Source organism: Tautonia sp. JC769, assembly GCF_040717455.1.
Taxonomy (GTDB): domain Bacteria; phylum Planctomycetota; class Planctomycetia; order Isosphaerales; family Isosphaeraceae; genus Tautonia.
In genome coordinates, this window is sequence record NZ_JBFEFH010000001.1 from 459,048 (window position 1) to 574,390 (window position 115,343).

Consider the following 115,343-nt stretch of genomic DNA (forward strand, 5'->3'; position numbering starts at 1 on the left):
AGTCGGCCATCCGTCCCGGCCTGTTCGTCCTGACGAACAATCACGTCATCAGCGGCGCCGATCCGGACAACATCCATATCAACCTCCACGACGGCCGCTTGCTCCGCCCCAGCGCCATTTTCCGGGACGAGGATTCCGACGTGGCGGTCCTGGAGCTGCCCGTCAACGACCTCCCGTCCGCCCGCCTGGGAGACTCCGACGAGGCCGTCCCGGGGACCTGGGTCCTGGCCGTCGGGAGCCCGTTCGGGCTGACCCACTCCGTCAGCCAGGGGATCATCAGCGCCCGGGGGCGTCAGGAACGGGACCTCTACGAGAACGGGGTCCACAATCAGGACTTCCTCCAGACCGATGCCGCCATCAATCCCGGCAATTCGGGAGGCCCATTGGTCAATCTCCGGGGGGAGGTCATCGGGATCAACACCGCCATCGCCTCGCACGGCGGCGGCAACGAAGGGGTCGGCTACAGCATCCCGATCAACCTGGCCCGCTGGGCGATGGACCAGTTGATCACGACCGGCCGGGTGCGACGAGGGGCCATCGGCATCTCGCTCCAGGACATCTTCCCCGAAGACTACGAGCAATATGGCCTGGATCGGCCCCGGGGCACGCGGATCTCGGCCGTCGCCGAGGATTCCCCCGCCAAGTCGAGCGGGATCCAGAAGGGGGACGTGATCGTTCGCTTCAACGGGATCCAGGTCAACAACACCTGGCACCTGATCAACATGGTCTCGACCACCCCCATCGGCCAGGCGGTCGAGCTGGTGGTGAAGCGTAACGGGAGCGAGGTCGCCATGCACGTCGAGGTGGCCGATTTCGAGGAATTGACCGCCAAACTCCCCCAGGTTCCCTCGCGGAACCTCAGTCCTGAAGGTTACCTGGTCCGTCCCTGACGACTCCATCCCGCGACGGACCCGAGTGAGTGAGACGGAACGGGACAACGGGGCTGTTGTCTCATTCGCGATGCCCTTGTCCCGATCGAGCGTGAACCGTGCCCGCCTCGCCTGACGACTGTGAATCGCTCCTGCTCGCTCTCCGAGAGCTCGGCGCCTCCCGCTCGATCGGCCGGTCGAGCGCCGCCGACGCCGTGGCCGACATCGTCGCCGGTCGCGCGTCCGACGTGCTCATCGCGGCGTTCCTGGTCGGCTTGCGGGTCAAGGGAGAGACCGACGAGGAGCTCGCCGGTGCCGTCGACGCCGTTCGGCAGGCGATGACTCCGCTCGACACCCCGGTGCGCCCGGTCCTCGATACCTGCGGTACGGGAGGCGACGGGGCGGCATCGGTCAACGTCTCGACCGCCTCGGCGATCGTCGTCGCGGCCTCGGGGGTCGTGGTGGCCAAGCACGGGAATCGATCAGCGTCGGGGGTCTCGGGAAGCTCCGAGGTGCTCGAACGCCTCGGCGTGGCGATCGATCCCGGTCACGACGTCCAGCAGCGTTGCCTCGCCGAGCTGGGCCTGACCTTCCTCTTCGCGCCGAGCTTCCATCCGGCCTTGCGGCACGTCGCGGCAGTCCGGAAGCAGTTGCCCTTCCGGACCCTGTTCAACCTGGTCGGACCGCTCGCCAACCCGGCCCGCCCCGAGTATCAGCTCGTCGGCGTCCCCGACCCGAGGACCGCCCGACTGATGGCCAGCGCCCTGGCCCGGCTCGGCGTCCGGCGCGCCGCCGTGGTGTCGGGCCCGGAAGGGCTGGACGAGGTCGGACTGTCCGGGCCAACCCAGGTGCTCTGGATCGAGGGGGATCAGGTCGAGTCCCGGACCTGGTCGCCCGACGAGTTCGACCTGCCAGCGACCCTTGCCCGCGAACTCCGGGTGGCCGACCCGGCCGAGAGCGCCGATCGCATCGTCCGGATGCTCGACGGCGAGGCCGGTCCCGTCCGGTCGGTCGTGCTCGCCAATGCCGCCGCCGCCCTCATGGTGGCCGGCCGGGCGAACTCCCCCGCCGAAGGCGTGGCCCAGGCCGCCGAGGCCGTCGATGCCGGCAAGGCCCGGGCGTTGCTCGATCGCTGGATCGCGATGACCAATCCGACGCCGTGACATCGCATCGGCGCGACCCCTCCGGGGCATTCCCGCGCGCCGGAGGTTCGTTCAGTCTGACAGGCCGAACCGCTCCGGCCACAGCTCCTCGAACACGAGATAGCCGCCCGGGGTCATGCCCAGGGCCTCGTAGGTCTTCTGGGCCCGATGATTCTCGTGCTCGACGTAGAGCCGGAGGCCGATGACGTCGGGAGTCCGGCGGGCCTCGTCCCGGATGTGGGAGTGCAGGGCCCGGAACACGCCCAGCCCCCGGGCCTCATCCACCACGTAGACGCTCTGCAACCACCAGATCCAGCCGCATCTCCAGTCGCTCCACTCGCGAGAGACGGCGGATTGGCCGAGGATCCGGCCCTCGCGCTCGGCCACCCAGTAACGCAATCGGTCGTCGGATTCGAGCGCCCGATCGACGCCGCGACCGACGACCCTCGGGTCGAGCTGCTTGCCCTCGGTCTCGATCGCGAGCGAGAGGTTGGAGGCGACGATGGCGTCACGATCGGTCCGTCGGGCGTCGCGGACGATCAGGGGACTGGTCTTCATCTCAGTCGCTCGCCTCGGCGATTGCGGGCGCGTTCGCTGGCCTCTTGCAGGATCCGAAGCTCGTCCTCGGTCAGGCCCGATCGCCCCTCGCGGGCGATCTTGGCGAGGATCTCGTCGAGCTTGGCGTCGAGGTGATCGTCGGCGAAGGGGCCCGAGGCCCCGACCAGGCCCGAGCTGCCGGATCGGGCCGGCGTCTTCGCCCCTTGTCGCGAAGGCCGGCGGCTCTTCGGCTCGGGGGAGAAGATCTTCAGGCGAGTCCGACGGCCCCACCGCAAGTTCCAGCCGCCCGTGACCCGCGACCACCGCAGGTCGTATTTCTTGTACAGGAAGCCGTAAGCCGCCCCGCTCAGGTGCGCGGCGAATGCGATCGGGGCGGTGGTCGATCCCTGGAGGCTCTGGAACAGGCCGATCAGGTCCTGCCCGAAGAAGATGATGGCGAAGAGCCACATCGGCACAGGCAGCACGAAGAAGAGCAGGATCTCCCGGTTCGGGAAATACAGCACGTAGATGAACAGGGCCGCGGCGACGGCTCCCGAGGCCCCCACCATGCGCGCCTGGCCGCCCTGGCTCAGGTCGAGGATCGACCAGCAGAGCCCCGCGACGACCGCGGCCGTCAGGTACATGGCCAGAAATTCCCGCTGGCCGTACATGTCTTCCAGTTCTCGACCGACGAACCAGAGGAAGACCATGTTCCAGAGGATGTGGAACAGGTTCGAGGGGTCGTGAAGGAAGGCGTAGGTCAGCAGTTGCCAGATATGGCCCTGGCGGAAGATCGCCTCGCTCCGGGCCGCGAGATACTCATCGTAGAAGAACCGGACCGAGGGGCCGCCGATCCAGCCGAACAGGAAGACCGCGACGTTGATGAGGATCAGGGTCTTGACGACCGATCCGCCGCCCGCGAAGAGGCCGAAACCGCCCGGGCGGTCCTGAATGTAGTCGCGATCGTAGATTCCCATGATGGCGCGGCGGTCAGGCCCTCCCTCCTCGAGGCGATCAATCCGGCGTCCTTCCATCATCGGTCGGGCTCTGGCACCCTGTCAACCGAGACTGGCGCGGAAGGTCCGCCCGCTCAGTCGGATTGCAAGGCGGCGATCGCCTCCGACCGATTGGCGTAGAGGGGCCAGACGATATCCAGCGAGGTGATCCGGAGCAATTCCCGCGCTCTCGGGGAGACGCCGGCCAGGACCATCTGCCCGCCCTTGACCAATACCGCCTTCCAGCAGCGGAGCAGCAGGCTCAGGAAGCTCGAACCGAAGAAATCAACCCCTTCGAGGTCGACGATCAGCATCGGCATGGGCAGTTCTTGGATCGGGCCGAGCAAGACCGCGCTCAACTCCTCGGCGGTCGCGAGGTCAAATTCCTCGAGATGCGGAGAGGGGACGAAGACCAAGACGTCGCCTCGACGCTCGAGCGTGAATCCATCGTCCGCGGGGGGCAGGGACATGAGCGTGTGACTACCGTTCCGGGGCTCGGGAGCGGGGACAACCGATGCAATGGGCAACGGAACTCGCCGGTTGTCCCTCTTTGATCTAGCCTAGAGCCGGAACGCCCCGCACACAAGAGAACACCGACATGGGGGCGAGAAACTCCGCCGACCCGGGGCGTAACGCACCCCGACCCGCCCTCAGGCCCGACCCCGCGGCCTTCAGGCCGAGGGGCGGTAATCGGAGAAGGCGCGCACGACCTCGAACAGGTCGTTGCTCACCAGCAGCTCGTCCTCCTCGAAGTCGCGAAGCCAGACGAAATTGTCTCGATAGGCTTGCGCGAGCAACGGGTAGAGGTCGGCCAGCCGGATCGAGACGGCCGGGGAATCGGTCTCAAGCTCGAAGTCGTCCTGGGGACGGGGGAAAATGCGAAGTCGGGGGGTGGGGGTGGGCATCGGATCTCCTCCTCCGAGCAAATCGCCTCCGGGGGGGATCGGCAGCCGATGGGGCCGCCGATTCCGAAGCACCTTCGAGCCGGTGGCCGGGGGCACCCGCCGCCTCGAATCGGCCTCCGGGGGCGATTGTCTTCTCAACGGTGGCCGAGACCGCTTGCCGGAATCCAACCGGTTTGCGACGACTCGCCATATTCGATGACTTGGAGGAGTATCGGGCGTCGGGGCGGCCCCCCATCAGCCAATTTCTCGGGGCGACACGCCCGGAGGCCGGACAACCCTCCCAAGCCTTGCCTTCCACTCCGTTTGCGTCGGACCGACTTTTCCGAGGCGCGCCGGGTCCGGCGAGCGCCCGGAGGTTCCGGGCAGGGATTGGGCGGCCAGGTTGGCGAGGGGCCGCCCGACCTGGCATACTGGGCTTCTTCGGTGGAGCAGAGGGCGGTCGGCTGCGGGAGGCCCCGGATCGACGCTGGCCTGAAGCCATCCGAACTGCCTGGAGCCAATTCGATGGACTTGCCGCATCTGCACGGAATCGTCCCCCCGCTGGCCACCCCGCTCGGTCCCGATGACGAGATCGACGAAGGCTCGCTCCATCGCCTGACCCGGGCGCTGCTCGACGGTGGCGTGCACGGGCTGTGGATCATGGGCACCACGGCCCGATTCGACCTGGTGACCGACCGCGTCGCCCGGCGGGCCGCCGAGCTGGTCGCGACGATCGTCGAGGGGCGGATCCCCCTGGTCCTGAACGTCTCGGACCTGAGCACCCGCCGCACCCTGGAGCGCGCCTCCCGCTTCGATGACCTGGCGTATGACTATTATGCCGCCCTGCCCCCGTGGTACCTGAACCTCTCGGCCGGCGAGCTGATGGCCTACTTCCACGCCCTCGCCGACACGCTCAACAAGCCTCTGGTCATCTACAACGCCCCGTGGGTCTGCAACCAGCTCAGCTTCGAGCAAATCCGGGCCCTGGCCGAGCACCCCCGGATCGTCGGCGTCAAGGATGTCTGCCCGAGCCTCTTCCGGACCCAGGACTGGACCTCGGCCACGCGTCGCGAGCGGAATTTCACCTATCTGCATGGCTCCGACCTCATCGGCACCTCGACCGCGCTCGGGGCCGACGGCTTCGTCCCGGCGCTCGGCAACGCCTTCCCCGAGCTTTGCGTGGCGGTCTGGGACGCGGCGAGGGCCAACGACGAGGCCCGCGCCTTCCGCCTCCAGAACCAGCTCACCCGGCTTGCCCGGACCATGGAGTTCGGCTCGATGCACGCCTGCCTGGAGGTGGCCTGCCGACATCGCGGGTTCCTGGACCGCATGCTCCCGGCGCCGCTCGCGTCCCTGGACGAAGCCACGGCTCGCCGGGTGGTCGCGGAAATCGAGGCGGTCGGCTTCTTGCCCTGAACGACGACCTCGGCCCGAGGCCGGCCCCGAACGCTCAAATTCGGGCGGTTCCGCACGCCGTCCCGACTCGCTGGTCTGTCACGCGACCTCGCGGGAAGCGGGGGATGACAGGCCGATCGACTTCTGCTAAAGTCCGCCCCCGTTGCGGTCGACACGGGCAGGAACGCCCAGGCTCGGCTCTCGACGGGGTCGGGCCAACGCGGACATCGAACGGCGGGTTCATGAGGGACCCGTCTCACGCCGGTCAGGGAGGACTCGGGCATGGGTATCCACCCCCGAACCCGGAGGGTCGGTCCCCGTCTGCGGGCAGTCGTGGGCCTCGCCCTGCTGCCGATGCTGATGGGGGCCTCGGCGCGGTCAACCAACTTCGAGGTCGAGGCGCCGACCGCCGAGATCGCGCAGCAGGTCGCGCGTTACGCCGAGCATTATCGCACCGAGATCGCCCGCCGATGGCTGGGCGAGCCGCTCCCCGACTGGCCGAGGCCCTGCGCCATCCGCATCAAGATGACCGGCGGCGAGGCCGGCGGCGTGACCTCCTTCGGCTTCGGCCGCGGCAAGGTGCTCGACCAGGAGATGAGCCTGGAGGGGCGGCTCGACCGGATCCTCGCCTCGGCCTTGCCGCACGAGATCACGCACACCATCTTCGCGACCTACTTCGGCGGCCCGTTGCCGCGATGGGCCGACGAGGGGGCCTCGTTGCTCAGCGAAGACCGCCGCGAGCGGCTGCGGCACGAGCAGTTCGCCGCCGACCTGCTCGCCCGGAGCGGCGGCTGGGCCCTGGGTGAGTTGTTCACGATCGAGGAATATCCGCAGGATCTGATGGGCTTCTACGGCCAGGGGTATTCCGTCTCCCGGTTCCTCGTCGAGATGGGCGGCCGCCCCCGGTTCCTCGCCTTCCTCCGCGAAGGGATGAACTCCGGCTGGGATGCCGCGACCCGCAGCCACTACGGGTTCACGAGCACACGAGAGCTGGACCGGGCCTGGCGTTCGTGGCACCTGGTCGCCTCCCGGACCATGCCGAACGAGGCCTCTCCCGGAGATGCCCTGGTGGTTCGCGCCCAGTCGCCCGATGACCATGCCGGCCGCTAGTCGTTACAATCGCGAGAACAACCGCGCCGCCGGATGACCCGCCCGGGAGACGGCGGCGTGCTCGCGGTCCCTCGGGTCTGACCCCTCATGCGCACGCCCCCGCCCCTGTCCACGTCGATCCTCGACACGATCGGCCAGACTCCCCTGGTCGAGCTGAGCCGACTCGCGAATCGGCTCGACCTCAGCGGCCGACTCCTGATGAAGTTGGAGTATTTCAGCCCCGGCGGGAGCAAGAAAGACCGGGTCGCCCTGGAGATCATCCGCCAGGCCCGGGGCGACGGGACGCTCCGCGACGGCCAGACCGTCGTGGAGCTGACCAGCGGGAACGCCGGGACCGGCCTGGCCATCGTGTGCCGGAACTTCGGCCATCCGTTCGTGGCGGTCATGTCGCGCGGAAACAGCATCGAGCGGGCCCGCATGATGGCGGCGCTCGGCGCCGAGGTCGTCCTGGTGGATCAGGCCCCCGGATCGGTCCCCGGCCAGGTCTCCGGGGCCGACCTCGCTCTAGTCGACGAGGCGACCGACCGCATCGTCTCCGATCGCGGGGCCGTCCGCGTCCGGCAGTTCGAGCATCCCGGCAGCGTGCTCGCCCACGAACACCAGACCGGTCCCGAGCTCTGGGAACAGTCGGGCGGGACGATCGACGTCTTCGTGGATTGCCCCGGCACCAGCGGATCCCTCACCGGCGTCGGCCGGGCCTTGAAACGCGAGAAGCCGTCGGCCCGGCTTTACGCGGTCGAGCCGATCACCGCGGCCGTCCTGGCCGGGAAGCAGGCCACTGTGCAGGGACATCGGATTCAGGGAGCCGGCTACGCCCGGAGCGGCCCCGAATTGCCCCTGTTCGACCGATCGCTCGTCGACGGATTTGTGCAAGTCACGGATGAAGACGTGATTGCCTCGGCGCGATTGCTCGCCCAGGAGGAAGGCGTGTTCACCGGCTTCTCCACGGCCGCCCACCTGACGGCCGCCGTGCAGTTGCTCAGGGGGGCCGAACGCGGGGCCACCATCGCCATGCTCGCGTGCGACACCGGGATGAAATACCTCTCCACGGACCTCTTCGGCGGATGATGTCGGACCCACCCGACGACCGGATCGGCCCCGATTACGGCCCGGCGGTCTCCGCCGGCGTCGCCCTCTGCCTGGCCCTGCTCGGGGCGATCGCCGCGGCCTCGATGACGGCGATCGCCCTGTCCGCCACCTTCGAAGTCTTCCCGTTCCTGCCCCGGGCGTTCGAGCGGTATCGACTGGTCGAGGCCTGCAGTCGCTTCGCGGCCGAAGCGACCGCGCCGATGATCCTGCTGCTCTCGTATCGATCGGCCCGGGGGCGGACCCCCTGGCCCCGGCGGCTTTCCCTGCTCGGGATCATGAAGGGGATCGCCCTCCTGGGCGTCATCGCCAGTCGATTCCTCGTCCACTTCCGACCCTGGATGGCCTGATTCAGGGAGACCGAGGGGCATCGAGACCCCGGATCACCTCCTGATAGTCTGCGAGGGTGTTCAGATTGCGCAGCGTCGACAGGTCCGGGTCGACCTCTCTCAGGGGGTCCTCGCCGACCGTCCGGGCCCGAAGCCGGTCGCGGATCAGGCCCAGTCGCGACCGGCCCGCCGCGAGCAGTTCTGCCGCGGCCGACGCGGCGATCTCGGGGCGATAGAGCGCCGCGAGCGGCTGATCACGCCCCTCGATCCGGGGGAGGATCAGGTCGACGTCCTCCGCGATGAACTCGGCCAGGCGATCGATCCAGGGTGGGCGGAGCAGGGGGGCGTCGCTCGAGCACGCGAACGCCCATCGCACGCGACCGGCCAACGCCTCCATGCCCACGGCCAGGCCCTGCAAGGGCCCCCGATCGGGCTCCGGATCGACGACCCGCTCGACCTCGGGCGGTAAGGCCGGCAAGTCCTGGCCCTCGGCCGACGCGACGACGACGAGGGAAGCCCTGGTCGCAACCCGCCGAACCACGCGCTGGAGCAACACCTCGTCGCCGATCGGCAGCCACTCCTTCGGCCGTCCCATCCGACGACTCCGGCCGCCACACAGCACGACGGCCCCGAGCCGCTGCATGATCCGCTTCCCCCGTCGTTTGCGTTCCGGGACACCACGCCAGGCCCCTCGGTCGAAGCGGACCGGACCCCGCAGCGTCGAGTCTACGACGGGCCGATCGGTCGGCACCATGACTCTTTCGGGCAAGCGTCCCGGCACGGCCGGCCCCCGGGGCATCCGGCCCGGGAAAATTCTTCGGGGAGACCTTGGACGAGTTCTCCGGGCCGGTCTAGAATGGTGCCGTTGTGACGGAGGCGTCGGTTCATGATTCGCTTTGCTCAAGCAATCCCCGATTGAAGCTTCGGCGCCGAATGCTTCAGGCCAGCAGCCGGAGCCAAACGCCTCGCGCGGCGGGAAGGGCTTCGCGGGGCGATCGCCTCCGGAGCAGTCGATCGACGGGGGCTGCGGGTCATGCGACCCGTCTCGTCGATCGAGCACGATCGATCCTGACACGACGGGAGTTCACCGCGATGAGTCCTGCGCTGAAATCATGTGCCTGTGGGTTCGGGATGCTGGCCGCCGCCCTGCTGACGGCCGGGTGCGCCGGCGATCAGCCGGCCGATGTGACCGACGCCATGCCCGCGGCCGATGGGGCCGCCCCGGAGTCGATCTCCGAGAAGGCCGGCGAGATGATCGACTCGGCCATGGACACCGCCGGAGGCGCCGTCGACTCCGCCCGGCAGGCCACCGGAGAGGCGGTCGAGTCGGTCGGCCAATCCATCGAATCCTCGGCCGACGAGGTGGGCGAGGCCGCCGAAACCGCGACCACCAAGGTGGGCGAGGCCGCCAAGTCGGTCGGGCTCGAAGAAACCGGGCAGAAGATCGAGGACGCCGCCGGTGAGGTCGGCCAGACCGCGACCGGCGCGACCGATTCGACCGGAGAGGCGGTCAAGAACGCTGGCGCGGCCATCAAGGGCGAGGGCAAGCCGGAAGAACCGCCCAGCCCCGAGCGTTGATCCGGTCGCCGGATTCGCCGTACCCGGGAACCTCGCCCTCCCGCTGCGAGGGCGGGGTTTCCTTCGTGTACGCCTCGGACATTTCGTCATGAATCATTGACGTATGAACCCGGAAGGTTCGGCGAAGTTCCACCGGCATCGCCCGAAGGTCCTTGACATCGACCCGCCCCTCGGACACCCTCAGCTCAATCGACCCATCGCCGGACGGGAGTTGCCTCGATGCTCATAATCCTTGGTGGCGGCTCAAGGGACTGCGATGGAGTGACGCGCCGGAGCTTCCTCCAGGCCGGCGTGCTGGGGCTGGGAGGGCTCACCCTGGGCGACCTGCTCAGGGTGCGGGCCTCGGGGATGGCCTCCCCCGCCCCGGCCGATCGGAGCGTCATCCTCTTCTGGCTCAGCGGGGGGCCCGGGCACATGGAGACCTGGGACCCGAAGCCCGAGGCCCCCGATGGTTTCCGCGGGCCGTTCGGCGCCATCTCCACACGCCTGCCCGGCGTCCAGTTCGGCGAGTTGATGCCCGAGAACGCCCGCCGGGCCGATCGGCTTGCCATCGTCCGCACCGTCAATCACGGGTCGGGCGACCACACCAAGGGCAATCACTGGATGCTCACCGGCTTCGAAGGCCCCGCCTTCAACGCCGCCGACAACAAGGTGCAACGCCGGCCTGCCATGGGATCGGCCGTGGCGCGACTGATCGGCGAGCGACGCCCCGGCATCCCCCCTTACGTCGCCGTGCCCCACCTGCGAGGCGGCACGGACAACTTCTTCCACTACGCGGCCTATCTCGGCGGCGGGGCCAATCCTTTCGTCGTCGAGTCGGATCCGAACGATCCGAAGTTCCGGGTCAGGAACCTGCAACGCCCCGGCGAACTCTCGATGGCCCGGCTCGAGGACCGGCGGACGCTCCTCTCCACGCTCGACGCCCAGCGCCGCTGGGCCGAGCCGCTCCTGGGCGACCTCGACGACCACTACAGCCGGGCCTTCGACATGCTCGGCGGCAAGGCCGTGGCGGAGGCCTTCGACCTCGCCTCCGAGCCGGACGCCCTGCGCGACCGTTACGGCCGCCACACGTTCGGGCAGAGTGCCTTGATGGCCCGTCGGCTGGTCGAGGCCGGCGTCCCCTTCGTCACCGTGAACTGCGTCCCGTGGGACCACCACGGGACCGGGAACCAGTTGAAGACCGAAGAGGGGGCCCGCCAGCTCATCCCGCCGCTCGATCGGGCCATCGGCACGCTCGTCGACGACCTGATCGACCGCGGCCGATACGACTCGACCCTGATCGTGGCCATGGGGGAATTCGGCCGCACGCCCCGCATGAACAGGGACGCCGGCCGCGATCACTGGGGTAAGACCTTCAGCGTCCTCTTCGGCTGCGGGTCGATGCGGATGGGGCAGGTCATCGGCCGGAGCAGTGCCCGGGGAGAGACGGTGGTCGACCGCCCGGTCAGCCCCCAGGACGTCTGCGCGACGATTTACCACCACCTCGGTATTGATTCGCGCCGGGTCTTCTTTGAAGATCGGACGCGACGCCCGGTCCCGCTGATCGAAACCGGCGAGCCGATCCGAGAATTGATCGGCTGACCGATCACCCATCCGGCCGACCGTCGCTCCGCCCGAGGACTCGCACGCGCGACGATCGTGCCGGGCCCCGTCCCGCCCTCGGGCGCCATCCGCGGACGACCGGCCGAGGCAGGACCGACCTCCGCCCGATCCAGGACCGATCTGCACCCATGAGCTCGCCCGCCCCCCCGCAACCGGCCTCGACCCGCCTGGCGTCGATCGACGCCTACCGGGGCCTCGTCATGTTCCTGATGATGGCCGAGGTGCTGCACTTCGCCGGCGTCGCCGCCGCCGTGCCCGGCAACCCGCTCTGGGAGTTCCTGGGGTATCATCAGTCTCATGTGGCGTGGGTCGGTTGCTCGCTCCACGACCTGATCCAGCCGTCCTTCTCCTTCCTGGTCGGCGTCTCGCTGCCGTTCTCGCTGGCGAGCCGGAACGCGCACGGGCAGTCGCGCCGCCGGCTGTTCCTGCATGCCCTCTGGCGGGCCGCCGTCCTGGTCGCGCTGGGCATCTTCCTCAGGTCGATCGGCAAGCCGGGGACCAACTACACGTTCGAAGACACGTTGACCCAGATCGGACTGGGCTATCCCTTCCTCTTCCTCCTCGGTTTGCGTCCGCAGCGCGATCGTTGGTTCGCGGTGGCCGTGCTGCTGGTGGCGACCTGGGTGGCGTTCGTCCTCTACCCGCTCCCCGGCTCGTCGTTCAACCTCGCCGACGTGGGGGTTTCGCCCGACTGGCCCCACCTGATGGACGGCCTGGCCGCCCACTGGAACAAGAACACGAACCTGGCCTGGGCCTTCGACCGCTGGTTCCTCAACCTGTTCCCCCGCGACGAGCCGTTCCTGTTCAACGGGGGAGGATACGCGACGCTCAACTTCGTGCCGACCCTGGCGACCATGACGCTGGGCGTGATCGCCGGCGAGGTGCTCCGGGGCCCCCGATCGACCCGAGGCAAGGTCGGCTGGCTCCTCGCCGCCGGGCTCCTCGCCATGCTCGCCGGATGGGGGCTGGGCGAGCTGGGCATCTGCCCGGTGGTCAAGCGCATCTGGACACCGAGCTGGGTTCTGTTCAGCGGGGGCTGGTGCTTCCTCTTCCTGGGTGCGGCCTACGGCCTGATCGACGGCCTCGGCTGGAAGCGATGGGTCTTCCCCCTGGTCGTGATCGGCATGAACTCGATCGCCGCGTATCTGATGAGCTGGCTCTTCGAGGGCTTCATCGGCAACGCCCTCACCCGCCACGTCGGGGCCGAGACCTTCCGCGCCCTCGGCGACCCTTACGAACGCCTCCTGCACGGGGCCGCCGTGCTGCTGGTGCTCTGGCTCCTGCTGTTCTGGATGTATCGACGAAAGCTGTTCCTGAAGATCTGACCGCATCGGAATCCGGCCCGTGCCCGTCTCCGGGGCGATGCCCCGAAACGAGGACGCGGGCGATCCCGCCCCGGGATTCGCCCGCGTCGACGATCGTCCGGCCTGGAAGGCACGCGGGGCGGTCCGACCCGGCCCGATCCGACCCGGGGCCGCCCCGCGACCCGATCACTCACTCGTCGTCTGCGTCCGCGACCGGGCCGGCGATCTCACCATTCGAGATCGGGACGAACTTCTGGGCCCGCTCCCCGATGATGTCGCCGACGTACAGGTTTCCGTCGGCGTCGGCGGCGATGCAGTGGACCCAGTTGCAGTCGCCCGGATGCTCGTGGCCGTCCTCGCCCTTGGGCACCGACCACTGCATGAGCAATCTGCCCTCGGTCGAGAACTTCATGAAGATCTGGTCCTTGGGCGGGCAGCCGAGGGTGACGTCTTCCACGCGCCAGGGCATGGGAGACGAGCCGCAGACCCAGATCTCGTCGTCGTCGGTCACCCAGAATCCCCAGGGGACGACGATGTTCGCCCAGGTGTCGAGCAGGGTCCCCTCCTGGTCGAAGATCTGGATCCGGACGTTGTTGCGATCGGCCACGTAGAGCCGGTCCTCCGAATCGATCGCGATCGCGTGCGCGATGCTGAACTGGCCCGGCTCGACGCCCAGCTCGCCCCACGACTTCACGAAGTTGCCGTCCTTGTCGAAGTGGACGACCCGGCCGTTTCCGTAGCCGTCGGAGACGAAGTGGTCGCCGGCCTCGGTCACGACGATGTCCGTGGGCATGTTGAAGTGGGTCTCGTCGCACCCTTTCTCATTCGGGGTCCCGAGCGTCTTCAACAGTTCGCCCGAGGTCGAATACTGCTTCAGCGTATGATCGCCGACGTCGGCCACCCACAGGTGGCCTTCCGGATCGAACTTGAGGTGGTGGACCATCGAGTTCTCGCCCTCGCCGAAGGCCCGGACGAAGGTGCCGTCGGGCCTGAAGACCCGGATGGGAGGCTCGGCGCGGACGGCCACGTAGACATTCCCGTCGGGGCCGACGGCGATCCCGGGCACATGACCGCCCGGCATCCCCTCGGGAGTGCCCGGCCAGTCCGGGTCGACCTGATACCAGGTGGCGACGCTCACCCGGGGGTAGACCGCCGGGGGGCCCTGGTTCGGCGGGGGCGGCTTCTGGGCGGAGGAGACACTCGGCAACACCACCACGGCCAGCGAGGCGATCGCGGCGACAAATCGGCGTTCGGGCATCAGGGTTCTCCGTCTTCCGGTCCGGGGAGAGGACGCGATCGAAGGTGCTCACTCAGCTCAAGATCTCGGTCAGGACTCGGGCATCTTCCACCCCGGTGAGCTTCATGTCGAGTCCCTGGAACTTGTGCGTGAAGCGTTCGTGATCGATCCCGAGCAGGTGAAGCATGGTCGCGTGCAGGTCCCGCACATGCGTCGGCTGCTCGACGGCGTGATAGCCCAGCTCATCGGTCGCGCCGAAGGTCTGCCCGCCCCGGATGCCGCCGCCGGCGAGGAACATCGAGAACCCTTTGATGTGGTGATCGCGCCCTGCGTCCTGCCCCTTGCCCTGGAACATCGGGGTCCGGCCGAATTCTCCCCCCCAGATCACCAGGGTGTCGTCGAGCATGCCGCGTTGCTTCAGGTCGGCGATCAGGGCGGCGGACGGCCCGTCGCAGAGTCGGCAACAGGTGTCCATGTATCGGACCAGGTCGCCGTGATGGTCCCAGCCGCGGTGATAAAGCTGGATGAACCGCACCCCCCGCTCCGCCAGACGCCGGGCCATCAGGCAGTTCGCGGCGAACGACCCGTCGGCCCCGCCCGTGCCGTAGGAGCGCAGGACGTGCTCCGGCTCGTCCCGGAAATCGGCCAGCTCGGGGATGCTCAACTGCATCCGGGACGCCAGCTCATACTGCGCGATCCGGGTTTCCAGCTCCGGGTCGTGCCATCGCTCGTTCCCGAGCGTGTTCAGCTCGTTGACCGTGTCGATCAGGGCTCGCTGGCCTGCCCGGTCCACCCCCGGCGGGTTCTCCAGGTAATGGACCGGGCTTCCCACCGAATTGAACTGCACCCCCTGATGCTTCCCCGGCAGGAAGCCGCTGCCCCATTGCCGCGAGGAAATCGGCTGCGGATTCCGCCCGCCTTCGCTCGTCAGGACGACGAACCCCGGCAGGTCGTCCGCCTCGTTCCCCAGCCCATAAGTGACCCACGACCCCATGCTCGGCCGACCCGAGATCGACGTGCCGGTGTTCATCACCGTGTGCGCCGGGTCGTGATTGATCTGGTCGGTGTACATGGATCGAACAATGCACAGGTCGTCGGCGATCTTCGCGATCTCCGGCAGGCACTCCGCGACCTCCAGGCCCGACTCCCCGTGCCTGCGGAAGCGGAATCGGGGGCCGAGGCACTTCAACTCCTGTCCCTGGAGCTGGGCGATCGGTTGCCCCGCCGTGAACGACTCGGGCATGGGCCGGCCGTCCATGCGGGCCAGCTCGGGCTTGAAGTCGAACGTCTCCAGGTGGCTCGGCCCGCCGGCCATGTAGAGGAAGATGACCCGCTTCGCCCGGGGAGCAAAGTGCGGCAGCCGCGGCAGGCCCCCGAACCGATCGGCCCCGCCCGCCGTTCCTTCTCGATCCGATGCGACGGCCGGGTTCGCCCTGCCCAGCAGGGTCGCCAGCGCGGCCGATCCCAGACTCATCGAGCTTCGACCGAGGAACGCGCGGCGCGAGCAACGCAGGCGGTGGGCTTCGATCGGATGCATCGGGCAAGGTCTCCGGCAATCAGAATCGGGTGATCGTCTCGTGCAGGTTCAAGAGAGCCCGACAGACGGCGGTCCAGGCCGCCAGCTCGACCCGGTCGATCGGCTCCGGCACCCCGGCCATCCCCGTCGAGCAGATGGCCGAGGCCGAGGCAGGGTCGCCTTCGTATCGGGCCCGAGAGGCATCCAGCAACCGTTGCAAGGCCGCCAGCTCCGACGCGTTCGGCTCGCGGATCAAGGCCGATCGCCAGGCGATTGCCAGGCGGTCGTGATCGCTACCCTCGCTCTCCTGCAAGACCCGGGCGGCGAGCACCCGAGCGGCCTCGACGAAGCTCGGATCGTTCAGCAGCGTCAGGGCGCCGATCGGCGTGTTGCTCGACGGCCTCCTGGTCGTGCATTCCTCCCGGGTCGGCGCGTCGAACGCCCGGAGCATCGGGTGGAGAAACTGGCGTTGCCAGTGGACGTACACCCCTCTTCGGTACTGTCCCAGGCCCGTGTCGGCCTGGTATTCCCGCTTCGGGAAGTTCAGATTGGCGTAGTAGCCTTTCGGTTGATACGGGCGAGCGCTGACGCCTCCCAGTTCCTCCACCAGCAAGCCGCTGATGGCCAGCGCCTGGTCCCGGATCACCTCCGCCGGGAGGCGGAACCGCGACTGTCGGGCGAACAGGTCGTTGTTCGGGTCGGCCGTGAGGATGGCCGGATCGGGCACGGACGACTGCCGATAGGCCCGCGAGGTCACCATCAGGCGGATCATGTGCTTCACGTCCCAGCCGCTCTCGACGAATTCGACGGCAAGCCAGTCGAGCAGCTCCGGATGGCTCGGCAGCTCCCCTTGCATCCCCGTGTCGTCGAGGGACCGGGACAGGCCCCGGCCGAAGACCTGATTCCAGAGCCGGTTGACGAAGACCCGGGCCGTCAGCGGATGATCGGGCTGCGTCAGCCAGCGCGCCAGGTCGAGCCGATTGGCGCGAGACGTTGAGGTTGATGTTGATGTCGAGCGTTCCAGATCCGGCAGGACCGCGGGGACTCCCGGTTCGACCACCGCTCCGGTCGTGTCCATCCAGTCTCCCCTCGCCAGCACTCGCGTCGCCCGGGGCTCGACCGACACGCTGACCATCATCCGCCGCGATCGCGAGGCGATGTCCTCTCGTCGCGATTCCAACCCCTCCAGCTCGTCGGGATCCCCCTCGGAGGCCTTCAGCGCCTCGATGGCCCGCTCGACCTCGCGCAAGGCGTGCCGGTCGATCGGGTCGAGGACGTCGATCTCGGGGGCCCTGACGGTCGGCGTGGCGTCCGGGCCGGGGTAGGCCCCGCGCTGGTCCAGGTCGGCGAAGAACGCCGCGAGCTGGTAGAACTCGCGCTGCGAGTACGGGTCGTACTTGTGGTCGTGGCACTCGGCGCACCCCATCGTGGCCCCGAGCCAGACGGTCGAGACGTTCCGGACCCGATCGGCCGCGTACTTGGCCAGATATTCGCCGTCCTGCGCCCCCCCCTCGTGCGTCGTTTGCAAGAGGCGGTTGTACCCCGAGGCGACCCGCTGGTCGATCGTCGCATCCGGCAGCAGATCCCCGGCGAGTTGCTCGCGAGTGAACCGATCGAACGGCATGTTCTCATTGAACGCCCTGATCACGTAATCGCGGTAGGGGGTGGCGTGGTGCTCCTGGTCGCCGTGGTATCCGACGGTGTCGGCGTATCGCACCAGGTCGAGCCAGAGGATCGCCATGCGTTCGCCGAACCGGGGAGACGCGAGCAATTCCCCCACGAATCGCTCGTAACCGCCGGCTCCCCCATCGCGAAGCAAGCGATCCAGGTCCGCTCGCCGGGGAGGCAGGCCGGTCAGATCGAGCGCGAGGCGGCGCCCCAGCGTCACGGGGTCGGCTTCCGGGGCGGGGGAGTGCCCCTCGGCCTCGATCCTCGCCAGGAGGAAGCGGTCGATCGGATTGGCGGGCCAGTCGGTCGCGTTCACGTCGGGGACCGGGGGCCGACTGAGCGGGACGAAGCTCCAATGGGGCTGGTCTTCCGCCCCCTCGGCGATCCATCGCCGCAGCAGGGCGATCTGATCGCCCGACAATTCCTTGCCCGAGTCCGGCGGCGGCATCCGATCCAGCTCGTCTTGCGACGTGATTCGGTACAGCAGCTCGCTCGCCTCGGGATCCTCGACGTCGATCACCCGATAGCCGCCCCGGTCGGCCCGGGCCTCCTCCAGCACGTCGAGCCGAAGGTCCCCGCGCCGATCCGACGGGTCGGGCCCGTGACAGAACAGGCAATTGTCCGAGAGGATCGGGCGAATATCCCGGTTGAACACGATGGGCCGCTCGTCTTCGGTCGCTCCGCGAGACGGGTTCCACCCGCTGTTGCCGAGCACGAAGCAGGCCACCAGAACGATCAGACTCGTACGAGGCATTGGCGGGGCCTCGGTCAGCAGGGGGGAAGGATGAAGGAATACGGGCACTCGTCGAGACGGGGTCCCGGGTGCCTTGCCGCAGGCGACGAAGCGCTTCGCGTTCGGAGCACTCGCGTCCTACCTCTTCAAGATCTTAATCCTCCCTCACCTCCCTTCACAACCCAATCGCGTTCGTGCCCCGGGGTCCCGGGCACCCTCGCCCCGCCTGCCTTCCCGCGAGCCGACCCCTCCGCGGCTGGACCCTCCATCGCTGACACCTTGACTCTCCCGGGTTTGGAGGCGATGATAGGATGACTCGTGGGGAACACGTTCCTCCCGGGTCCCCGGAACCGTCTTCCAGCGGTCCGAGATGACCTCCCGTTCCCTCGGCTTCAACGCACCGTCGCACGCGTGTTCTCCCCTGGTGACATCGCGGCGATGCAACGGGCCATCGAGTTGGCCCGAGAAGCGGAACGGATGGGTGAGGTACCTGTTGGTGCTGTCATCACGCACGGTCATCGGATCATCGCGGAAGCGTACAATCTCCGGGAGACGCTCTCCGATCCCACGGCCCACGCCGAACGGATTGCGATCTCGATCGCCGGGCGGAGCCTCGGCACCTGGCGTCTTGATGATTGCAAGCTGTACGTGACCCTCGAACCCTGCGCCATGTGCGCCGGCTCGATTGTCCTTGCTCGGCTCCCCACCGTTTATTATGGTGTTGCTGACCCGAAGGCCGGGGCCTGCGATTCCCTCTTCCGGATCACGAACGACCGTCGCCTGAATTCCCGAGCAACCGTGCAGGGCGGACTCCTCGCCGACGAGTGTGGTGCCTTGCTCTCCCAATTTTTCCGAAGGCTGCGAACCCCGACGAAGCTCTCATAACGAAACCAACCCCGGAGGGGTGCCTGAGTGGTTGAAAGGGCCGGTCTCGAAAACCGGTGTGCCCGCAAGGGTACCGTGGGTTCGAATCCCACCTCCTCCGCTAGCCAGTAGTTTCCCCGAATCACTCACACCTTCCCCGGCGGTGCGTAGCGTCTCCCCGCTACCCGCACCGTGGGGTGGCTCGATCGGCCCAGGATTTCCCGCCTTGAACGCCCATCGGCGTCGAATCGCTACCCGCTGACCCCGCCGCACGACCGCCTTGAACCGTCTTCCCGCCCTTCTCCCAGCCACTCCGACAGGAGTCGCCGGATTTCCGGGCCATGTCGCCGCAGCAGTCGTTCGACATCGAGCACGCTCGGCCGGTCCTTCTTGCGGTTCCACGGCGGCCGGAACCACCAGCCCACCTCGCCGGCCGCTTCCAGCCGGAACTGGGGCAACCGCAGGAGGCTCATCGTCACCCACTGGGCCCGGCTCGTCCGCTCGATCGGGTTGCGGGTCCACGCCCGGCACTGCTCCCAGCCGAGCCGCTGCTTCAGGTCCCGGAACCCGTCCTCCTGCCGGAAGCGGGCGGCGAACAACTCGACCACCTGCAACCCGGTCAACTCCACGGCCGAGGTGATCAGGGCGAACCGCTTCTTGTACCCCTCGACGTGGGCGACGACCGCCTTGACCGGGACCCCGGGGCCGGCGACCCGCCACAGGCACACGACCTCCTTCCAGCGGACCTGACGCCGCCGCCCATAGACGAAGGCCCGGCCCTCGTGCCACGGCCCTGCCCACCGGCCGCCCCGGCGGGGCGGCTCCAGCTTCCTGCCCCACTTCGGCATCGGCCCCCGCTGCCCCGGGCGGCGTTCGGCCGGCGGCGGGGCGTGCAGCCGGGCATCGTGTCGCAACCTCGTGAGGAACTCGACCCGAGGCGAGCCGTCCTCGGGCGTGACCAGCGGCCGGACGACGCTCGTCAGGGCGTAGCCGCCGTCGAAGACGGCCAAGTGCCGCCCGCCGGCGATCCGGGCCTGCTCCCGGATCATTTCGACGGCGAGTTCGCACTTCGTGCGGAAGCCTTCCTTCGGCCCGGCGGAGCCCGACCGTGCCGGCAGTTGCGACTTGCGGAAGTAGAGACGCCCCGAGACCGGCAGGAACCAGGCGGGCCGATCGGGCTCATCGAGCAAGGCCCCGAGCACGACCCAGTTGTGGGCCCGCACGGTGGTCGCCCGGTTCGGGCAGCGGGCGGTGTACTCGTGGAAGGTGCAGGTGCCCCAGACGTGCTTGCCGCTGCGGTGGACCTTTGTGTCATCGACCGCCGAGACGTGGTAGCCGTGCCAGGTGCGGCCGGGGGCCTGCCCGACGAGCCGGGTCAGGCTGCGGGTGACGGCCCCGGCGTCCCAGGCCCCGTACTCGGCGAAGCGTTCCATCGCCCGCCAGTCGGCCGGCCGTTCGAGGGCCAGGACCGACTGGGTGACGGTATGTTCCTCGACGTTGAGGGCCAGGGCGGTGACCCACTCGACGAAGCGGCGGTGTCCGGGCCGGGTGAAGGCCCAGGCGAAGGGGGCCAGCAGTGCTTGCCAGATCGACCAGAGCAGCGTAGCGTCGGTCATCGGGGCATCTCCTGGTGCGGGACCGGATGGGGTGGTGATCAACCCATCAAGGTCCGCTCGGGAGATGCCCCGCTCAAGATGCTACGGGAGTCCGGTAGAAGTGCAGGTTTTCGGGGAAACTACTGGCTAGCCCGAATGCCTTGAGAGCTTCGATCCTCCTGCCGAACGCCGCGTCCTTTCCCGGACGCGGCGTTCGGCGTTTCCGGACCGACCGGTCCGGAAACGCCCTCCCACGTCGCTTCCCACCACATCCAGACGCATGGAGACGGATAAAAATGATCATAAAAATGCATATGTCGTGCGTCTCACGAATAGTGGTAGCTCAGATATGAGCGTAAGGTGATCGTTAGGGGGATCAGCGATGGTGAAGGTTCGGAGGGAATACATCTTCGAGTTCAAGGCCGAGGCCGTTCGGAGGGGGTGACCGAGGGTGCAAGAGCCTTGCCGAGGTCGCCCGCGAACTCGACCTGGCGGAGAGCCAACTGCGAGACTGGAAGCGTGCCCTGCCCATCCAGGGGGCCCAAGCCCTCCCCAACGAGGGGCACTTGCCCCCCTTCGAGGAGGAACAGCGTCGGCTCGGGGCCGAAAACCAGCGGCTGCGGGCCGAGCGGGAGATCTTGAAAAACGCGACGGCCTTCTTCGCCGGGGGAGTCGTCGTAAGGCACCGGGCCATCCAGGTCCAAAGCGAGCGCCGGCCGGTCCGGCTGATCCGCGACGTGCTGGGCATCTCCCCCGGCGGCTTCTCCGGCTGGCGTGGGCGGCCGCCGAGCGACGCTCAGCGGCGCCGCGAGGCCCTGGTCGCCGTGATCGAGACGATCCACCGCGAGGTCGAGTCTTGCTACGGCAGCCCCCGGATCCACGCCGAGCTGCTCGACCGGGGCGCATCCTGCAGCGTCAACTCGCCGCGAAGACGAGGCGAAGGTCCCGGTGCACCCCAATTTCGAATCACGATCGCCCCGTGGACGCTTCGAGCCGGGGGCGCCGACCGGGCCTGGACGCCGACATCACCTCTGTCCCGGCGCGAGAAGTTTGGTTGTACCTGACGGCCCTGGAGGACCTGCACACGCGGCGGATCGTGGGCTGGTCGACGCTGCAACGGGTCGACAGTCGCATGGGCGTTAATGTCCCAGGAGTGGCAATCGCACGGCGGATTCCCGGCCCCGAGCTGGTGGCCCACTCGGATCGGGGCGGCCAGTACGCCGGAGAGCACGGACGGCGAATCCTGGCCGAACCCGAGATCGCCTGCAGGATGAGCCGCCGTCGGGACTGCTGGGACAACGCCCCGATGGAGAGCCTCTTCGCCTCGTTGAAGAAGGGGCTGATCCGCCGCGAGGTCTACGCCCCGGGGGAGGAAGCTAAGGCAAGTCTTTTCGAATGCATCGAGGTGTTTGATCACCGAGTCCGGAGGCATTCCTCCCCGGGATATCAGTCTCCCAACGAGTTCGAGCGGGCCGGATCACCGTGAACCCCGCACTTGCCATTCGTGGGGAAGTCGACTCGACCATTCCCCTTGGGGGCAACTTCGGGCAATGGCGTATAAAAGCACAAATTTTCGCCTCGATCCATTTTTGTCTTGAATCGAAGAACACTTCTCCCAAGACTGACCATTGTGTTGAGGCGCCGGGTTCCGCTGCCCCTCGACGCTATTGAAATGGATCCGAGTGCACGTCTGCGGTTTTTCTGATCCCGGTGCCTGGGGAGTGTGGTCGTGTTTTGAGAGGGGCCTGGCCGTCCGTCGCTCTCGCGATCCCGAAGGGATCGGCAGCCTGGGCGTCATCGTTCCCCCATCGAGTGAGGTCTTCGAGATGCCGACGAATCGGAGTTTGTCCAGACGCCGTTTCCTGGCCGATGCGGGGGCGATGGGCGTCTTCGCCCTGGGGACCGGTTCCACCGCCTCCGGATCGACGTCTCGAGCCCCGGGCGAGGGGCGGGCAACCCACACGCGAAAAGATGTCCGGGACCTGAGCGACGATGAGATTGACAAATACAAGCAAGCATTCCAGGTGCTCCGAGACCGAGAGCCACACCCGCCGGGATGGGTCGGGGACCGGCTCGATCTCCCCTCACGGGAGGAGCTCAGCGACCTCGACCCGACGAGCTACACGTTCCAGGCTCTGCTGCACACGCACTACTGCCCGCACGGCAACTGGTGGTTCTTCCCCTGGCATCGCGCATACCTCTTCTACTTCGAAAAGGTCCTCCAGGCGGCCGTGAGTGATTACCGGCCCGACCTCCCCCCGCCGACCATCCCTTACTGGGACTGGACCGATCAGCGACCGGTTCCCGAGATCTTCGAGGGGGCGGTCGCCTCGAATCCGCTGGGTAACGACCGTCGTTTCCCGATCCTGTTGGGGGATGAGCAGGTCGGAGAGGGCCGGATCCGGGAGACAGTGGACGAGGCCCAAACGTTCGCCGCCTTCGGGAGCGGCCCCGCTCCCCTCGGGAGCCAGACGAGCCCCAGCCCGTTCGGGGCCTCGGACTTCGAGGAGGGGCCGCACGGCATGGTCCACGTCTATGTGGGCTTCCACGACCGGATTCCGACCCCCCGATTCCCCCAGCTCGGCCGGCCGGGAGACCTCCGCATCCCCCCGACGGCGGCGCTCGACCCGGTCTTCTGGTCGCATCACGCCAATATCGATCGCCTGTGGGACCGCTGGCTCGCTGACCCGTCGCACCACAATCCCCGGGACACAGAGCCTTCTGAGCAGGACTGGGGGCGTCAGCGGTTCACCGAGTTCGTCGATGGGGACGGGACGGCCCTGGATCGATCCGTCCGAGAGCTGATGGACGACCCCGAGATCCGTTCGGTCACCTACGAGCCTTACAGTGGGGGCAGGGGCGGCGGCGGTGACCTGGCTGACGAGGCAGGGGCGGCGGCGGCCGGCGGCGGGGCGATCGGCCGGCGGGACGAAGCCCGGCGGCCCGAGACCCTCGTCGTCCCCGCCTCCACCGCGACCGACGAGCCGCTCCGCCTGGCAATCGGTCAGCCCCAGACCCTGATCGTCCCGCTCGAGCCAGCGGCCCGTGATCGCCTCGGCGCCGCCTTCCGGGCCGAAGCCGAGGCCGAGGCCCCCTCGGAGCAGGTTCTCTTTAGCGTCCGAGGGATCGAGTACCCGGAGAGTTACCCGGCGGTCTACGTCCGGGCCTTCCTCGGCCTCCCGGGGGCCGGGCCCGAGACCCCGGCGACGGACCCGCACTACCTGGGCAGCTTTACATTCTTCGGCGCGAGGATGGAGGGCATGGGGGTCCATGACGAGGAGGGCCACGAGGGCCAGATGCTCTATGGGCACCTGTTCAACCTCGCCCCCGCAATCGGCCGGCTTGGCGTGGGTTTCGACGCCGATGGCCCGCTGCGGGTGACGCTGATCTTGGTCCCGATCACCGGGGCCGCCGCCGACGCCCAGGCCGTTCCCGACGACCTCACGCTGCCCTACAAGGGGGCCGACCTGATCATCGGCGAGTTGCCCGCCCTCGATGGCGAACCGCCCGTGCGCGAATGAGCGTCCAGACGGGTGGCCGGAGCCCGTGACCTCCCACCACGGCCATCGATATGACGAGAGGCACCAGTATGCTCGGGCCGCCGGCCCGGGACCATGGCCGCCGACCTCGGAGACTGTTCCGTAGCACCCATGTGACGAGGAAGAGAGGAACCATGATTGCCATCTGGATTAGCCTGGCATCGCTGATCGCCCCCCCCGACCCGGGGCGGGACCTTTCGCTCGCCCACCTCGAGATCACCCAAGGGCTCCAGCGAGACGCCAATGACATCCCGCTCGTGGCCGGTAAGCCGACCGTCATCCGGGCCTTCCCCCGGGTCGAGGACGGCGGTGCTCCCGTCGACGGCGTCTCGGCGAGGCTCCACGCCGTCCGAGACGGGACGGAGCTGCCGGGCTCCCCGATCGAGCCCGACAACGGCCCGATCACCGCGAGGGGATCCGTGCGGCGTATCGACCCGGACGCCTCGCTGAACTTCACCCTCGACCCGGACTGGTACGAGGAGGACACCGACTTCTGGGCCGAACTCGCGCCGCCCGACGGCTTCGAGGACGACGACTCGTCGAACGACCGCATCCCCAGCTGTGGCGAAATGCTCCAGGCGAGGTACCAGGAGAGCGGGTCGCTCCGCATCTCCTACCTGCGCATCCGGTACACCAATGAGGACTGGACGGGGGACCGCACCCCGGACGCCCGCGTCGAGGCCCAGGAGGCCTGCGACTGGCTCAGGTCTATCTTCCCGATGGATCCGACCCGGATCACGTATACGCCCTGGTCGCCGGCCGAGATCGTGTTCGATCGCGGATCCTCGACGGGGAATCTCAACGGAGCCCGGCTGGTTACGGAGCTCAACACGCTCCTCGCGACCTCTCCCGAGCTGGCCGACCGACTCTACGCCTGGACGCCGGCGAATTCCTACAGCTCCAACGGCCTGTCCGATCCGGTCTGGGGTGGCGGCCAGGGGGTCGTAGCCTTCGGCAATGACACGACCGGGAAACACCGGCGGACCTTCGCCCACGAGATCGGCCACAACACCGACGACCAGGGGCTCCGGCACACCATCGACCGCCTCGAGGACGACGAGTTCGGCTTCGACGTCCTCGGGGTCGACCCGGACCAGCGAGTCGTCATGAGACGCTATCCGCAAGGCGACGCCGACGGGCCGCTCAACCTGTTCGACTTCATGAGGGGGGGCGAGATCGAGGTCCATGCATGGATCGTCCCCCGGCATTATGAGCGGCTCCTGGCGGTCTATGCCCCGAGCGAAGACGACCCGGCCCGCCTGGCCGACGGCGGCGGAGACGGCGACAGGAGGGTGGCCGACGCGGCCGACATCGCCGAGGGGAATGGCGGGGAGGAGGCCCGAGACGAGGACGCACCTCCCCTCGCCGAGGGCGGCCCGCCGGTGCTCCTGGAGGTCCGGGGGGAGGTCACCCGGGACGGTGAGGGGCAGTTCTACTCCTTCTACGAGGTCCCCGCGAGCGACGGGCCCCCGCACTGGGCCAGGGACCTGCCAAACGACGGGACCCATTCGATCCGCTTCCTCGACCAGGATGGGGAGGAGCTGAAAAAGATCGCCTGGACCCCGGTCTTTCGGGCCGATGACCAGGCGGAGGACGAGATCTCGGTCCGGCCCTTCACCTGGTACCTGGATCCGTTGGATGGGGTGAGGCGGGTGATCCTGAGCAAGGGTGAGGTGCAACTCGACGTCATGGAGGTTTCCGAACGAGGGCCCGAGATCGACGCGGTGCGGACCCGCGAGAATCGCACGGCCGACGGCCAGGAGACCCTCGCGTTGGAGTGGGACGTCAGCCTGGCGGACAGCCGCGACGTGGCCGACCGGAGCGAGGTCCTCTCCCAGGTCTACTACTCGGCCGACGACGGCCGATCGTGGCGACTGGTCGCCACCGGGCTGAGCGATATGGATGCCGAGGTCGACCTTTCTACCCTTCCGGGCGGCCGGGCCCGCCTGATGGTCAAGACGACCGACGGCTACAACGTCGCCACCCGGATCACCGACCCATTCGACGTCGAGAACCGTCCCCCGAGCGTCGAGATCATCGCCCCCCGCTCGAACCGCGGGTATCTCGAGGGTGCCGGCGTGACCCTGGTGGGACAGGCTTCCGATCTGGAGGGGGACGAGCTTCCCGAGGAGGCGTTTCGCTGGGAATCGGACCTCCAGGGGGAGATCGGCGTCAGGCGGAAGCTGGTGGCACGCGACCTGGTACCTGGCACGCACCAGATCGTCCTCCGGGTCAAGGACAGCACCGGAGCCGAGGGTGTGTCCCGGCCGCTGGAGCTGACCATCCGTCCTCGGCCGGGTCGCTGAGCGCCGCCGAGACCGGCGGGCTGCCCTCCCCCGGATTGCGACCGGGAACACCCAAGAAGGGGGGCCCGCCGGACGTATAATCTGGTAGGGGTCGACGAGTCCCGGTCGGGGTTGTCCCGATCCGGTCGAACCACGCCGCCGGGATGCTCCCGAGCGACCTGGCCCAAGCCCAACGGGGTCGCACATGGTATCGCGGACTTTCCGGCTGCTGATGGCATCGTCGCTGGCCTTCAACCTGATCCTGCTCGCGGCGTTGGGCGTGTTCTGGGGGATCAAGGGCCAGCCGGCCGCCCCCCCGGACCCGCCCGACGACGTCGCCGGCCCGCGCCCCTCTGGCGAGCTGGAGCGAGAGGTGGTCAGGCTGCGGGCAATGATCCGCGAGCTCGAGGCGGCGAGCTCGGAGGCCTCGGACGTCGGCCTCAACATGGATTGGCCCGAGGACGACGTGGAGGGGGCTCCCGGCGGAGACGCGGACTCTCTCAAGGCGATCATCGCCAGCGCCAGTGGAGGCCTCGATCAGATCACGCTGTCAACACCCGGCGAGAGTGGGCTGCGGTCCGGCGACAATCTGCCCGTGTACCGGCCGGGGGAGACGATGGAGTACCTCGGCCGGCTGGAGATTGCCCGAGTCGCCGGGGAACAGATGTTCGCGATGGCCGACTCGGACTTCGGGATGAGGGAGTTCCGGCCGGGAGACGTGGCGACGCCCGTGCTGCCGACCCCCGCCCTCCGGGAGGCCGACCGCATCGCACAGCTCTCGGCGGCGGCAACCCCCCTCCCGTTCACCATGAGCCCCGGCCCGGACGTCGGGGAGGACGAACTGAAAATCCTGCCCGGCCTGCTCGCCGTGGAGGGGGACCGCGTCAGCGTCCGCACCGGAGGGGGTCGGCGGCCCGTCGACGGGGTCATCGGCTATGCCGACAACCTCGTGCCGATGTCCGCCCCCTTCGCCGATCAGGGCATCTATTTCCTCCAGGTCAAGCCGGGGAGCGAGCCGGAGTTGCAGGACGAGCTTTCCCGCTCGGGCGAAGTCAGGCAGGTGGGGCTGGTGGCGCAGCTCGGCCCCGCGACGTCCGAGGCATCTGAGCGGTCGACGGTCGTGATCCCGCCCGAGTTCATCGTGCGGTTCCGGGCCGGCGTCGGCCGGGATCGGATCGACGAGATCAATCGGGAACACGGCGTCGTGGTCGTCCAGGAGGACCCCTCCTTCGAGAACCAGTTCCTCCTGCGGCCGGTGGAGCCCTCCCCGAAGCGGATGCTCGAGCTGACCCGGATCTACGCCGACCTGGAGGAATATGGAGGCCTGGTCACCCCGAACTTCATCTACCCAAGGTCCAACAGGCTGAATGAGATCGATCCCCTGATGCTTGCCCAGTGGCACCTGGAGAATCGCCCCCCAGCCGAGGGCGGCGAGCGGGCCGATCTCCGCGCGAAGGAAGCCTGGCAGAAGTGGGAGCACGGCGAGGGGCGGGACGAGGTCGTCGTGGCGGTGCTCGACATGCACGGCGTCCAGTACAACCACCCGGACCTCGTCAACAACCTCGTCGTCAACGAGGCGGAGCGCCTGGGCCGACTCGGCGTGGACGACGACGAGAACTCCTACACCGACGATATCTATGGCTGGAACTTCTCCACCAAGGCGGCCGACCCGACCTCCAGGAATGCCCACGGGACGGCGGTGGCCGGAGTGGTGGCGGCTGAAAAGGGGAACGGCATCGGCGGCTGCGGGGTCGCCCCGGGATGCTCCATCCTTCCAATCCACATGGGGCAGAATTCCTTCGAGGACGCGGCTGCGTTCAACTACGCAGTCGACAGGGGGGCCTCGGTCATCGTCTGCAGCTGGGGATACGGCGGGAACGCTCGCCTGAACCCGCTCATCATCTCGGCCGTGAAGCGGGCGGTGACCGAAGGGAGGGGCCGCAAGGGGGCCGTCGTCGTCTTCGCCCTCTCGAACGAGCATCGGGACAATTACAAGGCCAACCGGACCGAGCTGGTCGGGCTGCCCGGGGTGATCGCCGCCGGGCGTTCCACGAACTGGGACCAATGGGGGCGCTGCGGCTTCGGGGGGGAGAACATCCTGCTCGCCCCCTCGGGGTCGGCCCTGGGCTCCGCCGACGACGGTTGCGTCGCCGACGAGCTGAACGGGACCCTCGAGATCGTCACGACCGACCTGACGGGGCCGGCCGGCTACAACGGGGGGATGTCGGGTCCCGACGGCTCCGGCAGCGAATGCCGATGCAACCCGAACGCCACTGAGATTGAGGACCCCAATTACACCTCCTGCTTCCACGGCACCTCCGCCTCGGCACCGATGATCGCAGGGGTGGCGGCGCTGGTCCTCTCCGCCGAACCCAGGCTGACGGCCGCCGAGGTCCGTTCGATCCTCTTCGAGTCCGCCGACCGCATCGAGCCCGGCGAGGCCGGGTACGAGCCGAACGCGGACGGTCTGCGATACAGCCCCACTCACGGCCACGGCCGGATCAACGCCGAGGCGGCCGTCGAGCTCGCCCTGCGGAAGAAGGCCGAGCTCGACGCGGCCGACGCCCCGGGTCCCGACGGTGCCCCCCCGGCCTCGGGGGAGCAGGCGGTCGGCGGGCTGCCGGCGGACCAGGAGTTGAACAGGCCGGGAGACCCCCATACCCTCCCCTTCGGTGAGGAGGCGTTGACGGTCTTCTCGCCCCGGAATCTCTGGGCGCTGGTGCTGACACCGGACGCCGATCGGGCCCGCGTCCTGGAGACACTCGGGGACCGGGCTCGCCCCGTCCGGGAGAAATGGGCCGAGGCCCTCGACCGAAGCCGGGGAGTCCTGATACTTGGAGGCTCCGTCGAGAAGTGGGCCGAGGTCGAGCGGATCGCCCGCCCGGCGATCGACGCCGGCCTCGCACAGTCCCTCGGCCGGGTTATCTTCCTGGAGCCGGACGACCCGGATTCCGCCGTCGTCCTCACCGGGTCGTTCGGCATCTACCTCGCCCCGAGCGCGACCGAGGGCCAGCTCCGGGATTTCGGGCGCGACCTCGGCTTTAAAGTCGACCCATGCCCGTTCGACCCCGAGCGATTCATCCTCCGGCCGGCGACGACCACCTCCGACCCCCTCGAGATGCTGGGCGTGTGCAAGAAAATCGAGGAGGTCGGCCTGGTCGACCCCAGGCAAACGGTCCCCGACTGGATCGTGCCGGTGGAGCAGCGACTCTGACTGCGGGCCGAGGCCCATCGTCGCCCCGCAGATCGGAGGGCTGGATCGACCCGGGCCCGGCGACGACCCGGATTCTCTACCCCAACGCACCACGTGAAGGAGTCCTTACGATGATGCGACCGTTCTCAATCGCGCTGGGGCTGGTCCTGGCCAGCACCATCTCGGCGGCAAGTGACGACGAGGAGACGGAGCCGGGCGACGTCCGCACCCTCACCGACCAGGATCAGCGGGCACCCTACCTTGAGGCCCTCGACGAGTCGTCGAGGTTCCAGGAGGCAACCGGGAGGGACGATGCGGCTCGGCTGCCACTGTGCTCGATGATCCGTCTCCCGATCGGGAGCGTAGGGGCGTCCGACGCCCCCGATCGGGTCGTCGTCGAGACGCTCCACTTCAAGTATGACGAGGGCGTGACGATCAGGAGCCGGATCGACGCCGAGAGTCGGGAGGTCGTCTCGGTTGAGAAGCTCAGGGCCTATCCGACGCCCCTGGCCCCGGAGGAACTCGAGGAGGCGATGAAGCTGGCCCGGGAGGAGTCGGATGCCGTGCAAGGGCTCTTCGAGGAGGCGCGTGATGACGGGCCGAAGGTCACCCACCTCGTCCCGGTCATCTCCGACCCGGATAACCCCCGTTTCGGGAGTCGGATCGTCCTGCTCCAGCTCCGCCTTCGGCCCGAGCCCGGGGCCGACGAGCCTCCTGGTCGGGGCCTCACCGTCGAAGTCAACCTGACCGATCGGATGGTCAGCAACCCTCTCTAACCCAGGCTCAAGAGACCGGGAGGCCAACACGATGACCCGACGCAGACAGGGGCGGCTCGCCCTCCAGATCGCCCTCCTCTTCACCGCGCCGGCCCTGTCACCGGCGGCCACAATCCAGCAACACTTCCCCGCCGATGGCCCGGAATCCGCCGGGGAGACCCGCTGGCGGATCGAGTGGTCCATCGAGCGTCACGCCGGCGGGAGCGAGACGCTGGTGATCCGCAACGCTTGGTTCTCCCGGGCGCCGGGTGACGAGGTCCACGTGCTCGGGGACACGAGGGTGGCCGAGATCTTCGTCCCCTACCACAACGGGAACCGGATCTACGATATTTCCAATTTCGGTTTCCGCATGGTAGACCTGTCCCCGCGGGACCTCGGCCCCATGTGCATCACCCCGGGGATGATCTGCGATCGGTCGGGCAATCAAACGCAGTCGGGCCCGGTCGCCGTCGAGGTACACGACGACTCGGTGCGCTGGATGGACACGGCAAACCGCACCCGGAGGGGCCAGAAGCTGGAGATCTGGTGTGCGCTCGACGCCGCCAACTACCGATACGTCATGCTCTACGAGTTCCGGGACGACGGCAGCATCCGGGCACGCCTCGGCGCCACCGCGTCGAACCTATACAGCTCGAACGACGATGGGACCACACACCTGCACTGTCCCATCTGGCGGATCAACCCGGTCCTCGGCGGCCGGGACCAGCTCCTCGCCAGCGAGGTGGGGATCGACACCAACCGTCTCAGGACCGAGAGCCGTCCCATCCGCGAAGAGTCGGACTTCCCGTTCGAACCGAGGCGATTCACCAAGCTTCGGGTCGAGAACCCTGGGGGGTTGAACGGGCACTCGCCGCCGAATCCGATCGGCTATGAGCTCATCCCCACGCTCTCCGGGACCGGCCGGTACTTCGGCCTCGGCGAAGAGTTCACCCGGTCCGATTTCTGGGTCACTCGGGGTGACCTCGGCGAACTCAGGCCAAGAGATCTGCCCTCGTACTCGAATGGCGAACCCTTGATCGACCAACCCATTACGCTCTGGCACATGGCCGGTGCACTCCACATCGCCCGGGACGAGGACTTCGGCCCTGTGGACTACGATTCCTCGGATGGCCTGGCAATCGTGGCCTGGGCCGGTTTCGAACTCAAGCCCCGAAATCTCTTCTCCAGCACCCCTCTGTTCCCCTGATCCCTGGAGCATCCCGGGTGACAAGCCATCGGTATGACTCTCGACGCGGTCGGCTCGGACACCACGCGGAGGACGATACTGGCGGGTGCGACCGGGTCGACCAACCTCGCTCCGATTGTAGATTCGGCCCCGCTCCGACCTCGTTTACGGGAGGTCACAGTGGGGCCGGGCTCTTGACCGATCCGAACTTTGGGTCGTGCTGCCCTCAACGGCTCCCGGGGGGGCGGTTGATGCGGATCCGGGGCGATTCGACATTCACGGGGACCTTGGGCTGCTGCATCGGCTCCAAATCGATGCCGACCTCCTGGAGCTTCTCAAGTTCCGACACAGTCAGGGGATGCTGCGGCGACCGAATGATCGAGAACGACCTATCTGAGTTCCCGGGGGCATCGAAGGCATCCGAAGCGATCTCCAAGTTCTTCATCCCCCGGATAGCTTCGATGGCCCGTTCGCTCCGCGAGGTGTTCTGCGGCATCGTAGCGCGATAAGACGTGTGCTGATTCAAGGTTCTGAGTCGCTCGGCGAGGGACGGCTTTGTCTCCAGGGTCTCGGGCGCCTCGACGGGTTGGTCCACCGCCTCGGGTGCATCAGTCACGGCGTCGGGCCTGGAGACAGGAAAACCCTCCTCGGTATCGGCCGGGGTTCGCGACTGAGTGATCTCCTGGATCGTGTCAAGCATCGATCGGAACAATCGACTGACTTCGCCCTTGGCATCTGAGGTCTCGGCCGAGTCGGCGAGAGTAATGATCTTGTACTCAGTCGAATCGATGTAACATTGAAATCCCATCGAATCGCTCCCCTCCCGGACACTACCCACCCACCCAGTGAGGCGGACTTGCTGTCCGTCGAGTTCGTTCGCGATCGCCAGCGGTCCCGATTGGCCGCTACCAGAGAGGTAGACTCGCACTTCGTCCCCGTATTTGACCCGAGTCTGATCCGCCAATTCCAACCGATCCGGGCGTCGGTAAGCCCCGGTCGTGTCTGCCTTGTGAAATGTCCCAGAGATCGAAGCGCGGGTCGGGGCGGACTGCTGGGCCCGGAGGCTTGCCGGAAAGACAACCGCGAATGTCGCTATGCACAGGAGCGGGAGGATCGTGCGAGCGAACGACATGCTGACCTCCATCAGGACGGGGGGAGGGATTCGAATCGCGGGGCACATAAGTCTTGTTCGGCCGAGGTCCAGTTGATTCTAGGGGGCTCGAACAGTGAGGATCAATGGGGGGCGACAGCCCCCCGGACGTTATTCAGCCCAATCTGTCAAGGTGTGAGGTTTGTTCGGCGAGGCGACGCCGACCGTTCCCCTACGGAATGAGGAGGACGTCCCCACTCGGCACATCCCTGCCCTTGAACTCAGGGTAGAGCGGCGGTTGAAGCGGGTGGGCAGGGAGGTAAGTGGGCGGGGTCGGGCAGAGCACAGTGTCCTCGACCGAGTTGCCGCATCGGGGGCAGATCTGCCCCGCCAGCAGCTGACACTCTCTGGACAAGGGCGTCGGCTCCCTGCTGTCCGAGATGAGGAAGCTGAGGTCGACGATGCCCCCGCTCATGTTCAACGGTTCGAGGTTGTCGACCCGACGCGCATGAGCCTTCACGAGTCGGATGATGTCCTGCGCCCGGGCCCCATCGTGCCTCAACCAGGCGAGCGCAAACACGCCCGTTGCGTGGGCCGCGGCGAACGACGTGCCGGAGCGGATGTCGTACTGGAGTGCTTTGTCCCCGAAGGGGTCATATGTCGTACTTACAATGTCGTGTTCGGCGTCGTAGGGCAGGGTCCCGCGGCCTCCTGGCGCGGCGATGTCCACCGAGAACCGGCCGTAGTTCGATTGGTTGGTCCGGACGCCGCACGGATCGACGGACATCACACTCAGCACGCAGGGGTTGTCGACCGAGGCGGGGTAGACGGGATCGCGGTCGAGGTCCAGGTCCCCGTTTCCGGCGGCGGCGACGACCAGGGCCCCCTGTTGCTCGCATTGCTCGATCACGTTTACGAGCGCGGTCAACTCATCTTCCTCCAGAGTCTCCGCGATCTCCCAACTATTATTCAGGATTAGCGCCCCATTGTGCAGGGCGTATTCCATCGCCCGGGTGGCCTGGGAGAGTCGGCCCTCGCCGTTCTCGTCGAGCACCTTCAGAGCCATGATCTTGACCAGCGGTCGATGCTTCGACTTGCCGGCGATCTGCACGATCGTCCCGGCTACATGGGAGCCGTGGCCGTTATCATCGTCCGGGTCGCCCGTGATCGAGACCTTCTGGCCGGCCCCGGATTCGATGAAATGGGCCCCGTGCTTGTCGTCGATGGAGTCAACGGGGTTGTTGGAGGCCGGATTGGGCCTCCTGAGATTTTCCCAGAGGTAGTCACAGATCTCCGGATGATCGAGATCCACTCCGGTGTCGATCACCGCAACGATGATCGGGTGCAGGGGGGCCCCACCGAAGGGCCCGCGAGGAACCTCGAGGCTGCCGATCTGCTCCAGGTTCCAGCCGAACCGGTAGGCGTCGGCGAGGGCGAGTTTTGTCGAGCCGTTGACGGGGGAGCTGGCCCGTAAGGCTCGGGCACTCTGACTCACAATCCGAGGGTCCCTGGTCGCATCAAGAATCAGCAGATCCTGATTCACGCGATCCTGGACCGCATCCAACGCATTCTGTACCCTCAAAATCGGCTGGCCTAGGACACTACGCAGCCCTTGGATCATCCGGGCCGTGATGTCCAATCCGCCCGGCGCCTCCTCGACAAGAGGTTTCGCGTCCTCAAATCTAGGGGAGTCCTCGGCTTCGAAGGGTGGCGGCTGGAGGTTCCAGCCGCGCCGGGCCTCTGACACGAGTTCCCGGAATGACGGCTCGCTGGGGAAACGCTTGCCCGCCAGAGCCTCATTGAGCGCCCTGGTCCGACCCTCATCCCTCCGGACGGCCCTGGTTGATGGGGCGGGGGCCGCATCGTCGGCCGCATCCCGGACGTCACGGCCCAATGCCGAGCCGCTCGTGACCGGGTCTGCCTCGGTCCGTTCCCGGCAGATCAGGTACCTCACATCCATGTTCGGGCCGACCTCGACGTCGTCGATGACGACGAGGCCGAGCCTCTCGACCCTCATTCTGGCATCCTCGGGGAGACCGATATATCGCATGAACCACTGAGGTGGTGTTTCCGAGGAAAGACCTCCGCGTTCCTGGCCCGGAGCGGGGGTGGTCGGGACGAGGCAGAGTATCATCACGATCGCCAGGGTCCGGAGGCTCCCGAGCAGTTCGGGGCGACGGGGGGGGCGTGAGCTCATCGCGCTGGCCTCACCGATCGTATTGGTCCGCGGGTTCGCGGAATATCTAGCACATAGAAACCGTTCGGCCGGGATCGGGCGGGGGGCCAGGGCTTCTGTAGGAACCGGGCATCCCGCTGGGAAGGTCAGAGGCGGGCCGAGACGGCATTGCTTTCAGCTTACCATGCAGAAGCCACCACCGTCGTCGAGGAGGCGGATTCGAGCCAGTGCTTCGATTGCCGAGACAAAGTCCCTCCCCGCTTTCCCGGATTCCTGGGGAGCATCTCAATTGGGAGAGGCATAGTCGGCCGGAGCCTCGTCTGCGAGACCCCGGCCCGGATGCGAGATACGAGGCGATCCGATCAGCGGTCCCGAGGGATCAGTCGGCCGAGCCACGAGGATCTCGAGACGCCTTCGTCCCGAGGGGCATCCTCCCGTCTTCCGATCCTGGGAGGAGGGATGTCCTCCGCCCGGCCGGTCGCCGGGATCGGTTGGCCCGGCAGGGGAGGCAGCCCGGCGAGGGAAGCCGGCAGCGGGACCGGGCTCCGTCCGGGTCCATCGACCCCTTCCCCCTCGAGGGTGGCCAACGGCTTGGTGGGCGACCCAACTGCCGTCGTCTTCTTCGGGGTGATGGTGAATAATGTCTTCACCTTCAACGGCGTGCTCAATTCCTTCTCCGTGCCCAGCCCCGAGACGACAATCTTGGTGGAGTCAAGCCCTGGGACTGACTGCTCGGGGGTCCAGAGTTTGGACTCCTTGAGTTGCTCGAACAGCTTCCGGGTCCACGCCTCCAGTTCATTCCCCGAAATCACGTAGTCGCCTTTGCTGGAGTCGAACTGTGCGGTGGCGGTGATGCTCGGGAAGAGGAGCCCCTTCTTCGGATCGAAAGGGTAGGTGAAGGTTACCTTCACGGTGGTGGGAGGGTCGCTCACCAGCGGGACGAGGTCGATCCGGATCGGGTTCGAGGCCCCGACGGAATCCGGGACCAGATTCTCGTTCTCGTCAAGCTTGCCGGTAATCGTCAGGTCCGTGGTCTCGAGCTTGAAGCCGATGGGGGGGGTGAATGGGGGCGGGGCGGACTCCGGGTTAATCTCGACGATCAGGTGGTTGGAGATGCCGTTCGGGGTGGCGACGTGGATGTCGAACGCCTGGACGCCGTATTTCGTCCGGATCGGCATCGCTTCGGGGGGGATGGTGATGCGGAGGACGTTGCGGCTGATGAGGTCACCTGCGCCGGGGATAGTCACGCCGCCGGCAATTACCTCCATGTCGACGATGCCGAAGTTCGTCCCCAGGATGAAGATCGACGATGGATTGCCGTGAATCGGGGGCTCGCCATACCACGCCAGCAGGCGGGGCGCGAGCTTCGAGGAGTCCGAAGAGAAGATCTCCGAGCCGCTCAGATCGCCCTCGAAGGGCAGCTTGGAGTAGTGAGTCTGCATCGGGAGGAGGGCTTCGAGCTGGGTGATCCGGTCATCCAGGCGTGCCAGCTCTTCCGGCCGATAAAGGTGGCTGTCGATCACATTGGGCAATCCGTTACGGGCGATCTGGACCTTGCGGCTCAGGTCGACCATGTCGACCGTGTCCAGCTCCTGGTCGGCGAGCATGCCGGCGAGGTCGAACCAATTGGCGGTCGTCGTGAAGCGGACCCCTGGAATGAAGTTCGGCATCACAATGAGGGCAACACACTCACGGGGGCCGGGCTCGATCCGGCGAGTTTTCAGATCGTAGTTCGGTGGGGGGCCGTTGAAGAGCAGGGTGTTGAGGAACCGCTGTGGGTTACTCTCGGTGGGCGGAGTCTGGATCCTCGGGTAGAAGCGCCACCCGAAGGTCGTGTCTCCGGCCCCGAATCCGACTGCCGTCCGGTTCAGACCGATGGTCGCTAGATCGCGCTCAAGGAGACGAGCGTAGCTCGTTAGGTTCTCGAATTCGATTTGCCCAGTCGCGACTCCGAGAGCAAATGCCAGCTGGAGCTGAGTGCGAATGCTGTAGAGATCCAGCTCGTTCTGCTGCTCGACGGCAGGGTCGAGCGAGAAGACGTGGATCGGCCACTTCTGGGCGACGTAGGTGTTGAACGCCTCACGCTCCTCCAGCGACGGGTCGAACGCGTGAAAGGTGAAGTGGTCGAGCGTGTCGCAGGCGAGGCCGGCCCGCTGGGCGACCACCATCATGTCGTGCTTGAGCTGCCGATCGATCAGGACCGACTGGACCATCAGACCGTAAGCGAGGACGTCGATGACGAGAGAGAACTGCTTCTCGGCGGTCCGCTCCTCGGTCACGTTCCGGGAGGATCGCAGTGCCTTCAGCCAGCTCTGCCGGTGCACCTGCAGGGCGCCGTAGTCCCGGGCCAGGACAAGGCCGCCGATATTCTCGAAGACGTCCGGCTGGAAGAGAGGATTGCCCCTGATCGCCTGCTCCCGCATGTAACGGTGCGCGTACCGGAGATCCCGGAAGAGGGAGGAGAACGTCGATGGGTCGTGGGGGAACAAGTGGTCCCGCTCTGTTTTGAGGTAATCTACGAGCACTAGGAGGTTGTCGATCCCGTAGATGTCTTCCACCTCGCTCGGAGACAGAATCCCGGTGGGGGCGGAAGAGCCCGGATCGACACTAGCTTGGGCGGCCCTGATCTGAGAGGCCCGGACGTCCCGCGAATCGGCTGACGGAGCCGTCCTGGTAGACCCGGTCAACGCCTCCTCTTCTGATTCCTCGGTCTGCTTTTTCTTCAGTTCGTCCGATTCGATCTCTTGCAGGAGGCTGTTCAGCACGTCGGTCAGCTGATAGGCCGTGTCGAGGATGACGACATTGCCGAAGGTCGTCGGCAGGATGTCAGGTGTGAGGTGTTGGGTGGCGTTGACGGTGACGACCGCCCCCTTACCACGCCGAGAGTCGGGGCCTGGGAGCAGGGAGACGGGCATCCGGACCAGATAGAGGCCATAGCCGGGCAGGTCGACGAGGTCGTCCCCCTCATTGAGCCGGCGGATCTGGTTCAAATGATCGAGGTATCGCTTTTTCTGGTCGAGGACGACCGTGGGCTCCAGCCCGATCCCCGGTTGGTCGAAACCGGCGAGACTGCTACCGAGCGTGGCATTCTCCCCGATGAAATTGGTGAGGCTCGACGGCGTCAGGAATCCGGTTGCAGAGATTCCACCACCCTCCGCATCTCTGGTGAAGATGCTATTTGCGAGGAAATTCCCGGTCGGGTTGGTTGGGCTACTGGGTGGCTCGACCAACTGGACATTCTCGCTGTCCTCGACGGTGGTCGTTTTCGTCCCGATGCCCGCCCTCAAGATCGAGCTGCTCATCAGGGAGGCGGCATCGGCTCGGCGCTGAAAGCTCTGCAGGCGGAGCTGGAACTGATCGAGCTCCTTATCCATCTCGTCCTCGAACTCCTGCCGATGATTCGTCAGGCGGTTCTGACCGTAGACGTCCGGTGATTTCACCGCGATCTTCCCCTCGTCGAAGAGCTCCTTATCGAGATCGTCGATCAGCTTCGCGAGGTCGCGGACGGTGATAGCTCCCGGGTGGGTCGGGATCGAGTGCTCGGGCTTCCGATGGAACTTGTGCAAAAATCCCTGGGCCGAGGATTCCACGGCCGGGATAGCTAGCATAATGATCAGGACCCCGATCAATCTCACACGAGGATTGCCCTTACTGTGCATCGCATCCCCCCACTACTGGAAGACCCATCCGAGGATCGGAATCGACCCGATGAGTTAGATCGTCCAGTTCGTGCCGATGCTGCAGGTAAAAGAACCTCCGGGCGGACCCGAGACACTGCTTTCACTCCAGATTCGGATCCAAGGTGAGCGAAAGAAGGACCGCCAGCGACCTTCGTGGCGGTCCCAGGGCAGGACGGCGTTGACAGCAGGGGGATCGCGACGCGTCAGCCTCGTCGATCGACCCGGAAAATCGGGCGCCTTGCGGACATAAGGCCAGCCGAATCGAGAGGAATTCGGCCCAGGAAGCGGAACAATGGGGCCTCGAAGAGACCGCCCGGGACGCCGTTCCCGGAAGGGAGTCGGCCGTGGAACTCGCCGTCCAGCGGGTTGCCGGCGAGGTCGCGGATGTTGCTGCTCAAGATCCGGAGCCGATGTGGGAATGGGGCCCCGCGGGTCTGGGCGGGGAGCTCGAGGATGACAGCCAGGGGGTCGGAGGGCAGCGGCCTCACCTGGAGGGGCTCTGAGACCGTCCTCGGGAGCGATCGAACCAGTGGGGGACCGATCAGGTTGAAGTTCCGTACATCGAGGATCTCCGACCGGCTGAGTCCGCTGACCTCGTCCTGGAACCCGATGAGGATGCGGCGAGTCCGAGGATTGAACGTCAGGAATGCGACCCGAGGCGCCAGGGTGTCGATGCCGACCGCAGTCAGCTGCTCAAGCGAGCCGCCGGGCCCGTCGATCGGCGTCTCCCTCCCGAGTATCTCGTAGAAGCCCGGCAGAAGAGGCCGGGAGGTGATCGACCAGGAGCCGTCCTGCGAGGCGATCGCCTGTCCGATCGGGACCGGATCGGTGAGGGCGGGGATCCTCGCGAACAGGTCGACGATCGAAAGGGGGGTCGCCGTGCCGATGAAGATCGGCTGGGAAATGTTCGTGAGATTGTCCGAATCAGATACCCCGGAGTCGCTGAGCGGGCTGAGTCGCCCCGCGAAGCCTCGGGAGGAGGCGACCTCAGCTGTGGCGATGGTCTCGGCCCTCTCCTCGCCTCCTTCCTCGCCTCCGAGATCTCGTTCCAGGGTCACGCGAACGCGGTAGGTCCCCGGCGCCTTGAAGACGTGACTCGTGGAGATGGCCAGCCGTCCGTCTTCCCGCCGCTGGACCGTGGCCACCTGGCCCGCGGCCTGGTCGTCCTCCGCGTCCCAGTCGATCGTTGCAAGAAATTCCCCGAGATCGGCGTCGGGAATGGGTTCGGAGGTGACGGCGACGATACCGCTGAACTCGACGCCGGCGAACGCCTCGATCGGGAACGCGGAGAGGCGGAGGTCTCCGACCCCGACGGCCGTGCTCGTGATCTGAACGGGCTCGGCGACGCCAGTCTCTCGAAGCGTGACGATGACGTCCCGGGTCGGGCCGTCCAGCTCCGCGAAGGTGAAGGAGCCGATGACGTCGAAGAGGCCCTCGCCCCTCGGCACGATCGTACCCAGGGTCGACCGGTCGTCGGTCCAGGCGATCCGGGCCTCGAAGTCCGATGCGGACTCAAACGGATTCAAATCCGTGAACGAGGCAACAACGATTTGCTCGAGCGGAACGCCCTCGGCGGCCTCGAAGAAGCGGGGGATCCCGGTCGGCTTCGTGGCCGACACCTGAACGGCCCCCTGACCGGAGGACGTGCTCTCCACAAGTCCTGAGATCGCGACCGTCACGACCCGATCGCCCTGTTGCTCATAGACGTGACTGCCAACGACGGAGAATCCGGCGCCCTCGACGGGGACGATCGTCCCGGGGGAGGGCATCGAGCCGTCTCCCCAATCGATCGTCGCGGAGAAATCGCTCGCTTCCTCCCCGGCGACCTCGCCCGGGGGGAAGGTGGCGATCTGCCCGTCGAAGCGGAGGCCTTCGGTTGGCCCCGGGATTGCGGCGACCTCCACCGCGAGAAGTTGCCGCACCTCGAGCCGTTCCAATACCGGTCGCCGGAGACCGGCCCCGGGCCTGCCTCGCACGCGATCGCGGGCAGCTCGATCGACGATTCTCCTGCCGAACCACTGGCGTCTCATCAGTTCAATACCCCTGAGTCATCACAAAGATAAAAGATTCGATTGAACTCTACGCGAGACGCCTGCCCGGCCCCCCCGACGATCCCGGGAGAGGGCCGGGAGGCGAGTCCGGTTTGCGACGGGCCTGTCACTTGCGGTTGCTGAAGAGGCTCCGATAGACGGCTGCCCCGTTGACGACCGAGGCGCGGGCCGACTCGATCGCGTTGTCCTGTGCCAGCATGATGAACGGCACGGCCTCTCGGGAGATCGAGGTGATCTGCTCGGTCTGATTGGCGAAGTTCTCCCCCACGCTGAGCGTATTGTCCCGGAGCGGGAGGAGCAGGTTCACCAGCAGGGTGCGGCGATTCGGCTGCAACTGTTCGAGGTCCATGTCCTGCGACGGGAAGGCGGAGATCCGCCGGACGATGAACGGACGCCCCCCGAACGCGCCATGGCCCCCTCCCTTCTGTCCCGAGCGATTGAGAAGCGGGTTCTGAATGGCGCCGATCAACTCCTCGCTGAGCAGTGTGACGCGCTGAACCGTGTAGTTCTCGAAGGAGTTGAGCCTCCCTCCGTCCAAGCTCGACTCGTCGCCATTGATGACCGAATCGAAGAAGACCGAGCGCGCCTGCGAGTAATCGGTCGCGAACGCGTCGAAGACCTCCTCGACCTGCTGGAGCACCGGCTGGGGGCGGGGTGGGAAGACCCGCTGACGATCGGTGAGATTCCTGAGCAACGCGATCCGATCGGGCGCGATCGGCTGGTTCCCGAACATCGCGCTCATCAGATTGCGATCCTCAAGCGCGTCCGAGATTTCCGGTCGGAATCGCTGCTTCCTTGACATTGAATGAGTCCTCCCTGATCAGGTACCAAGGGGTACTAGGTTCCGGCCAGCCGCTTCGGTCGCCCGAGATATGAGAGTTCGGTCGATGGCGCGATTACCTCGGCCCCCGTCACAACTATCATCTTTGATCGTCGAGGCCTTCCGCCCCCTATACCCCCGGTTCACATCGAAGACGACTCCCCCCGGAGCATCTCGGTGAATCCCTACATTGGGAATCCGGGAGGCAAAGCGGACCGAACCCGTAATGCCGATGTGTTCGCCACAACTGAGCTCGACTGATTCAGATGCCGCGGGCCCGCCTCGGCGGTCGCATGGGGAGTTGAACCGGCTTCCCACGGCCACCGACCGAGGACAGGCCCGCCATGCCCCGCCACCCGAAGCCCTGTCGTTGTCCCAGTCGCTCGCCTCCGCCTTCACGCGGCCAACTTCAGGCGCCTTACCCTGCTGATGGACGTCGCGATCCTGGCCACCGGCCGGCGCACCGTAGACAGCCTGCTGCGGAGCGCGGCGCCGATGGCCGCCGGGCATGTCACGACCTCTCGGTGCGTCCTCTGCTCTACCTCGTGGTCGGCCATGCGGACGGCCTGCGATCTTTGCCGGCTCGTCCTGAGGCTCGTGCCCGACGATGGGCCGATCGCACTGGTAAGCGACGACACGGTCGAGAGCCACTCCGGCCGCAAGGTCAACGGTAAGCCCCGGCACCGCGACACGGTCCGCTCCAGCCACGGTTACACCGCCTGGCGCAACGGCCACAAGTGGGTCGTGCTGGCCGTCCTGGGCCGCTTCCACTCGGCGCCCCTCCTGGGCCCAGCCGGTGCTCGTCGCTCTTTCCCGATCCGAGGAGGATGATCGGGCCCTCGGCCGGCCGCACCGCACGCCGGCGCGGATCATGCCCCGCTCCTGCGGGTGATGCTGCTGTGGTTCCCTCACCGGAGACTCGTCATCGACGCCGGCGAGGCACCGACAGACTGGACCGGTTCGTCCGCCGCCATCGGGCCCGACTGACCCCGGCTTCGAACCCGTGCGAGCCGCCCCCGCCGTACAAGTGCAATGGCCGTCCGCCGGTCAAGGGGGCCCTGCTCCCCAAGCCCAGCCAGGCGGCGGAGTCCGCCGAGTTGCGTGCCGGAGAGGTCGCCTGGCATGGCGACCTGAGTGTTCGTCCGCGACCGGGCCGGCACGCACCGCGACGAGTACTCTTCCAGCACCGCCCCGAGTATGGACCTGACAGCGATGGTTGCCGCCTGCACCGGACGCTGAAATCTGGGAGCCACGTTTACAGGAAGACCGCTGTCATCTCGGTTTGGAGTCGACGCGGGATTTGGTGCCGGCAGACGGTCCTGCGTGCGACGCCGTGCCCGTTCGGCCTGTATTCGGTCGTGGGCTTGTTGAATCCAGGGCCTGCCGGAATCCAAGCGGTCCGGCGGTGTAGACTGGCCGGGTAAGGCCGGCGTGGACGTTCACCGACGTGCAGGAATGCGGTCCGGAAGTGGCTCTGGCGGGAATCGGTTTTTCCACAGGCCGGGGGAGCGGCGGCCCTCGAAGAACTCCCCCAGCCGTTACAGGTCATCATATTCTACGCCCTGGCGCCAGAGCCATAGGCCCGAAGAATCCGCACCATTCGACCCTAGTCGATGAGCTCCGCGTCGATGTCCTCCTGGGCGTTGTTGGCCCCCGGGCTGAGGTTGGTGGCGCGGAGACGGGTCGGAGGGCTCCCGAGGACCGGGCCGGAGCCGACCGGGATCCGGTCGTCGAACCGCCAGCGGGCGAATCCGGGGAACTCGGCGTCGACCTGGGCCGTGACCGTCCCGATCGGCGTCTCCGAGCCGCCGTCGATCCGAGAGATGCGCACCTGTTGCGTCGTCGTCCCCGCCGGGGCGTGGGCCATGGTGACGGCGCCGCGGGCATCGACCTCGAACTCGTCGCCCCGGTCCCGGACGTCGGCCCTCAGGATCGAGACCTGGGGGTTCGGGTCGGCCAGCGTCGCGTCGCCGTCGACCTCGAAGAGAAACGCCCGGAAGGCCGAGCCGTCGAAGTAACCCTCGGCCGAGGCCGGGGTGTCGACGGCGACCGAATCCAGCTCGATCTCGAAGCCGAACCCATTCTGGGGCGGCTCGGCCGGCATCCTCGGGTCATCGAGGAACACGATCGGCACTCCGTTGATCCGGAGCGTCGTGGCGCTCGTCTCGGTCACGGCACCCAGGATGATATTCTCGGATGGCTCGATGGCGATCTCCTCGGCCTCGATGACCCCCGAGGCCGCGTCCACCTCGCCGATCGCGATGACGGTCCCCCCCACGAACCCCGGCTCGGTGCGGCCGGGCAGGGGGGCCGGGTCCAGCAATTCCGCCAGCGACAGGCTCGCCGACGGGCTCGAGATGACCGTCGAGGCCGTCGCGACCACCGTCGCGCCCATCACCGTCAGGCGGGCATCCGCCCCCGATGCGACGATCGCCGACACCGGCCCCTCGATCTCGGCAGGGTGTATCGCCATGGCGGACTCTCCTCCTGCATCATTCTCGTGAATGAGAACTTTTTGGAAAAAGATGTTGCGTTGCCTTCCCAGACTGTTATCTTCGGACCCCAGTCAGCGAGATTAGGCGTGTGTGGCCGTGAGCAATAGTGTGGTCAGGGCTGACATCCAGGTTCAAGAGTCTTATTGAGTCCGAGTCGGGCCTCCGGTCGGTGCGATTGGCACCCTCGGCCGCGACGCCTCCGCCCCGGTCGTGCCGTCGCCTCTCGCGCGTCTTTCCATCGTAAGGTGATTGAGGCAGAGTGATGATCAACCGGCGTGATGTCCTCCGAGGGACCGCGGCCTCGCTGCTGGCGGCGGGCCCCGTGGCGGCCCAGAAGACGGGCGACCCGTTCGGGAATGCGACGGCCACCTTCAACAAGGACGATCAGCACGTCCTGCCCCCCTGGGCCTTCTCGGCGCGGCTCCGCCTCCCCCCGACCCCTCGGCCGACGAGCATCGGCACCTTCTCGGACCTGAACGGCAAGAGCCAGGTCTTCGGCCCGACCGACCCCGTCCCCATCGGCGAGGTCTTCCACGGCATCGCCCGAGAGTGGTCCGAGAACCCCGACCACTGGTGCCACCAGCTCGGCTGCAAGCCCGGCGAGACCGGGCAGAAGGCCTGGGACGATCGCCGCGACTGCTTCGGGACCGTCGACGCCCACGACGGCAGCGGGAAAATCCACAACTGGGGTAACTTCCCGATCAAATGCTACAAGATGCCGATCCGGGAGGCGCTCATCCGGCTCCATCCCAAAGCCGGCGACCGGGCCCTCGTCTACAGCTACGACGGCATGGTTCCCGGCCCGACCTTCAAGTTTCGGCTCGGCCAGCCGGTCGTCATCCGCTACGAGAACCATCTCCAGACCGAGGTCTCGGTCCACCTGCACGGCGGCCACAACCCGTCCCATAGCGACGGTTTCCCGACCTTTTATGTGCTCCAGGGCAAGTCTCGCGATTATTTCTATCCGAATATCCTTCCATTGATCCAGCGAGACGGGGACGAGCACCCCGTCCCCGACGAGGCCGAGGCCCAGTCGACCATCTGGTACCACGACCACGCGATGGACGCCACCGGCTACAACGTCGCCAAGGGGCTCGCCGGATTCGCCATCTGCTACGGCGAGAAGGAGCTGAAGCTCATCAAGGATCGCGTCCTCCCCGGGCTGGGCGCCGACTCCTGCCACGACCCCGAACTCGAAGGCCGAGGCGACGATTCCGAACTCGAAGACCCCCAAAACCCCGGCTACTACCTCCCGGGCAAGGAGCCGTATCACAACCCCTTCGAGCTGCCCCTCGTCCTGCAAGACAAGGTCATCGACCGCAACACCGGACAGATCGCCTATAACAGCGACGCACACAACGGCTACCTCGGCGACACCTTCTTCGTCAACGGCCAGCCCTGGCCGTATGAAGAGGTCCACAACCGCAAATATCGCCTTCGCCTCCTGAATGGCTCCAACGCCCGCGTCTATCGGCTCCGACTCCTCCCCGAGGACGTCTACCGACGGGCCATGGACGTCGGCCTCGACGAGGAGGAACTGGAGGAGCAATCCTGCCCCTTCCTGCAGATCGGCAAGGATAGCTGGCTCTGGTCTCACGCCCTGGAGCGCAGGAGCACCCTGCTCACGATGGCCAACCGCGCCGACCTCGTCATCGATTTCCCCGCCCTGACCGAGTCCGACGAGAACGGCCCCAACGGCCCGAGGACCTTCTACCTCGTCAACACCATGCCCCAGGACGACGGCCGGGGCCCCGGCGAGAAACTCGACGACTTCGGCGACCCCCGCGTCCTCCCCGTGCCCTTCGACCTGATCCCCCCCGATGAGGGGCAGCAGGAGGAGGCGGAGCCTGGACCCGGAGAGGACGAGGAACCGAACCAGGAAAATCCCGACCCATTGCCCGATCTCCGCCCGAGGCGGGTGGCCGAACTCCGGCGGCCGATCGCCCTGTTCAAGATCGAGGTCAGGGACGAGGCCCCTCCCAGCGAGGACGCCTCGGTCGAGAACGGAACCCCCTTGATCGAGAAACACCGGATCGAGGACGACGAGGTCACCGCGGTCCGCGAGTTCATCTTCGAGCGGAGCAAGGGGGCCTGGCAGGTCAACGGCCGGTTCTACGACCCGACCATCGCCAACGCCGCCCCGACCTCCGGATGCGCCGAGGAATGGGTCTTCCGCAACGGCGGAGGCGGCTGGTGGCACCCCATCCACGTCCACCTGGAGAGCCACCAGCTCGTCTCCTACCAGAAGGACTTCGAGGCCGACGAGGTCTTCGACCCCGGCGACCCCCCCGACCGCCGGCCGCTCCTCAACCTCGTCGAGCTGATCGATTTCATCCCCTTGCCGGAACGCATGGGCTTCCACGACACGATCGCGCTCGGCCCGAACACCGTCGTCCGCATCCGGATGCGGTTCCGCACCTTCAACGGCCCGTTCGTGTTCCACTGCCACAACCTGGAACACGAAGACATGCGCATGATGATGAACTTCGAGCCGGTCCCCTCGACCGACGCCTCGCCGCACGACCCCAACGTCGCCCCCGCGGCCCGGACCCACGGCAACGCCCTGACGCTCGACGGCCAGACCGATGAAGAGCACCCCGGCAAGGTCGGCGAGCTGCCCTGGGAATACCACCCGGTCCCCGACTCCTCCATCCGAAACGCGGGCGAGAACGTCATCCCCCCCCGGCGGACGGGCGACGACGACTGACCCGGACCGCGCTCCGATGCGTTGCCCAGTAGACTCTCTCTTTCTCTCCGGGGTGCCTCCATGCTCCAGGAACTGATCCGCTGGCTCGGGATCGAAGACGACGACGCCCACGTCCGGGAGCGTGCCCGGCGAGCCACCCGCATCGGCGACCGCTACGCCAACGTCCGGCTGACCAACCAGTTCGGGCAGTCCGTCCGCTTCCACGACCACTTCGTCGCCGGCAGGGCCCTCGTCGCCAACACGATGTACACCACCTGCCGAGACTCGTGCCCCGTCACCAGCTCGCGGCTCGCCTCGCTCCGCAGGGTCCTCAGCCCGGTCTTCGGCGACCGGCTCAGCATCGTCTCGCTCACGCTGGAGCCGCACATCGACACGCCCGAGATCCTCCGCGGCTACGCCGATGTCTACGGCGCCAACGACCGAGACGGCGGCCTCTGCGAGTGGCAGTTCCTCACCGGGGACCCGGACGACGTGGATCGTCTCCGCCGCAGCCTCGGGTTCTACGACCTGGACCCGGTGATCGACCGCGACCCGACCCAGCACGCCTCGCTGCTCCTCTTCGGGAACGGCCAGACCGACCGCTGGGCCTACCTGCCGGCCGAGCTGGACGAGCCGCTCCTGGTCGAGTCGATCCGCCGCATCGCCGGCGTCTCCTTCGAACAACGCTACGGGATCCGGCCCTGAGTCCCGCCGCCGCCCCCGATCGTGTCGTGTGACCCGTTGATTCACGAGAGCCCGACGCCGGTCCGCCTCGATGCAGGTCCGATGGCCCTCCGAGACCGCTCCCAGTCGACCGGCTCGGACCGAACCGGATCTCCTCCAGAATAATTGCTCCGGCTCGCTCCCCCTACGATTGTCCCCCAGGAGCCTGTGACGATGGTGTGCCGAGCTCGCGTTGCCCTCGCCGTGGCCGCACTGGTTGCCTTCCGGATCGCCCCCTCCCCCGCGGTTCAGGCGCAGACCGAGCAGCCGCCCCCCCACATCATCCACCTGGTCGGGCACGAGGATCTGGAGCTGCTCGACCGCGTCCGCGACGTCATCGAGGACTGGGACCCCCGCAAGCTCATCAATCCCTATGTGGAATCGATCCCCGTGATCGAGGACGGCGAGCCGGCCGTCCGCAAGGCGATCCGCCGCCGCGACCTGCTCCAGTTCATCGCCGATCCCGAGGCCGCCGAGGCGCTCGGCAAGGCCTTCTTCTGGGAGATGCAGGCCGGCAGCGACTTCCGCCGGCTCGAAAACGGCACCTTCGTCGGCACCTCCTGCGCCTCGTGTCACTACCGATTCGGCGCCGATGCCCGCACCCGCTTCACCGAGCGCATCCCGCTCGTCGTCTGGGACGAGTACCAGGCCGATCCCGAACACCCGCTCGATCAGCAACCCTACCCGGTCGAAACCCGGGCGATCGAGGACCTCGACCTCGACAGCCAGCCCGAGCCGCTCGAGTTCATCTCCGGGTCGGCCGGGGTCGAGCCCCTCATCTTCACCGGGCTCAACGGCTGCCCTCCCGAGGAGGGAGGTGCCTGGAATTCCGAGGACTCGGAGCGCAGGACGAAATCCCCCGACGACGTGCAAGCCGATCACTGGCAGATGTTCGTCGCCGGGAACGACCCGAACAACGGCAGGCTCTTCCGCCAGATCACCACCCGCAACTCCCCCACCGTCATCAACTCCGTCTTCGCCGACCGCCAGTTTCACGACGGCCGCGCCGAATCCACGTTTAATGGGATCTCGATTTTCGGCGACCGCGACCGCCGGGAGGTTTTACACCACCGTCGGCCCGACGGCCGGCTCGAGCCGGTCCGGGTCGCCATCAGCAACGCCTCGCTCGGCTCCCAGGCCGTCGGCCCGATCGTCAACGAGGTCGAGATGTCCTACCAGGGGAGGACCTTCCACCACCTGGCCGAAAAGCTCCTCGAGGCCCCGGTCCTCGGCTATCAGGAGGTCCATCCCGACGACAGCCTGCTCGGCCCGTTCCTGGCCGAGGTCGAGGAGGGCGAAACACTCAAATACGAAGACCTCATCAGGCGGGCCTTCCGCCGCGAGTGGTGGGACGACCGCGACGGCGACGGCAACCGCCAGACCGTCCCCTTGAGGCTCTCCCACGTCGGACCCGGCCAGGAGTATCCCGACGGCTCGCTGATGGAGGCGAACTTCTCCCTCTACTGGGGCCTGAGCCTGATGCTCTACCAGGCCACCTTGATCTCGAACCAGACCCCGTTCGACGCCATGATGCGGGGCGACGGGGCCGCGGTCGAGGCGCGCTGGGAGGAGATCAAGGATGAGATCGGCGAGATCCGGCTCGACCGCTTCCCGCCCGAACCCGAAGGCGGGCGCCCGCTGGTCGAGACGGGCACCGAGGCCTTCCAGTACGGCTTCCGGGTCTTCCTGAACCGCGATTGCATCGAATGCCACGACGTCCCGCTGTTCAGCACCGTCTACGAGCGGGACGACGCCCAGGACATCGAGGTGCCGATCGTCTCCCGGATCAATCGGACCCTCCTGCCCCTGGCCCTGGCCGATGCCCTCAAATTCCGGCTCCGGGAGGCCCACGACCGGGCCATCCGGGACGCGGCCGATGAGCTCCGGGACGTCAGGCCCGAACTCGGCCCCCGGGCCGAACGCATCATCCGAGAGATCGACCTCCTGCGGGGCGACGCCGAGGGGAGCCTGAACCGCTTCTGCCTGCTCATCCACCCGAGGTTGGACGCCGAGTCGATCCCGTCGGACACCATCCGCGAGGTTGCGAGGATTCTCCACACCTTCGAGAAGACGGCCCATCGGCGGCTCGGTGCCCGCCCCTTCTTCGATGAAGACCAGCGCGTCGCGTTCGCCGAGGAGCTGACCGACCCGGTCCTCGTCGAGAAGATGGTCATCCCGGACGATCAGGCCGACACCCGCCCCCCGCTTCCCATCGGCGGCCTCCCGGCCTCGGAGCATTACTCGTTCTACGACCTCGGCTTCTACAACATCGGCGTCGCCCCCCCTCGGTACGACCCCGGGATCGGCCACGCCGAGGACACCGCCAACATCGATGCCCTGAGGCACGATCGCGACGAGCGGCTCACCGAAATCATCGAGCGAATTGAGCTTCCGGGAGGGCTCAACGACCAGCAACGCGAATCGCTCCGGGGGCAGCTCCGCTCCGGAATCCTGCCCAACGACGAGCCGATCGACCTCCAGGAGAAACAGGCGCTCCAACGGGAGGTGCAGGAGGCGATCCAGGAGGAGATGCGGGCCGATGCCGTCGAGCGCCTCGCCCCGACCGCCCCTCGACAGCGCCCCTCGCTCGGCGCCCCCGGCTCGGCCTACCGCTTCCAGGGCCAGTGGCAACGCCCCGAGGGGGACCCCGCGGCCGACGGGCCCGAGCAATTCCAGCCCGAGGCCCTGCGTCTCAGGGGGCTCGCACCGCCTACCCCCCGGGCGGCCCTCGACTGCCCGCCGGATCCGCCGGAACCGATCGACGTTTCCTGGATCCGGGACTACATCCCCTCCAATCGCCGCCGGAGCCTCATGCACTTCTACTCCAGGGCCCGCATCCTTGTCTTCCACGAGGAACCCTGGGGACACCGCGAGCCGTTCGTCCACGACAACGAACTCGCCTTCTGGGGCGCCTTCAAGACGCCGACCCTGCGCAACATCGAGCTGACCGCTCCTTATATGCACAACGGTCGCATCATTCGGCTGGAAGACGTGATCGAGTTCTACGACGACGGGGGGCACTTCGGGCGATCCCTCCTCGAAAACCCCGACAAGCACCCGGAGATGGTCGAGCTGGACATGGACCGGAACGACCAGCGGGCCCTGCTCTTCTTCCTGCGCTGCCTGACGGACGACCGCGTCCGCAACGAGACGGCCCCGTTCGACCACCCCTCCCTCCGGCTCGTCCACGGCTACGAGGAAGGAGACGACGGCGCGCTCGTCGAGCGGGTCGAGCAGATCTCCTTCAGCGAACCCGACGCCTCCCCCTGACGCCCCGGCCCGGGCACCCCGCGACCCGGGAGGCACGGATCGCCTCCCCTCGGTTCGGCTCGCCCCTCGCCGGGCCAGGAGGAGGGCGGTGGGGCGGTCCCGGGTGTTGCGTCCGGGCGAGCGTGACAGGTGCTCGCGTGCATGGTCTTTACGCAAACTAGAAGTTCATTTATGATGATCATCTCACAAGTTCTTTTGAGATGATTTTGGGGGCGTCGGCCTGGGCTGCGGGTCGGGCGGTTCGTCGATGGTGACGGCCAGGCCGGCCGAGAGGCGGGCGACGAGTTGTTCCCGGTCGGCGTCCGCGAGTTGCCGGGGCCGGATCATCTGGTAGAGGATGGCGAACCCGGTCAGGTGGGCGATGATCAGCCCGGCCCGGGTCCCGGCATCGGGCCCGCCGAGCCGTTCGGCCAGGACCGGCAGGTTCTCGCTCTCCAGCCGGTCGCGCAGCAGGTCGGCCGCGGCCGGCTCGGTGGCGGCCCTGAGCAGGAGGAGCAGCGGGATCCGGCCCGATTCGGGCGCCCCCGGCCGGCCGTAGACCATCAATCGGGCGAGCCGATCGGCCAGCGTCGCCCGATCGCCGTCGATCAGTTCCCGGATGTCGAAGGCCCGCTCGATGACCTCGGCGAACAGCCCTTCCTTCGAGCCGAAGTAACGGTTGATCATCGCCGCGGTCACGCCCGCATCCATGGCGATCTCGCGGGCCCCGGCGTGACCATACCCTTTGCACGCGAAATGGCGGGTGGCCGCCTCCAGGATCGCCGTCCGGGTCGCGGTCGAATCCCGACGGCGGTGGGCCGCTGCCTCGCTTCGTTCTGACGTCATCGTTCACCCCTTCCCCTCTAGTAAACGAAGGTTGACTTCGGAAGTCAACCTCCCTACTCTTCTACAGTCAACAGCGGTTGACATTTGCCGGGGCACGGTTCGCCGGGTGCCCCGATCGTTGCCCGGTTGAGCACCGTCTCGGACGGGGATGGCGGTTTCGGCCCCGGGCCTGGCCCTTGTATCGGCCGCGTTCAGGAGTCCTTGATTGATGAAACCGTACCACCGACCGGCCTCCGGTCCAACCACCCGAAGGGCCGGCCTGTTCGCGGCCGCCACCCTGGGATTGCTCGCCTCGGCCGGCTGCCGAGAGGCCGAGTCGCGGGCCGAGCCGCCCCCGCCGACCGTCGGCGTGGTCGAGGCCCGGCAGATGACGGTCCCGATCCTCTCCTCGCCGACCGGCACCACGCGGTCGCTCCGAGAGGTGGCCGTCCGGGCCCGGGTCCGCGGCTTCCTGACCGAGCAGGCGTTCGAGGAGGGCTCCTTCGTCGAGGAGGGCCAGCTCCTCTTCGTCATCGAGGAGGAGCCGTTCCAGATCGCCTTGAAGTCGGCCGAGGCCCGGCGAGACGAGGCCGAGGCGGCCCTGAAGAAGGCCGAGGCGTCCCGCGCCCGCGAGATCGCCGAGGCCCAACTGGCCGTCGACGGCGCCCAGCTCGAGCTGGCCCGGGTCGAGGAACGCCGCCAGCAGACCCTGACCTCGCGCAACGTCGCCACCCAGCAGGAGCTCGACGAGGCGGTCGCCCGCCGGGAGAGCTACGCGGCCCAGGTCGAGGCCGACCGGGCCCAGCTCGAGCAGGCCAGGGCCGACTACGAGGTGAACATCCTGGCGGCCCGGGCCGGCCTCGACGAGGCGGAGGCCGCGGTCCGGTCGGCCGAGCTGGACCTGAGCTACTGCCGGATGTATGCCCCGATCGGTGGTCGGATCGGCGAGGCCCAGGTCAAGGTCGGCAACCTCGTCGGCCCGACGGCCCCGGGAGGGGCGGATAACACCGAGCTGGCCACCGTCCAGCAGCTCGACCCGATGGGGGTCGACATCCGGGTCAGCTCCCGGTACCTCGAACGCTTCTCCCGGCTGATCGCCGAGGGCCTGGCCGTCCGGCTGACCCGGACCGGGCTGGAAGGGGAACGCCCCTACCCGCACGAGGGCCGGGTTTACTTCTACGACAACCAGATCGACCCGAGGACCTCGACCTTCCTGGTCAAGGCCGAGGTGCCCAACCCCGACGGCACCCTGCTGCCGGGCGAGTACGTGAAGCTGGAGATGACCATCGACGTGCTGGAAGACGCGGTCGTCGTCCCCGAGCAGGCCGTGGCCGAGACCCAGGCCGGGCCGGTCGTCTACCTGATCGACGACGACGGCACGGTGGCCATCCAGAGCGTCGAGGCGGCCCAGACGTACGACGGGCTCCGGGTGGTCTCGGCGGGTCTGGAGCCGGGCCGCCAGGTGATCGTCGAGGGGCTGCAGCTGATCCGGCCCGGCATCCCCGTGAAGGTCCAGCCGGCCAACCTGCCCGAGCCGGTCCGGCCCAATCGCGCGATCGACGCCCCGGACGTTCCCGCCGACCCTGCGACCCTCGACGACCTCCCGGCCGAGTCGACCGAGGACGCCGCCGACCTGCCCGAGGTGACTCCGGGAGGGCCGAGGTCGGCGATCGCGGCCGGCCAGGACGCCTCGACCCCCGCTTCGACGGATCGGCCGGACGGGGTCGAGTCTGAGCCTGATACTGAGCCTGGGATTGAGTCTGAGTCCGAAGCTGAGGCAGCCCCGGCCCCCTGATAGCAGCGTCCTGCGCGTCGTTTCCCGACCGGCCCGACCTCCACGAGTGCCCCAATCGCCATGGTCAAGTTCGTCAACTTCTTCATCACCCGGCCGATCTTCGCCACGGTGCTGGCCTTGCTGATGCTGATCATTGGCGGCATCAGCCTGTACTTCCTGCCGATCGCGCAGTACCCGCAGATCGCCCCCCCGCAGGTCCAGATCACCACCGCCTACACTGGGGCCGACGCCGAGACGGTGGCCGAGACGGTGACCACGCCGATCGAGCAGCAGCTCAACGGGACCGAGGGGATGGCCTACTTCTCCTCGAACAGCACGGCCAACGGCATGGCGAGCATCGTTGCCACGTTCCAGGTCGGCTACGACCAGGACATCGCCGCCGTCGACGTGCAGAACCGGGTGCAGACGGCCACGCCGCAATTGCCGCCGGAGGTGAAACAGTACGGCGTCTCGATCAAGAAGACCTCGACCGACATGGTCTGCATCGTCAACCTGGTCGATGTCTCGGGGGAGGACCGCTACAACCAGACCTTCCTCGACAATTACGGCCAAATCTACGTCGCCGACGCCCTGAAGCGGATCCCGGGCGTGAGCGACGTGATGGTCTTCGGCCGGAAGTACGCGATGCGGATCTGGATCGACCCGGACCGCATGGCCGAGATGCAGATCGCGCCGACCGAGCTGATCCAGGCCGTCCAGCAGGAGAACCTCCAGGCCGCCGCCGGCAAGGTGGGGGCCCCCCCGGTCCCGACCGGGCAGGTCTTCGAGTTCCCGATCACGGTCAAGGGGCGGCTGACCGAGGTTTCGGAGTTCGGGGAGATCATCGTCCGCCGCCGCGACGACGGCTCGATCGTCCGGCTCAAGGACGTCGCCCGGGTCGAGCTGGACTCGGAGAGCTACGAGACGACCGTCTTCCTCGACGGCATGCCCGCCGGCGGCATGGCGATCTTCCAGCACGCCGACGCCAACGGCCTGGCGATCGTCGAGCAGGTCAGGGAGGAGATGGACCGCCTGGCGCGGAACTTCCCGCCGGGCCTGGAATACCGGATCCCGTACAACACGACCCTCTACGTCGAGGAGAACATCGCCGAGGTCGAGCACACGCTCGTCGAGGCGTTCCTGCTCGTCATGGTGGTGGTCTTCATCTTCCTCCAGGGGTGGCGGGCGACGGTCATCCCGATGCTGGCGATCCCGGTCTCGCTGATCGCCACCTTCGCCCTGATGGCCGTCTTCGGCTTCTCGATCAATACGCTGACGCTCTGCGGCCTGGTGCTGGCCATCGGCCTGGTGGTGGACGACGCCATCATCGTGGTCGAGAACGTGGAGAAGTATTTGGAACGCGGCTATCGCCCGCTGGCGGCGACCCGGGCCGCGATGGCCGAGATCACGGCGCCGATCGTCACGATCACCCTGGTGCTGGCCGCCGTGTTCATCCCGGTGGCCTTCATCCCGGGCCTGACCGGGATGCTCTACAACCAGTTCGCCATGACGGTGGTCTTCTCGTTCATCTTCTCGGCCTTCAATTCGTTGACGTTCAGCCCGGCGATGTCGCGGCTCTTCCTGAAGCCGAAAAAGAACCACGGCGAGTCGAAGTTCTTCCTCTTCCGCTGGTTCAACCGGGGGATGAAATGGCTGGAGAACTCGTATGACGGCGTGCTCGAATTCACGGCCCGGCACTGGTGGGCGATCGTCGCCCCGTCGGTGGCCTTGCTGGCCCTGACGGCCTTCATGCTGATCCAGCGGCCGAAGGCGTTCATCCCGACCGAGGACCAGGGGTACCTGATCGCCGCCATGCAGGCGCCCGACGGCACGAGCCTGGAGAAGACGACCGAGCTGATCCGCCGCGTCGACCTGATCGCCCGTGAGCTGCCGGGCGTCGAGCACACGGTGGCCGTCAGCGGGCGGAACATCCTGAGCAACACGGCCCAGAGCAACGCGGCCTTCGTCTTCCTGCCCTTGAAGGAGTGGGCCGAACGCGACGACCCGGAACTGCGCTCGAGCGCCCTGGCCCAGACGCTCCAGGGGATGCTCGGCTCCCAGATCCGAGAGGCCCAGATCATGGTCGTCGAGCCGCCGCCGATCCGGGGCCTGAGCCAGACCGGCGGCTTCGAGATGATGGTCGAGGACCGCGAGGGGAAGGGGGTCGAGGCCCTGCAGCAGGTGGTCGACCAGTTCCAGGCCGCCGCCGCCGAGCGTCCCGAGCTGGCCGGCGTCTTCTCGACCTTCTCGGCCCGGGTGCCGCAGGTCCGCTTCGACCTCGACCGGACGAAGGCCCGGCGGCTCGACGTGCCGATCTCCGACGTCTTCGCCGTGCTCCAGACGAACCTCGGGGCGTATTACGTCAACGACTTCAACCTGTTCGGGAAGGTCTGGAAGGTGATGCTCCAGGCCGAGGGGGAGGTCCGCCAGCGCCCGGAGGACATCCTCGACCTGTTCGTCCTGAACCGGGAGGGGGAGAAGGTCCCGCTCAGCGCCCTGGGGGAGGTCAAGTACGTGCTCGGGGCGATCGACGTGCCGCATTACAACCTCTACGCCACGGCCCGGATGAACGGCGGCCCGGCCCCCGGATTCAGCTCGGGACAGGCCGTCGCCGCGATGGAGGAGGTCGCCCGGTCGGTCCTGCCCGAGGGGTTCGACTTCGAGTGGACCGGCACCACCTTCCAGGAGCAGCAGACCGGCAACCTGTCGACCTACATCTTCGGGCTGTCGGTCGTCTGCGTCTTCCTGTTCATGGCGGCCTTGTACGAGAGCTGGATCCGGCCGCTGGTGATCATCCTGACGGTCCCGCTGGCCATGTTCGGCGCCGTCTTCGGGCTCTGGCTGTTCGACATGCCGCTCGACGTGTTCGGGCAGATTGGTCTGGTGATGTTGATCGGTCTGGAGACGAAGAACGCGATCTTGCTGGTCGAGTTCGGCGTCGAGATGCGAGAGCGGCGCGGGATGGGGATCATCGAGTCGGCCAAGGCGGCCTCTCGGGAGCGGCTGCGGCCGATTTTGATGACCTCATTCGCCTTCGTGATGGGGGTCTTGCCGATGGTGATGGCCACCGGGGCCGGGGCGTACAGCCGCAACTCGCTGGGGGTGGTGATCGCCTTCGGGATCGGCGTGAGCACGGTGCTCGGCCGGTTCGTGATCCCGATCTACTACGTGCTGGGGGAACGGATCATCGACGCCTTCGCCCGCCTCCGAGGCGTCGAGGATGAGGAGGAGGACCCGCACGGCCCGGCCCACCCCGGCCACGGCGCGACGGCCCACCACACGCATGCCGCCTCCGCATCGGGTCAGGTCACCGTGTCGGCCCATGCCCAGGTCGGCTCGAACGGCGACGGGGCGCATGGGCACGGCGGTCTTCCCGGCCCGAAGCCGCCGGGAGAGGCCCGCTCCTTCCCCGAGTGACCGGGCAAGGCCCGACCGGCGGCCGCCCGGAATGCGCCGTCGGGACTCCGCGGCGCGGACCGATCTCCTGACATGATCAAGGGATCGGTCCGCGCCGCGGGGCCCGTTGGGGGCAGCGACCCCGGGCCGGGCGATCGGGGTTGGGTTCGTTTCGCGCCCGGGCGGCGTGCATGATCCGAACCGGGGCACAAGGTGCGAGCAATCGCGTTAAAATAGATATGTTTGTTCGTGTGAATTTGTTGTTGCGCTGAAGATGGCAAGGGAATTCCCCGGGCAGGACGGACCGATGGGGCCGCCGGGCGAGGGGGCCGGGATGGGGGGAGGGTCGGGGGGCCTGGGGCTCGACGGGGACGACGGCCGGGCCGGGGGATCGATCAGGAGCGGCGGCCGCGGGCGCGGGCGGCCTGGGCGCGTCGGGCTCGGCGATTGGGCCGGGGCGCGGGGGCCTGGGGCGGGGCGACGGTCACCGGGATCGATGCGACGACGCCCGGGGCGGGGGACGAGGCGGGCCGGTCGGCGTCGGCGGGGGTGTTCTTCGGCCCGGGGGGGGCGGGCCTCGGCGGGCGAGAGGGTCGTGGAGGCGGTGAGGGGGCCTCGGCGACGGGTCCGGCGGTGCGGGGGGAGTCGGTCGCGGCGGTCGCCTGGAGGCGGCGAAGCTCGGCGCGGCAGCGGTCGACCTGGCGGCGGGCGTCGGCGGCGTAACGCTCCAGGAGGCGGATGTCGGCCGAGTCGGGCCCGAGGCCGTCGGCGGCGTCGGCGCGGGATCGGGCGTCCCGGGCGTCGAGGTAGGTGTCGAGGCGATCCCGGAGCGCCTGGATGACTCGGCCGACGAGGGCGAGGCTGGGCTCGGGGTCGGAGTCGGGGTGGTCGGGGTCGGGACCTGAACGGGCGAAGGCGACTCGGGCCGAGGCGGGCACGCCGAGCAGGTCGAGGGCGCGGGCCCTGGTGTCGGAGTCCCAGCCGCGCCGGGCGGCCAGGGCGTCGGCCAGCTCGGACCAGCGGTCGAGGAGCCAGAGGACGCCGTGCCGGGTCTGGAGGAGTTTCGGCTGGATGGCCTCGGGGCGGCCCGGGAGCCGGGCGGCGAGGGCGGCGACCTCGGCGGCGCGGTCGTCGTCCCAGCTTTCGAGGGCGCGGTCGGCCTGCTCGGCCCGGGCGGCGAGGATGCGGTGCTCGCAGGCGTCGAGCCTGACCGACTCGGCGCAGAGGCGCTCGAAGAGCCAGATCTGGGCCGGGTCGTCGGGGCGGTAGGCGTCGCGCCACTGTTCGATGCGGTCGGCGATGCGGTCGGCCAGTTCGGCCGGCGGGTGCGTGCCGATCCGAGAGAGGCCGTGCTTCAGGGCGTTGCGGGCCGATCGGGCCTTGCCTGCCCTGGTGCGAGGGCCGGTGGAACGCAGGGCATTGAGCCGATTGGCGAGGAGCTGGTCGATGGTGGTGGTCATGGGTCGCAGGCCCCCGGCGGAGCATTGGTCTCGCGGTCGCTGATGGGTCGCTCGGACACGGCGGGGGAGAATGAAATGACCCCCCAATCTTTCAATATCAGGAGAATGGGCAGGCTTAGTCACTTTTTGATCGGGAAACGGGGAAAATGCTGCGGGGAGGTGGGGGCGGGTGGGAGCGGGCGGGAGCGGGTTCGGAGCCGGTCCATTCGAGGGGGGAGGCACGGGGGTTGGGGTGGCTGCCTCTCAACGACCGTGGGGAGAGGGCCGGGGCGAGGGGCAAGAGTTCGGATCGCAAAGCGCTTTCGTCCGGGCAGCGGCCCCCTCACCCGGCCTGCGGCCACCCTCTCCCCCAAAATGGGGCGAGGGTTGGGAGGGCTCGATCGCCAGGAAACGCCGAGCCGGGTCCGGGCACCCCTCCCGGCGATCGGGGCGAGGGGCCTGAGTGCGGATCGCAGAGGGGGGGGCGTCCGGGCCGAGGCCCCCTCACCCGGCCTGCGGCCACCCTCTCCCCCGAAGGGAGCGAGGGTCGGGAGGGCCCGCTTGCCCCGAGGAGGGCTCGCTCGGCCCGAAGAGGGCCCGCTCGCGCGGAGAGTGGGGGGCGAGGGTTGGGGGATTCGATCGCGAGGGTGAGGGGGGAGACGGCCGATGGCGGAGGGGGAAGGGAGGGGGTCAGGGCCGGGCAAGGATGCGGCCGGAGTGGGGGGGGAGGTCGAGCGTGAGATGGCCGTTGAGGACGGAGCAGGGGGACTCGGGGGCGAGCTGATCCGCGAAGGTGTCGCCGTCGGGGGCGGCGACGGGGAGGTTGAGCGTGGCGGGGGATGATGAGATGTTGATGGCAATGTAGGCGCGGTCGTGGTCGAGCCGACGCTCGAACGCGAACTGCTCCGAGGCGATGAGCAGTTGATGGTACGAGCCGTGGCGGAGGGCGGGCAGGCGGCGGCGGATGGCGGCGAGGCGCGCGATGAAGGGGGCGAGGTCGGGGTGGCGGCCGAGGGCGCGGCCGGCCTCGGGGGTGGGCAGGGGGGGGCGGAGCGGGCGGTCGTCGCCCTGGGACCGGGCGCCCTCGATGCCCCACTCGCTGCCGAGGTAGATGGAGGGCACGCCGGGCATGGTGACGAGCAGGAGGTGGACCGGGGCCAGGTGGGCCGGGTCGCGGAGCGTGCTGGCGATGCGGTCGACGTCGTGGTTATCGACGAAGTTGTACGTCGTCAGATCTCGATAAAGGCCGCCGTCGCCGAACTGGCGGTCGAGCGAGTGGGCGATCTCGAAGAGGTTGCGGTCGTTGTGGCTGGAGTAGAGGCCCTTGTAGCACTCGTAGTTGGTGACGGCGTCGAGCAGGCCGGGTCCGGCGATCCGGCGGTAGTCGCCGTGGATGGCCTCGCCGAGGAGCCAGAACTCGGGGCGGAGGGCGTGGCAGGCGTCGGCCAGGGCGCGGACGAAGTCGGGGTCGAGCGCGTAGGCGACGTCGAGGCGGAGGCCGTCGATCTCGAAGCGGTCGACCCAGGATCGGACGGCCTCGAACAGGTGCTCGCGCACGCCGGGGTGGCCGAGGTTGAGCTTCACGAGGTCGAAGTGGCCCTCCCAGGCGTCGTAAGAGAAGGGGTCGCCGAGGGGGCTGCGTTGGGAGAAATCGACGCCGGAGAACCAGTCGCGGAAGGGGGAGTGCTCGCCGTTCTGCTGGAGGTCGCGGAAGGCCCAGAAGTCGCGTCCGACGTGGTGGAAGACGCCGTCGAGGATGACGCGGATGCCGGCGTCGTGCAGCGCCCGGGTCAGGCCGGCGAGGGTGCCGTCGGTGCCGAGGCGGCGGTCGACGAGGCGGTAGTCGGCCGTGTCGTAGCCGTGGGAGGAGGACTCGAAGACCGGGCCGAGGTAGACGGCGTCGGCCCCGAGCCATCGGAGGTGGTCGATCCAGGCCCGGAGCTGGTCGAGGCGAGGGGTCGGCGGGGTCCGGAAGTCGTTGACCGGCGGGGCCCCGCACTGGCCGAGGGGGTAGCTGTGGGCGATGAAGGCGTCTTGATACCACGGTGAGGGCATGATCGTCCCCGGAGGATCTTGGGAAATGGAGATAGCGGTGCAAACAGGATGCCGGTCGGATTGGCTCGGCTCGATTCGATCCGATTCGGCTTGACGGGGCCGGGCCCCGGGCATGCCGCCCCCGGGGCGATTGCGGGGGGGCCGGGGCGGGGGGCGAGGGGGCCGCGGTGAGTCGCACGGGCGGGGGGAGGGCGATCGCCGGAGGGGGCGGGGATCACGACGACCTCAGGGCGGCGAGGAGGTCGCGCAGCTCTTCATCGATTTGTGCAGGGTCATCGACCGTCTCGGCGATGAGGGCGAGGATGGCGTCGCGGTAGCGCTTGCGGAGGCGGTGGGCGGCGACCTGGACGGCCCCCTCGGTCATCCCCAGGGCCTCGGCCACGGCGAGCGAGCCGCCGGGCAGCGGCTCGCCGGCGAGGGTGGGGGCCAGCCGATCGAAGAGGACGGCTTTCCCCGAGCGCCCGTAGTCGTCTCGGAGGGTGCCGAAGGCGGCCTCGAGGATCGAGAGGGCCCAGCGACGGTCGAAGATTTGTTCGGGTGTGAGGGTGTCGGCGGGTTCGATCGCGTAGCGCCGCTCGGCGTCGGCCGCGTCGATGGAGAAGGGGGCGGGGCCCCGGACGGCGGCATGGCGGCGGTCCTTGCAGAGGTAGTTGCGGCAGCAGGCCAGGAGGAAGGCGCGGAAGCGCCCTCGGGCGGGGTCGAGGGAGCGGAGATCCTGGCGGCGGAGCAGCTCGGCGAAGAAGCCCTGCGTCAGGTCGGCGGCGTCGTCGGGGGTGTGGCCCCATCGGCGGATGAAGGTATAAACGGGGAGCCAGTAGGTCTTGCAGAGGGTGGCCAGGGCTTCCTCGGCCCGATCGGAGGCGCCGCCGGCGGCCAGGACGACGCTCCAGCAGGTGGTCTCGAATCGGGGGTTGCCTTCGGTGGACATGGGTCGATCTCTTGCGGGAGCCGTGGCTTCGGTCGGGCGGCGGAGGGGGGGCGATCAGCGACGGGCCGGGGAGGGGCCGAAGACGGTGGTCAGGTCGAGCGGGTCGCCCAGGTCCTCTTGCTGGTCGAGCAGGGCGGCGTAGAGGGAGTCGAGCCGCTCGGCGTGGTCGGGAGAGGCGGCCAGGTCGCGGAGCTGAAGCGGGTCGTCCGCCAGGTGGTAGAGGCGGGCGACCCGGGCCCCGGGGTAGAGGAGGAGGGCGTAGCCGTCGAGGGTGATGGATCGCTGGAGCTGCATGTAGGCGCCATAGATCGGTCGGCGGGGTGGTGGTGGGCTGTCGGCGCGGAGCAGGGGGAGGAGGCTGGTGAAGCCGACGTGGTCGGGGACGGGGACGCCCGCGAGTTCGAGGGTGGTTGGCATGATGTCCTGAAGATAAATCGGCGTGTCGATTGCGACGCCCTGGGGGATGCCGGGTCCGGCGACGAGGAAGGGGACGCGGGTGCTGTGCTCGTAGAGATTCTGCTTGCCCAAGAAGCCGTGGCGGCCGACCGCGAGGCCGTGGTCGGCGGTGAAGACGACGAGGGTGTTGTCGGCCTTCGGGGAGGAGTCGAGGGCGTCGAGGATGCGGCCGATCTGCTGGTCGAGGTGGGTGATGAGGGCGAAGTACTCGCCGCGGTGGACCCTGACGGCGAGCTCGGTGCGGGGGAACGGGGCGAGGGCCTCGTCGCGGAGCTTCGGGTCGCAGCCGATGAGGTCGTTGTGGGGGTATTCGGGGAGGAAGTTCTCGGGGAGGGCGACGCGATCGGGGGGGTAGCGGTCGACGAACTCGCGGGGGGACTGGCGGGGGTCGTGCGGGGCGTTGAAGGCGACGTACATGAAGAAGGGGGCCTCGCGGCCGGAGGCGCGATCGAGGTAGTCGAGGGCGTCGTCGGCCGTGACCTCGGACCAGTGGGTGCCGCCTTCCCAGAAGCCGCCGAAGCGGGGATCGGAGGGGTCCCAGGGGTCGTCGCCGTCGGGGAGCGGGCGGTTGTAGCCCTCGGGGGTCTGGGCGGGCATGCCGGGGCGGACGTGGCGGGTGGTGTCGAAGACCAGGGCGGGATCGGCGCGGATGTGCCATTTCCCGGTGAAATAGGTTTCATATCCGGCGGCGTTGAGCAGGGAGGGCCAGAGGCGGCCGGCGCGGGCCTCGTCGGGGAGGGTGGGGTCGACGGCGTGGGCGTCCCAGAGGGTGCGGCCGGTGATGAGCATGCAACGGCTGGCGACGCAGATGGCCCCGTTCCAGCCGCCCATGTTGTAGGAGCGGTCGAAGGAGGTGCCCCGGCGGGCGAGGCGGTCGAGGTTCGGGGTGTCCACGTCGACCAGGCCGCGGGCGCCGAGGGCCTCGAACGAGTAATCATCGGCGAAGAGGAAGAGCATGTTCGGGGGTTTCTGGGAGGGGTTGGCCCAGGAGGTTCCGCATGCGGTGGCGAGCACGGTGGCGCAGGTCAGGAACGCGAGCCATGAACGGTGCATGCGGTATACCCCGGTTGAAGTGCGGGAGGACGTGGAGGACCTCGGGAGTTTACTGTATCGCGCGAGGTGCCTTGACTGAACCGGGTTGCGCGACGATTCTGGGGGGGCGTTGCGGGCAGGAGGTGGGCGAGTGGGCCGGGTTCCGGTCCGGCGGTTTTGATCGACACGGCGTTGCGAGTGATGTGCTCCGATGGATGATCGTTCGACAACTGTGCGAGAGCTGATGGATCTGGTCCTGCGCTTTTCCCGGGAACGGGACTGGGAGCAGTTCCATCACCCGAAGGACCTGGGGATTTGCCTGGCGATCGAGGTGGGGGAGGTGCTGGAGCACTTCCGGTTCCGGACGGATGCCGCGATCCGGGGCGACCTGGAGGACCCGGATCGCAGGCGGGCGATGGCGCATGAGATGGCCGATTGCCTGTGGGCGTTGCTCCGCCTGGCGGATGTCTGCGGCATCGACCTGGCCGGGGCGCTGGAGGAGAAGATCGCGCTGGCGGCGGAGAAATACCCGGTGGAGCAATCGTCGGGGAGGGCGGACAAGTATACGGCGTATGTCCGCTCGGGGGAGGAGGACGAGACGGGAGAGGAGAGCAGCGAGAAAAACTAATGGCGTGAGAATGTGGGTGAATGTCTGTCTGGTCGGTCCCTCCTCCTACGGGGAGGGTTCGGCTTGGGTTGCGAGGAGGGCGAGGGTGGCCCAGGAGGTGGTGGAGTAGTGCTGGGCGTCGCTCTCGTTGCCGGAGGGGCGGGTGGTCTCGGGCCAGCCGCCGGAGGGGAGTTGCGCGGCGATGAGGGAGGAGCGGCCGAGGCGGAGGGGATCGCGGGTGTCGGCGGAGGGGGTGGCGGCGAGGGCGAGGACGGCCAGGGCGGTGTCGAAGACCTCGGGGGGGGAGGTCTCGTAGGGGCCCCAGCCGCCGTCGGGGGACTGGGAGCGGAGGAGGAGGTCGAGGGCCTGACGGCGGCGATCGGGGGAGGCGTGTTCTCCCAGGTCATGCTCATGAAGGAGTGCGACGGCGGCGTCGAGCGTGGTGCGGATTGGGCGGGAGCGGAGCCAGCGGTCGGCGGCGGCGATGGGGTCGCGGTGGCGGTCGGGGTCGGCTCTTGTCAGGACCCGGCGGGCGGTGAGGGTGGTGAGAGACCAACCGTAGGTGGCGGGGGAGCCGAGGGTGTCGGGACCGTCGATCGGCCAGGAGCCGTCGGGTTGCTGGTCGGCCGCGAGGCGATCGGCGGCGGCGTCCAGGGCGGGTTGGGCGTCGGGGGCGAGGCCGGCCTCGGCGGCCTCGGCGAGGGAACGGGCGAACTGGAGGCGGGCCAGGCGTTTGTCGCTGAAAGTGCCCTGGCCGCCGTTGTCGTCCCAGCGATCGGGTCGGAGGAGCCATTGGAGGGAGTCGGCCGTGGCAGCCGGGGGGACCTCGAAGCCGAGCGCGACGGCGCGGAAGAGGGCGTGCGCGCCGTCGCCGTTGTGATGGCACGAGGCGCAGCCGTTTTCAGGACGCCAGCGGGGGACTTCCCGGGCGAGGTAGCGGACGGCGCGCGATTCGGGGGAATCGGCCGGGGCGGCATTAGCCTGGGGGATGGCAAGGAGGGCGAGATAAGCGAAAGGGAGTGAGATCATGAGCACGGGTCGTATCTCACGGGTTTGAGGGGGCCGCGACGGTTTCGGATGGTTGATGAGGCGAGGTCTCAGGAACCGGGGGACAGGAAGGAAGGGCGGGGAAGTCGGGGACGCTGGCGGTTGGGTAGGGGTGTCCCGGTTTCGCGGTCGAATTCGTCGCCGCTGAGGACGGCGGGGGGATGGTCGGCGGTCTGCTGTGTCCAGGTGGCGAGGGTGGCCCGCAGCGATTGAAGGATCGCTTCATGCTCGGGGCTGGATGCGAGGTTGTGCAATTCGTGGGGATCGGTTTCCAGGTCGTACAGTTCTTCGACGGGCCTCGGGGCGGTGAAGCAGGCGAGCTGATGGGGGTTGAGCTGGCCGGCGTCGCGCAGGCGTTTCAAGGCGTCGAAGGTGGGGCTGCGGACGGCGTCGGCGGGGGGGGTGAGCGGCATGGGGGCGTCGGTGTTGAGGATGTACTTGTAGCGATCGGAGCGGACGGCGCGCTTGCGGGCGGCGTAGTCGTGCCAGTTGTGCTCGGCGAAGACGTGATCGCGGGGGGTCGACTGGGGGTTTTCGAAAAGGATCGAGATGTCGACACCCTGGAAGGATGGCCCTGGATTGATGCCGGCGAGGGAGAGGAAGGTGGGGGCCAGGTCGATCGAGCTGACGAGGGACTCGGTGACGGATCCGGGGGGGATGCGGCCGGGCCAGCGGGCGATCAGGGGGGTGCGGATGCCGTCGTCGTAGACGGTGGTCTTGCAGCGGGGGAAGGGGCGGCCGTTGTCGCTCATGAAGAGGACGAGGGTCTGGTCGGCGACGTCTTGGCGGTCGAGTTCGTCGAGGACGAGGCCGACGAAGTGGTCGAGGCGAGAGACCTCGTCGGCGTAGCGGGCCAGGTCGGCGCGGACCTCGGGGGAGTCGGGGAGGAAGGGGGGGACGACCATGGCGGCGGGGTCGTGGGGGTCGGGGATGGTGTCGTCCTGGTAGTCGCGGTGGGGGTCGAGGGAGGCGAGCCAGAGGAAGAAGGGGCGGTCGCGGGGGCGGTCCTGGAGGACGGGGACCCATTGATCACAACCGGCCTGGGCGGCCCCGGCCCCTTCGAAGGCGAGGATGGTGGGATCAAGCTGCTTCGTTTCGTCGTCGCCCGAGGGGAGCTGGAAGCCGCGGGGGTTGGCCTCGCGGACCTCGTCGAAGCGGCCCTTGACGGCGTTGCCGAGGTGCCACTTGCCGGCGGCGGCGGTGTAGTAGCCGGATTGCTTGAGCAACTCGACGAACGTGACTTGATCGGCGGGGAGGGGCCAGTGGAGTTCCTCGGCGCCGGTGTTGTGGGGGTAGCGGCCGGTGATGAGGCTCGACCGGCTGGGGCTGCACGAGCTGCAGGTGAGGAAGGCGCGATCGAAGCGCATGCCTTCGCGGGCGAGGCGGTCGAGGTTGGGCGTACGGATGGTCGGGTGGCCGTAGGGGCCGGTGTCGTCCCAGGAGAGGTCGTCGGCGATGATGAGGACAATATTGGGGGGGGCCTCGGGGGGGCTTGCGAATCCTGGAGCGGCGAGCAGCAGCAGGGGGAGGATCGGGGCAATGCAGGGAGCGAGGCGGATCATGTCGGGTGTCTCGTCTTTGGGGTGATTGCGGTGATCGGGGAGAGGGTTCGATCGGGGTCAATCGAGGAAGACGAATTCGTTGAGGTTGAGCAGGGCGAGGCAGAAGGAGTTCCAGCCGGTTTCCTCGCCCTTGCTCACATAACGCAGGGCCAGTTGCAGCTCGGAAGGGTCGGGGGCGCGGCCGAGGGTGAGGAGGTAGGCGAGGCGGATGCGAGCCTCGGGATCGGGGCCGGCGGTCTGGGCGAGCCGATCGGCCAGGGCGGAGGCGGCGTCGTGCGCGAGGCGGTCATTGAGCAGGGCGAGGGCCTGGGGGGCGATGGTGGTGACGTCGCGTCGGGGGCACGAGGCATTGGTGTCGGGACGGTCGAAGGCCTCGAAGAACGGATAGCGGAGATTGCGGCGAATGAAAACGTAAAGGCTGCGGCGGTTACGCTCGGCGGGCGTAGGGGAGACGGGCCAGATGGCTCCCTGGCTGCTGAGTTTGGTCAGTTCCTCGGGCAGCTCGGGGAAGATGGGCGGTCCGCCCTGGGCGGGGTTGAGCAGGCCGGAGGAGGCAAGCAATGCGTCTCGGATGGCCTCGCCGTCGAGGCGGCGGCGGTTTTGGCGCCAGAAGAGTTCGTTGTCGGGGTCGATGGCGTGGGAGTCGGGGTCGAATTGCGAGGACATCCGGTAGGCGGCGCTGGTGACGATCAGGCGCTGCATGCGTTTGATGCTCCACCCCTGGTTCGGGAGCTCGGTGGCGAGCCAGTCGAGCAGGTCCGGGTGGGAGGGGTACGTCCCCATGACGCCGAAGTCGCTGGGGGTGGCGACGATGCCGCGGCCGAAGTGGAGCTGCCAGAGGCGGTTGACGAACACGCGGGCGGTGAGGGGGTGGTCGGGTTGCGTCAGCCAGGCGGCGAGGGCCGAGCGGCGGCCGGTGGAGTGGTCGGTGGGATTGATGCGGGGGTCGGTCGGGTCGAGCCGGCTCGGGAAGCCGGGTCCGACTTCGGGGCCGGGCTTGCCGTACTGGCCGCGGAGGAGGAGGTGGGTGGGGGGGGCGTCGGGGCTATCTTCGACCAGGACGCGGGCGACGGGCAGGGGGGGAGGGCCGGCGTCGTTGAGGGCGTCGAGCCGGGCGCGGAGGGCGTTGCGCTCGGCGAGGCGATCGGGGCCGAGGGTGGCGTCGAGCCGTGCGGGGTCGACGCGGGGGTCTTTCGCGAGGGCGTCGAAGACGATGCGGATCTGGTCGGGGGTGCGGTCCTCGGCGGGGGTGGCGAAGGCGTCCTGGGTGTTCGGCCTGGGGTCGCGGGGGGGGCCGGGGGCGAGGGTTTCGCGGGCGTCGGCTTCGAGCCGGAGGATGCTCGCACGGAGTGCGGCGAGTTCGCCTTGCCAGGAGCGGACGGCGTCGGCGTGGGCGCGTTCCTGGGCGGGGGTGGAGACGGGGTAGGCGTCGTCGAAGCGAGACGGGGTGAAGAAGGCCTGGAGGCGGTAGAAATCGACCTGGGAGAGGGGGTCGAACTTGTGGTCGTGGCAGCGGGCGCAGCCGATCGTGAGGCCGAGGACGGCGAGGCCGGTCGTCTCGGTGATGTCGTCGAGGGCGATCTGGCGGCGCTCCCCCTGGTCGTTCATGTCGACCATGTCGGGGTAGCAGCGGTGGAAGCCGGTGGCGACGGCGGCGGCGGGGTTGTCGGGCTCCAGCTCGTCGGCGGCCATCTGGAGGGCGAGGAAGCGGTCGTAGGGCAGGTCGTCGTTGAAGGCCGAGACGACCCAGTCGCGGTAGCGCCACATGTCGGGCCGGGTGTGGTCGAACTCGAAGCCGTCGGTGTCGGCGTAGCGGGCCAGGTCGAGCCAGTGCTGGGCCATCCGCTCGCCGTACCGGGGTGAGGCGAGGAGGCGGTCGACCTGGCCTTCGTAGGCGAAGGGGGACGGGTCGTCGAGGAACGCCTCGACCTCCTCGGGCGTCGGCGGCAGGCCGGTCAGGTCAAACTTCAGGCGGCGGAGGAGGGTGGCGCGATCGGCCTCGGGGGCGGGCGGGACGTCGAACGCCTCCAGCTCGGCGAGGAGGAAATGGTCGATCGGGTTGCGGGGCCAGGAGGCGTCGGCGACGGCGGGGATCTCGGGGCGGGTGGGGGGGAGGAAGGACCAGTGATCCGTTCCGTCGGCGGCGGTAATTGCCGAGAAGGAGGAGGATGCAATGAGGATCGCGGCGAGGTGCGTTGCTGGCCTAAGCATGAAACATCCTCTCCGAATCAATGGCCGGGTTGGTCTGAAGTGATTTCATAGGAGAAGGTAAGGCGCGAGGAGCAACGGAGGATGACTTGCCAGGAGGGCGTCAAGCGTTTGTCAATACATATATATGAATGAGATTTTATTCATCATGTGATCCGTTGTATCACATTGTAGTTGTTGTCGTCTCGCCATGCTTCGACCCAGGGTTCGGAGTCCGCAAAAGTCCAAACGATGAGTTGTTTCTCTACCATCTCGTCCCAGTCGCCCTCGGGCCACGGCATATGCCACCCACCCAATACGGCGTAGGCATCGCCGCTGAAAAGCGGCAGTTGCCTCTGATATTTACGCTCATATATGCCTGTAGCAGTGCGGTCGGGAAAGTTGTCGTTGTAGCCCCATTCGGGCTCCCAGTTGTTCGATGTGAGCCAGCGCCTTACTTCCGATGAGCCGAACTTGAAGACGGCCTCAAGTGGGGGTAGCGAGGAGTCGGGATGGGCATACAACCTCAGACCTTCGGAGGCTTCAGGGAGTATCCGCTCGGCATCGACAGCCACAATGCCCGTTGTGCAGTCGTCCTCATTCGTGTAGATGCTGAGACAGCCCGGAGACTTGCTCCTGCCGTCTGGGATGTACTGAGTGCCGATGCTGAGCCAGTGGCGATAGGGGCCGTCTCCGCACGGGATAATCCCGTCGCCTCCCCAGATGCCTGCGAGATGTTCGCCCGTCGAGCGGAGGTACACACAGGGCCGGGCCAATCGCCGCCCTTCGTCGATCAGTTGGTCACCAGTCATCTTATCTGTCCCTGTCCACCTGCAAGGTCAACTCTGCCAACTGAAAATCATGACATCGAGCTTTCAGTCGTATCCCTCCGGTTTAGGCTCTCCGTGTACCGACTTCCACTCCTGATAGCGTTGATCCTCGGCATCCAACTGCTTCATAAATTCGAAGAAGTTGGATGCCTTTACTCCTCCCTGTTCCTTGACATTGCCGAAGGCTACAACTGGGCACTCCCCTGCGTCATCCATTCGAGATGTATCAAGGTAGTATTGAGTGCCTCCGCCGTCGTCTGTGACGTAGACGAGATGCCGAGGCATGCCGTTACCGCCATAACCATCCCACATTATCCTGCTCGTATCGACGACGTGGCTCCAGAAGGCCATCTCTTCATCGGTGTTGCGTGTGTTCGGAAGACCTTGAATCTCATAGCCCCCGATGATTGCCGCTCCGAAGTGGCGTAGGAACGCCCGATAGCTTCTGGGCAGCGGGAGGCCGAGTTCCTGCTCGGCGGCTGCGATGGTCTCTTCGGGAACGGGGCCGAAGCAATCGCCACCGACGATCTGCTTCATCTCCTCAACCATTGCGGCCTCTTCTTGCGTCATCTGTCCCCGCCGTTCTTCTGCATGAAGAAAGTCATGACATTAAGTCGAGTAGGGTGCGTCGAGTCCGCGAAGACACACGCCATGTCCTCCCCACTCGCCGGTGCGTCTTCGCGGACTCGACACACCCTACATCACTGCGGGGATTTCGGGGCGAGCCGGAGGGACGAAAGACCAGTGATCGGAGTCCTCGGCGGCGGCCATCGCCCCGAAGCAGGACGCCATGAGGATCGGGGGGAGGTGCGTTGCTGGCCTACTCATGAGACATCCTCTCCGAATCTAATGGCCGGGTTGGTCTGATATGATCCATCGGGCAAAGGCGAATATGTGAGGACTGATGAAAGTATGAAGTAGTTGCGATGTGTTAAATGTATGACAAGGAATACCAGATGCGCTGCCAGCCAAGGTTCTCCGAAGTTGTTCGGCGTTGCCTCGTTGGATGTATTTGGTATGATCCCACAGAATCAAGACATACCACCGTCCACTGGAGGGATGCCATGAGGATGCCCCGCCTCTCAATCGCCAAATTGATGATCGTGGTGATGACCATTGCCATCAATTGTGGCATATACCGTCAGGTCACTTCAACTCGATCATTTCAGGACTTCATCGAGGCGGTTGGCGTATTCTTAATGTCAAACATCCTGCTTGTCGGTCTTTACCGCCTCACTTTCTACCGTGGCGAGCGAAAGCCATTCCTGCTTGGGTTCGAGGTTTCCGGGCTGGTTGCGATGCTTGCGTTTGTCGCCTGGAATCGACTCCTGCCCAAGCAGGCATCACAGTTAATTGAACCGATTTTGATGAAGGCCGTCATGTTTATCATGGAAAATCTGATCAATCCTGTAGTTGCAGCCTTGATTGTTGGTTTGCCCATGTTGCTCATCGCACTTATCGGTGGTCTATTGGCCCTCGTGATCGCCAAGCCACAGAAGGCGGCGTCCGCTGTTGATCCTGCCGTCATGTCAACTGAAAGCGATTCCCAATCGCCTAGGGTGATCCCGTTTTCTGTCATGTAAGTCGAAAGTCATAACATCGAGCTTTCAGTTCCGCATCGCCGCAAGTTCTTGATTCAGGTGTGGCGAAACTTCGATCTGTCATCGGGACATTTTTTGACACTTTTTTTGGGAAGCCAAGTCCCCTCAAGCCTGGCATTCATCGCGACCCAACCCCCGGCCGCTCACGCCAGGATCGGCGTGACGACCGTGCCGGCGACGTCGGTCAGGCGGTGCTCGCGGCCGTTGTGGAAGTAGGTGAGGCGGGTGTGGTCGAGGCCGAGGAGGTGGAGGATCGTGGCGTGCAGGTCGTGGACGTGCACGCGGTCCTGCTCGGCGCGGAGGCCGACGGGGTCGGTGGTGCCGAGGAGGGTCCCCCCCTTGATGCCGCCACCGGCGAGCCAGGTGGTGAAGCCGTGGGGGTTGTGGTCGCGGCCGGTGCCGCTCTCGGACATGGGCATGCGGCCGAACTCGCCGCCCCAGACGACGAGGGTGCGGTCGAGCAGGCCGCGGCGTTTCAGGTCGGTGAGCAGGGCGGCGACGGGCTTGTCGGTCCTGGCGCACATGGTGGCGTGGTTGGACTCGACGTCGTTGTGGGCGTCCCAGCCGGTGAAGTCGCCGGAGTAGAGCTGGATGAAGCGGACCCCGCGCTCGACGAGGCGGCGGGCGAGGAGGCATCGGGTGCCGAAGTCGGCGGTGACGGGGTCGTCGAGGCCGTAGAGGCGGCGGGTGGCGGCGGTCTCTCGGGAGAGGTCGACGGCCTCGGGGGCGGCGGATTGCATCCGGTAGGCGAGTTCGTACGTCTGGATGCGGGCGGCGAGGTCGGAGTCGTCGGCGCGGGGTTCGAGGTGGCGGGCGTTGAGGGCGCCGATCAGGTCGAGCATCCGGCGCTGTTCGGATCGGGTGAGGGTCCCCTCGGGGGGGCGGAGGTTGAGCAGGGGGTCGTCGCCGGATCGGACGACGGTCCCCTGGTAGCTTGCCGGGAGGAAGCCGTTGCCGTAGGCGGGGGGACCTCCTTTGAGGCCGCCGGCGGGGTCGGGCATGACGACGAAGGCGGGGAGGTCGCGGTTCTCGGAGCCCAGGCCGTAGCCGACCCACGAGCCGAGGCTGGGCCGGCCCATGAGGATCGAGCCGGTGTTCATCTGGTAGACGGCCTGCGGGTGGTTGACGCTGTCGGCCCAGCAGGAGCGGACGACGGCGAGGTCGTCGACGCATCGGGCGGTATGCGGTAGGAAGTCGGAGACGGGGATGCCGCTGTCGCCGTGCGGGCGGAAGGTCCGCTTCGTGCCGAGCAGGGGATTCTGGCCGACCTTGCGGCGGGTGGCGACGGGGCCGAAGCTCTCGGGGAGGGGATTGCCGTGCAGGCGCTGGAGGTCGGGCTTGGGGTCGAAGGTTTCGAGGTGGCTCGGCCCGCCGTGCATGAAGAGGTAGATGACGGCGTCGGCCTTCGGGGCGAAGTGGGGGGATTTCGGTGCGAGGGGGTCGGGGGAGGGGTCGGAGCGTGCCTGCGCGAAGTCCTGCTGGAGCATCCAGGCCAGGGCGAGGAGGCCGAACCCGCCGCCGGAGTCGCGGAGGAAGGCGCGGCGGGAGGAGGGGGGGACCGGGTGTGCGGTTGCGTTCGCGCCGAAGGGCCGGGGCATGGCGGACCTCGTCGGGTCGAGGGGAAGGTGACATGACGCACGAAAAGGGACGGGCGACCGCGTTCGATTCACGTTACCAGGAGGTTTGCGGCGGGGACAGCACCATTTCGGGCGGGGACGTGCCGACCGGGCCCGCTATCGCGAGGCGGGAGGCGGGGTCCTTCGAGCCGATCGCACCACCCCGGATCGCGCCAGGCGGCCCCTGGGGCGGGAAGTCTCGTTTGATTGTTGTTGGATTTCGGTTGCCGATTGGTTAAGCTTAGGGTGTGGCATTCGGCGCACGCGGAATAGCCTGTTGAATTGTGTCGACCGACAACGACGAAGATGAGGTGCGATCTCGTGAGGGTACGACGATCGATTATCGCGGTCATCGCCGTGATCACGATGGGGTGGACTGGGATCGCCCTCGCGGAAACTCGGACGATCGCCGATCTTCGGATCGTCCCGGATGCGGTGACTTTGGGAGACGCCGGGGCCCGGCAACGCCTGCTGGTGATGGGGACCGTCGACGGCCGGCCCGTCGACCTGACCCGCGAGGCGGAGTTTGCGGTGGCGGATCCCGATCGCGCGGCGGTGACGCCCGATCGCGTGGTCCGGCCGAAGCGGGACGGCGAGACGACGCTGATCGCTCGTGTCGGGGGGATGACGGCGGAGGCGACCGTCCGCGTCTCGGGGATGGAGGCGGAACGGCCGATCACGTTCGAGCGGGACGTGATGCCGATGCTGACCCGGTTCGGCTGCAACTCGGGCCCCTGTCACGGGAAGCAGCGCGGGCAGAACGGGTTCCAGCTCTCGTTGCTCGGGTTCGACCCGAATTTCGACCACGCCGCGATCACCAAGGAGGCGAGGGGGCGTCGCGTCTTCCCGGCGGCCCCGGAGCAGAGCCTCCTGCTCATGAAGGCCACCGCGACCTTGCCCCACGGCGGCGGCAAGCCGATCGAGCCGGGGAGCGAGGATTATGAAGTCCTCCGCCGGTGGATCGCCGAGGGGATGGCCCGCGATCCGGAGGGGAGTCCGACGGTCGTTGGCCTGGAAATCTGGCCGACCGAGCGGAGCATCGTGGCCGGGGACCGGCAGCAGACGATCGTGACGGCCCGTTATTCCGATGGCTCGACCGCCGACGTGACCCACCTGGCCGACTTCCAGTCGAACGAGTCGGCGGTGGTGGCGGTGGACGAGTCGGGCCTGATCCAGGCCGGTGACCGACCGGGAGAGGCGGCCATCAGCGCCCGTTTCGAGGGGCAGTTCGCGACCTGCGGCGTGACGATTCCGCTGGAAGGCACGGTCCCTCCGGAACTCTACGAGAACCTGCCCCGGTCGAACGTGATCGATGGCTTGGTCTGGGCGAAGCTGGAGAAGCTGGGCCTGACCCCGTCGGCGACCACGGATGACGCGACCTTCCTGCGTCGGGCTCACCTGGACATCATCGGCAAGTTGCCGACCCCGGAGGAGACGCGGGCCTTCCTGGAAGACCCGTCGCCGGAGAAGCGGGCCGTTTTGGTCGATCGCCTGCTGGAACGCCCCGAATATGCGGACCACTGGGCGACGAAGTGGATGGACCTGTTGCGGCCGAACCCGTATCGGGTGGGGATCAAGGCGGTCTGGAATCTGGATGCCTGGATCCGGCGGGCCTTCCGCGAGAACATGCCGTACGACGAGTTCGTGCGGACGATCGTGGCGGCGCAGGGGAGCACCTTCCAGGAAGGGCCGGCCACGATCTTCCGCGATCGCCGCGACCCGGAGGAGCTGACGACGATGGTCAGCCAGCTGTTCCTGGGGATCCGGCTCGATTGCGCCCGATGCCACCACCACCCGTTCGAGGTCTGGGGGCAGGAGGATTTTTATGGCTTCGCCGCCTACTTCGCCGAGGTCGGCCGCAAGGGGACGGGCCTCTCGCCGCCGATCAGCGGGGGGGAGGAGATCATCTTCGCCTCGGGCAAGGGGTCGATCGCGCATCCGTTGACCGGCGAGACGATGGAGCCGGCCCCCTTGTTCGGCGAGGCGCCGGAGGCGGAGGACGACCCCCGGGAGTCGCTCGCGTACTGGATGACCGACGCGGACAACCCGTACTTCGCGCAGGTGATCGCCAACCGGGTCTGGGCGGACCTGATGGGGATCGGCCTGGTGGAGCCGGTGGACGACCTGCGGGCGACGAACCCGCCGACGAATCCGGAATTGCTCGACGCGCTGGCCCAGGAGTTCGTCGCGGGCGGGTATGACCTGAAGCACCTGATCCGGACGATCATGACGTCACAGGTGTATGGTCTCGATGCGAAGCCGAATGATCGGAACGTGGTGGACGTGAGGAACTACGCCCGCCATTACCGCAAGCGGCTGGGCGCGGAGATGTTGCTCGACGCGGTCTGCGACATCACGGGGGTGCCCGAGTCGTACGACGCGGCCGCCCCGGGGACGAGGGCGTCGCAGATCTGGACGCACCGCGTGCCTTCGACCTTCCTCGACACGTTCGGCCGGCCGGACCCGAACCAGGACCCGCCCTGCGAGCGGGTGCCGGACACGTCGGTGACGCAGGTCCTGCACCTGATGAATGCGCCGGACCTGCACGCCAAGATTACGGATGACAACGGGATTGCCGCCGAGCTTGCCGCCAGCGACCGGCCGGACGGGGAGATCGTGGAGGAGCTTTACCTGCGCGTCTTCTGCCGGTTGCCGTCGGAGGAGGAGAAGGCGATTGCGTTGGCGGTGTTCGCCGAGCCGGAGGTCGATCGCCGCAAGGCCACCGAGGATGTGCTCTGGGCCCTGATCAACTCGGCCGAATTCCTGTTCATTAATTGATCGCGACCGGACGGAAAACCGAATTTCCGCCGGTCACGCCAAGGCGAAGGCCGGCCCGAACCGATCCGAACCAGACCGAGGAGCCTTTGAACATGAGCCGATCACGGAACTGCGAGGGGACGACCCGACGCGATTGCCTGAAGCTGGGGCTGACGAGCCTGATCGGCGGCGGCCTGGTCGACGCGTTGCGGCTGCGGGGCGAGGCGGCCTTGCCGGCTTCGGCCTCGCGTCCGACGAGCTGCATCCTCGTCTGGATGGACGGCGGGCCGAGCCATTACGAGACGTTCGACCCCAAGCCCGAGGCGCCGGCCGAGATCCGCGGCGACTACGACCCGATCGCCACGACTGTGCCGGGGATGCACTTCTCGAAGCACATGACCGAGATGGCGAAGATCGCCGAACGGCTGGCGGTGGTGCGGTCGATCCAGCACAACCAGGGGAACCACGGGGCCGGCAATCACTACATGATGACGGGTGCCCCGACCCGGATCCCGGTCGGCTGCGGGGCGTTCGTCAGCTTCCACCCGAGCCTCGGGTCGGTCACGGCTCACGAGCGGGGGACGCAGGGGGGCCTGCCGCCGTACTTCTCGATCCCCCGGATGTCGCGATCGGGGGGCCCGAACTTCCTGGGGGCCCGCTATGCGCCGTTCGTGGTGCCGGACGACCCGAATCGCGACAACTTCCGCGTCCGGGACGTCTCGCCGCCGCGCGGCCTGGATCTGGGGCGGTTCGACGACCGGAAGGATCTGCGGGCCCAGCTCGACCGGCTGGAGCGGATCTCGCACGAGGCGGCGGGCGATCCCGTCCGCTCGCTCGATGAATATTATGAGCAGGGGTACGACCTGATGTCCTCCCGGGACGCGCAGCGCGCGTTCGAGGTGCAGGCCGAGCCGGACGCGATCCGCGACCTCTACGGCCGGACCCGGTTCGGGCAGAGCTGCCTGCTGGCCCGCCGGCTGGTGGAGGCGGGCGTGCCGTTCATCACGCTATACGAGGGCGGATGGGATCATCACGTCGAGATCTTCGACGCTCTGGATAAGAAGCTGCCGCCGTTCGACCGGGCGTTGGCGGCCTTGATCCTCGATTTGGAGCAGCGCGGATTGCTCGAATCGACGCTGGTGATCGCGCTGGGAGAGTTCGGCCGGACGCCGAAGATCAACGGCCGAGGGGGGCGCGACCACTGGTCGAACGCCATGTCGGTGGTCTTCGCGGGCTGCGGGACGCCGGGCGGCCAGGTGGTGGGGGCGACCGACGCCCGGGGCTACGCCGCGGTCGATCGGATCCTCTCGCCCGAGAACTTCGCGTCGACCGTGTATCGGAAGCTCGGGATCGACCCGAACACGATCTACTACACCCCGCAAGGTCGCCCGTCCCACCTGGTGAGCGACCCGAACCCGATCGCCGAACTGATGAGCTGAACCTCCTTTATCTGTTGAGATCTGGTTGCGATGCGAATCCTCCGCCCTCTTGCCTTGATCGTGGCCGCGCCGCTGCTGTTGCCCTCCTGGGGGCAGGCCGAACCGCCGAAGGTCTCCTCCTTCTTCCCGGGGGGGGGGCAGATCGGCGCGTCGGTCCGGGTGGAGGCGAAGGGGGCGTTCGAACCCTGGCCGGTGCAGATCCAGGTGGATCGGCCGGGGATCTGCTTCGCACCGGAGGAGGAGGCGGGCGTCTTCACCGTCTCGATCGCGGAGGAGGCCACGCCCGGGGTTGCCTGGGTGAGGCTGTACAACGAGGAAGGGGCGGCGACGCTCCGGCCGTTTCTGATCGGGACGCTGCCGGAGGTCGTAGAGGAGGAGCCGAACAACGCGGACGGCCAGGCGCAGGCGGTCGACCCGCGAGGGGTGGTGGTGAACGGCCGGCTGCATCGATCGGGGGAGGTCGATTCGTTCGCGGTCGAGCTGGAATCGGGCCAGACCCTGGTGGCGGCGCTGGAGGCGAACGACCGGCTCGGCTCGCCGATGGACGGCAAGCTCCAGGTGGTCTCGCCGGAGGGGTTCGTGGTGGATCATGCCGATGATTCGCCCCTGCTCGACCCCAGCCTGGCGTTCACCGCACCGACCTCGGGCCGCTACGTGGTGCGGGCCTTCGCGTTCCCGGCGCAGCCGGACAGCTCGATCCGCTATTCGGGGAGTGATGATTATGTCTATCGGTTGACCCTGACGACGGGCGGATACGTCGATCTGGCCCATCCGTCGGTGGTCGGTCAGGATGAGCAGACGGAGGTGGACGCCGTCGGCTGGAACGATCCCGCCGAGCCACTTCGGGTGGTCGTCGGCCCCGAACGGACGGCGGTGGCCTGGCATCCCGACCTGGCGGGGTTCGCTGAGCTGACGGTGTCTGACCTTCCCGTCTTGCGCGTCTCAGATATTGATGAGGAGCATCCGGCCACCTTGCCGTCCCTGATTTGCGGTCAACTGGCTGGCGATGGACAGGCGGATCGATTCCCGGTGCGGGCCGAAGCGGGGTCGTCGGTACAACTTCGGGTGGAAGCCCGGGCCATCGGCTCGCCGATGGATGTGGTGATCAAGGTCGTCGACTCGTCCGGGGAGGAACTGGCCGAGATGGATGATCTGCGTCGGCAGCTCGACCCGGAACTGACCGTGAAGGTGCCGGATGACGGGACCCTGCATGTTCACGTGCGTGATCTTCATCGCCGAGGCGGTTCGCGGTTCGTGTATCGGGTCGAGGCGAGGGAGCCGGCCCCGGAGGTGGCGCTGACGGTCGAGGCGGATCAGTTCGTGCTGGCTCCTGATCGGGACAAACCGTTGGACATCGAGGTCAAAATCGACCGAGATCGGGAGTACAAGACCCCGTTGACCGTCACCATCGAAGGGCTGCCGGAGGGGGTTACGGCCGAACCGGTCGTCTCCGAGGCTGAGGGGGATTCGTCCAAGGAGGTGACGCTGAAGGTGACCGCCTCCGACTCGGCCGGGGCCTGGTCGGGTCCGATCCGGATCGTCGGGGCGGTGGAGGGCGGGGAGGAGCCCGAGCCGGCCACGGCGGAGCGGGTGGGCGGTTCTCGGACCGAGACGCTCTGGCTCACGGTGCGACCGGCCGGTTGAGTCCGATTGTGCGGTCGCGAAGGAATGTCGGGTTGTCGGGCGAGGGGGTGGCTGAGATGTCCGCTCGCCATGGCCCCAACAGACGAAGTGTTGCGGAGCCGAGCGGGTCGGCGCTCCCTTGCGATCTGGTCCTTTGCCTGGGACAACGGAGCATAGCGATCTTCTCTTGAGAAGATGCTCCGGTGTTGGTTTCGCAAAAGGACCAAAGCATGGTGATGCGCGGAATGGACGGGGTGGCAAGGGCTGCTGCCCGGATTGCTCGATTCGGTGGCTGGGTTTTCCTCGGCGTGTGTGCCCTCGCCTCGGGCGTTGCGAGGGTCGATGCGGGCGTCGTGCGGTTAGAGATCGAGCAGCGGGGCCCGTTTGCCGATGGTCATGAGTTCGGCGCGGTCGGGGCATATGAGCGGATCCAAGGTCGTGTGATGCTTGAGGTCGATCCCGACGAGCCGTCGAATCGGGCCATTCACGACCTCGAACTTGCTCCTCGAAACGATCGCGGTTTGGTGGAATTCTCGACCGAGTTCGACTTGCTCGCACCCGTGGATCCGAAACGGGGGAACCGCCGGATTCTGTTCGAGGTGAACAACCGGGGGAACAAGCTCGCGCCGGGGGCCTTTCTCGATCGCGGTGGGAACGAATTCAGGACCCTTGACGACGCGGGGAATGGGTTCCTGTTCCGCGAGGGGTACCACCTGCTCTGGTGCGGTTGGAATGGGGATGTTCTGCCGGGGGGGGACCGGCTGACGATGGACCTTCCGATTGCGAGAGATTCTGACGGTCCGATCGAAGGGCGCATTTATGCAGAGATTAGTGTCGATGCTTCCAGCCGATCGGAGCCGCTGGCGTGGGGAAACTCGGACCCGTACCCGGTGATCGACCCCGAGCTCGCCGTGGTCACGATGCGGCCGACCCGCGATGCTCCCGCGGAGGTCATCCCGAGGGACCGGAGGGCGTTCGCCCGAGTGGTTGAGGATCGCGTGGTCCCTGATCCGACGCATTTGTACCTCGAGGACGGGTTCCGGCCGGGATGGCTCTACGAGGTCGTTTACACGTCCCGGAATCCCCGAGTCACCGGGCTGGGTTTCGCCGCCGTGCGGGACGTGGTCGCCTTCTTCCGGCATGACGATTCCCCCGAGAATCCCCTGGCGGGGGCGGTGGAGGGGGTGATCGCGTTCGGGATCTCGCAGTCGGGGCGGTTCCTGCACGATTTCGTGTACCAGGGGTTCAACGCCGACGAGGACGGGCGGGCGGTGTTCGACGGGGTGTTCGCCCACGTCCCGGGGGCGGGTAAGGGGATGTTCAACGGCCGATTCGTGCAGACGACCCGGCATGGCAGCCCGCACCAGGACCGATTGTTCGTTTCCGAAGCGTTCCCGATGACCACGGCCCCCACCACCGATCCCCTGAACGGCAAGACCGGGGATACCCTGGAGCGGGCCAGGGAGGCGGGGGTCGTCCCGAAAATGATGTTCACGAATACGTCTGCCGAGTACTGGACGCGGGCCGCGTCGCTCTTGCATACGGACGTGGAGGGGACGGTGGACGTCGGCCACGATCCGGACGTGCGGATCTATTTCATCAGCGGGGGCCAGCATGGCGTTTCGAGCGGGTTGAGTCGGGGGATCTACGCCAACTGGATCAACAACCTCGACTATCGGGGGGTGCTCCGCGCCTTGCTGGTTGCGCTGGATGACTGGGCGACGCGGGGGGTGGAACCGCCGCCGAGCCGATACCCGAGGATCGAGGACGGGACCCTGATCGCCGCGGAGGAGTATCGGCGCGTCTTCCCCGATGTGCCGGGCATCGACTTGCCGCAGTCGCACTACGTCCCGACGCGGCTCGATTTCGGGCCGAGGTGGGAGTCGGAGGGGATCATTGACGAGGTCCCCGCGATCGTCGGCGAGCCGTTCCGGACGCTCGTCCCGGCCCCCGATGCCGACGGGAACGATCGCGCGGGCATTCGATTGCCGCAGATCGCGGTGCCCGTCGCGACCTTCACCGGCTGGAACCTCCGCCGGGAGGAGGCGGGGGCGGCGGGGCAGCTCGCCAAGTTCAACGGGTCGTTCCTGCCGTTCCCGGTGGACGAGGTGCAGCGGAGCACCTTCGACGACCCGAGAGTCTCGGTGCGTGAGCGTTACCCGACCTTCGACCTCTTCTTTCGGCGATTCGGGGAGTGCCTGCTTGAGCTGGAATCGGAGCGATTCCTGCTCGATGGCGACGTGGTCGATCTCCTCCGAGAGGCCGAGGGATACCGGGCGCTCTGGGGGGCCGATTCCTCGAATTAAGTCGTGTACATGGGTCGATCCGGCGAGCGGGGGGACCGAGGGCTGGGATGACGGCCCCTGGTGCCCCCGCCCGTTGCCGAGGGACGGCGCGGGTCGGCTCAGGCGAGGATGTCGCGGACGACCCGCCCGCCGACGTCGGTCAGGCGGAAGTCGCGGCCCTGGAAGCGGTAGGTGAGCTTCGTGTGGTCGAGGCCGAGCAGGTGGAGGATCGTGGCCTGGAGGTCGTGGACGTGGATCGGATCCTCGGCGACGGAGAAGCCGAACTCGTCGCTGGCGCCGAAGGTCAGGCCGGGTTTGACGCCGCCGCCGGCGAGCCACATCGTGAAGGCGTCGGGGTGGTGGTTGCGCCCGGTGTTCTCGCGGACCTCTCCCATGGGGGTGCGGCCGAATTCGCCCCCCCAGATCACCAGGGTGTCGTCGAGCAGGCCGCGGGCCTTGAGGTCGGTGATCAGGGCGGCGCAGGCGCGGTCGACGTCGAGGCAGACGGTGTCGAGCGAGTCTTCGAGGTTCTCGGTCGGGCCGCCGTGGTGGTCCCAGTTGGTGTGGTAGAGCTGGACGAAGCGGGTGCCCCGCTCGACGAGGCGGCGGGCGAGCAGGCAGTTGCTGGCGAAAGAAGGGGCGCCCGGCTCGATCCCGTAGAGGTCGAGGGTGGCCTGCGACTCGCCGGCGAGGTCGATCAGCTCGGGGGCGCTCGACTGCATCCGGAAGGCCATCTCGTACGAGGCGATCCGGGTGGCGATCTCGGGGTCGCCCGTGGCGTCGAGCCGGTGGCGGTTCAGGTCTCCGATGGCGTTGAGGGCGGCGCGCTGGTCGGCCTCGGAGACCTCCGGCGGGCGGGAGAGGTCGAGGATCGGCTCGGCGCCGCCGCGGAAGGGGACCCCCTGGTAGGCCGTCGGCAGGAAGCCGCTGCCCCAGAGCACGGCGCCTCCTCGAGGTCCGCGGGGTCCGGACTGGAGGACGACGAAGCCGGGCAGGTCGTCGGCCTCGCTGCCGATCCCGTAGGTGACCCAGGCCCCCATGCTGGGGCGGCCGAACTGGGTGGTGCCGGCGTTGAAGAACAGCTTGGCCGGGGCATGGTTGACCGGCTCGGTCCAGACGGACTTGAGGAAGGTCAAATCATCGACAACCTTGGCTGTGTGCGGCAGGCACTCGGAGACCCAGGCGCCGCTCTCGCCGTGCCTCGCGAATTTCCGTCGCGTGCCGAGGAGCTTCGGGGGTTCCTTGTTGAAGGTGTCCATGAAGGCGAAGCGCTTGCCTTCGAGGTACGAGGGGGGGATCGGCTGGTCGTTGTAGCGCTGGAGTGCGGGCTTGTGGTCGAACAGCTCGAACTGGCTCGGCCCGCCGGCCATGAAGAGGAAGATGACGTTCTTGGCCCGGGGGGCGTGGTGGCCGGCCCGGGGGGCGAGCGGATTCGCCCCGGGCTCGGCCGCCGAGGAGGCGCGTGCTGGGCCGTCGCCCAGCAAGGAAGACAGGGCCATCGAGCCGAGGCCGATGCCGCAGCGTTCGAAGAAATGCCGACGGGTGGATCGGAGCAGCGGGGGGATCTCGTTCATCGAAGGGCACTCCCGTCGGTTGCCATTATTCGCGCGTCATGAACTCGTCCAGGTTGAGCAGGACCCGAGCGATGGCGGTCCAGGCGGCCCGTTCGGCCTGCTCGGAGCTTGGGGTCGAATCGTCGTCGGTCGGGTCGGAGTGGAGGCGCCGTTGCTGGTCGAGCAAGGTGGAGAGCCGGTCCTGCTCGATCGGGTCGGGGCCTCGGGTCAAGGCGAGCCGGAAGGCGAGGTCGAGCTTGCCGGCGTCGTCGGGCGGGCCTTCGGCGAGGACGCGATCGGCCAGAGCCCGGGCGAATTCGTAAAACGCCTGATCATTCAAGAGCATCAGGGCTTGCAGGGGAGTGTTCGAGCGGGTGCGTCGGGTGCAGGCGAAGGTGGCGTCGGGGGCGTCGAAGCCGACGAGCAGGGGGTGGGGGGTGGCCCTCCAGAAGAAGGTGTAGAGGCCCCGTCGGAAGCGGTCGGGGCCGGTGTCGGCGACCCACGAGCGGTTCATCTGGCCGAGGCTCATGACCCCCTCGGGCTGGGGAGGGAAGACGCTCGGGCCGCCGACCGTCTCGGTCAACAGGCCGCTGGCGACGAGGGCCGAGTCTCGGATCAGCTCCGCGTCGAGCCGCAGGCGATTCTGGCGGGCGAGGCGGCGGTTGGTCGGGTCGATCTGGGCCAGGTCGGGGCGGAGCCGGGACGACTGGCGGTAGGTGGCCGAGGTGAGGATCAGGCGATGCAGCGCCTTGGGGCTCCAGCCGCGCTCGACGAATTCGACGGCGAGCCAGTCGAGCAGCTCCGGATGCGAGGGGGGCGTGCCCTGCGTGCCGAAGTCCTCGTCGGTCTCGACGATGCCGCGGCCGAAGTAGGCTTGCCAGAGGCGATTGACGGCGACCCGGGCGGTGAGCGGGTGGTCGGGATCGACCAGCCATCGGGCCAGGTCGAGGCGGCTCGGCCGGGCGTCGGAAGCCTGACTCAAGGGGGGGAGCACGGCGGGGACGTTCGGCTCGACCGGATCTCCCGGGCGGGTGAAGTCGCCGGCGATCAGGAAGTGGGTGGTCCGAGGGGTGCGTTGTTCGCGGACGACCATGGTCGTCGGGATCGTGGGGAGATCCTTCTTGAGGGCCGCGATCGCGTCGCGATGCGGGATGACGAGCGGGTCGTCCGACTGGTCGATGAACGCCGCGAAGACGACGCGATTCGTCCCGGGCGGGCGCTTCTCGAACGGGAAATCGAACGCCTCGCGGACCTCCTGAGACTGCTTCTGCCGGCCCGCGCCGTCGAGGCCGATTTCCCAGGCGTGCTGTCGCTCGAGCAGCTCGGGGTCGCGGTCGATGGAGGCGAGGTAGTCGTCGATGGCCCGGTTGACCTCGTCGCGTCTGGCGATATCGTCGGGTGAGGCGACGGGGATCGTCGGCTCATCCGCGGTGTTCAGGAAGGCGAAGAACCGGAAGTAGTCTTGCTGGGAGATGGGGTCATATTTGTGGTCGTGACACTGGGCGCAGCCGATGGTCAAACCCATCCAGACCGAGCCGGTGGTGTTGACCCGGTCGATGACCGACTCGATCCGGAATTGCTCGCGGTCGATGCCGCCTTCCTGGTTGATCGGCGTGTTGCGGTGGAATCCGGTGGCCACGAGCTGCGTGATCGAGGCGTCGGGTCGGAGGTCGCCGGCGAGCTGGTCGATCGTGAAGTCGTCGAAGGGCAGGTCGCGGTTGAAGGCGTCGATGACCCAGTCGCGATAGAGCCAGATCTCGCGGGGGGCGTCGATGCTGTAGCCGTTCGAGTCGGCGTAGCGGGCGTTGTCGAGCCAGCGGCGTCCCCAGCGCTCGCCGTAGTGGGGGCTGGCGAGGAGCCGGTCGATCAGGTGCTCGTAGGCGTCGGGCCGGTCGTCGTCGAGGAAGGCCCGGACCTCGGCGGGGGTCGGCGGCAGGCCGATCACGTCGAGGCTGGCGCGTCGGATCAGGGTGGCGCGATCGGCCTCGGCCGAGGGGGCGATGCCGTCCCGTTCGAGCGGGGCGAGGACGAAGGCGTCGATCGGGTTGCGGACCCACCTGATATCATCGACCGTCGGCAAGGGAGGCCGTCGGGGAGGCGAGAAGGCCCAGTGCTCCTCCCAGGGGGCACCCTGGGCGATCCAACGGCGGATCAACTCGATCTGATCGGCGGAAAGCGACTTGCCCGAGTCGGGGGGGGGCATGCGGAAGTCGGCCACCTCCTCGGCGATCCTCAGGTAGAGCTCGCTCTCGTCGGGCGAGCCGGGGACGATCGCCGCGTAGCCGCCGAGGTCGGCCAGGGCCCCCTCGGCCGTGTCGAGCCGGAGGCCGGCGGCACGCTGCGCGGCGTCGGGCCCGTGGCATTGGACGCAGGAGTCGGAGAGAATGGGCCGGATCTCGGCGGCGAAGTCGATCGGCCGATCCGGCTCGTCGGGCCGTCCGTGGGCGGGAAGGACGAGGGGGCCGATCGCGACGAGGAGCAGGGGAGTCCACCAGGGGGGGAGGGGCCGGGGCGGTCGCGTGTGCGTCATCGTCTCGGGGCTCCGGTCGCTCGGGGACCAATCTCGCCGGCGCACGCAAACGGAGGGGTGAGGGGACCTGGGGGCCTCGCGAGGCACCTCGGCCGGCCGGCGGGATTGCGTGTGGCGGCGGGTTTAACTTCCGTTTAGCGTAAACGATCGTCGCTCCGATTCGCAACCGATTCGGGCGTCCGAGCGGCCGGTTGGGAGGGTTGCGCGTGGGCGTCCCCGGAGGCGACGGCCCGAGGTGCGCGGGCGATCGGGCGAGGTCGTCTCATTCTCGTTTTCTTCTTTCGCGACTGACACGCAATGAACGCTTGTTCTGATTCTCAACACGGGCCGTTTGTGAGCCTGTTGACGTCGCCGTCGAGGGGGGCGATCGCGGTGCTCCGGGTGTGGGGAGAGGGGGCGGTGGGGGCGGCGGACGAGGTCTTCCGGCCTCATCGCGGGACGCCGCTCTCGGGATCGCCCGCGAGGCGGCCGAGGGTGGGGCGGGTGGGACAGGGGACCGGTGACGAGGTGGTCGCGTTGCTGGTCGACGGCCCGGGGGGGGCGGCCGAGGTGGAGGTCCAGTGCCACGGCGGGCCGGCGGCGGTGGCGTTGGTGGTCGCTGCCTTGGAGGGGATCGGCGTGCGGCGGCGGCCGGCGGGGGACTGGAATTCGCGACGGTTCGGCTCCCCGATCCGGGCGATGGCCTTCGAGGATCTGTCGGCGGCGGGGACCGATCGGGCGGCTCGGCATCTGCTGGCGCAGGCGCAGGGGGCGCTCGATCTCGAGCTTGAGGCCATCCGGGAGGGCGTGAGTGTCGACCCGGCGGGGGCGATCGGACGACTGGAGAGGCTCATCGATCGGGCGGAGGTGGGGTGTCGCCTGGTTGCTGGGTGGCGGGTCGCGCTGGCGGGGCGGCCGAACGTGGGGAAGAGCCGGTTGCTCAATGCGCTGGCCGGCTATGGGAGGGCGATCGTGTCGCCGACCCCGGGGACGACGCGCGACGTGGTGACGGCGAGGATCGCGCTGGACGGCTGGCCGGTCGAGGTCGCCGACACGGCGGGGCTCCGCGAGACGCTCGACCCGATCGAATCGGGGGGGGTGACCCGGGCTCGTTCGCGGCACGAGGGGGCCGATCTGGTGCTCCTGGTGTTGGACCAGTCGGAACCGCTGACGGAGACCGATCGAGCATTGGTTGCGGAGTATGCGAATGCGGTGATCGTTCGCAATAAGTGCGACTTGCCCGCCGCATGGGAGCCGGAAGCCTCGTGGGGAGGGGGAGCGGCGCTGGAGATTTCGGCGGAACGGGGCGATGGACTGGAGGAACTGGTGGCAATCGTTTCGAGAACCCTGGTTCCCGATCCTCCACGGGTTGAGGAGGCTTTGCCATTCCGAGCGGAACAACGCGAGCAATTGATTGACGCGCTCCGTCTGGTTCGGGAAGGTCGAGGGGACGACGCGGGCCGAGCACTCGATCGGCTTCGATCGCAAGGAACCTGATGAGAAGCATGGGCCGAGGTCTTGCGGACCCGGATCGGGCGGAGCATGATCGGTCGTCCGAGCCATGATCGCTTGATCGAGCAACGAAGTGGAGATTTCAGGAATGAGCATTCGACACCTTCCAGGCATTCGATGGTACGTTGCAATCCCGGCGATGGTCTGGGGGCTGATGGCGGTCTCCTTAGCGTTTGCCTCGGAAGAGGGAGAGCGCGTGTTGCATGCCGGGGCGGCGACGAGCAACATCACCCCGCCGCTGGGCGAGCCGATCGTCGGCAACTGGAATTCGCCGCCGGCGACCCATGTCCACGACGAGCTGCATGCGCGTTGCCTGGTGCTCGACGACGGCGAGACCAGGATCGCCGTGGTGCTGTGTGATAATGTCGGCATTGCTCGGGAAGTGCTGGACGTGGCCCGCTCGCTGGCCGAGGAGTCGAGCGGGATCCCGGGGGACCGGATCCTGATCGCGTCGACGCATACGCACTCGGCGACCCCGGCGCGGGGGCTGGATCGGCTGGCGCCGCTCGACGACCTGAGCGGGTATCCGGCGTTCCTGGCACGCCGGATCGCGGACGGCATCGCGAGGGCCGCGGCGAACCTGGAGCCGGCCCGGATCGCCTGGGGGAGTGCCCAGGTCCCCGGCCAGGTCTTCAACCGCCGATGGTTCCTCACGCCGGGCCAGGCGCTGCCGAATCCGTTCGGGGGGACCGACCGCGTGAGGATGAACCCCCCGCGGGGGAGCTCGGATCTGGTGGAGCCGGCCGGCCCGACCGATCCGGAGGTCGCCTTCCTCTCGGTCCAGTCGGCCGATGGCCGGCCGATCGCGTTGCTGGCGAACTACTCGCTGCACTATGTCGGCGGGGTGCCGTCGGGGCACGTCTCCGCCGATTATTTCGGGGTGTTCGCCGATCGGATCGGGGAGCTGCTCGACGCCGATCGGGTCGACCCGCCGTTCGTGGGCATGATGAGCAACGGGACGAGCGGGGATATCAACAATATCGATTTCCGATCTCCCGGGCGGCGGATGGAGCCGTACGAGAAGATCCGGCAGGTGGCGGACGAGGTGGCCCGTGCGGTCGCCGAGGCGCACCAGGGGGTCGAGTTCCGCTCGTGGGTGCCCCTGGGGGCCGCGACCCGGGAGCTGACCCTGGCGGCCCGGGTCCCCGATGAGGAGTTGCTGGAGTTCGCCGATCGGACGCTGGACAAGCCCGAGGATGGGCCGCGCGATCACCCGCTGGAGCGGATTTACGCCGAGCGGGTGCTCCGGGCGGCCGATGCGCCCCGGGAGGTCTCGATCCTGCTGCAGGCGATCCGGGTCGGCGACGTGGGGATCGCGGCCATCCCGTTCGAGGTGTTCGTCGAGACCGGGCTGGAACTGAAGGAGCGGAGCCCGTTCGAACGGAGCTTCACCATCGAGCTGGCGAACGGGTCGTACGGCTACCTGCCGACACCCCGGCATCACGACCTGGGGGGGTACGAGACCTGGTTCGGCACCAATCGGGTCGAGCGGGACGCCTCGGAGAAGATCCGGGACGTGCTGCTGGACTTGTTCGATGACCTGCAAACGCCCTGACCCGTGATCGCCCCGTCGATCGCCCTCCCCGGCCCTTCCCAGGTGGATAATCCCCTTGATGAACACGCAACGCTTCAACTGGTCGCGTCCGGGCCCGGTGCTCGCCGCGATGGTCCTCGCCGGGTTGCCGGCCGCCGCGACGGCCCAGGAGGGCGCGGTTGCCGCCCCGATGACGGCGGAGGAGCGGTTCGAGAAGACCGAGCACCTGATCCCGATGCGGGACGGCGTCCGGCTGTTCACGGCCGTCTATCGGCCCCGGGACGCGTCGGCCGAGAACCCGTATCCGATCCTACTCAGCCGGACGCCGTATAGCTGCAGCCCGTACGGGGAGGACGAGTATCGGCCTCTGGTGGGGCCGTCGCGGGCGATGATGGACGAGGGGTATATCGTCGTCTATCAGGACGTCCGCGGGAGGTTCCGGTCGGAGGGATCGTATGACAATATGAGGCCGCATGTCCCGGGCGACGCGGCGATCGACGAGAGCTCCGACACGTATGACACCATCGACTGGTTGCTGGAGAATGTCGAGGGGCATAACGGTCGGGTCGGGATGTGGGGGATTTCCTACCCCGGGTTCTACACGGCCGCGGCCTTGCCCGAGGCGCATCCGGCGCTGGTGGCCGCGTCGCCCCAGGCGCCGATCGCCGACTTCTATTTCGACGACTTCCACCACAACGGGGCGTATACGCTTGCCTATTTCCTGATCACCCCGGTCTTCGGTTATCAGAAGGACGGGCCGGTGGATTCGAGGTGGTTCGACATCGTCGACCCGGGCACCCGGGATGGGTACAAGTTCTATCTGGAGCTCGGCCCGTTGAAGAATGCGGATCGCTACTACGGCCCGGACAACTTCTTCTGGAGGCAACTGGTCGAGCACCCGAATTACGACGAATTCTGGCAGAAGCGGGCGATTCTGCCCCACCTGAAGGGCGTCTCGACGGCGGTGATGACGGTCGGGGGCTGGTTCGACGCCGAAGATCTGTATGGGCCGTTGAACATCTATCAGGCGATCGAACGCGACAATCCGAACACCTTCAACATGCTCGTGATGGGACCCTGGGGTCATGGCGACTGGGCACGCAATGGGGACGGCCCCCAGGTGACGGGGAATATCCCCTTCGGCGAGGGGCTCTCGACGGCGTATCAAGAAGGGGTCGAGGCCCGGTTCTTCCGCCATTTCTTGAAGGAGGGGAATGACCCGGACGACCCGGGGCCGGATCTGCCCGAGGCGTTGACCTTCGATACGGGCCTGAAGCGCTGGGAGGAGTTCGATCGATGGCCTCCCGAGGGCGTGAAGGCGGCCCAGCTCTATTTCGGGGACGATCGGACCCTTGCAGCCAATGCGCCGGGCGAGGAGGATCGGGAACCGTTCTCGGAGTTCATCAGCGACCCGAGCACGCCGGTCCCCGACTCGTCGGAGATCCGGATCGGCATGACCCCCCGGGCGTACATGACCGACGACCAGCGCTTCGCCACGAGGCGGCCGGACGTGCTGACGTTCCGGTCGCGGGTGCTCGAAGCGGACGTGACGCTGGCCGGGCCGATGATCGCCCGGCTGTTCGTCTCGACGACCGGCACCGATGCCGATTGGGTCGTGAAGCTGATCGACGAATATCCCGGCGACCACCCGGCCGAGGGGCACGCCCCGGAGGGGGTCGAGTTCGGCGATTATGAGCAGCTCGTGCGCGGGGAGATCATCCGAGGGCGGTTCCGAAACGGGTTCGAGGCCCCCGAGCCGTTCGAGCCCGGCGCGGTCTCGCAGGTCGACCTGCCCCTGCAGGACGTCTTCCACACGTTCAAGAAGGGGCACCGGATCCTGGTGCATGTGCAGAGCAGCTGGTTCCCGCTCTTCGATCGGAACCCGCAGACCTTCGTGCCGAATATTTTTGAAGCGGACGAGGACGACTTCACGAGGCAGACGCACCGGGTCTATCACTCGGTGGAGTACCCGAGCCACCTGGAGATCTCGCTGCTCCCGGGATCCGCCGAGTAGTGGCAGGGGCGGCCTCGCGATCAGTCGTCGGGGCCGATCTCCTTGATCATCCGGGAGAGGAATTGTTGCAGGTCGTCGATGCCGTGCAGGGCCTGGGCGACCGCGTGTTCGAGGGGGACGAGTTGCTTGGCCTCGAAGTCCCGGCTGACGGCGTCGTCCCACTCGTCCCGCGTCTGGTCCCATCGGGCGCGGAGCGACTTCAGGTCGTGTTGCAGCTTGGCGCCGCCCGCGGTGATGTTGGTCGGTCGCATGGCGAGGGGGCTCCGGGGAAAGGCGATCAGGCCGGCGATTCGGGGGGATCGGGGGCATCGTTCGCCGGCGAGCGAGGGGGCGAGCCGGGGTGGTCTCGGGGGGGAGCGGTGCTGACGTAGGCCTCGAGCGCCGAGATCATGCGGTCGAGCATGGCGAGCATCCGGGCGACGTCGATCGAGGAGGCGTCGGCCAGGCTGCGGGTCCTGCCCTGGTATTCGGCCAGGGCGTGCTGGTACTGGGGGACCCAGCGGCGGATGGAGGCGAGCTTGCGCTCGGCCTGCTCGATCCGGGCCTTGCAGACGCGGAGCGCCTCCTTTTCCTGGGTGACGTCGGGCACGAAGCCGTCGGTGCGCTGGAGGTTCTTGCGGTGCAGGGCCGATCGGGCCTCGGCCATGCGTTGGTCCCAGAGCTTGATCTGGCCCTTCCAGTAGCGCGGCTGCTCGTGCTCGAGCCAGTCCCGGACGCGTCGCAGCTCGATGTCGATCCCGGCGAGGGCGTTCCGCGCGCCGTCGCCGAACTCGGCCACCGCGGCCCGGAAGCGAGTGAGGGCCTCGATCGACTGGACGCGGGCTTGCTCGGCCATCGGTGCCGGCTCCTGCGATTGCGGGGGCGGTTCAGCGCTGCTGGAGATAGTCCTCGATCTTCTCGGCCTTCTTCATCAGGAAGGGGACATGGGCCTCGGAGAGCTGGATGAATCGCGAGACGACGTTCATGGTCTGGCGGAACTCCTCGGCGAACTTGTCGTGCTCGCGGTCGCGCCAGGTGGAGCCGAGGTTGTTGAGCTGGCCGTTGAGGACGGTCATCCGGCTCTGCAGGTCGTTGTTGAATTGCTTGAGGCTCTGGGCGAACCGGCGCAGCTCGGCCGGGTCGACGTGGGCTTGCGGCATGTCGGCGGGCTCCGAGGCGGGAGCGGACGAGGTGTTTCCCGAAGGTTCCAGACTAACGACCCGTCGGAGACGCTGTAAAGGCGTCGGCTCGATCGGGTTTTGGCAGCTCGTCTTGCCCGGGGCCGCCCGCGATCGGTAGAATGGCCCGTCCCGGCGGGGCCATCTCGGTTCGCCCCGCGCCGATCGCTCGATGACGGTGATCGGAGCATGGCGTTTCGATCAGATCTCGAAAACGAACAAGCAAGTAAGGTCACACCGCGATGGCTCACAAGAAAGGTCAAGGCTCCAGCCGCAACGGCCGCGATTCGAATGCCCAGCGGCTGGGCATCAAGCTCTTCGGCGGGCAGCTCGCCAGGCCGGGGGCGATCATCTGCCGGCAGCACGGCACGAAGTGGCGGCCGGGCAAGAATGTCGGGGTCGGTCGCGACTGGACGATCTTCGCCCTGACCGAGGGGAAGGTCTACTTCGACCAGGACGGGCGGCGGATCAACGTGATCCCGGCCACCAATGGTCAGGCCGGGGCGCACGCCTGAGCCCCGGCCCAACATGCCTCGCCCCGATCTCCGGGGTGAGAGTGAACCTGCACCGCGATTGGGATGCCCGGCGGCCGGCCCTTTGAGGGGGAGAATGGACGCCGGGCGTCTTGCGTCTCTGGGGGACCGATGTTCGTCGATCGGGTGACGCTGCACGTCAAGGGTGGCGATGGTGGGAACGGTTGCCTCAGCTTCCGCCGGGAGAAATACGTCCCCCGGGGAGGGCCGAACGGGGGCGACGGCGGCCACGGCGCGCACGTGGTCGTGCGGGCGGTCGAGGCCCTGACCAACCTGGCCCACCTGTCCGGCATGCGTCACTTCCGGGGGGAACGCGGGCAGCACGGCCAGGGCAGCAGCCGGGACGGCAAGAGTGCCGAGACGGTCTACATCGACGTGCCGCCGGGGACGATCGTCCGGGACCACAACCACGGCCACATCCTGCGCGACCTGAAGATCCCGGGCGATCACGTCGTGGTGGCCCGAGGGGGCAAGGGGGGGCACGGGAACGAGCACTTCAAGTCCTCGGTCAATCGCGCCCCCCGGCAGGTCGAGCCGGGCCAGCCGGGCGAGGAACGCTCGATCGACCTGGAGTTGAAGGTCATCGCCGACGTGGGCCTGATCGGGTTGCCGAACGCGGGCAAGTCGACCCTGCTCTCTCGGATCAGCCGGGCGCATCCCGAGATCGCCGATTACCCGTTCACGACCAAGTATCCGAACCTCGGCGCGGTGATCGTCGAGGACGACTCGTTCATCGTGGCCGACATCCCCGGCCTGATCGAGGGGGCGCACCAGGGGCACGGCCTCGGGCACGAGTTCCTCCGCCACGTCGAGCGGACGAAGGTCCTGGTGCATCTGATCGAGGCGGTGCCGATCGACGGCTCCGATCCGGTCGAGAATTACCGGACGATCCGGAACGAGCTGGAGCAGTACAGCCCGGCGCTGGCGAACCGCCCCGAGATCCTGGTCCTCTCGAAGCTCGACGTGACCGGGGCCGACGAGGTGGTCGATCGGATCGCCCACGAACTCTGCCGGGAGCCGTTGACGCTCTCGGCCGTGACGGGCAAAGGGATTCCTCAGCTCATCGGCCGGATCCTCGAAGTGCTCCAGTGGGTCCGGGAGCACTCGGACGACGACGAGGGGCAGGGGAAGGCGCAGAAGCAGGAGGGGGCGTCTCCCGCCCCCGACGTGCTCGAGGGGCGTTGAGCGACTCCTTCGGGGGACCTGGACGGAGGCTCGCACGGTTCCGCCCGTGGCCTCATCAAGCCTTCCGGGAGGGTGCTGGTGGCGTTCGACCGCTTGGTGATCGATGTCGGCAATACGCGCCTCAAGTGGGGGCGGATCGACCTCGGCGGGCGGATCGTCGACTCCTTCGCGACGGCGTCGAATGACGATCGGGGCTGGCAGGCGGCGGTCGATCGGCTGACCGCGGGCTCGGCGTCGGTCGCTGCGGCGATCTCGACGGTCAATCCGCCGGCGGCCGACCGGCTGGGAGCCTTGCTGGAGGGTGCCGGGGTCGGGCCGATCCGCTGGTTCCGATCGGCGGCCGACGTGCCGGTGCCGCACCGGCTCGACTCCCCCGGGCAGACCGGGGCCGATCGGGCGCTCTCGGTGCTGGCGGCGCTCCGATTGGCCGGGCAGGAGGGGCCGGGGATCGTCGTCCAGTGCGGCACGGCGATCACGGTCGAGCGGGTCGACGAGGGCGGGTGCTGGCTCGGGGGGGCGATCGCCATCGGCCCGGGCCTTGCGGCCAGGGCCTTGCACTCGGGGACGGCACAATTGCCGGGATTGCCCGGACTCGGCCCGGAACGGGCCCCGGCGGCCTGGGGATCTTCGACGATCCCGGCGCTCGAGGCCGGGCTCTTCTGGGGGGCCGTGGGGGCGATCCGAGAGCTCCTGGTTCGCCAGAGGGACGGGCTCGGGGCGAGCCCCTGGGTGATCTGGACCGGGGGCGACGCCCCGATCCTCGGCCCCTGGGTGTCGGGGGAATCGGCCCGGGTGGAGCCGGACCTGGTGTTGATGGGGGCGGCGCTGGCCGGGTTCGGGGCCGCTTGAGGCTTGCCGTGAGCAGCCAATCGACTCGGCCGTCGGCAACCGTTAGAATCCCTGTTCCGCACGCAGCCGAGGGCGGCACGACCCGGGATTGATCGGACGCTCGGGCCGCCCGCTCCTCCGCCTCCTTGCACTCCTCCCTGGCACCCGGGATCTGAAGGCGATGACGAGCCTCAAGGGAAACTTCCTCATCGCATCGAATTCCCTGGCCGACCCGAACTTCGTTCGGACCGTCCTGCTGATGGTCGAGCACTCCGAGACCGGGGCGGCCGGGGTCATCTTGAACCGGCCGACCGGCGCGACCATCGCCGAGATCTCCCGGAAGGTCTTCAACGAGCCCGATGACTGGGACAAGCCGATCTTCCTGGGGGGGCCCGTCCCCGGCCCGCTCATGGTGCTGCACGCGGTCGAGGAGTTCTCGGATCAATCGGTCGTCGAGGGGCTGTACACGACCATCGATCCCGACAAGATCCAGGAGTTGATCCAGCAGCGGGTCGAGCCTTCCATGTTCCTGGCCAACTACGCCGGCTGGGGGGCCGGCCAGCTCGAGCTGGAGCTGGCGCAGGACTCCTGGCGGGTGATCCCGGCCGACCGGGACCTGGCCCTCGCGGGGGGGGATGACTCCCTCTGGGAAACCCTGATGCGTCGCGTCTCGGCGAACCTGCTGGCCGGGGCACTCGGCCTGCCGGACCTGCCGAACGATCCCAGCCTGAATTGAGCGGAGCCGGGGCCTGCCGGCCGTCCCGGGTTCGGAGGGGGGATTCCGGCGCTCGCCCGGGGATCAGCGGTCTCCGGTCGGGGGCCGGCGGGGGGGGCGGATGGCCGTCTCCTCCCAGTAGCGCCGGAACGAGGAGGCCAGCTCGCGGAAGCGCTGGAAATCGCCCGGTTTCTGGATGAAGGAGTTGGCCCCCGCCTGATAGCTCTGCCAGACGTCCTCGTCTCGGCCGGAGGTCGTCATCACGACGACCGGGATGGTGCGGAGGATGGGATCGGTCTTGAGCCGGGCGAGGATCTCGGAGCCGCTCGGGCCGGGGAGGTTCAGGTCGAGCAGGACGAGGTCGGGGATCAGGTCCGTGGGGCAGGAGGGGTCGCCGAGCCGGTCGAGGTAGGTCATGGCCTCCTCGCCATCGGAGAGGACGGTCATGCGGTGCCTGAATCCGGCGTCGGCGAGGGCCCTCCGGAGGATGAGCACATCGGGGGGGCTGTCCTCGACCAGGAGCAAGTGGAACTCAGCGGACATGGATCGCGGCGTCCGGGGAGGGGGCAGACCGATCGTCCGGGCCGACGGGAGGCCCCGGCGGCGTCGGGGCCTGTCCCAGTGGGAGGTCGACGAAGAAGGTTGATCCAGCGCCGGGGCGGCTCTCGACCCAGAGGCGACCGCCGTGGGCTCGGGCGATCTTCTGACAAATGGCCAGCCCGGCCCCGGTCCCTTCGTAGCGGTCGCGGGGGTGGAGTCGGCGGAACATCTGGAAGATGGCGTCGTGATACTGGGGGTCGATGCCGATGCCGTTGTCTCGGACCATGAGCGTCACCCGGTCCCCCCGCTTCGGGAGCGGCCCGGCGGAGGAGACGCCGAGCTCGACGAACGGGGAGCCCGCGTCATTATATTTTAGGCCATTGCCGATCAGGTTGCCCAGGAGCTGACCGATTCGGGTCCGATCGCCCGAGATCGTGGGCAACGGGCCGAGGGTTCGGACCTCGGCGCCCTTGCTGCGGATCAGCTCGGCGAAGTCGATCCGGAGGGTCGCCAGCACCTCGTCGAGCGAGACGGGCTGGAACTCGGAGGTGGCCTGGCCGGCCCTCGAAAGCTCCAGCAGGTCACGGATCAGGGTCCGCATGCGGGTCGAGGCCTCGGTGAGGTAATCGAGATACTCGGTCGCCTGCTCGTCGAGCCGGTCGGCGTAATCCTGCTTCAGGAACCCGGAGAAGGCGATCAAGGTCCGGATCGGCTCCTGCAAGTCGTGGGAGATGACGTACGAGAATTCGTCGAGTTCCGTATTCTTCCGGGACAATTCGTCATTGATCCGGGCGAGTCGTTCGTTGTTGCGGCGCAGCTCGGCCTCGAGTTGCTTGCGGGTGGTGATGTCCTGCGCCACGCTCCGGGAGTGGATCAGGCGCCCCCTGGAGTCTCGGACGGCGACGGCGGTGACGAAGACGTCGATCAGGCGGCCATCCCGGGTGCGCCACTGGCTCTCGACCTCGATCCGGCCGGCCGTGAGGAACTCGGCGAAGCGGCTGCGGAAGGACGGGCGGAGCGCCTCGGGGAGCAATTCGACGTAAGGCCGCTTCACGAGTTCTCGGCGGGTGTACCCGAGCGTTCGGAGGAGGGTTTCGTTGCAGACCAGGATTTGCCCCTCGCGGTCGAGGCTGAAATACATGGCCGGGGCATTCTGATAGAGGTCGCTGTAGCGGTCCTTCAGCTCGGCGAGGGCCTGGTTCGTCAGCTGGAGGGTCCGGTTCAGCTGCTGGAGCTCCTCGGTGCGTCGGCGTTCCTTGCGACGGGCTCGGATCCGGTTGGTGATGTCGGTGACGTGGCAGCGGAGATAGACGACCGAGCCGTCGGCATCGTATCGGGTCGAGACGTTCAATTCGACCACCCGGCGGTTCCCGCCGAGGGTCGAGATGCGGTAGATCAGGCCGAGGGCCTCGCCGTTCTCGGAGGCGGTTCGGAGCGCCCGGTCCGCGGGCACCCGGTCGTCGGGATGGAGCAGGTCGAGGATCGAGTGCCGCCGGAGCCGCTCGAGTCCCGCCCCGAGGAAGGTCTGCAACGAGGGGCTGACCTGCGTCCATCGGAGGGACTCGGGCTCGAGGCGGCCGACCATGTCCCGGGTCTCGAAGACGGCCGACGAGCTGTCGGTGCCGTTGACCTCCGAGGGGGGGGCGAACAGCCCGCTCCGGGTCAAGGTCTCTCGGACGGGGCCGGAGGAAGCGGCCGCGAGCCGGCGCTGGACGCGGGCCATCGCGGCATCGAACTGCCCGATGACCCGGTGGCATCCGATCAGGGTCGGGTGGGCGTCCGGCCGGAGCTCCGGCCAGGAGGACGACCGGCCCTGTTCCAGGCCCTCAATCCGGGCGACCAGGTGCTCGCTGATGCAGGCGACCGGGGGGACCCAGCGGCCCCGTTCCGCGATCATGCCGCAGGCGAGGCCGACGGGGAGCACCAGGGCGGCCCCGATCAGGGCGCCGACGAGCAGAGGAGGGGCCCCCCAGAAGGCCCCGCCGATCGCAAGCAGGCCGATCGAGGCGGCGAGCACGCCGACGACCGCCGCGACGCGTTGCAGGCGGTTGATCGTGGGTCTTCGACCGTTCCCGGTCCGGGTCATGGGTTCGCCTCGATCGGTCAAGCGATGCGGAGAGGGGCGATCGGCCCGGGCCTCGGCCTTGCCCCCGCCCCGGCATCGGCCGGGGCAGACGAGCCCCGGCGGGCAGGGGGCTCATCGTTCAGGAAGGGTCGGTGGACGGGGCTGTTGGGCCGAGAGGCGGGCCTCCTGCCTCCGAATCGGGCAGCCAGAGCGAGAAACAGGCACCTCCCTCCGGGGAATTCCGCACGGTGAGCCGTCCGCCGTGTTCCTGGAGGATTTCGGCGGACAGGTAGAGGCCGTAGCCGGTGCCGGTGTCCTTGGTGGTGAAGAACGGCTCGAAGATGCGCGGCAACACGTCTTCGGGGATCCCGGGGCCGCTGTCGAGGACCTCGATGCAGACGCCGGGGCGTTTCGCATCGGGCTGGGCCGCCAGGCGGAGGCGGATTGTCCCCTGGGCGGACTGGGCGAGGATCGCTTCCCGGGCGTTCGTCATCAAATTGAGCAGGACCTGGAGCAGGCGGCCGGCGTCGGCTCGGACCGGGGGGAGTGCCTCCTTCGCCGGCTCGACGATCAGCTCCACGTGCCCCTGGTTCGGGTCGGAACCCTTGCGGAAATAGTCGATCGCCTCCCGGAGCAAGGGTTCGAGTTCCAGGGGGCGGAGCACGGGGGGGCCGCCCCGGACGGTCGCCATTAGGTGCTCGAGGCGGACCTGCAGGAGCTGGACGCTCCGGATGATGGGGTCGGCGAAGCGGACGGCCGGGTCGTCGGGCTTCAATTGCATCCGCATCAGCTCGGCGTTGCCCCGGATGACGCCGAGCGGCCCGCGGATCTCGTGCACGATCCCGGCCAGCAGTCGGCCGATCTGGGCCATTTGCTCGTTGAGCAGGGACGTATTGGCCATCTGCCGGTAGCGGCAGAGGCGCCGGACCCGGGCGAGGATGACCTCGGGGGCGGCGTCCTTGGGGACGTAGTCGTCGGCACCGGCCTCGAGCCCGGCCAGGACATCGGCCTCGTGATCGCGGACGGTGAGCATCAGGACGGGGATCCCGGAGATCATCGGGTCGGCCCGGAGCGCCCGGCAGACGCGATGCCCGTCGATATCCGGCAGGTTGATGTCGAGGATCACGGCATGGGGCCGGATCGCCTGGGCCGCGGCGACGGCCTGGCCGCCGGTCTCGACCTCGTAGACGCGGAAGTCGGCCCGCCGCAAGAGGGTCCGGAAATACGCTCGGTCCGTTGGGCTGTCGTCGACGATCAGTACGTCGCTCATTCCGTTGCGTCCGCGAGCCGGTCTACAAACCCATGCCACCCGGAGCGTCGTGGGAATCCGTCGGTCCGGTCTTCCTGAACGCCACCGCGCATCCGGCTGTTGATGCGCGGTGTCCCTGGGCGAATCCGGGGCAACCAACCGTTCTGGCAGGCTCCGTGCCGTCGATTCCTGCCCTCGGCAATCCGTCCCATCATGGCATAGCAGCCACTTGCGATCAATCGTCCGTCCGGGACGGTTCTTGGCATTGAGGTTGCAGCCCTCCGCCGTGATGACTAGCCTTACTGACGAGCCAGCCGGGCCGAGCTCCGAGGACGTTGGATCGTTACGGACCCTCATAGAACCTTGAAGAAATCATGAGCACGACGACCCATCCGAACGCGACCCCCGTTGTCTTGCCGACGCTGCACGGCTCCGATATCGAGCAATTGATTCATGCCAGCCACTGGGATCCGTTCGGTGTCCTCGGGCCTCATGTCGTCGACGCCGATGGCCGTTCTCACCTGGCGATCCGAGCAATGCTCCCCGACGCGGCGAAGGCCTGGGTGGTCGACCTGAGCGGGGGGGAGCCCGGCACTCCGATCCCGATGAATCGGCTGCACGCCGAAGGGCTCTTCGAACTGGTCATCCCCGACCGATCGACGGCCATGCCCTACCGCCTGGCGGTCGAGAACGGCGATGGGCACCGCTGGCAACTGGTCGATGCCTATCGCTTCGGGCAGGTGCTCTCGGATTTCGACGTCTATCTGCTCGGCGAGGGGAACCACCTGCGCTCCTACGAGAAGCTCGGGGCGCACATCCGGGAGATCGACGGGATTCGGGGGGTCCACTTCGCCGTCTGGGCCCCCAACGCCCAGCGCGTCAGCGTCGTCGGCAACTTCAACCACTGGGACGGCCGCCGCCACCCGATGCGGAACCTCGGGCCGACCGGCCTCTGGGAGATCTTCATCCCGGACCTGCAGCCCGGGGAAGTTTACAAGTACGAGATCAGGAGCCGGTACAACAATTATCTGGTCTCGAAGGCCGACCCGTACGGGTTCTATGCCGAGCGACGGCCCCAGACGGCCTCGATCGTCTGGGACGTGGACCAGTTCCGCTGGAACGACGCCGAGTGGATGGGCCGCCGGACCCGGAACCAGGGGCTCGATGCCCCGGTCTCGGTGTACGAGGTGCACCTCGGCTCCTGGAAACGCCGGGCGGAGCAGCAGGGCGAGTACCTCTCGTATGCGGAGCTGGCCGAGCAGCTCGCCCATTACGTGACCGAGATGGGGTTCACGCACGTCGAACTGCTGCCGATCAGCGAGCACCCGTTCGACGGGTCGTGGGGCTATCAGCCGGTCGGCCTGTATGCGCCGACCTCCCGGTTCGGCTCGCCCGACGACTTCGCCCAGTTCGTCGACACGATGCACCGCCACGGGATCGGCGTGATCATCGACTGGGTCCCCGCGCACTTCCCGAGGGACCAGCACGGCCTCGGCTACTTCGACGGCACGCACCTCTACGAGCACGAGGACCCGAGGCTCGGCGAGCACCGCGACTGGGGCACGAAGATCTACAACTTCGGCCGCTCGGAGGTCCGCAACTACCTCCTGGCGAATGCCCTGTTCTGGCTGGACAAGTACCACATCGACGGCCTCCGGGTCGATGCCGTGGCGTCGATGCTCTACCTCGACTACAGCCGGAACCCGGGGGAGTGGGTGCCCAACGCCTTCGGCGGCAATGAGAACCTGGAGGCGATCGACTTCCTCAAGAAGTTCAACGAGGCGGCCCACGCCCAGTTCCCGGGCGTCCTGACGATCGCCGAGGAGTCGACCGCCTTCCCCGGCGTCTCGCGCCCGACGTACGTCGGTGGGCTCGGATTCAGCCTGAAGTGGAACATGGGCTGGATGAACGACACCCTGCGCTACATCGCCAAGGACCCCGTCTACCGCAAATATGAGCACGGGGTGCTGACGTTTAGCCTCGTCTATGCGTTCAGCGAGAACTTCATGCTGCCGCTCTCGCACGACGAGGTCGTGCACGGCAAGCGGTCGCTCATCGACAAGATGCCCGGCGACATGTGGCAGAAGGTGGCCAACCTCCGACTCCTGCTCTCGTACCAGTGGACGCATCCGGGCAAGAAGCTCTTGTTCATGGGTGGGGAGTTCGGCCAGTGGCGCGAGTGGAACGAGTCGGAGAGCCTCGACTGGCACCTGCTCCAGTGGGCCGACCACCAGGGCTTGCAGCGGATGGTCGCCGACCTGAACCGCATCTACCGCGCCGAGGGGGCCCTGCACGAGATCGACTTCGACTGGCAAGGCTTCGACTGGCTGGAGCTGCACGACTGGGAGAACAGCGTCCTGGCCTTCCTCCGGAAGGGGAAGCAGCCGGGCGATGAACTGGTCGTCGTGTGCAACTTCACCCCTTGCCTGCGCGAGAACTACCGGATTGGCGTCCCCCGAGGGGGAGGCTACCGCGAGGTCTTCAACTCCGACTCGTCCCTCTACGGCGGTTCCAATGCCGGGAACAGCGGCTACCTCGAAGCGATCCCCGAACACCACGCCGGGCGTCCTTGCTTCCTCAACCTGACGCTGCCGCCCCTGGCCGTGGTCATCCTCAAGCCGGAACACACGGCCTGAGTCGCCCCCCTCGGCCACCGTCTCTGGGATTGAGGCAGATCTGCGCGATCGGCTTCCCGGGTTGATCCGGGAGGCCGATCGTTCTGTGTTGAGTGGTTTCCCTTCCCCTCCCCCCGATTCGATGGGCCGGGGAGGGGATCGCGATCATCTCACAAACCGCCTCGTCTCGGACCCGCCAACGCGAACGGCCCGGCACCATCACGCGGGGGATGGTGCCGGGCCGTTGGTCGTTTCGCGGGTCGCGAAAGGCGGGATGATGCGATCAGGGCCGGGGGATCAATATCCCCAACCGCCCTGGACGCCCCCGCCCATGCCGGGGCCGTAGCCGCCCATCTGACCGGGGCCGTAGACTCCCGGGGCGCCGTAGCCGACGCCGCCACCGTAGGCGCCGGGGGCACCGTAGCCGGCGCCGGGGGCACCGTAGCCCATGCCGCCTCGGCCGAAGCCGCCGGGCAAGGCCTGGCCGACCCCGCGCATGATGCGGCCGGGGGCCGACATGACCTGGCCGGCCATCCCCTGGCCGACGCCGTAGCCGGTCGGGGCGGGCATGGCCGCGTAGGGGCTGCTCGTGACGCCGTAGGCCCCCTGGCCGCTCGCCATCCCGTAGGCCCCCTGGTGGCTGGGCATCGGGGTCGAGTGATAGCCGCCGCCGTAGGAACCGTAGCTCACCGGGGCGCTCGAGCACCCGTAGGCCACGGGGGTGGCGGTGTTGCACCGTGCCTTCCGCTTCTTGTGGCACGCGGAGGCGGGGTCGGCGCTCAGGAGCACGAGGGCCGCGGCGATCGCGGTGGTTTTCAGGGCTATCGAGACGGTGCGTCGGGTCGAAATCATGGTGTCGCTCCTTGGCAATCGCAGTGAAGCAAGTGACGTCGGCGGGGCCACCCTGCCTTCAGGGTGGTCGCCGGCGAGATCGTGCAGGCTTCCTGGTCTGCGAATTCGATACCGACGACGCAGGGTCTCCAGGCCACTGGGATGGGCGGGCCGAGTCCGGGCCGGTCAGGGGCCTGGATGGTCGGCGGATTCCGGGGTCCACCGACTTCGGATCGCCCCGGCGGCGCTGGCGAGCGTCGGGTCGTCCGCGAGGCGTCTGGACGTGGCCTGGCAGGCATGGCGGATCGTCTTGGAGTCGCGACCCCCGAACGCCTTGCCAAGCTCGGCAAAACTGGCCCCGGTCAGATCTCGGGCCAGGAAGATGGCCAGGTGCCGGGCCTCGACCAGGGCGGCCCGGCGGCTGGCCGATCGCAGGTCGCGGGGTCGAAGCCCGAACGACCGGGCGACGGCGTGAATCACCTGGGCGATCGAGACGCCCGGGCTCGCGGATTGATCGTCGTGGATCAGGGAGTTGACCAGGTCGAGGTCGATCGGCCGGCGATCGACGCGGGCCATCAGCGTCGCGCGGGCCAGCCAGCCATCGAGCAGCCGGTATCCGTCGGCGGCCTCGGCCAGGGTGTCGAGGGCCTCGGCGGTCGCGGTCAGGCCGAGCTGGCGGACCCGGTCGAGCAGGTAGCGGCGTCGGGTCGCGGGGCCGGGCCGGTCGAGCCGGACGGTCAGGCCCGACCGGAGCCGATCGGCGAGCCGCCGGGGCCATCCGTCCCAGCGACCGGGATCGTCCCGGACGGAGACGGCCACCGAGGCCCCGACGGCGTCGAGCGCATCGAGCGTCGGCTCCAGCTCGGCGAGGGCGAGGGGAGAACGGGTCATGCCGTGGAGGTCGTCGAGCGCCAGCAGGTCGACGCCCCGGAAGCTGCGACGGACCTCGGCCCAGTCGGCCGGGGTCTCGCGATCGGCGGCCCGGTGGCAGGCGTCGGCGAAGGCCTCGGCCGTGACGAGCGAGACCGAGGCGTCGGGCCTGCGGGCGATCCGATCGGCGATCAATTCCTCCAGCAAGCGGGTCTTGCCCGACCCGGAGGGGCCGATGAGGACCAGCGGGGAGCCGTCGTTGACCCCTCGGGCCAGTTCCCGGGCCGCGGCCTGGGCCAGCTCGTTCTCGGGGCCGACGAGGTAGCCGTCCCAGGGTCCGGATCGGGGCGGACCGGGCGCGGGGCGGTCGGGGTCGTCGAGGGGTGTCGGCGTCTCCTCCATGCGTCCGGCCTCGCACCCGGTCGGATCAAGAACGATCGCGGAGGGCGCGATTGATGTCTCGCTTGGTCTCGCGCGACTTGATCGCCTCGCGCTTGTCGTGCAGCTTGCGCCCTCGGGCGATGGCGATCTCGACCTTGGCGATGCCGTTCTTGAAATAGAGTTGAAGGGGGACGATCGTCAGGCCCTTCTCGCTCGCCTTCGTCTTCAGGCGGTCGATCTCCTTGCGGTGCAGGAGCAGCTTCCGGGGACGCTTGGGGGTGTGGTTCATCCGATTCGCTTCGACGTATTCGGGGATGTCGACGCCGTAGAGCCACGCCTCGCCCCGGTCGAGCCCGGCGTACGATTCCTCCAGGCTGGCCTTGCCGTTGCGGAGGCTCTTGACTTCCGTCCCCTTCAAGACAATCCCCGCCTCGACCTTCTCCAGCAGGTCGAACTCGAACCGGGCGCGACGGTTCCGGGCGACGACCTGGATGCCGTCCGCCTTCGAATCCTTCGTCTTGCCGCCGCCCTTCTTCGCCATCGAAGCGTCCTTCCCAACAGAGGCCCGGGAAGCCCGGGCCGGACTCGTCGCGTGTGATCGAATTGTAAAGGGACCGTCCGAGCGGGGGCAAGGTGGGGGGCGGATCAGGTGGCGAATCCTGCCCGAGACGCCTCGCAGGCGGCGAGGATCTCATCGGCAATCCTGACCTCCCGTTCTTGGACGAGCTCCTGGGCCCGCGGCATGTCACCGGCCAGCCAGGCTTCCCGCCATCGTTCCTGGAAACTGCCGGGTATGTCCTCCCGAATCCGGAGGATCGGCGTGTCGTATCCGATCGGGTACGAACTCGGACGCCGCTCGGTCCATCGCGTGAGGGGTTCCTCCGGGTCAATGGCGGTCGTCCCGAAAAAGCACGCCTGGCCCGTCGCCGCGACGAACGTCGGCTGGATTACGCTCCGGCGCAGCTCGGCCATGGTTGCGAGGAAGGCTTCGCGAACAAGGTCGGTCGATCGATCCGGGAGAGAGACGAGGCGATCGAACCAGAGGTCGGTCACGATCCAGCGATCCCCCCAGTACTCGGCCGACCACCGTTCCTGGAGCAGTTCGCGGGCCGCGTCGCGGAGCAGGGTCGAGGCGTCGCCGCCGGTCAGCCGCTCCGGCCCCGCATCCTCGTCGAAGTCCTCCGGCAACCAGTTGCACCACGCGAAACCGGCGGCGGAGAGTGTCTCGACGACACGGGTAAAGACGGCGGGTGAGGCTCCGTCGAGGACCACGTAGCCCGGCCGACGGTCGAGGTTGTCGCGAAGTTCCGCCACGCTGCGACGGGTCAACGGGTCGATGGCGTCCGGCGCGACCTCGGCCAGCGGCCCGAGGACGAATCGACGGACGGCGAAGCGTGGATGGGGAACGATCAGGTCCGGAGTCTCGATGATCCGGTCGCCGAACAGGATCAGGTCCAGGTCGAGCGTCCGGGCATCCCAGCGGACCTCTCGGACCCTGCCGGCCTGGTGCTCGACCTCGATCAGGAGGCGATGCAGCGCGAACGGGTCGAGCGTGGTTTCGAGCGCCGCGGCGGCGTTGAGGAAGGCCCCCTGGCCGCCCGGGCCGCCGACGGGGGGCGTCTCGTGGTATCGGCTGACGCCCCGGACGACGACCTCAGCCGATTGAGCGATCTCGGCGATCGCCCGGTCGAGGATGTGCGAGCGGTCGCCGAGATTACTGCCGAGGGCGATCAAGGCCAGGGTGCTGCCCATCGTCGATCGCCCCCGAGCGGGTTCAGAAGGAAAGCTTGCTGATGCGAGCGACCGCCTCTTCCAGGCGAGGGGAATCGACGGTCAGCGCCATCCGGAAGAAGCCATTGCCGGCGTCGCCGAAGCCGAGACCGGGGGTGGTCACGAGGTTGGCCTCGTCGAGCAGCTTGGAGCAGGTCGTCGTCGAGTCGTATCCGGCGGGGCAGGGGATCCAGACGTAGAAGGTCGCGGCCGGGGTGGGCACGTCCCAGCCGAGGCGCTTCAGGCCGGAGACGAGAACGTCGCGTCGCTCCTTGTAGAGGGCCCGGATCGGCGGGGTGATCGTCTCGTACTGGTCGAGGGCCGTGACGGCGGCCATCTGCACGGCGGTGAAGATGCCCGAGTCGCTGTTGGCCTTCACCTGGCCGAGCGCCGAGACGAGCGGGGCGCCGCCGACGGCGAAGCCGACGCGCCAGCCGGTCATGTTGAAGGTCTTCGAGAGGCTGTGGAACTCGACGGCCACGTCCTTCGCGCCGGGGACCTGGAGGATGCTCGGCGGGGGATCGTCGAAATAGACCTCGGAATAGGCGGCGTCCTGGGCGACAACGAAGTTGTGCTCGCGGGCCAGGGAGACGACCTTCTCGAAGAAGGGGAGGTCGGCCGACCCGGCGGTCGGGTTGTTCGGGTAGTTGAGGAACATGAGCCTGGCCCGCTTCCAGACGTCGGCCGGCACGGCGTCGAGATCGGGGCGGAAGCCGAGGCCCGGCTCCAGGGACATGATGTACGGCTCGCCCCCGGCGAACTGGACGGCGGAGCGATAGACCGGATAGCGCGGGTCGGGCACCAAACCGACATCCCCCGGGTTGATCACCGCCAGGGGGAAGTGGGCGAGGGCTTCCTTCGAGCCGATCGTCGGCAGGATCTCGGTCTCGGGGTCGAGATCGACGCCGTAGCGGCGGGAGAAGAACGAGGCGATCGAGCGTCGCAGCTCGGGAGAGCCCTGGTCGAGGGCGTACTGGTGGAAGCTCGGGTTCTCGACGTGCTGCTGGAGGCTCCGGACGATCGGCTCGGGGGTGGGCCTGTCCGGGTCGCCGACGCCGAGGTTGATCACGTCGCGGCCGGCGGCGATGGCGGCCTTCTTCTTCTTGTCGATCTCGGCGAACAGGTAGGGGGGGAGCTGGCGGAGCCGCTCGGACTTGACGAAGGTTTCTGGCATCGTGATCTTCCGAGGGAGGGCGTCCGGGGGGCGGCGACGCACCCCCGGACGGTGAGCGAGGATTCGGGCAAAAGGGATGAAGCGATCGCTCAGGAAGCCATCGCTTCTTCGGGGATGTTCTCGTTGCTGTAGATGTTCTGCACGTCGTCGTTGTCGTCGAGCAGGTCGCGGAGCTTGAGCATCTTCTTGCCGTTCTCGACGTCGAGATCGACGGTCGTCTGCGGCAGGTAGCTGGTCTCGGCGCTCTCGGTCGGGATCTCGTGATCTTCGAGGGCCTTGCGGACGTCGTCGAAGGCCTTGGGGTCGCTGGTGACGACGTAATAGTCGCCGTCTCGCTTCAGGTCATCGGCGCCGGCTTCGAGGACGATCTCCATGAGCTGCTCCTCCTCGACCTTCGCGGCCTCGACGAGGAAGAGCCCTTTGTAGTCGAACAGGTAGCTGACGCAGCCGGTCGAGCCGAGGTTGCCGCCGCAGATGTCGAAGGCGCGACGGACCTCGCCGGCGGTCCGGTTCCGGTTGTCGGTCAGGATCTCGCAGAGCACGGCGACGCCGCCGGGGCCGTAGCCCTCGTAGATGACTTCCTCGTAGCTCTCGGCGCCCAGCTCGCCGGTCGCCTTCTTGATGGAGCGCTCGATGTTGTCCTTCGGGCAACTGACGGACTTCGCCTTGTCGATCGCGTAGCGGAGCCGGAGGTTCGTCACCGGATCGGGGCCGCCGGTGCGGGCGGCCACGTAGATGGCGCGGCAGAGCTTGCTGAAGAGCTTGCCGCGCTTGGCGTCGACGGAATTCTTGCGGGCTGCGACGTTCGCGGCGTGAGAGTGACCAGCCATCTCGGTATGAGACTCCAGGATCGGGCGAACCACCGAGATTGAGCGAGCCACCCGGGAGCCGGGCCAGGCCGATCGGACGATTGCCCTGGCGCTCCGGAGGGCGACGCAACGCGTGGTGGATCGTCAACGTCAAACGGTTCGGGAAGAGGAGGACCACTTTAGGGATGGATTGCTTCGGCGTCCCCGTCGGGAGGGGAGGGCGGGTCAGCGTCGCCGTCGTCGTCAAGGGCCTGAAGCTTTTCCCGGATCGAGGCCAGCGTCGGGTCGGGAGGGTCGGCACCCTCGGCCAGGGCCTCGGCGCGTTGCCAGGCGTCTCGGGCGTCGTCGCGGCGCCCGAGCACGAAGTAGACATCCCCCAGGTGGTCGAGATTGACGGCCGAGGGCCGAAGCCGGACCGCGTCTTCGAGGTGGGTGATGGCTTCTTCGGTGCGGCCCTGCTTGTAAAGCACCCAGCCGAGGCTATCGAGGTAGGCGCTGTTCGAGGGATCGGCCTCGACCGCCTTGCGGATGAGCTCCTCGGCGCGGTCGAGCTTGATCCCTCGCTCGGCCCAGAGGTAGCCGAGGTCGTTGTTCAGCCAGGGGTCGTCCGGCTGTTCTTCGAGCAATTGCAGGAGGATCTGCTCCCCTTCCTCGAAGCGGTCGGCGGAGGCGAGGGCGTTGGCGGTCCAGATCTTGGACAGGCGAATGGCCTCGGGGTTGCCGGCGAACCGGTCGGGGATGCCCTCATAGAGGGCGAGGGCCTCGTCGAAGCGTTCCAGCCGCTGCAAGGCGTAGCCGACGAGCTGGATCATCGGCAGGTCGTTCGGCTGGCGATCGAGGATCTTCCGGCCGCTCTCGAGCGCCTGCTCGATCCGGCCGGCGTCGAATTGCAGCTCGGCCATCCGGGCGAGGAGCTGGGGTTCGTTCTGAAGTTCGGGGAACCGTTGCAACAATTGATCGAAGGTTTCGACGGCCTGCCCCGGCTCCCCGGCAGCCACCAGCGAGTCGGCCAGCTCCAGATGATTCTGGGGGGACGGGTCGCGTTCGAGGCTCAGGCGATCGAGCTCGACCCGCTGTTCCACGCGGTCGGATCGGTCCGCGATGTCGGAGAGGAGATCGATCCCGACCTGGCCGAGGCGGGGGGGATCTTCCTTCAAGAGCGCGATGCCGGCATCCAGGATTTCGCCGGCCAGCTCCGGATCGGTGCCGATGAACCGCAGTTGCGTCTCAATCGCCAGGCGACCCCCGCGCTGGGTGCGGGCGGTCTCGAAGAGGCGGATGAGATCCTCCAGCTTCCCCTGCTCTCGGAGCGTCTGAGCCAGGGCGGCCAGGCCTTCGGGGTCGGGCTGGTCGCTGATCAGGGTTCGATAGAGGCGGCGGGCGTCGTCGCGGCGGCCCTCGGCCTCATAGCGCTCCGCCAGGGCATAGCGAAGCAGGTAGTTCGACGGGTCGTCCTCGGAGGCCTCTTCGAGCCTCGGGATGATCTCCTCGGCACGGTTCAGGACGGTCAGGACCTGGATGAGCACGTCGAAGGTCACGCGGCCGGGCGGACGGTCCTCGACGATCGGTTCGAGCAAGGCGAGCGCCTCCTCGGGCCGATTGTCTCGGAGCAGGGCCTGGGCCAGGTACAGCGGGGTTTGCTGGCTATCCGGGTCGTAGACGAGGCTGCGCCGCAGGGCCACGATGGCCAGGTCGAATCGGCCTGCGTTGAAGAACGATTCGCCGATCCGGCGGTAGGCATCGGCCTCGACCTCGCCGAACACGTCCTGAATCTGGGCGGGGGTCAGCCGGGTCGCCTCTCGGGAGTCGAGCAATCGGACGAGTTGGGCGAACGGCTCGACGGCCCGATCGAACTGCTGGGCATCGGCGTGCAGGCGACCGAGCTCGTGCAGGACCACGAGCCGGGCCTGGCAGAAGGCGGGGAGCTCGGGGTTGTCGAGCACCGATCGGAGGAGTTGCTCGGCCGCCTCGTCGTTATTCGAGGTCCGATAATGACGCACGAGGCGCCGGATAGTTTCGGCGTCTTCCGGCTCGGCCTCGATGGCGGCCAACCCCGTGTCCAGCCCCTTCTGGATGCGATCCTCGCCGCCGAGCCCGAAATAGAGCCGGCTCAGGCGCCTCAGGATCGCGACCGAATCGGGTTCCAGCTCCCGAGCCCGTTCAAGCAGCTCGACCGCATCCGTCCAGTCGCGCCTCGCTTCCAGTGCTCGGCCGGCGGCATAGAGCCGGAGCGTGTCGAGCTGCTCGATGTCCTCGGCCGTCCGGGGCGATCGCGGCACGAAGCGCTCCGGTTGATCGAGCAGCGGATGCGACTGCTCCTGGGGGGCTGCTTCCGCTTCCGCCCCGCCGGATCGCTCGGCCCCTTCCTGGTCCTGGATGCCAGGGGAGGTCGAGAGTCCGAGCACAAGGAGGAACAACGCTTGGACGCAGTGAGAACCGATCATGATCCTTGGTGATCCTCCGCTGATCCCGGCCCGTTGAAGCCACCAACTTCAATCGACCGTCGAACCTGGGTCGGACACTGCATCTCGGGGCTCGTTGCGGACGGGGCCAGGCCGAGAACTCTCGACTGCCCGGTGCTTTGCATTATCGTAGCACGACCGCGACTGCCCTGCCAAGTCCGCCGGGACGGGCCGAGGCTCGCCGCCCCGATCGGCGAGGACCGACCTCCGAGGGCGCTTGGTTTCCATCGAGGGACTTACCCGGGCGACCGCATCGTCCACGGCACTCGGCAGGCCCGGGGGCAATCGCCGAGCACGACGGAATCGCGCCGAGGTCTTCGCAGAGAACAGTTTCCAATGACGAGTCAGTGGGTCGGTGGTGGATCGAATTGCTCGCGTACGAGCTTCCCGTTCTGCCAGAGCGACCGGAGTCGCTCGCGATCCCGCTCCTGAAGGGCGTCGCGGAAGTGGTCGAGCGCCGATCGGAAGTCTTCCAGGGCCGCGAGGAGATGGTCCGGATTCTCCAGGAAAATCGCGACCCAGAGGTCGGGGTCGGACGCGGCGACCCGGGTCCCGTCTCGATAGGCCCCCGCGGCCAGTGGCAGATGCTCGGCCGGGACACTCAGGGCGAGAGCCGATGCCACGACGTGGGGCAGATGACTGGTCCGAGCCAGCGCCTCATCGTGGGCATCGGCATCGAGCGTCACGATCCGGCAACCGACCGCCGACCAGAATTCCATCGCGCGTCGGAGGCGGTCGCCCGGCGTCCGGGACGAGGGAGTCAGGGCGCAAACCTTGCCCTCGAGCAGATCCGCCCGGGCCGCCGCGGCGCCTCGACGCTCTGAGCCTGCCAGCGGATGGGCGCCGACGAAGACAGCCCGCGCCCGATCGTCTTGCTCAACCGCCTCGACGATCCTGCGCTTGGTGCTCCCCGCGTCGGTAATCACGACATCGGAACGACTTGCGACGGCGAGTCGCTTAACGTCGTCCGCGATCCGGTCTGTCGGCGTGCAGACGACGACGATGTCGGCCTCGGCCACCGCCCGATCGCGGTCGGTCATGCCCTCGTCGATCGTGCCGAGCCTCGCCGCCTCGGCAAGACGCTCCCGATCGCGGCCCAGGCCGATGACCCGATCCGCCAGCCCGCGGCGTCTCAAGGCCAGCCCGATCGATCCGCCAATCAGACCGACCCCGACGATCGTCACCGTCCCAAACTGTCGCAACCCGACCTCCTCAAGCCCCATCGCGCCCTGTTATGCCGAGAGACTCGCATCCCCACCGGTCGTCTCAAGAACCCGATGATGCCCTCGGGCCGAATCGCCTCGCGAGCCCCGACCGCCTTCCCCAATCTCGGCAACCTGCGGAACCGCTCGCTTCAACCGTACCAGGGTCTTGCTGCCGGAAGGATGATCCCCTAGAATCCTCTTCCGTGCAAGGCGCCGTAGCCAAGTGGTAAGGCAGCGGATTGCAAATCCGTTATTCCCCGGTTCGAATCCGGGCGGCGCCTCTGTGTAACGCAGGCCAATGCAACTATTTGCGTAACCGCCGACGGAGGGGCGGCCTACTCACCGGTACTCTACCGGATTGGAGTCGTCCGCGATGTCAGGGCGCCCCCGTCGCTTCCCTGCCCGCCGGCTTCACAAGCCTTCCGGCCAGGCGGTCGTCACCCTCGACGGCCGGGACCTGTAACTCGGTCGCCAAGGACATCCGGCTCTCGGTCCGGCCGCTCCGCCACGTGTACGGCGCGACGGTCGCCCGGGACTTCGGGCCGCTGAAGCTTGAGGCGGTCCGGCGACGGATGGTCGAGTCGGTCCTCTGCCGCAACGAGGTCAACAAGTGGGTTGGGCGGATCGTCCGGGCCTTCAGGTGGGCCTTCTCGGAGGAACTGGTTCCGGGCTCGATCCACGAGGCGCTGAAGACCGTCGCCGGGCTCCAGAGGGGGCGTTGCGAGCTCGGCCATGACGAGGGCTCCATCAATCGAGGCGGACTCCACCTCAGGTGGCCGCAAGCCTCACGCCAACCGAGCCAATTCTGCGAGGGCTTCTGAGCTGACGACAATGGCGACTCGCTCTTCCTGTCCGCCGAGCCCCGATGGAGAAGATGCGAAGAGGCGTCAGGGTCCCCAGGGGAATGGCCTGGGCACGGGTTTGCCGGTGACCTGGAAACGAACGCGAGCCCAGAACTCACGGAGCTTGTGACGCACGAGGGCGGTGTCGCGCCCGAGGATCTTGTAGACGATTCCGGCGTCGTTCGGAAGCCGACTTGCCCCCGCGACGTAGCCGTCCTCCGGCTTCCATTCGACGGGGGTTTGGTCGTAGATGGCATCGGCATGGGTGCGAGGGGTCAGCAAGAGCACGTTTCCAAAGACGTCGAACGGACCCATGATCCCGACCTGTGGCACCGGGACGCGTTTCGGCTCGATCACGAACTTTTCTACGAACAGCTCTGGGCCTGATCCCCGGCTCGCCGAGACCGTGGAAGAGAACAGATCGAAGGCGAATCGCTCCCCTCCCTTGTAATGCAGGCGCCCCGACAGCAGGAGCTCGGAGTAGAGGAGCGTGGCCGAGGGTGCGATCGTGATGTTCGTCCGGGTGAGGAATCGCGAGTTGCGGAACGGGATGACCGGCTCGGGGAGATATTCCAGATAGGCACCTTCCTCCAGGGAGATGGCCTGGAGTTGGATGGCGTGGTTGGCATCCATCTCGTGGATCTTGGTGGCGGCCTGGGTCGTCAGGTGACCTCGGGCGTCCGGACCCGCCGAGAATTCCTGGGTGTAGCGGTCTCCCTGGAGGATGCCCCCGGAGTTCGAGATGATGTAGACGACCGGCAAGTCGGGCATCCCTTCGTCGCAATAGAGGGCCCGCTGCACGAGCAGCGGGGCCCGTCGCTCGCTCCTGGCGAGGATCGAGCGATCGCCGCGTTGCTCGAATCGGAGCCGGAGCAGGGCCTGCTTGCCGAAGCTCCCGGTTGGGAGCTGCTTCGGCTCGTCCTGGTAAGGGGCGAGTTCGGGCGCATCGGGATTCATCGGCCGGTCACGGGCAGTTCGAGATCGAAGAGAACGTTCTCTCGGATCAGGTCGACCAGCTCCCGGATCCCCTCTCCGGTCTTGCAGTTGGTGAAGACGAACGGCTTGTCGCCTCGCATCATCCGGGAGTCGAGGTCCATGATTTCCAGGCTCGCGCCGACGTAGGGCGCGAGGTCGGTCTTGTTGATCACGAGGATGTCGGACTGGGTGATGCCGGGCCCGTTCTTGCGGGGGATCTTGTCCCCGGCGGCGACGTCGATCACATAAATGAAATAATCGACCAGCGCCGGGCTGAAGGTCAGCGTGAGATTGTCGCCGCCGGACTCGATGAGGACGACGTCGGTGTCGGGGAATCGGGCTTCCATGTCCTCGACCGCGGCGAGGTTCATGCTCGGGTCTTCCCGGACGGCCGTATGGGGGCAGGCCCCGGTCTCGACGCCGAGGATGCGTTCCGGGAGCAGGATTCCCTTGAGCGTCCGCCGGACATGGTTCGCGTCCTCGGTCGTCACCACGTCGTTGGTGATCACGAGCACCCGGACGCCCAGGTCGAGCAGCTGGGGAGTGATGGCCTCGATGATAGCAGTCTTGCCGGAGCCGACGGGGCCGCCGATGCCGATACGGGTGATCTTCTTCATGGAATCGACTCTCGTTTCAGCTCATGAACAGACGGACGTGTGAATGGACGTGGACGGAGCAGAGCACGTCGAACATGGGGGCGAATGCGGCCATGTCGTCGAGCGTCAATGCCTTGATTCGGTGGTAGTCGTCCTCGGCCCGGGCGTTGACCTCGAACAGGAGGCGTTGGGCGTCGAGGTAGTGGATCTTCATCAACCGGAGGGAGGCGTTGATCATCATGCTGGCCAGGCCGTATTGCTGGGCCGCGAAGGCGTCGACCTCTCCCAGCCCGAGGGCCTGGAAGACGAGCCCCTGACCGACAGGATATGTGCCGGGGACGCGCCCGGCCCGGATTCGATCGAGCCAGTCCGTCGCGGAAGATGGGCCGATTGTCCGGTCCGACATCTCGGCGAGCTTGCGGCCCATCCGGACGGACATGGTCCGCTGCTCCTCGTTGAGCTTGCGATGGAACGACGCGTGGTCGGCCCGGTCGATCGTGGCCTCGTCGGCCGATTGGGCGGCTCGGAAGGCGGTCAGCAGGCTGATGCCGTCGGACGTGCTCGCCTGGGCCGTCGCCGTCCGGACGAACTGGCCCAGCGTCTCCACATCGCGGACGACGCCGCTCTGGATCGCCGACTCGAGCCCGTTCGAGAACGAGAACGCCCCGACCGGCAGGACCGAGTCGCCGAACTGCAAGACGCGCATGAGGCGGAGGATTTCGGACACGGCAGGCTCGTCCGGTGTCAGGAGGCGTGCGGGTGGTCGTGGTCGTGGTCGTCGGGCCCTGCGACTTCGTGGGGGTGACTGTGCGTAGTGACCCGGCCCTCGGCATCGACGTGCGTGTGCTCGTGCGGATGGGCCCGAGCAGGGTCCGCCGCGGGGAGGTGCGAATGCGGGGTCGAATCGGCCCCGCCGAAGAGGCGGCGCGCCTCGTGGGGCGCCAGGAACGGGATGACCTCGGCACCGGGCTGGAATTCGTAGGTGATTCCCACGAACGCATGCGTCTTCATGACCGAGGCCATGACCTTGCGGTCGACGGTCAACGGGACGTACACGGCCGACCCCTTCACGACCGCCGGCCAGTGCTGGTTGCCGAGCGCGTGGCCGAGTTCCACGCAGGTCCGGGCCAGCAGGTCGCTCGACTGGCCGAGCACGCCATCGAGCCGGACGACGAGGACATCCTGGAGCTGAATCCGGGCGACGATCGCCGATCGGTTCGCCTCGTCCCAGGCGAGGATGTCGCCGTCGTGCAGGTGCGTGTTCCGCTCCAGGGCCACGGCGACCTCGACGCCCGCTTCCGTCTTGCGGCGGAATCGGTTCTTCTGCGCCTGCCACTGGTCGAGCTGAAGGGCATCGATCGACGCGCCTTCGAGATTCGCCTTCCAGATGGGGTCGCCTTCATTGCCGACGACCGATTCCACGAGAATCATCCGAGGCCCCCTTGGATTGCAGAGAAGATCATGCCCGAGATCGTCGCGACGGTGTCTTGCCCTCGAGGAATCCGACCTCGACGAGCGACTCGCCGATGGGCGGGCTGAGGACCGGATCGATGGAAGCGAGGAGAGGTTCGCCGGGTTCGTCCCGAAGTCGGATCGTGCCCCGGCTCGGGGTGCTGAACGTCGACAGGCCGCCGATGGTCCGCGTGGTGACGAAGAGCGCGAGGCCTGCGCCGATCGGTCCGTCCTCGGCGGAGTGGACAGCCGCGAGACCGATCGGAAACGCGGCGATCCGGTTCTTCGTGGGGCAGTGGCCGTGCGTGGCGTTGCCCGGGAGCACAAAAGACGCGCGTAACGCCGTCCCGCCTTCCCCACCCGGGGTCACCCGATTTAGCTGAAGAAGTAAAGCTGATTCAACGAGATCGTCTTCGGCGGGGTGACGGTCGCGTGGACCCCGTCGACCTTCACCGCGAACGTCTGCGGGTCGACCTCGATCTGGGGCAGGTAGTCGTTGCGGACCAGGTGCTGCTTGGTCAGGACTCGGGTCCGGCTGACCGGCTCCACGATCCGCTGCAGGCCGTACTTCTCCTTGACGCCGAGGTCGTGGGCCAGGCGCGAGACGAAGGTCACGCAGGTCTTCGCCAGCGCCGAGCCGAAGGCGCCGAACATCGGCCGATAGAGCATCGGCTGGGGCGTCGGGAGCGAGGCGTTCGGGTCGCCCATGTTGGCCCAGACCACGAATCCCCCCTTGAGGACAAGCTTCGGCTTGGCCCCGAAGAAGGCGGGCTCCCAGAGCACCAGGTCGGCCAGCTTGCCGGGCTCAATCGAGCCGACCATATGCGACACGCCCGTGGTGATGGCGGGGTTCAGCGTGCATTTGGCCAGATAGCGGAGGACGCGGAAGTTGTCGTTTCCCGGCGCGTCCTCGGGGAGCTTGCCGCGGGCCTTCTTCATGGCGTCGGCCGTCTGCATGGCGCGGAGGAAGTGCTCGCCGACCCGGCCCATGGCCTGCGAGTCGCTGGAGATGATCGAGATCGCCCCCATGTCGTGCAGGACGCTCTCGGCGACGATGGTCTCGGCCCGGACGCGGCTCTCGGCGAAGGCGACGTCGGAGGGGATCTTCGGGTTCAGGTTGTGGCAGACCATGATCATGTCGAACAGCTCGGCCACCGAGTTCACGCCGCAGGGGAGCGTCGGGTTGGTCGAGCTGGGCAGCACGTTCGGCTGGCCGACGACCTTGAGCAGGTCGGGGGCGTGGCCGCCGCCGGCGCCCTCGGAGTGGTAGGTGTGGATGGTCCGGCCGTCGATGGCGGCCAGCGTGTCCTCGACGAAGCCAGACTCGTTGAGCGTGTCGGTGTGGATGGAGACGCTTACGTCATAGTCATCAGCGACGGAGAGGCAGGACCGGATCGCGGCCGGAGTGGTCCCGTAATCCTCGTGGATCTTGAAGCTCGCCGCCCCGGCCCGGAGCTGTTCGACGAGCGGCGAGGGGGCGCTCGCGTTCCCCTTGCCGTGGAACCCGAAGTTGATCGGCAGGCCCTCGGCGGCCCGCAGCATCATCTCGATGTTCCAGGGTCCGTTGGTCGTGGTGACGCCGTTGGTCCCGTCGGTCGGGCCGATACCGCCTCCCCAGAAGCTGGTAATCCCGTTCGACAACGCCGCCCAGACCTGCTGCGGGCAGATGTAATGGATGTGCGCGTCCATGCCGGCGGCGGTCAGGATCAGGTGTTCTCCGGTGATGGCGTCGGTGGCGGTGCCGGTCGTCAGGCCCGGCGTCACGCCGTTCATCGTCGAGGGGTTGCCCGCCTTGCCGACGCCCACGATCCGACCGTTGCGGATGCCGACATCGGCCTTGATCACCCCCAGGATCGGGTCGAGGATCGTGACGTTCGTGATGACCAGGTCCAGGCAGCCGGCCTCCTGGGTCAGCTGGTTGTCGCTGCCCATGCCGTCGCGGAGCGTCTTCCCGCCGCCACAGACCAGTTCATCCCCGAACGTGCGGAGATCCTTCTCGATCTCGACATACAAATCGGTGTCGCCCAGGCGAATCTTGTCGCCCACCGTCGGTCCGTAAAGGTCTGCGTACTGCTTGCGGGAGATCTTCATCGTGTGGCTCGCGCTGAGGGGGCGGGGGATCACTGGGTCGATTTG

85 protein-coding genes, 2 tRNA genes and 1 pseudogene (2 of these 88 cut by a window edge) are annotated in these 115,343 nt (G+C 67.7%); 39 read left to right on the top strand and 49 right to left on the bottom strand.

Going from position 1 to position 115,343, the window contains the following annotated elements; translation table 11 throughout:
• Together AB1L88_RS01875 and trpD are read left to right on the top strand one after the other, a co-directional pair.
• Positions 1 to 890, top strand: the 3' portion of a protein-coding gene (locus AB1L88_RS01875) for a trypsin-like peptidase domain-containing protein (RefSeq protein ID WP_367094925.1). It extends 358 nt beyond the left edge of the window; the window shows 890 of its 1,248 coding nt (coding positions 359-1,248); the start codon falls outside the window, past its left edge; its stop codon occupies positions 888 to 890.
• A gap of 98 nt (positions 891 to 988) precedes the next feature.
• Positions 989 to 2,032 carry an anthranilate phosphoribosyltransferase gene (gene trpD / locus AB1L88_RS01880; RefSeq protein WP_367094926.1) on the top strand — a complete coding sequence of 348 codons (1,044 nt, stop codon included), beginning with the start codon at positions 989 to 991 and terminating at the stop codon, positions 2,030 to 2,032.
• Positions 2,033 to 2,083: 51 nt separating this feature from the next.
• Here the strand turns inward: trpD and AB1L88_RS01885 are convergent, their stop codons facing one another.
• The 4 genes from AB1L88_RS01885 to AB1L88_RS01900 form a co-directional block, all read right to left on the bottom strand.
• Complete coding sequence (locus tag AB1L88_RS01885; protein WP_367094927.1) at positions 2,084 to 2,569, bottom strand: GNAT family N-acetyltransferase; 486 nt, start codon at positions 2,567 to 2,569, stop codon at positions 2,084 to 2,086.
• Positions 2,566 to 3,585 (bottom strand): rhomboid family intramembrane serine protease, encoded by a 1,020-nt coding sequence (locus AB1L88_RS01890; RefSeq protein ID WP_367094928.1) that lies wholly within the window; start codon positions 3,583 to 3,585, stop codon positions 2,566 to 2,568. The genes AB1L88_RS01885 and AB1L88_RS01890 overlap by 4 nt, the downstream gene beginning before the upstream one ends.
• A gap of 53 nt (positions 3,586 to 3,638) precedes the next feature.
• Positions 3,639 to 4,013 carry an STAS domain-containing protein gene (locus AB1L88_RS01895; protein WP_367094929.1) on the bottom strand — a complete coding sequence of 125 codons (375 nt, stop codon included), beginning with the start codon at positions 4,011 to 4,013 and terminating at the stop codon, positions 3,639 to 3,641.
• Between the two features lie 201 nt (positions 4,014 to 4,214).
• Positions 4,215 to 4,448: a hypothetical protein gene (locus tag AB1L88_RS01900; protein WP_367094930.1), complete on the bottom strand. Its 234-nt coding sequence runs from the start codon at positions 4,446 to 4,448 to the stop codon at positions 4,215 to 4,217.
• Between the two features lie 504 nt (positions 4,449 to 4,952).
• Here AB1L88_RS01900 and AB1L88_RS01905 point away from each other — a divergent pair.
• From AB1L88_RS01905 to AB1L88_RS01920, 4 genes are all read left to right on the top strand, one after another.
• A complete protein-coding gene (locus AB1L88_RS01905; RefSeq protein WP_367094931.1) occupies positions 4,953 to 5,843 on the top strand; it encodes a dihydrodipicolinate synthase family protein in 891 nt (296 codons plus the stop codon).
• 261 nt (positions 5,844 to 6,104) lie between these two features.
• Entirely contained in the window at positions 6,105 to 6,932 is an 828-nt protein-coding gene (locus AB1L88_RS01910; protein WP_367094932.1) for a hypothetical protein, read from the top strand.
• 87 nt (positions 6,933 to 7,019) lie between these two features.
• Positions 7,020 to 8,000, top strand: a complete 981-nt coding sequence (locus tag AB1L88_RS01915; RefSeq protein ID WP_367094933.1) for a cysteine synthase family protein — start codon at positions 7,020 to 7,022, stop codon at positions 7,998 to 8,000.
• Positions 7,997 to 8,368 (top strand): hypothetical protein, encoded by a 372-nt coding sequence (locus AB1L88_RS01920; RefSeq protein ID WP_367094934.1) that lies wholly within the window; start codon positions 7,997 to 7,999, stop codon positions 8,366 to 8,368. Before AB1L88_RS01915 ends, AB1L88_RS01920 begins: the two co-directional genes overlap by 4 nt.
• Position 8,369: 1 nt before the next feature.
• Here AB1L88_RS01920 and AB1L88_RS01925 read toward each other — a convergent pair whose 3' ends face one another.
• The gene (locus AB1L88_RS01925) at positions 8,370 to 9,146 is read right to left on the bottom strand and encodes a molybdenum cofactor guanylyltransferase (RefSeq protein WP_367094935.1); all 777 of its coding nucleotides are present in this window, start codon (positions 9,144 to 9,146) and stop codon (positions 8,370 to 8,372) included.
• 293 nt (positions 9,147 to 9,439) lie between these two features.
• Here AB1L88_RS01925 and AB1L88_RS01930 point away from each other — a divergent pair, with 293 nt between their 5' ends.
• The 3 genes from AB1L88_RS01930 (at position 9,440) to AB1L88_RS01940 (ending at position 12,852) form a co-directional block, all read left to right on the top strand.
• Positions 9,440 to 9,925 (top strand): hypothetical protein, encoded by a 486-nt coding sequence (locus AB1L88_RS01930; RefSeq protein WP_367094936.1) that lies wholly within the window; start codon positions 9,440 to 9,442, stop codon positions 9,923 to 9,925.
• 261 nt (positions 9,926 to 10,186) lie between these two features.
• Complete coding sequence (locus AB1L88_RS01935; RefSeq protein ID WP_367094937.1) at positions 10,187 to 11,506, top strand: DUF1501 domain-containing protein; 1,320 nt, start codon at positions 10,187 to 10,189, stop codon at positions 11,504 to 11,506.
• A 149-nt stretch (positions 11,507 to 11,655) separates the two neighbouring features.
• A complete protein-coding gene (locus AB1L88_RS01940) occupies positions 11,656 to 12,852 on the top strand; it encodes a DUF5009 domain-containing protein (protein WP_367094938.1) in 1,197 nt (398 codons plus the stop codon).
• Between the two features lie 169 nt (positions 12,853 to 13,021).
• On the opposite strand, the gene AB1L88_RS01945 is transcribed toward AB1L88_RS01940, so the two are convergent.
• The 3 genes from AB1L88_RS01945 to AB1L88_RS01955 are packed head-to-tail and all read right to left on the bottom strand — an operon-like array spanning position 13,022 to position 18,006.
• The gene (locus tag AB1L88_RS01945) at positions 13,022 to 14,089 is read right to left on the bottom strand and encodes a peptidyl-alpha-hydroxyglycine alpha-amidating lyase family protein (RefSeq protein WP_367094939.1); all 1,068 of its coding nucleotides are present in this window, start codon (positions 14,087 to 14,089) and stop codon (positions 13,022 to 13,024) included.
• Between the two features lie 52 nt (positions 14,090 to 14,141).
• Positions 14,142 to 15,605, bottom strand: a complete 1,464-nt coding sequence (locus tag AB1L88_RS01950; RefSeq protein WP_367094940.1) for a DUF1501 domain-containing protein — start codon at positions 15,603 to 15,605, stop codon at positions 14,142 to 14,144.
• A gap of 19 nt (positions 15,606 to 15,624) precedes the next feature.
• Positions 15,625 to 18,006: a PSD1 and planctomycete cytochrome C domain-containing protein gene (locus AB1L88_RS01955; protein ID WP_367094941.1), complete on the bottom strand. Its 2,382-nt coding sequence runs from the start codon at positions 18,004 to 18,006 to the stop codon at positions 15,625 to 15,627.
• A gap of 456 nt (positions 18,007 to 18,462) precedes the next feature.
• On the opposite strand from AB1L88_RS01955, the gene AB1L88_RS01960 reads away from it, so the two are divergent.
• The gene (locus AB1L88_RS01960) at positions 18,463 to 18,870 is read left to right on the top strand and encodes a nucleoside deaminase (protein ID WP_367094942.1); all 408 of its coding nucleotides are present in this window, start codon (positions 18,463 to 18,465) and stop codon (positions 18,868 to 18,870) included.
• 13 nt (positions 18,871 to 18,883) lie between these two features.
• Positions 18,884 to 18,970 (top strand) — tRNA-Ser (locus tag AB1L88_RS01965).
• A 130-nt stretch (positions 18,971 to 19,100) separates the two neighbouring features.
• Here AB1L88_RS01965 and AB1L88_RS01970 read toward each other — a convergent pair.
• On the bottom strand, positions 19,101 to 20,465 hold the full coding sequence (locus AB1L88_RS01970) for a transposase (RefSeq protein ID WP_367094943.1): 1,365 nt from the start codon (positions 20,463 to 20,465) through the stop codon (positions 19,101 to 19,103).
• Between the two features lie 449 nt (positions 20,466 to 20,914).
• Between AB1L88_RS01970 and AB1L88_RS01975 the strand changes: the two are divergent.
• The 7 genes and pseudogenes from AB1L88_RS01975 to AB1L88_RS02005 all read left to right on the top strand — a co-directional run.
• A pseudogene (locus AB1L88_RS01975) lies at positions 20,915 to 21,508 on the top strand (IS3 family transposase); the annotation flags it as partial.
• Positions 21,499 to 21,930 carry an integrase core domain-containing protein gene (locus tag AB1L88_RS01980; RefSeq protein ID WP_367094944.1) on the top strand — a complete coding sequence of 144 codons (432 nt, stop codon included), beginning with the start codon at positions 21,499 to 21,501 and terminating at the stop codon, positions 21,928 to 21,930. The pseudogene AB1L88_RS01975 and the gene AB1L88_RS01980, both read left to right, overlap by 10 nt.
• 358 nt (positions 21,931 to 22,288) lie before the next feature.
• Complete coding sequence (locus AB1L88_RS01985; RefSeq protein ID WP_367094945.1) at positions 22,289 to 23,965, top strand: tyrosinase family protein; 1,677 nt, start codon at positions 22,289 to 22,291, stop codon at positions 23,963 to 23,965.
• A gap of 152 nt (positions 23,966 to 24,117) precedes the next feature.
• Positions 24,118 to 26,289: a hypothetical protein gene (locus AB1L88_RS01990; RefSeq protein ID WP_367094946.1), complete on the top strand. Its 2,172-nt coding sequence runs from the start codon at positions 24,118 to 24,120 to the stop codon at positions 26,287 to 26,289.
• Between the two features lie 184 nt (positions 26,290 to 26,473).
• Positions 26,474 to 29,482 carry a S8 family serine peptidase gene (locus tag AB1L88_RS01995; protein WP_367094947.1) on the top strand — a complete coding sequence of 1,003 codons (3,009 nt, stop codon included), beginning with the start codon at positions 26,474 to 26,476 and terminating at the stop codon, positions 29,480 to 29,482.
• Positions 29,483 to 29,592: 110 nt separating this feature from the next.
• Positions 29,593 to 30,237: a hypothetical protein gene (locus AB1L88_RS02000; protein WP_367094948.1), complete on the top strand. Its 645-nt coding sequence runs from the start codon at positions 29,593 to 29,595 to the stop codon at positions 30,235 to 30,237.
• Between the two features lie 31 nt (positions 30,238 to 30,268).
• Entirely contained in the window at positions 30,269 to 31,423 is a 1,155-nt protein-coding gene (locus AB1L88_RS02005) for a hypothetical protein (protein ID WP_367094949.1), read from the top strand.
• 205 nt (positions 31,424 to 31,628) lie between these two features.
• On the opposite strand, the gene AB1L88_RS02010 is transcribed toward AB1L88_RS02005, so the two are convergent.
• The 5 genes from AB1L88_RS02010 to AB1L88_RS02030 form a co-directional block, all read right to left on the bottom strand.
• Positions 31,629 to 32,534 carry a hypothetical protein gene (locus tag AB1L88_RS02010; protein ID WP_367094950.1) on the bottom strand — a complete coding sequence of 302 codons (906 nt, stop codon included), beginning with the start codon at positions 32,532 to 32,534 and terminating at the stop codon, positions 31,629 to 31,631.
• A gap of 190 nt (positions 32,535 to 32,724) precedes the next feature.
• A complete protein-coding gene (locus AB1L88_RS02015) occupies positions 32,725 to 34,689 on the bottom strand; it encodes a S8 family serine peptidase (RefSeq protein ID WP_367094951.1) in 1,965 nt (654 codons plus the stop codon).
• A gap of 341 nt (positions 34,690 to 35,030) precedes the next feature.
• Positions 35,031 to 38,303: a hypothetical protein gene (locus tag AB1L88_RS02020; RefSeq protein WP_367094952.1), complete on the bottom strand. Its 3,273-nt coding sequence runs from the start codon at positions 38,301 to 38,303 to the stop codon at positions 35,031 to 35,033.
• A gap of 248 nt (positions 38,304 to 38,551) precedes the next feature.
• Positions 38,552 to 40,270 (bottom strand): Ig-like domain-containing protein, encoded by a 1,719-nt coding sequence (locus tag AB1L88_RS02025; RefSeq protein WP_367094953.1) that lies wholly within the window; start codon positions 40,268 to 40,270, stop codon positions 38,552 to 38,554.
• 235 nt (positions 40,271 to 40,505) lie between these two features.
• Positions 40,506 to 41,141: a hypothetical protein gene (locus AB1L88_RS02030; protein ID WP_367094954.1), complete on the bottom strand. Its 636-nt coding sequence runs from the start codon at positions 41,139 to 41,141 to the stop codon at positions 40,506 to 40,508.
• A gap of 507 nt (positions 41,142 to 41,648) precedes the next feature.
• Here AB1L88_RS02030 and AB1L88_RS02035 point away from each other — a divergent pair.
• Positions 41,649 to 42,050 carry a transposase gene (locus tag AB1L88_RS02035; protein ID WP_367094955.1) on the top strand — a complete coding sequence of 134 codons (402 nt, stop codon included), beginning with the start codon at positions 41,649 to 41,651 and terminating at the stop codon, positions 42,048 to 42,050.
• 775 nt (positions 42,051 to 42,825) lie between these two features.
• Here the strand turns inward: AB1L88_RS02035 and AB1L88_RS02040 are convergent.
• Positions 42,826 to 43,692: a hypothetical protein gene (locus AB1L88_RS02040; protein ID WP_367094956.1), complete on the bottom strand. Its 867-nt coding sequence runs from the start codon at positions 43,690 to 43,692 to the stop codon at positions 42,826 to 42,828.
• Positions 43,693 to 43,976: 284 nt separating this feature from the next.
• Between AB1L88_RS02040 and AB1L88_RS02045 the strand changes: the two genes are divergently transcribed.
• The 3 genes from AB1L88_RS02045 to AB1L88_RS02055 all read left to right on the top strand — a co-directional run bounded on the left by AB1L88_RS02045 (position 43,977) and on the right by AB1L88_RS02055 (position 50,393).
• A complete protein-coding gene (locus tag AB1L88_RS02045; RefSeq protein WP_367094957.1) occupies positions 43,977 to 46,421 on the top strand; it encodes a multicopper oxidase domain-containing protein in 2,445 nt (814 codons plus the stop codon).
• 60 nt (positions 46,422 to 46,481) lie between these two features.
• Positions 46,482 to 47,105 (top strand): SCO family protein, encoded by a 624-nt coding sequence (locus AB1L88_RS02050; protein WP_367094958.1) that lies wholly within the window; start codon positions 46,482 to 46,484, stop codon positions 47,103 to 47,105.
• Between the two features lie 192 nt (positions 47,106 to 47,297).
• Complete coding sequence (locus tag AB1L88_RS02055; protein ID WP_367094959.1) at positions 47,298 to 50,393, top strand: cytochrome c peroxidase; 3,096 nt, start codon at positions 47,298 to 47,300, stop codon at positions 50,391 to 50,393.
• A 183-nt stretch (positions 50,394 to 50,576) separates the two neighbouring features.
• On the opposite strand, the gene AB1L88_RS02060 is transcribed toward AB1L88_RS02055, so the two are convergent.
• Positions 50,577 to 51,218 carry a TetR family transcriptional regulator gene (locus AB1L88_RS02060; RefSeq protein WP_367094960.1) on the bottom strand — a complete coding sequence of 214 codons (642 nt, stop codon included), beginning with the start codon at positions 51,216 to 51,218 and terminating at the stop codon, positions 50,577 to 50,579.
• A 208-nt stretch (positions 51,219 to 51,426) separates the two neighbouring features.
• On the opposite strand from AB1L88_RS02060, the gene AB1L88_RS02065 reads away from it, so the two are divergent.
• Together AB1L88_RS02065 and AB1L88_RS02070 are read left to right on the top strand one after the other, a co-directional pair.
• A complete protein-coding gene (locus tag AB1L88_RS02065; RefSeq protein ID WP_367094961.1) occupies positions 51,427 to 52,992 on the top strand; it encodes an efflux RND transporter periplasmic adaptor subunit in 1,566 nt (521 codons plus the stop codon).
• A gap of 60 nt (positions 52,993 to 53,052) precedes the next feature.
• The gene (locus tag AB1L88_RS02070) at positions 53,053 to 56,388 is read left to right on the top strand and encodes a multidrug efflux RND transporter permease subunit (protein ID WP_367094962.1); all 3,336 of its coding nucleotides are present in this window, start codon (positions 53,053 to 53,055) and stop codon (positions 56,386 to 56,388) included.
• Between the two features lie 374 nt (positions 56,389 to 56,762).
• Here the strand turns inward: AB1L88_RS02070 and AB1L88_RS02075 are convergent, their stop codons facing one another.
• From AB1L88_RS02075 to AB1L88_RS02090, 4 genes are all read right to left on the bottom strand, one after another.
• A complete protein-coding gene (locus AB1L88_RS02075) occupies positions 56,763 to 57,827 on the bottom strand; it encodes a hypothetical protein (protein WP_367094963.1) in 1,065 nt (354 codons plus the stop codon).
• Between the two features lie 669 nt (positions 57,828 to 58,496).
• A complete protein-coding gene (locus AB1L88_RS02080; RefSeq protein WP_367094964.1) occupies positions 58,497 to 59,861 on the bottom strand; it encodes an alpha-amylase family glycosyl hydrolase in 1,365 nt (454 codons plus the stop codon).
• Positions 59,862 to 60,075: 214 nt separating this feature from the next.
• The gene (locus AB1L88_RS02085; RefSeq protein ID WP_367094965.1) at positions 60,076 to 60,789 is read right to left on the bottom strand and encodes a sigma-70 family RNA polymerase sigma factor; all 714 of its coding nucleotides are present in this window, start codon (positions 60,787 to 60,789) and stop codon (positions 60,076 to 60,078) included.
• Positions 60,790 to 60,843: 54 nt separating this feature from the next.
• Positions 60,844 to 62,298, bottom strand: coding sequence for a sulfatase-like hydrolase/transferase (locus AB1L88_RS02090; RefSeq protein ID WP_367094966.1), 1,455 nt, complete (start codon positions 62,296 to 62,298; stop codon positions 60,844 to 60,846).
• A 190-nt stretch (positions 62,299 to 62,488) separates the two neighbouring features.
• Between AB1L88_RS02090 and AB1L88_RS02095 the strand changes: the two genes are divergently transcribed.
• The gene (locus AB1L88_RS02095) at positions 62,489 to 62,905 is read left to right on the top strand and encodes a nucleotide pyrophosphohydrolase (protein ID WP_367094967.1); all 417 of its coding nucleotides are present in this window, start codon (positions 62,489 to 62,491) and stop codon (positions 62,903 to 62,905) included.
• A gap of 45 nt (positions 62,906 to 62,950) precedes the next feature.
• On the opposite strand, the gene AB1L88_RS02100 is transcribed toward AB1L88_RS02095, so the two are convergent.
• The 5 genes from AB1L88_RS02100 to AB1L88_RS02120 form a co-directional block, all read right to left on the bottom strand.
• Entirely contained in the window at positions 62,951 to 63,913 is a 963-nt protein-coding gene (locus tag AB1L88_RS02100) for a hypothetical protein (protein WP_367094968.1), read from the bottom strand.
• 68 nt (positions 63,914 to 63,981) lie between these two features.
• Positions 63,982 to 65,493, bottom strand: a complete 1,512-nt coding sequence (locus tag AB1L88_RS02105; RefSeq protein ID WP_367094969.1) for a sulfatase — start codon at positions 65,491 to 65,493, stop codon at positions 63,982 to 63,984.
• A 57-nt stretch (positions 65,494 to 65,550) separates the two neighbouring features.
• Positions 65,551 to 67,704, bottom strand: coding sequence for a DUF1549 and DUF1553 domain-containing protein (locus AB1L88_RS02110; RefSeq protein ID WP_367094970.1), 2,154 nt, complete (start codon positions 67,702 to 67,704; stop codon positions 65,551 to 65,553).
• 143 nt (positions 67,705 to 67,847) lie between these two features.
• Positions 67,848 to 68,492 carry a hypothetical protein gene (locus tag AB1L88_RS02115; RefSeq protein ID WP_367094971.1) on the bottom strand — a complete coding sequence of 215 codons (645 nt, stop codon included), beginning with the start codon at positions 68,490 to 68,492 and terminating at the stop codon, positions 67,848 to 67,850.
• 63 nt (positions 68,493 to 68,555) lie between these two features.
• Positions 68,556 to 69,080 (bottom strand): SMI1/KNR4 family protein, encoded by a 525-nt coding sequence (locus tag AB1L88_RS02120; RefSeq protein ID WP_367094972.1) that lies wholly within the window; start codon positions 69,078 to 69,080, stop codon positions 68,556 to 68,558.
• 500 nt (positions 69,081 to 69,580) lie between these two features.
• Here AB1L88_RS02120 and AB1L88_RS02125 point away from each other — a divergent pair, with 500 nt between their 5' ends.
• Positions 69,581 to 70,093, top strand: coding sequence for a hypothetical protein (locus AB1L88_RS02125; protein WP_367094973.1), 513 nt, complete (start codon positions 69,581 to 69,583; stop codon positions 70,091 to 70,093).
• Between the two features lie 161 nt (positions 70,094 to 70,254).
• On the opposite strand, the gene AB1L88_RS02130 is transcribed toward AB1L88_RS02125, so the two are convergent.
• Positions 70,255 to 71,709: a DUF1501 domain-containing protein gene (locus AB1L88_RS02130; protein ID WP_367094974.1), complete on the bottom strand. Its 1,455-nt coding sequence runs from the start codon at positions 71,707 to 71,709 to the stop codon at positions 70,255 to 70,257.
• Between the two features lie 453 nt (positions 71,710 to 72,162).
• Here AB1L88_RS02130 and AB1L88_RS02135 point away from each other — a divergent pair, with 453 nt between their 5' ends.
• From AB1L88_RS02135 to AB1L88_RS02150, 4 genes are all read left to right on the top strand, one after another.
• Positions 72,163 to 74,505 (top strand): DUF1549 and DUF1553 domain-containing protein, encoded by a 2,343-nt coding sequence (locus tag AB1L88_RS02135; protein WP_367094975.1) that lies wholly within the window; start codon positions 72,163 to 72,165, stop codon positions 74,503 to 74,505.
• A gap of 92 nt (positions 74,506 to 74,597) precedes the next feature.
• The gene (locus tag AB1L88_RS02140; protein WP_367094976.1) at positions 74,598 to 75,923 is read left to right on the top strand and encodes a DUF1501 domain-containing protein; all 1,326 of its coding nucleotides are present in this window, start codon (positions 74,598 to 74,600) and stop codon (positions 75,921 to 75,923) included.
• 30 nt (positions 75,924 to 75,953) lie between these two features.
• Complete coding sequence (locus AB1L88_RS02145; RefSeq protein WP_367094977.1) at positions 75,954 to 77,567, top strand: PPC domain-containing protein; 1,614 nt, start codon at positions 75,954 to 75,956, stop codon at positions 77,565 to 77,567.
• 422 nt (positions 77,568 to 77,989) lie between these two features.
• Positions 77,990 to 79,852, top strand: a complete 1,863-nt coding sequence (locus tag AB1L88_RS02150) for an alpha/beta hydrolase domain-containing protein (protein ID WP_367095048.1) — start codon at positions 77,990 to 77,992, stop codon at positions 79,850 to 79,852.
• A 98-nt stretch (positions 79,853 to 79,950) separates the two neighbouring features.
• Here the strand turns inward: AB1L88_RS02150 and AB1L88_RS02155 are convergent, their stop codons facing one another.
• Together AB1L88_RS02155 and AB1L88_RS02160 are read right to left on the bottom strand one after the other, a co-directional pair.
• A complete protein-coding gene (locus tag AB1L88_RS02155) occupies positions 79,951 to 81,405 on the bottom strand; it encodes a DUF1501 domain-containing protein (RefSeq protein WP_367094978.1) in 1,455 nt (484 codons plus the stop codon).
• 25 nt (positions 81,406 to 81,430) lie between these two features.
• A complete protein-coding gene (locus AB1L88_RS02160; protein WP_367094979.1) occupies positions 81,431 to 83,914 on the bottom strand; it encodes a PSD1 and planctomycete cytochrome C domain-containing protein in 2,484 nt (827 codons plus the stop codon).
• 333 nt (positions 83,915 to 84,247) lie between these two features.
• On the opposite strand from AB1L88_RS02160, the gene AB1L88_RS02165 reads away from it, so the two are divergent.
• The 3 genes from AB1L88_RS02165 to AB1L88_RS02175 all read left to right on the top strand — a co-directional run bounded on the left by AB1L88_RS02165 (position 84,248) and on the right by AB1L88_RS02175 (position 88,953).
• Entirely contained in the window at positions 84,248 to 85,390 is a 1,143-nt protein-coding gene (locus AB1L88_RS02165) for a GTPase (RefSeq protein ID WP_367094980.1), read from the top strand.
• A 169-nt stretch (positions 85,391 to 85,559) separates the two neighbouring features.
• Positions 85,560 to 86,960 (top strand): neutral/alkaline non-lysosomal ceramidase N-terminal domain-containing protein, encoded by a 1,401-nt coding sequence (locus AB1L88_RS02170; protein ID WP_367095049.1) that lies wholly within the window; start codon positions 85,560 to 85,562, stop codon positions 86,958 to 86,960.
• Positions 86,961 to 87,018: 58 nt separating this feature from the next.
• Complete coding sequence (locus AB1L88_RS02175) at positions 87,019 to 88,953, top strand: CocE/NonD family hydrolase (RefSeq protein ID WP_367094981.1); 1,935 nt, start codon at positions 87,019 to 87,021, stop codon at positions 88,951 to 88,953.
• A gap of 20 nt (positions 88,954 to 88,973) precedes the next feature.
• Here AB1L88_RS02175 and AB1L88_RS02180 read toward each other — a convergent pair whose 3' ends face one another.
• From AB1L88_RS02180 to AB1L88_RS02190, 3 genes are read right to left on the bottom strand one after another with little or no spacing between them, the layout of a single operon-like run.
• Positions 88,974 to 89,204: a hypothetical protein gene (locus AB1L88_RS02180; protein ID WP_367094982.1), complete on the bottom strand. Its 231-nt coding sequence runs from the start codon at positions 89,202 to 89,204 to the stop codon at positions 88,974 to 88,976.
• Between the two features lie 26 nt (positions 89,205 to 89,230).
• Positions 89,231 to 89,788: a hypothetical protein gene (locus AB1L88_RS02185; RefSeq protein ID WP_367094983.1), complete on the bottom strand. Its 558-nt coding sequence runs from the start codon at positions 89,786 to 89,788 to the stop codon at positions 89,231 to 89,233.
• A gap of 31 nt (positions 89,789 to 89,819) precedes the next feature.
• Entirely contained in the window at positions 89,820 to 90,092 is a 273-nt protein-coding gene (locus AB1L88_RS02190; RefSeq protein WP_152052311.1) for a WXG100 family type VII secretion target, read from the bottom strand.
• 260 nt (positions 90,093 to 90,352) lie between these two features.
• Between AB1L88_RS02190 and rpmA the strand changes: the two genes are divergently transcribed.
• From rpmA to AB1L88_RS02210, 4 genes are all read left to right on the top strand, one after another.
• Positions 90,353 to 90,625 carry a 50S ribosomal protein L27 gene (gene rpmA, locus AB1L88_RS02195; RefSeq protein ID WP_367094984.1) on the top strand — a complete coding sequence of 91 codons (273 nt, stop codon included), beginning with the start codon at positions 90,353 to 90,355 and terminating at the stop codon, positions 90,623 to 90,625.
• Positions 90,626 to 90,754: 129 nt separating this feature from the next.
• On the top strand, positions 90,755 to 91,828 hold the full coding sequence (obgE, locus tag AB1L88_RS02200; RefSeq protein WP_367094985.1) for a GTPase ObgE: 1,074 nt from the start codon (positions 90,755 to 90,757) through the stop codon (positions 91,826 to 91,828).
• A gap of 78 nt (positions 91,829 to 91,906) precedes the next feature.
• Positions 91,907 to 92,677 carry a type III pantothenate kinase gene (locus AB1L88_RS02205; protein ID WP_367094986.1) on the top strand — a complete coding sequence of 257 codons (771 nt, stop codon included), beginning with the start codon at positions 91,907 to 91,909 and terminating at the stop codon, positions 92,675 to 92,677.
• Between the two features lie 160 nt (positions 92,678 to 92,837).
• Positions 92,838 to 93,392, top strand: coding sequence for a YqgE/AlgH family protein (locus AB1L88_RS02210; RefSeq protein ID WP_367094987.1), 555 nt, complete (start codon positions 92,838 to 92,840; stop codon positions 93,390 to 93,392).
• 63 nt (positions 93,393 to 93,455) lie between these two features.
• Here AB1L88_RS02210 and AB1L88_RS02215 read toward each other — a convergent pair whose 3' ends face one another.
• The 3 genes from AB1L88_RS02215 to AB1L88_RS02225 form a co-directional block, all read right to left on the bottom strand.
• Positions 93,456 to 93,914 carry a response regulator gene (locus tag AB1L88_RS02215; RefSeq protein ID WP_367094988.1) on the bottom strand — a complete coding sequence of 153 codons (459 nt, stop codon included), beginning with the start codon at positions 93,912 to 93,914 and terminating at the stop codon, positions 93,456 to 93,458.
• Entirely contained in the window at positions 93,904 to 95,997 is a 2,094-nt protein-coding gene (locus AB1L88_RS02220) for a PAS domain S-box protein (RefSeq protein WP_367094989.1), read from the bottom strand. Before AB1L88_RS02220 ends, AB1L88_RS02215 begins: the two co-directional genes overlap by 11 nt.
• 118 nt (positions 95,998 to 96,115) lie before the next feature.
• Positions 96,116 to 97,246 carry an ATP-binding protein gene (locus AB1L88_RS02225; protein WP_367094990.1) on the bottom strand — a complete coding sequence of 377 codons (1,131 nt, stop codon included), beginning with the start codon at positions 97,244 to 97,246 and terminating at the stop codon, positions 96,116 to 96,118.
• Between the two features lie 353 nt (positions 97,247 to 97,599).
• Between AB1L88_RS02225 and glgB the strand changes: the two genes are divergently transcribed.
• Positions 97,600 to 99,861 carry a 1,4-alpha-glucan branching protein GlgB gene (gene glgB / locus AB1L88_RS02230; protein WP_367094991.1) on the top strand — a complete coding sequence of 754 codons (2,262 nt, stop codon included), beginning with the start codon at positions 97,600 to 97,602 and terminating at the stop codon, positions 99,859 to 99,861.
• Positions 99,862 to 100,137: 276 nt separating this feature from the next.
• Here glgB and AB1L88_RS02235 read toward each other — a convergent pair whose 3' ends face one another.
• The 8 genes from AB1L88_RS02235 to AB1L88_RS02270 all read right to left on the bottom strand — a co-directional run bounded on the left by AB1L88_RS02235 (position 100,138) and on the right by AB1L88_RS02270 (position 109,339).
• Positions 100,138 to 100,692 (bottom strand): hypothetical protein, encoded by a 555-nt coding sequence (locus tag AB1L88_RS02235; protein ID WP_367094992.1) that lies wholly within the window; start codon positions 100,690 to 100,692, stop codon positions 100,138 to 100,140.
• 165 nt (positions 100,693 to 100,857) lie between these two features.
• On the bottom strand, positions 100,858 to 101,943 hold the full coding sequence (locus AB1L88_RS02240) for a DnaA/Hda family protein (RefSeq protein WP_367094993.1): 1,086 nt from the start codon (positions 101,941 to 101,943) through the stop codon (positions 100,858 to 100,860).
• 25 nt (positions 101,944 to 101,968) lie between these two features.
• The gene (gene smpB / locus AB1L88_RS02245; RefSeq protein WP_367094994.1) at positions 101,969 to 102,463 is read right to left on the bottom strand and encodes an SsrA-binding protein SmpB; all 495 of its coding nucleotides are present in this window, start codon (positions 102,461 to 102,463) and stop codon (positions 101,969 to 101,971) included.
• A 104-nt stretch (positions 102,464 to 102,567) separates the two neighbouring features.
• Positions 102,568 to 103,674 (bottom strand): 2-amino-4-hydroxy-6-hydroxymethyldihydropteridine diphosphokinase, encoded by a 1,107-nt coding sequence (gene folK / locus AB1L88_RS02250; RefSeq protein WP_367094995.1) that lies wholly within the window; start codon positions 103,672 to 103,674, stop codon positions 102,568 to 102,570.
• A gap of 22 nt (positions 103,675 to 103,696) precedes the next feature.
• Positions 103,697 to 104,866 carry an LL-diaminopimelate aminotransferase gene (locus AB1L88_RS02255; protein WP_367094996.1) on the bottom strand — a complete coding sequence of 390 codons (1,170 nt, stop codon included), beginning with the start codon at positions 104,864 to 104,866 and terminating at the stop codon, positions 103,697 to 103,699.
• An 89-nt stretch (positions 104,867 to 104,955) separates the two neighbouring features.
• Complete coding sequence (locus AB1L88_RS02260) at positions 104,956 to 105,696, bottom strand: YebC/PmpR family DNA-binding transcriptional regulator (RefSeq protein WP_367094997.1); 741 nt, start codon at positions 105,694 to 105,696, stop codon at positions 104,956 to 104,958.
• Positions 105,697 to 105,854: 158 nt separating this feature from the next.
• Positions 105,855 to 108,119, bottom strand: coding sequence for a tetratricopeptide repeat protein (locus AB1L88_RS02265; protein ID WP_367094998.1), 2,265 nt, complete (start codon positions 108,117 to 108,119; stop codon positions 105,855 to 105,857).
• 362 nt (positions 108,120 to 108,481) lie between these two features.
• Positions 108,482 to 109,339: a prephenate dehydrogenase gene (locus AB1L88_RS02270; RefSeq protein ID WP_367094999.1), complete on the bottom strand. Its 858-nt coding sequence runs from the start codon at positions 109,337 to 109,339 to the stop codon at positions 108,482 to 108,484.
• A 212-nt stretch (positions 109,340 to 109,551) separates the two neighbouring features.
• On the opposite strand from AB1L88_RS02270, the gene AB1L88_RS02275 reads away from it, so the two are divergent.
• Positions 109,552 to 109,623 (top strand) — tRNA-Cys (locus AB1L88_RS02275).
• Between the two features lie 95 nt (positions 109,624 to 109,718).
• On the opposite strand, the gene AB1L88_RS02280 is transcribed toward AB1L88_RS02275, so the two are convergent.
• From AB1L88_RS02280 to AB1L88_RS02310, 7 genes are all read right to left on the bottom strand, one after another.
• On the bottom strand, positions 109,719 to 110,090 hold the full coding sequence (locus tag AB1L88_RS02280) for a hypothetical protein (protein ID WP_367095000.1): 372 nt from the start codon (positions 110,088 to 110,090) through the stop codon (positions 109,719 to 109,721).
• A 139-nt stretch (positions 110,091 to 110,229) separates the two neighbouring features.
• Positions 110,230 to 111,141: an urease accessory protein UreD gene (locus AB1L88_RS02285; protein WP_367095001.1), complete on the bottom strand. Its 912-nt coding sequence runs from the start codon at positions 111,139 to 111,141 to the stop codon at positions 110,230 to 110,232.
• Positions 111,138 to 111,776: an urease accessory protein UreG gene (ureG, locus tag AB1L88_RS02290; protein ID WP_367095002.1), complete on the bottom strand. Its 639-nt coding sequence runs from the start codon at positions 111,774 to 111,776 to the stop codon at positions 111,138 to 111,140. The genes AB1L88_RS02285 and ureG overlap by 4 nt, the downstream gene beginning before the upstream one ends.
• 16 nt (positions 111,777 to 111,792) lie before the next feature.
• Complete coding sequence (locus AB1L88_RS02295) at positions 111,793 to 112,461, bottom strand: urease accessory protein UreF (RefSeq protein ID WP_367095050.1); 669 nt, start codon at positions 112,459 to 112,461, stop codon at positions 111,793 to 111,795.
• Between the two features lie 38 nt (positions 112,462 to 112,499).
• Entirely contained in the window at positions 112,500 to 113,186 is a 687-nt protein-coding gene (gene ureE / locus AB1L88_RS02300) for an urease accessory protein UreE (RefSeq protein WP_367095003.1), read from the bottom strand.
• Positions 113,187 to 113,582: 396 nt separating this feature from the next.
• The gene (locus AB1L88_RS02305; RefSeq protein ID WP_367095004.1) at positions 113,583 to 115,298 is read right to left on the bottom strand and encodes an urease subunit alpha; all 1,716 of its coding nucleotides are present in this window, start codon (positions 115,296 to 115,298) and stop codon (positions 113,583 to 113,585) included.
• 29 nt (positions 115,299 to 115,327) lie between these two features.
• Positions 115,328 to 115,343, bottom strand: partial view of an urease subunit beta gene (locus AB1L88_RS02310; RefSeq protein WP_367095005.1) — the end only. 464 nt of this gene lie beyond the right edge of the window; only the last 16 of its 480 coding nucleotides appear in the window; the start codon falls outside the window, past its right edge — the gene reads right to left on this strand; it ends in the stop codon at positions 115,328 to 115,330.

Bases quoted from the DNA above. Each gene is read 5' to 3' on its own strand.
- AB1L88_RS01885 (WP_367094927.1), bottom strand. From the start codon at position 2,569: ATGAAGACCAGTCCCCTGATCGTCCGCGACGCCCGACGGACCGATCGT.
- AB1L88_RS01890 (WP_367094928.1), bottom strand. From the start codon at position 3,585: ATGATGGAAGGACGCCGGATTGATCGCCTCGAGGAGGGAGGGCCTGAC.
- AB1L88_RS01895 (WP_367094929.1), bottom strand. From the start codon at position 4,013: ATGTCCCTGCCCCCCGCGGACGATGGATTCACGCTCGAGCGTCGAGGC.
- AB1L88_RS01900 (WP_367094930.1), bottom strand. From the start codon at position 4,448: ATGCCCACCCCCACCCCCCGACTTCGCATTTTCCCCCGTCCCCAGGAC.
- AB1L88_RS01905 (WP_367094931.1), top strand. From the start codon at position 4,953: ATGGACTTGCCGCATCTGCACGGAATCGTCCCCCCGCTGGCCACCCCG.
- AB1L88_RS01910 (WP_367094932.1), top strand. From the start codon at position 6,105: ATGGGTATCCACCCCCGAACCCGGAGGGTCGGTCCCCGTCTGCGGGCA.
- AB1L88_RS01915 (WP_367094933.1), top strand. From the start codon at position 7,020: ATGCGCACGCCCCCGCCCCTGTCCACGTCGATCCTCGACACGATCGGC.
- AB1L88_RS01920 (WP_367094934.1), top strand. From the start codon at position 7,997: ATGATGTCGGACCCACCCGACGACCGGATCGGCCCCGATTACGGCCCG.
- AB1L88_RS01925 (WP_367094935.1), bottom strand. From the start codon at position 9,146: ATGCCCCGGGGGCCGGCCGTGCCGGGACGCTTGCCCGAAAGAGTCATG.
- AB1L88_RS01930 (WP_367094936.1), top strand. From the start codon at position 9,440: ATGAGTCCTGCGCTGAAATCATGTGCCTGTGGGTTCGGGATGCTGGCC.
- AB1L88_RS01940 (WP_367094938.1), top strand. From the start codon at position 11,656: ATGAGCTCGCCCGCCCCCCCGCAACCGGCCTCGACCCGCCTGGCGTCG.
- AB1L88_RS01945 (WP_367094939.1), bottom strand. From the start codon at position 14,089: ATGCCCGAACGCCGATTTGTCGCCGCGATCGCCTCGCTGGCCGTGGTG.
- AB1L88_RS01950 (WP_367094940.1), bottom strand. From the start codon at position 15,605: ATGCATCCGATCGAAGCCCACCGCCTGCGTTGCTCGCGCCGCGCGTTC.
- AB1L88_RS01955 (WP_367094941.1), bottom strand. From the start codon at position 18,006: ATGCCTCGTACGAGTCTGATCGTTCTGGTGGCCTGCTTCGTGCTCGGC.
- AB1L88_RS01960 (WP_367094942.1), top strand. From the start codon at position 18,463: ATGGGTGAGGTACCTGTTGGTGCTGTCATCACGCACGGTCATCGGATC.
- AB1L88_RS01970 (WP_367094943.1), bottom strand. From the start codon at position 20,465: ATGACCGACGCTACGCTGCTCTGGTCGATCTGGCAAGCACTGCTGGCC.
- AB1L88_RS01990 (WP_367094946.1), top strand. From the start codon at position 24,118: ATGATTGCCATCTGGATTAGCCTGGCATCGCTGATCGCCCCCCCCGAC.
- AB1L88_RS01995 (WP_367094947.1), top strand. From the start codon at position 26,474: ATGGTATCGCGGACTTTCCGGCTGCTGATGGCATCGTCGCTGGCCTTC.
- AB1L88_RS02000 (WP_367094948.1), top strand. From the start codon at position 29,593: ATGATGCGACCGTTCTCAATCGCGCTGGGGCTGGTCCTGGCCAGCACC.
- AB1L88_RS02005 (WP_367094949.1), top strand. From the start codon at position 30,269: ATGACCCGACGCAGACAGGGGCGGCTCGCCCTCCAGATCGCCCTCCTC.
- AB1L88_RS02010 (WP_367094950.1), bottom strand. From the start codon at position 32,534: ATGTCGTTCGCTCGCACGATCCTCCCGCTCCTGTGCATAGCGACATTC.
- AB1L88_RS02015 (WP_367094951.1), bottom strand. From the start codon at position 34,689: ATGAGCTCACGCCCCCCCCGTCGCCCCGAACTGCTCGGGAGCCTCCGG.
- AB1L88_RS02030 (WP_367094954.1), bottom strand. From the start codon at position 41,141: ATGAGCGCGATGTTCGGGAACCAGCCGATCGCGCCCGATCGGATCGCG.
- AB1L88_RS02035 (WP_367094955.1), top strand. From the start codon at position 41,649: ATGGACGTCGCGATCCTGGCCACCGGCCGGCGCACCGTAGACAGCCTG.
- AB1L88_RS02040 (WP_367094956.1), bottom strand. From the start codon at position 43,692: ATGGCGATACACCCTGCCGAGATCGAGGGGCCGGTGTCGGCGATCGTC.
- AB1L88_RS02045 (WP_367094957.1), top strand. From the start codon at position 43,977: ATGATCAACCGGCGTGATGTCCTCCGAGGGACCGCGGCCTCGCTGCTG.
- AB1L88_RS02050 (WP_367094958.1), top strand. From the start codon at position 46,482: ATGCTCCAGGAACTGATCCGCTGGCTCGGGATCGAAGACGACGACGCC.
- AB1L88_RS02055 (WP_367094959.1), top strand. From the start codon at position 47,298: ATGGTGTGCCGAGCTCGCGTTGCCCTCGCCGTGGCCGCACTGGTTGCC.
- AB1L88_RS02060 (WP_367094960.1), bottom strand. From the start codon at position 51,218: ATGACGTCAGAACGAAGCGAGGCAGCGGCCCACCGCCGTCGGGATTCG.
- AB1L88_RS02065 (WP_367094961.1), top strand. From the start codon at position 51,427: ATGAAACCGTACCACCGACCGGCCTCCGGTCCAACCACCCGAAGGGCC.
- AB1L88_RS02070 (WP_367094962.1), top strand. From the start codon at position 53,053: ATGGTCAAGTTCGTCAACTTCTTCATCACCCGGCCGATCTTCGCCACG.
- AB1L88_RS02075 (WP_367094963.1), bottom strand. From the start codon at position 57,827: ATGACCACCACCATCGACCAGCTCCTCGCCAATCGGCTCAATGCCCTG.
- AB1L88_RS02080 (WP_367094964.1), bottom strand. From the start codon at position 59,861: ATGCCCTCACCGTGGTATCAAGACGCCTTCATCGCCCACAGCTACCCC.
- AB1L88_RS02085 (WP_367094965.1), bottom strand. From the start codon at position 60,789: ATGTCCACCGAAGGCAACCCCCGATTCGAGACCACCTGCTGGAGCGTC.
- AB1L88_RS02090 (WP_367094966.1), bottom strand. From the start codon at position 62,298: ATGCACCGTTCATGGCTCGCGTTCCTGACCTGCGCCACCGTGCTCGCC.
- AB1L88_RS02095 (WP_367094967.1), top strand. From the start codon at position 62,489: ATGGATGATCGTTCGACAACTGTGCGAGAGCTGATGGATCTGGTCCTG.
- AB1L88_RS02100 (WP_367094968.1), bottom strand. From the start codon at position 63,913: ATGATCTCACTCCCTTTCGCTTATCTCGCCCTCCTTGCCATCCCCCAG.
- AB1L88_RS02105 (WP_367094969.1), bottom strand. From the start codon at position 65,493: ATGATCCGCCTCGCTCCCTGCATTGCCCCGATCCTCCCCCTGCTGCTG.
- AB1L88_RS02110 (WP_367094970.1), bottom strand. From the start codon at position 67,704: ATGCTTAGGCCAGCAACGCACCTCGCCGCGATCCTCATTGCATCCTCC.
- AB1L88_RS02115 (WP_367094971.1), bottom strand. From the start codon at position 68,492: ATGACTGGTGACCAACTGATCGACGAAGGGCGGCGATTGGCCCGGCCC.
- AB1L88_RS02120 (WP_367094972.1), bottom strand. From the start codon at position 69,080: ATGACGCAAGAAGAGGCCGCAATGGTTGAGGAGATGAAGCAGATCGTC.
- AB1L88_RS02125 (WP_367094973.1), top strand. From the start codon at position 69,581: ATGCCCCGCCTCTCAATCGCCAAATTGATGATCGTGGTGATGACCATT.
- AB1L88_RS02130 (WP_367094974.1), bottom strand. From the start codon at position 71,709: ATGCCCCGGCCCTTCGGCGCGAACGCAACCGCACACCCGGTCCCCCCC.
- AB1L88_RS02140 (WP_367094976.1), top strand. From the start codon at position 74,598: ATGAGCCGATCACGGAACTGCGAGGGGACGACCCGACGCGATTGCCTG.
- AB1L88_RS02145 (WP_367094977.1), top strand. From the start codon at position 75,954: ATGCGAATCCTCCGCCCTCTTGCCTTGATCGTGGCCGCGCCGCTGCTG.
- AB1L88_RS02150 (WP_367095048.1), top strand. From the start codon at position 77,990: ATGCTTGAGGTCGATCCCGACGAGCCGTCGAATCGGGCCATTCACGAC.
- AB1L88_RS02155 (WP_367094978.1), bottom strand. From the start codon at position 81,405: ATGAACGAGATCCCCCCGCTGCTCCGATCCACCCGTCGGCATTTCTTC.
- AB1L88_RS02160 (WP_367094979.1), bottom strand. From the start codon at position 83,914: ATGACGCACACGCGACCGCCCCGGCCCCTCCCCCCCTGGTGGACTCCC.
- AB1L88_RS02170 (WP_367095049.1), top strand. From the start codon at position 85,560: ATGGCGGTCTCCTTAGCGTTTGCCTCGGAAGAGGGAGAGCGCGTGTTG.
- AB1L88_RS02175 (WP_367094981.1), top strand. From the start codon at position 87,019: ATGAACACGCAACGCTTCAACTGGTCGCGTCCGGGCCCGGTGCTCGCC.
- AB1L88_RS02180 (WP_367094982.1), bottom strand. From the start codon at position 89,204: ATGCGACCGACCAACATCACCGCGGGCGGCGCCAAGCTGCAACACGAC.
- AB1L88_RS02185 (WP_367094983.1), bottom strand. From the start codon at position 89,788: ATGGCCGAGCAAGCCCGCGTCCAGTCGATCGAGGCCCTCACTCGCTTC.
- AB1L88_RS02190 (WP_152052311.1), bottom strand. From the start codon at position 90,092: ATGCCGCAAGCCCACGTCGACCCGGCCGAGCTGCGCCGGTTCGCCCAG.
- rpmA (WP_367094984.1), top strand. From the start codon at position 90,353: ATGGCTCACAAGAAAGGTCAAGGCTCCAGCCGCAACGGCCGCGATTCG.
- obgE (WP_367094985.1), top strand. From the start codon at position 90,755: ATGTTCGTCGATCGGGTGACGCTGCACGTCAAGGGTGGCGATGGTGGG.
- AB1L88_RS02210 (WP_367094987.1), top strand. From the start codon at position 92,838: ATGACGAGCCTCAAGGGAAACTTCCTCATCGCATCGAATTCCCTGGCC.
- AB1L88_RS02215 (WP_367094988.1), bottom strand. From the start codon at position 93,914: ATGTCCGCTGAGTTCCACTTGCTCCTGGTCGAGGACAGCCCCCCCGAT.
- AB1L88_RS02220 (WP_367094989.1), bottom strand. From the start codon at position 95,997: ATGACCCGGACCGGGAACGGTCGAAGACCCACGATCAACCGCCTGCAA.
- AB1L88_RS02225 (WP_367094990.1), bottom strand. From the start codon at position 97,246: ATGAGCGACGTACTGATCGTCGACGACAGCCCAACGGACCGAGCGTAT.
- glgB (WP_367094991.1), top strand. From the start codon at position 97,600: ATGAGCACGACGACCCATCCGAACGCGACCCCCGTTGTCTTGCCGACG.
- AB1L88_RS02235 (WP_367094992.1), bottom strand. From the start codon at position 100,692: ATGATTTCGACCCGACGCACCGTCTCGATAGCCCTGAAAACCACCGCG.
- AB1L88_RS02240 (WP_367094993.1), bottom strand. From the start codon at position 101,943: ATGGAGGAGACGCCGACACCCCTCGACGACCCCGACCGCCCCGCGCCC.
- smpB (WP_367094994.1), bottom strand. From the start codon at position 102,463: ATGGCGAAGAAGGGCGGCGGCAAGACGAAGGATTCGAAGGCGGACGGC.
- folK (WP_367094995.1), bottom strand. From the start codon at position 103,674: ATGGGCAGCACCCTGGCCTTGATCGCCCTCGGCAGTAATCTCGGCGAC.
- AB1L88_RS02255 (WP_367094996.1), bottom strand. From the start codon at position 104,866: ATGCCAGAAACCTTCGTCAAGTCCGAGCGGCTCCGCCAGCTCCCCCCC.
- AB1L88_RS02260 (WP_367094997.1), bottom strand. From the start codon at position 105,696: ATGGCTGGTCACTCTCACGCCGCGAACGTCGCAGCCCGCAAGAATTCC.
- AB1L88_RS02265 (WP_367094998.1), bottom strand. From the start codon at position 108,119: ATGATCGGTTCTCACTGCGTCCAAGCGTTGTTCCTCCTTGTGCTCGGA.
- AB1L88_RS02280 (WP_367095000.1), bottom strand. From the start codon at position 110,090: ATGGAGCCCTCGTCATGGCCGAGCTCGCAACGCCCCCTCTGGAGCCCG.
- AB1L88_RS02285 (WP_367095001.1), bottom strand. From the start codon at position 111,141: ATGAATCCCGATGCGCCCGAACTCGCCCCTTACCAGGACGAGCCGAAG.
- ureG (WP_367095002.1), bottom strand. From the start codon at position 111,776: ATGAAGAAGATCACCCGTATCGGCATCGGCGGCCCCGTCGGCTCCGGC.
- AB1L88_RS02295 (WP_367095050.1), bottom strand. From the start codon at position 112,461: ATGCGCGTCTTGCAGTTCGGCGACTCGGTCCTGCCGGTCGGGGCGTTC.
- ureE (WP_367095003.1), bottom strand. From the start codon at position 113,186: ATGATTCTCGTGGAATCGGTCGTCGGCAATGAAGGCGACCCCATCTGG.
- AB1L88_RS02305 (WP_367095004.1), bottom strand. From the start codon at position 115,298: ATGAAGATCTCCCGCAAGCAGTACGCAGACCTTTACGGACCGACGGTG.